This is a genomic window from Bacillus sp. Medicinal_06, from assembly GCF_056711665.1.
Genome location: NZ_JBWYHD010000002.1, coordinates 519,043 through 634,385, shown reverse-complemented (window position 1 = coordinate 634,385; position 115,343 = coordinate 519,043). Strand labels below are relative to the sequence as shown.

Annotated in this window: 123 protein-coding genes, 1 tRNA gene, 2 pseudogenes and 2 riboswitches (2 of these 128 only partly in view); of the genes and pseudogenes, 26 read left to right on the top strand and 100 right to left on the bottom strand. The window is 36.6% G+C overall.

Annotation, left to right across the window (positions count from 1 at the left end):
* A protein-coding gene (locus AC1M36_RS06870; RefSeq protein WP_174099012.1) for a hypothetical protein crosses the window boundary here: on the top strand, positions 1 to 38 show its 3' end. Its footprint begins 274 nt before the window's first position; 38 of the gene's 312 nt are visible here — the last part of the coding sequence; its start codon lies beyond the left edge, outside the window; its stop codon occupies positions 36 to 38.
* 45 nt (positions 39 to 83) lie between these two features.
* Here the strand turns inward: AC1M36_RS06870 and AC1M36_RS06865 are convergent, their stop codons facing one another.
* From AC1M36_RS06865 to AC1M36_RS06835, 7 genes and pseudogenes are all read right to left on the bottom strand, one after another.
* Entirely contained in the window at positions 84 to 575 is a 492-nt protein-coding gene (locus AC1M36_RS06865; protein ID WP_336450090.1) for a hypothetical protein, read from the bottom strand.
* 13 nt (positions 576 to 588) lie between these two features.
* Positions 589 to 1,566 carry an HD domain-containing protein gene (locus AC1M36_RS06860; protein WP_336450091.1) on the bottom strand — a complete coding sequence of 326 codons (978 nt, stop codon included), beginning with the start codon at positions 1,564 to 1,566 and terminating at the stop codon, positions 589 to 591.
* A gap of 3 nt (positions 1,567 to 1,569) precedes the next feature.
* Positions 1,570 to 2,101: pseudogene (locus AC1M36_RS06855) on the bottom strand (group-specific protein).
* 103 nt (positions 2,102 to 2,204) lie between these two features.
* Positions 2,205 to 2,444 carry a DUF3966 domain-containing protein gene (locus AC1M36_RS06850; RefSeq protein ID WP_336450092.1) on the bottom strand — a complete coding sequence of 80 codons (240 nt, stop codon included), beginning with the start codon at positions 2,442 to 2,444 and terminating at the stop codon, positions 2,205 to 2,207.
* 114 nt (positions 2,445 to 2,558) lie between these two features.
* Positions 2,559 to 3,617, bottom strand: a complete 1,059-nt coding sequence (locus AC1M36_RS06845) for an undecaprenyldiphospho-muramoylpentapeptide beta-N-acetylglucosaminyltransferase (RefSeq protein WP_336450093.1) — start codon at positions 3,615 to 3,617, stop codon at positions 2,559 to 2,561.
* 18 nt (positions 3,618 to 3,635) lie between these two features.
* Positions 3,636 to 7,037: a methionine synthase gene (metH, locus tag AC1M36_RS06840; RefSeq protein ID WP_336450094.1), complete on the bottom strand. Its 3,402-nt coding sequence runs from the start codon at positions 7,035 to 7,037 to the stop codon at positions 3,636 to 3,638.
* Positions 7,037 to 8,869, bottom strand: a complete 1,833-nt coding sequence (locus AC1M36_RS06835) for a bifunctional homocysteine S-methyltransferase/methylenetetrahydrofolate reductase (protein WP_336450095.1) — start codon at positions 8,867 to 8,869, stop codon at positions 7,037 to 7,039. Before AC1M36_RS06835 ends, metH begins: the two co-directional genes overlap by 1 nt.
* 70 nt (positions 8,870 to 8,939) lie before the next feature.
* A riboswitch (SAM riboswitch) is annotated at positions 8,940 to 9,050 on the bottom strand.
* A 202-nt stretch (positions 9,051 to 9,252) separates the two neighbouring features.
* Positions 9,253 to 9,365: riboswitch (SAM riboswitch) on the top strand.
* A 78-nt stretch (positions 9,366 to 9,443) separates the two neighbouring features.
* Here AC1M36_RS06835 and AC1M36_RS06830 point away from each other — a divergent pair.
* The 3 genes from AC1M36_RS06830 to AC1M36_RS06820 all read left to right on the top strand — a co-directional run bounded on the left by AC1M36_RS06830 (position 9,444) and on the right by AC1M36_RS06820 (position 12,532).
* On the top strand, positions 9,444 to 10,556 hold the full coding sequence (locus AC1M36_RS06830; protein WP_336450096.1) for a methionine biosynthesis PLP-dependent protein: 1,113 nt from the start codon (positions 9,444 to 9,446) through the stop codon (positions 10,554 to 10,556).
* Positions 10,553 to 11,716 carry a cystathionine beta-lyase gene (gene metC / locus AC1M36_RS06825; protein WP_336450097.1) on the top strand — a complete coding sequence of 388 codons (1,164 nt, stop codon included), beginning with the start codon at positions 10,553 to 10,555 and terminating at the stop codon, positions 11,714 to 11,716. Before AC1M36_RS06830 ends, metC begins: the two co-directional genes overlap by 4 nt.
* A 525-nt stretch (positions 11,717 to 12,241) precedes the next feature.
* Positions 12,242 to 12,532: an ArsR/SmtB family transcription factor gene (locus AC1M36_RS06820; RefSeq protein ID WP_000894376.1), complete on the top strand. Its 291-nt coding sequence runs from the start codon at positions 12,242 to 12,244 to the stop codon at positions 12,530 to 12,532.
* Positions 12,533 to 12,682: 150 nt separating this feature from the next.
* On the opposite strand, the gene AC1M36_RS06815 is transcribed toward AC1M36_RS06820, so the two are convergent.
* Together AC1M36_RS06815 and AC1M36_RS06810 are read right to left on the bottom strand one after the other, a co-directional pair.
* Positions 12,683 to 13,795: a class I SAM-dependent methyltransferase gene (locus AC1M36_RS06815; protein WP_336450098.1), complete on the bottom strand. Its 1,113-nt coding sequence runs from the start codon at positions 13,793 to 13,795 to the stop codon at positions 12,683 to 12,685.
* An 8-nt stretch (positions 13,796 to 13,803) separates the two neighbouring features.
* On the bottom strand, positions 13,804 to 14,433 hold the full coding sequence (locus AC1M36_RS06810) for an MBL fold metallo-hydrolase (protein ID WP_336450099.1): 630 nt from the start codon (positions 14,431 to 14,433) through the stop codon (positions 13,804 to 13,806).
* Between the two features lie 169 nt (positions 14,434 to 14,602).
* Between AC1M36_RS06810 and AC1M36_RS06805 the strand changes: the two genes are divergently transcribed.
* Positions 14,603 to 14,776, top strand: coding sequence for a DUF2759 domain-containing protein (locus tag AC1M36_RS06805; RefSeq protein WP_336450100.1), 174 nt, complete (start codon positions 14,603 to 14,605; stop codon positions 14,774 to 14,776).
* A 282-nt stretch (positions 14,777 to 15,058) separates the two neighbouring features.
* Here AC1M36_RS06805 and glcK read toward each other — a convergent pair whose 3' ends face one another.
* The 14 genes from glcK to AC1M36_RS06735 form a co-directional block, all read right to left on the bottom strand.
* Entirely contained in the window at positions 15,059 to 16,039 is a 981-nt protein-coding gene (gene glcK, locus AC1M36_RS06800; RefSeq protein WP_336450101.1) for a glucokinase, read from the bottom strand.
* A 20-nt stretch (positions 16,040 to 16,059) separates the two neighbouring features.
* Positions 16,060 to 16,260: a YqgQ family protein gene (locus AC1M36_RS06795; RefSeq protein WP_336450102.1), complete on the bottom strand. Its 201-nt coding sequence runs from the start codon at positions 16,258 to 16,260 to the stop codon at positions 16,060 to 16,062.
* Between the two features lie 101 nt (positions 16,261 to 16,361).
* Complete coding sequence (locus AC1M36_RS06790) at positions 16,362 to 16,940, bottom strand: 5-formyltetrahydrofolate cyclo-ligase (RefSeq protein ID WP_336450103.1); 579 nt, start codon at positions 16,938 to 16,940, stop codon at positions 16,362 to 16,364.
* Positions 16,941 to 17,085: 145 nt separating this feature from the next.
* Complete coding sequence (gene rpmG / locus AC1M36_RS06785) at positions 17,086 to 17,235, bottom strand: 50S ribosomal protein L33 (protein ID WP_001265618.1); 150 nt, start codon at positions 17,233 to 17,235, stop codon at positions 17,086 to 17,088.
* A gap of 70 nt (positions 17,236 to 17,305) precedes the next feature.
* The gene (locus AC1M36_RS06780; protein WP_336450104.1) at positions 17,306 to 19,660 is read right to left on the bottom strand and encodes a sugar phosphate nucleotidyltransferase; all 2,355 of its coding nucleotides are present in this window, start codon (positions 19,658 to 19,660) and stop codon (positions 17,306 to 17,308) included.
* A 319-nt stretch (positions 19,661 to 19,979) separates the two neighbouring features.
* Positions 19,980 to 20,636, bottom strand: a complete 657-nt coding sequence (phoU, locus tag AC1M36_RS06775) for a phosphate signaling complex protein PhoU (protein WP_336450105.1) — start codon at positions 20,634 to 20,636, stop codon at positions 19,980 to 19,982.
* Between the two features lie 78 nt (positions 20,637 to 20,714).
* Entirely contained in the window at positions 20,715 to 21,530 is an 816-nt protein-coding gene (gene pstB / locus AC1M36_RS06770) for a phosphate ABC transporter ATP-binding protein (RefSeq protein WP_174098996.1), read from the bottom strand.
* 21 nt (positions 21,531 to 21,551) lie between these two features.
* Positions 21,552 to 22,418 carry a phosphate ABC transporter permease PstA gene (gene pstA / locus AC1M36_RS06765; protein ID WP_479845670.1) on the bottom strand — a complete coding sequence of 289 codons (867 nt, stop codon included), beginning with the start codon at positions 22,416 to 22,418 and terminating at the stop codon, positions 21,552 to 21,554.
* Between the two features lies 1 nt (position 22,419).
* Positions 22,420 to 23,370, bottom strand: coding sequence for a phosphate ABC transporter permease subunit PstC (pstC, locus tag AC1M36_RS06760; protein ID WP_336450107.1), 951 nt, complete (start codon positions 23,368 to 23,370; stop codon positions 22,420 to 22,422).
* Between the two features lie 27 nt (positions 23,371 to 23,397).
* Positions 23,398 to 24,315: a PstS family phosphate ABC transporter substrate-binding protein gene (locus AC1M36_RS06755; protein ID WP_336450108.1), complete on the bottom strand. Its 918-nt coding sequence runs from the start codon at positions 24,313 to 24,315 to the stop codon at positions 23,398 to 23,400.
* A 317-nt stretch (positions 24,316 to 24,632) separates the two neighbouring features.
* A complete protein-coding gene (locus tag AC1M36_RS06750) occupies positions 24,633 to 26,738 on the bottom strand; it encodes a peptidoglycan D,D-transpeptidase FtsI family protein (RefSeq protein WP_336450109.1) in 2,106 nt (701 codons plus the stop codon).
* 109 nt (positions 26,739 to 26,847) lie between these two features.
* On the bottom strand, positions 26,848 to 28,125 hold the full coding sequence (locus AC1M36_RS06745) for an MFS transporter (protein ID WP_479845669.1): 1,278 nt from the start codon (positions 28,123 to 28,125) through the stop codon (positions 26,848 to 26,850).
* Positions 28,126 to 28,261: 136 nt separating this feature from the next.
* Positions 28,262 to 28,873 (bottom strand): superoxide dismutase [Mn], encoded by a 612-nt coding sequence (gene sodA / locus AC1M36_RS06740; protein WP_479845668.1) that lies wholly within the window; start codon positions 28,871 to 28,873, stop codon positions 28,262 to 28,264.
* A 225-nt stretch (positions 28,874 to 29,098) separates the two neighbouring features.
* Positions 29,099 to 29,172 (bottom strand) — tRNA-Ile (locus tag AC1M36_RS06735).
* Between the two features lie 421 nt (positions 29,173 to 29,593).
* Here AC1M36_RS06735 and AC1M36_RS06730 point away from each other — a divergent pair.
* From AC1M36_RS06730 to ispG, 3 genes are all read left to right on the top strand, one after another.
* Entirely contained in the window at positions 29,594 to 30,361 is a 768-nt protein-coding gene (locus AC1M36_RS06730) for a DUF1189 domain-containing protein (RefSeq protein WP_336450112.1), read from the top strand.
* Between the two features lie 65 nt (positions 30,362 to 30,426).
* A complete protein-coding gene (locus AC1M36_RS06725; RefSeq protein WP_336450113.1) occupies positions 30,427 to 30,774 on the top strand; it encodes a hypothetical protein in 348 nt (115 codons plus the stop codon).
* 164 nt (positions 30,775 to 30,938) lie between these two features.
* Positions 30,939 to 32,039, top strand: coding sequence for a flavodoxin-dependent (E)-4-hydroxy-3-methylbut-2-enyl-diphosphate synthase (gene ispG / locus AC1M36_RS06720; protein WP_174099303.1), 1,101 nt, complete (start codon positions 30,939 to 30,941; stop codon positions 32,037 to 32,039).
* A gap of 35 nt (positions 32,040 to 32,074) precedes the next feature.
* Here ispG and AC1M36_RS06715 read toward each other — a convergent pair whose 3' ends face one another.
* From AC1M36_RS06715 to AC1M36_RS06700, 4 genes are all read right to left on the bottom strand, one after another.
* On the bottom strand, positions 32,075 to 32,488 hold the full coding sequence (locus tag AC1M36_RS06715) for a Fur family transcriptional regulator (RefSeq protein WP_071747162.1): 414 nt from the start codon (positions 32,486 to 32,488) through the stop codon (positions 32,075 to 32,077).
* A 13-nt stretch (positions 32,489 to 32,501) separates the two neighbouring features.
* A complete protein-coding gene (locus AC1M36_RS06710) occupies positions 32,502 to 33,335 on the bottom strand; it encodes a metal ABC transporter permease (RefSeq protein WP_336450114.1) in 834 nt (277 codons plus the stop codon).
* On the bottom strand, positions 33,335 to 34,105 hold the full coding sequence (locus tag AC1M36_RS06705) for a metal ABC transporter ATP-binding protein (RefSeq protein WP_336450115.1): 771 nt from the start codon (positions 34,103 to 34,105) through the stop codon (positions 33,335 to 33,337). The genes AC1M36_RS06710 and AC1M36_RS06705 overlap by 1 nt, the downstream gene beginning before the upstream one ends.
* 255 nt (positions 34,106 to 34,360) lie before the next feature.
* Entirely contained in the window at positions 34,361 to 35,239 is an 879-nt protein-coding gene (locus AC1M36_RS06700; protein WP_336450116.1) for a YitT family protein, read from the bottom strand.
* 149 nt (positions 35,240 to 35,388) lie between these two features.
* Here AC1M36_RS06700 and AC1M36_RS06695 point away from each other — a divergent pair, with 149 nt between their 5' ends.
* Positions 35,389 to 35,643 (top strand): DUF2624 domain-containing protein, encoded by a 255-nt coding sequence (locus AC1M36_RS06695; RefSeq protein WP_174098983.1) that lies wholly within the window; start codon positions 35,389 to 35,391, stop codon positions 35,641 to 35,643.
* Positions 35,644 to 35,661: 18 nt separating this feature from the next.
* Here the strand turns inward: AC1M36_RS06695 and AC1M36_RS06690 are convergent, their stop codons facing one another.
* Together AC1M36_RS06690 and AC1M36_RS06685 are read right to left on the bottom strand one after the other, a co-directional pair.
* Positions 35,662 to 36,558 carry a deoxyribonuclease IV gene (locus tag AC1M36_RS06690; RefSeq protein ID WP_336450117.1) on the bottom strand — a complete coding sequence of 299 codons (897 nt, stop codon included), beginning with the start codon at positions 36,556 to 36,558 and terminating at the stop codon, positions 35,662 to 35,664.
* Positions 36,559 to 36,837: 279 nt separating this feature from the next.
* Positions 36,838 to 38,148, bottom strand: a complete 1,311-nt coding sequence (locus AC1M36_RS06685; protein WP_336450118.1) for a DEAD/DEAH box helicase — start codon at positions 38,146 to 38,148, stop codon at positions 36,838 to 36,840.
* Positions 38,149 to 38,329: 181 nt separating this feature from the next.
* Between AC1M36_RS06685 and vrrA the strand changes: the two genes are divergently transcribed.
* Entirely contained in the window at positions 38,330 to 38,995 is a 666-nt protein-coding gene (gene vrrA, locus AC1M36_RS06680) for a VrrA/YqfQ family protein (protein WP_336450119.1), read from the top strand.
* A 91-nt stretch (positions 38,996 to 39,086) separates the two neighbouring features.
* Complete coding sequence (locus AC1M36_RS06675) at positions 39,087 to 40,037, top strand: 4-hydroxy-3-methylbut-2-enyl diphosphate reductase (protein WP_479845667.1); 951 nt, start codon at positions 39,087 to 39,089, stop codon at positions 40,035 to 40,037.
* Positions 40,038 to 40,084: 47 nt separating this feature from the next.
* On the opposite strand, the gene AC1M36_RS06670 is transcribed toward AC1M36_RS06675, so the two are convergent.
* From AC1M36_RS06670 to gpr, 33 genes are all read right to left on the bottom strand, one after another.
* On the bottom strand, positions 40,085 to 41,206 hold the full coding sequence (locus tag AC1M36_RS06670; protein WP_336450121.1) for a Nif3-like dinuclear metal center hexameric protein: 1,122 nt from the start codon (positions 41,204 to 41,206) through the stop codon (positions 40,085 to 40,087).
* A complete protein-coding gene (locus tag AC1M36_RS06665) occupies positions 41,203 to 41,910 on the bottom strand; it encodes a tRNA (adenine(22)-N(1))-methyltransferase (RefSeq protein ID WP_336450122.1) in 708 nt (235 codons plus the stop codon). The genes AC1M36_RS06670 and AC1M36_RS06665 overlap by 4 nt, the downstream gene beginning before the upstream one ends.
* Before the next feature lie 207 nt (positions 41,911 to 42,117).
* Entirely contained in the window at positions 42,118 to 42,474 is a 357-nt protein-coding gene (gene cccA, locus AC1M36_RS06660) for a cytochrome c550 (protein WP_336450123.1), read from the bottom strand.
* Positions 42,475 to 42,857: 383 nt separating this feature from the next.
* Positions 42,858 to 43,979 carry an RNA polymerase sigma factor RpoD gene (gene rpoD, locus AC1M36_RS06655; RefSeq protein ID WP_003200669.1) on the bottom strand — a complete coding sequence of 374 codons (1,122 nt, stop codon included), beginning with the start codon at positions 43,977 to 43,979 and terminating at the stop codon, positions 42,858 to 42,860.
* A 59-nt stretch (positions 43,980 to 44,038) separates the two neighbouring features.
* Positions 44,039 to 45,835 (bottom strand): DNA primase, encoded by a 1,797-nt coding sequence (gene dnaG, locus AC1M36_RS06650; protein ID WP_336450124.1) that lies wholly within the window; start codon positions 45,833 to 45,835, stop codon positions 44,039 to 44,041.
* Positions 45,836 to 45,873: 38 nt separating this feature from the next.
* Complete coding sequence (locus AC1M36_RS06645; protein ID WP_336450125.1) at positions 45,874 to 46,332, bottom strand: YaiI/YqxD family protein; 459 nt, start codon at positions 46,330 to 46,332, stop codon at positions 45,874 to 45,876.
* 402 nt (positions 46,333 to 46,734) lie between these two features.
* Positions 46,735 to 47,547 (bottom strand): pyruvate, water dikinase regulatory protein, encoded by an 813-nt coding sequence (locus tag AC1M36_RS06640; protein WP_336450126.1) that lies wholly within the window; start codon positions 47,545 to 47,547, stop codon positions 46,735 to 46,737.
* Between the two features lie 29 nt (positions 47,548 to 47,576).
* Complete coding sequence (ccpN, locus tag AC1M36_RS06635; protein ID WP_336450619.1) at positions 47,577 to 48,209, bottom strand: transcriptional regulator CcpN; 633 nt, start codon at positions 48,207 to 48,209, stop codon at positions 47,577 to 47,579.
* 107 nt (positions 48,210 to 48,316) lie between these two features.
* The gene (gene recO, locus AC1M36_RS06630; RefSeq protein ID WP_479845666.1) at positions 48,317 to 49,063 is read right to left on the bottom strand and encodes a DNA repair protein RecO; all 747 of its coding nucleotides are present in this window, start codon (positions 49,061 to 49,063) and stop codon (positions 48,317 to 48,319) included.
* A gap of 33 nt (positions 49,064 to 49,096) precedes the next feature.
* Positions 49,097 to 49,240 carry a YqzL family protein gene (locus AC1M36_RS06625; protein WP_000883924.1) on the bottom strand — a complete coding sequence of 48 codons (144 nt, stop codon included), beginning with the start codon at positions 49,238 to 49,240 and terminating at the stop codon, positions 49,097 to 49,099.
* Between the two features lie 110 nt (positions 49,241 to 49,350).
* On the bottom strand, positions 49,351 to 50,256 hold the full coding sequence (gene era / locus AC1M36_RS06620; RefSeq protein ID WP_336450128.1) for a GTPase Era: 906 nt from the start codon (positions 50,254 to 50,256) through the stop codon (positions 49,351 to 49,353).
* A complete protein-coding gene (locus AC1M36_RS06615; RefSeq protein WP_336450129.1) occupies positions 50,249 to 50,647 on the bottom strand; it encodes a cytidine deaminase in 399 nt (132 codons plus the stop codon). Before AC1M36_RS06615 ends, era begins: the two co-directional genes overlap by 8 nt.
* Before the next feature lie 103 nt (positions 50,648 to 50,750).
* Complete coding sequence (locus AC1M36_RS06610; protein WP_336450130.1) at positions 50,751 to 51,104, bottom strand: diacylglycerol kinase family protein; 354 nt, start codon at positions 51,102 to 51,104, stop codon at positions 50,751 to 50,753.
* On the bottom strand, positions 51,101 to 51,571 hold the full coding sequence (gene ybeY / locus AC1M36_RS06605; protein WP_336450131.1) for an rRNA maturation RNase YbeY: 471 nt from the start codon (positions 51,569 to 51,571) through the stop codon (positions 51,101 to 51,103). Before ybeY ends, AC1M36_RS06610 begins: the two co-directional genes overlap by 4 nt.
* On the bottom strand, positions 51,568 to 53,712 hold the full coding sequence (locus tag AC1M36_RS06600; protein ID WP_431613249.1) for an HD family phosphohydrolase: 2,145 nt from the start codon (positions 53,710 to 53,712) through the stop codon (positions 51,568 to 51,570). Before AC1M36_RS06600 ends, ybeY begins: the two co-directional genes overlap by 4 nt.
* 192 nt (positions 53,713 to 53,904) lie before the next feature.
* Positions 53,905 to 54,864 carry a PhoH family protein gene (locus AC1M36_RS06595; protein WP_336450133.1) on the bottom strand — a complete coding sequence of 320 codons (960 nt, stop codon included), beginning with the start codon at positions 54,862 to 54,864 and terminating at the stop codon, positions 53,905 to 53,907.
* Positions 54,865 to 54,867: 3 nt separating this feature from the next.
* Positions 54,868 to 56,067: a sporulation protein YqfD gene (yqfD, locus tag AC1M36_RS06590; protein ID WP_336450134.1), complete on the bottom strand. Its 1,200-nt coding sequence runs from the start codon at positions 56,065 to 56,067 to the stop codon at positions 54,868 to 54,870.
* A gap of 135 nt (positions 56,068 to 56,202) precedes the next feature.
* On the bottom strand, positions 56,203 to 56,499 hold the full coding sequence (yqfC, locus tag AC1M36_RS06585) for a sporulation protein YqfC (RefSeq protein WP_336450135.1): 297 nt from the start codon (positions 56,497 to 56,499) through the stop codon (positions 56,203 to 56,205).
* 106 nt (positions 56,500 to 56,605) lie between these two features.
* A complete protein-coding gene (locus AC1M36_RS06580; RefSeq protein WP_336450136.1) occupies positions 56,606 to 57,049 on the bottom strand; it encodes a GatB/YqeY domain-containing protein in 444 nt (147 codons plus the stop codon).
* 15 nt (positions 57,050 to 57,064) lie between these two features.
* Positions 57,065 to 57,238, bottom strand: coding sequence for a 30S ribosomal protein S21 (rpsU, locus tag AC1M36_RS06575; protein WP_000048061.1), 174 nt, complete (start codon positions 57,236 to 57,238; stop codon positions 57,065 to 57,067).
* 403 nt (positions 57,239 to 57,641) lie between these two features.
* On the bottom strand, positions 57,642 to 58,307 hold the full coding sequence (deoC, locus tag AC1M36_RS06570) for a deoxyribose-phosphate aldolase (RefSeq protein WP_336450137.1): 666 nt from the start codon (positions 58,305 to 58,307) through the stop codon (positions 57,642 to 57,644).
* A 143-nt stretch (positions 58,308 to 58,450) separates the two neighbouring features.
* Positions 58,451 to 59,803, bottom strand: coding sequence for a tRNA (N(6)-L-threonylcarbamoyladenosine(37)-C(2))-methylthiotransferase MtaB (gene mtaB, locus AC1M36_RS06565; RefSeq protein WP_336450138.1), 1,353 nt, complete (start codon positions 59,801 to 59,803; stop codon positions 58,451 to 58,453).
* 6 nt (positions 59,804 to 59,809) lie between these two features.
* Entirely contained in the window at positions 59,810 to 60,559 is a 750-nt protein-coding gene (locus tag AC1M36_RS06560) for a 16S rRNA (uracil(1498)-N(3))-methyltransferase (protein WP_336450139.1), read from the bottom strand.
* Between the two features lie 145 nt (positions 60,560 to 60,704).
* Positions 60,705 to 61,643 (bottom strand): 50S ribosomal protein L11 methyltransferase, encoded by a 939-nt coding sequence (gene prmA, locus AC1M36_RS06555; protein ID WP_431613472.1) that lies wholly within the window; start codon positions 61,641 to 61,643, stop codon positions 60,705 to 60,707.
* Positions 61,644 to 61,671: 28 nt separating this feature from the next.
* Positions 61,672 to 62,784, bottom strand: a complete 1,113-nt coding sequence (gene dnaJ, locus AC1M36_RS06550) for a chaperone protein DnaJ (protein ID WP_336450141.1) — start codon at positions 62,782 to 62,784, stop codon at positions 61,672 to 61,674.
* Positions 62,785 to 63,003: 219 nt separating this feature from the next.
* A complete protein-coding gene (gene dnaK, locus AC1M36_RS06545) occupies positions 63,004 to 64,839 on the bottom strand; it encodes a chaperone protein DnaK (RefSeq protein WP_479845665.1) in 1,836 nt (611 codons plus the stop codon).
* Positions 64,840 to 64,865: 26 nt separating this feature from the next.
* Complete coding sequence (grpE, locus tag AC1M36_RS06540; RefSeq protein WP_336450143.1) at positions 64,866 to 65,435, bottom strand: nucleotide exchange factor GrpE; 570 nt, start codon at positions 65,433 to 65,435, stop codon at positions 64,866 to 64,868.
* 110 nt (positions 65,436 to 65,545) lie between these two features.
* Positions 65,546 to 66,577 carry a heat-inducible transcriptional repressor HrcA gene (gene hrcA, locus AC1M36_RS06535; RefSeq protein ID WP_336450144.1) on the bottom strand — a complete coding sequence of 344 codons (1,032 nt, stop codon included), beginning with the start codon at positions 66,575 to 66,577 and terminating at the stop codon, positions 65,546 to 65,548.
* Positions 66,578 to 66,710: 133 nt separating this feature from the next.
* On the bottom strand, positions 66,711 to 67,850 hold the full coding sequence (gene hemW, locus AC1M36_RS06530) for a radical SAM family heme chaperone HemW (RefSeq protein ID WP_336450145.1): 1,140 nt from the start codon (positions 67,848 to 67,850) through the stop codon (positions 66,711 to 66,713).
* A gap of 51 nt (positions 67,851 to 67,901) precedes the next feature.
* Entirely contained in the window at positions 67,902 to 68,276 is a 375-nt protein-coding gene (locus tag AC1M36_RS06525) for a winged helix-turn-helix transcriptional regulator (protein ID WP_336450146.1), read from the bottom strand.
* 138 nt (positions 68,277 to 68,414) lie between these two features.
* A complete protein-coding gene (gene lepA / locus AC1M36_RS06520; RefSeq protein WP_336450147.1) occupies positions 68,415 to 70,238 on the bottom strand; it encodes an elongation factor 4 in 1,824 nt (607 codons plus the stop codon).
* A 202-nt stretch (positions 70,239 to 70,440) separates the two neighbouring features.
* Positions 70,441 to 70,791 (bottom strand): DUF3679 domain-containing protein, encoded by a 351-nt coding sequence (locus AC1M36_RS06515; protein WP_420792320.1) that lies wholly within the window; start codon positions 70,789 to 70,791, stop codon positions 70,441 to 70,443.
* A 19-nt stretch (positions 70,792 to 70,810) separates the two neighbouring features.
* Entirely contained in the window at positions 70,811 to 71,914 is a 1,104-nt protein-coding gene (gpr, locus tag AC1M36_RS06510) for a GPR endopeptidase (protein WP_336450148.1), read from the bottom strand.
* 181 nt (positions 71,915 to 72,095) lie between these two features.
* On the opposite strand from gpr, the gene rpsT reads away from it, so the two are divergent.
* Complete coding sequence (gene rpsT, locus AC1M36_RS06505) at positions 72,096 to 72,353, top strand: 30S ribosomal protein S20 (RefSeq protein ID WP_001274011.1); 258 nt, start codon at positions 72,096 to 72,098, stop codon at positions 72,351 to 72,353.
* A gap of 109 nt (positions 72,354 to 72,462) precedes the next feature.
* On the opposite strand, the gene holA is transcribed toward rpsT, so the two are convergent.
* Positions 72,463 to 73,476 (bottom strand): DNA polymerase III subunit delta, encoded by a 1,014-nt coding sequence (gene holA, locus AC1M36_RS06500; RefSeq protein WP_336450149.1) that lies wholly within the window; start codon positions 73,474 to 73,476, stop codon positions 72,463 to 72,465.
* A 360-nt stretch (positions 73,477 to 73,836) separates the two neighbouring features.
* Here holA and AC1M36_RS06495 point away from each other — a divergent pair, with 360 nt between their 5' ends.
* On the top strand, positions 73,837 to 73,971 hold the full coding sequence (locus AC1M36_RS06495; RefSeq protein ID WP_001001652.1) for a YqzM family protein: 135 nt from the start codon (positions 73,837 to 73,839) through the stop codon (positions 73,969 to 73,971).
* A gap of 31 nt (positions 73,972 to 74,002) precedes the next feature.
* On the opposite strand, the gene AC1M36_RS06490 is transcribed toward AC1M36_RS06495, so the two are convergent.
* The 3 genes from AC1M36_RS06490 to AC1M36_RS06480 all read right to left on the bottom strand — a co-directional run bounded on the left by AC1M36_RS06490 (position 74,003) and on the right by AC1M36_RS06480 (position 77,572).
* Positions 74,003 to 76,327, bottom strand: a complete 2,325-nt coding sequence (locus tag AC1M36_RS06490; RefSeq protein ID WP_479845664.1) for a DNA internalization-related competence protein ComEC/Rec2 — start codon at positions 76,325 to 76,327, stop codon at positions 74,003 to 74,005.
* 29 nt (positions 76,328 to 76,356) lie between these two features.
* Positions 76,357 to 76,914, bottom strand: coding sequence for a ComE operon protein 2 (locus AC1M36_RS06485; protein ID WP_336450151.1), 558 nt, complete (start codon positions 76,912 to 76,914; stop codon positions 76,357 to 76,359).
* A 61-nt stretch (positions 76,915 to 76,975) separates the two neighbouring features.
* A complete protein-coding gene (locus tag AC1M36_RS06480; protein ID WP_336450152.1) occupies positions 76,976 to 77,572 on the bottom strand; it encodes a helix-hairpin-helix domain-containing protein in 597 nt (198 codons plus the stop codon).
* Between the two features lie 82 nt (positions 77,573 to 77,654).
* Between AC1M36_RS06480 and comER the strand changes: the two genes are divergently transcribed.
* Positions 77,655 to 78,482, top strand: coding sequence for a late competence protein ComER (gene comER / locus AC1M36_RS06475; RefSeq protein ID WP_336450153.1), 828 nt, complete (start codon positions 77,655 to 77,657; stop codon positions 78,480 to 78,482).
* Between the two features lie 173 nt (positions 78,483 to 78,655).
* On the opposite strand, the gene AC1M36_RS06470 is transcribed toward comER, so the two are convergent.
* From AC1M36_RS06470 to AC1M36_RS06435, 8 genes are all read right to left on the bottom strand, one after another.
* On the bottom strand, positions 78,656 to 79,405 hold the full coding sequence (locus AC1M36_RS06470; RefSeq protein WP_479845663.1) for a class I SAM-dependent DNA methyltransferase: 750 nt from the start codon (positions 79,403 to 79,405) through the stop codon (positions 78,656 to 78,658).
* Complete coding sequence (rsfS, locus tag AC1M36_RS06465; protein WP_336450155.1) at positions 79,402 to 79,758, bottom strand: ribosome silencing factor; 357 nt, start codon at positions 79,756 to 79,758, stop codon at positions 79,402 to 79,404. The genes AC1M36_RS06470 and rsfS overlap by 4 nt, the downstream gene beginning before the upstream one ends.
* Complete coding sequence (gene yqeK, locus AC1M36_RS06460; protein WP_431613267.1) at positions 79,755 to 80,324, bottom strand: bis(5'-nucleosyl)-tetraphosphatase (symmetrical) YqeK; 570 nt, start codon at positions 80,322 to 80,324, stop codon at positions 79,755 to 79,757. The genes rsfS and yqeK overlap by 4 nt, the downstream gene beginning before the upstream one ends.
* Positions 80,314 to 80,883 carry a nicotinate-nucleotide adenylyltransferase gene (locus tag AC1M36_RS06455; RefSeq protein WP_479845662.1) on the bottom strand — a complete coding sequence of 190 codons (570 nt, stop codon included), beginning with the start codon at positions 80,881 to 80,883 and terminating at the stop codon, positions 80,314 to 80,316. The genes yqeK and AC1M36_RS06455 overlap by 11 nt, the downstream gene beginning before the upstream one ends.
* Positions 80,884 to 81,052: 169 nt before the next feature.
* Entirely contained in the window at positions 81,053 to 81,346 is a 294-nt protein-coding gene (gene yhbY / locus AC1M36_RS06450; protein ID WP_000955222.1) for a ribosome assembly RNA-binding protein YhbY, read from the bottom strand.
* 4 nt (positions 81,347 to 81,350) lie between these two features.
* On the bottom strand, positions 81,351 to 82,184 hold the full coding sequence (aroE, locus tag AC1M36_RS06445; RefSeq protein ID WP_336450158.1) for a shikimate dehydrogenase: 834 nt from the start codon (positions 82,182 to 82,184) through the stop codon (positions 81,351 to 81,353).
* Positions 82,185 to 82,199: 15 nt separating this feature from the next.
* The gene (gene yqeH / locus AC1M36_RS06440) at positions 82,200 to 83,306 is read right to left on the bottom strand and encodes a ribosome biogenesis GTPase YqeH (protein ID WP_336450159.1); all 1,107 of its coding nucleotides are present in this window, start codon (positions 83,304 to 83,306) and stop codon (positions 82,200 to 82,202) included.
* 3 nt (positions 83,307 to 83,309) lie between these two features.
* Positions 83,310 to 83,822, bottom strand: a complete 513-nt coding sequence (locus tag AC1M36_RS06435) for a YqeG family HAD IIIA-type phosphatase (protein ID WP_336450160.1) — start codon at positions 83,820 to 83,822, stop codon at positions 83,310 to 83,312.
* A gap of 243 nt (positions 83,823 to 84,065) precedes the next feature.
* Between AC1M36_RS06435 and sda the strand changes: the two genes are divergently transcribed.
* Positions 84,066 to 84,221, top strand: coding sequence for a sporulation histidine kinase inhibitor Sda (sda, locus tag AC1M36_RS06430; RefSeq protein WP_000850094.1), 156 nt, complete (start codon positions 84,066 to 84,068; stop codon positions 84,219 to 84,221).
* Between the two features lie 147 nt (positions 84,222 to 84,368).
* Here sda and AC1M36_RS06425 read toward each other — a convergent pair whose 3' ends face one another.
* The 4 genes from AC1M36_RS06425 to rpmG (AC1M36_RS06410) all read right to left on the bottom strand — a co-directional run bounded on the left by AC1M36_RS06425 (position 84,369) and on the right by rpmG (AC1M36_RS06410) (position 88,064).
* The gene (locus tag AC1M36_RS06425) at positions 84,369 to 85,166 is read right to left on the bottom strand and encodes a phosphatidylserine decarboxylase (protein ID WP_479845661.1); all 798 of its coding nucleotides are present in this window, start codon (positions 85,164 to 85,166) and stop codon (positions 84,369 to 84,371) included.
* A 308-nt stretch (positions 85,167 to 85,474) separates the two neighbouring features.
* The gene (gene sigK / locus AC1M36_RS06420) at positions 85,475 to 86,188 is read right to left on the bottom strand and encodes an RNA polymerase sporulation sigma factor SigK (protein ID WP_026589857.1); all 714 of its coding nucleotides are present in this window, start codon (positions 86,186 to 86,188) and stop codon (positions 85,475 to 85,477) included.
* A gap of 138 nt (positions 86,189 to 86,326) precedes the next feature.
* The gene (locus tag AC1M36_RS06415) at positions 86,327 to 87,820 is read right to left on the bottom strand and encodes a YcdB/YcdC domain-containing protein (protein WP_431613264.1); all 1,494 of its coding nucleotides are present in this window, start codon (positions 87,818 to 87,820) and stop codon (positions 86,327 to 86,329) included.
* A gap of 94 nt (positions 87,821 to 87,914) precedes the next feature.
* Entirely contained in the window at positions 87,915 to 88,064 is a 150-nt protein-coding gene (rpmG, locus tag AC1M36_RS06410; RefSeq protein WP_001265619.1) for a 50S ribosomal protein L33, read from the bottom strand.
* Positions 88,065 to 88,488: 424 nt separating this feature from the next.
* On the opposite strand from rpmG (AC1M36_RS06410), the gene AC1M36_RS06405 reads away from it, so the two are divergent.
* Complete coding sequence (locus AC1M36_RS06405) at positions 88,489 to 89,139, top strand: GTP pyrophosphokinase (RefSeq protein ID WP_336450163.1); 651 nt, start codon at positions 88,489 to 88,491, stop codon at positions 89,137 to 89,139.
* A 27-nt stretch (positions 89,140 to 89,166) separates the two neighbouring features.
* On the opposite strand, the gene AC1M36_RS06400 is transcribed toward AC1M36_RS06405, so the two are convergent.
* A complete protein-coding gene (locus tag AC1M36_RS06400) occupies positions 89,167 to 89,631 on the bottom strand; it encodes a Cif family virulence factor (protein WP_336450164.1) in 465 nt (154 codons plus the stop codon).
* A 56-nt stretch (positions 89,632 to 89,687) separates the two neighbouring features.
* A complete protein-coding gene (locus AC1M36_RS06395; protein ID WP_431613263.1) occupies positions 89,688 to 91,073 on the bottom strand; it encodes an alkaline phosphatase in 1,386 nt (461 codons plus the stop codon).
* Positions 91,074 to 91,365: 292 nt separating this feature from the next.
* Here AC1M36_RS06395 and AC1M36_RS06390 point away from each other — a divergent pair, with 292 nt between their 5' ends.
* On the top strand, positions 91,366 to 92,205 hold the full coding sequence (locus AC1M36_RS06390; RefSeq protein ID WP_336450166.1) for a GNAT family N-acetyltransferase: 840 nt from the start codon (positions 91,366 to 91,368) through the stop codon (positions 92,203 to 92,205).
* 15 nt (positions 92,206 to 92,220) lie between these two features.
* Positions 92,221 to 93,102 carry an alpha/beta fold hydrolase gene (locus AC1M36_RS06385; RefSeq protein ID WP_336450167.1) on the top strand — a complete coding sequence of 294 codons (882 nt, stop codon included), beginning with the start codon at positions 92,221 to 92,223 and terminating at the stop codon, positions 93,100 to 93,102.
* Positions 93,103 to 93,143: 41 nt separating this feature from the next.
* Here the strand turns inward: AC1M36_RS06385 and AC1M36_RS06380 are convergent, their stop codons facing one another.
* From AC1M36_RS06380 to AC1M36_RS06370, 3 genes are all read right to left on the bottom strand, one after another.
* On the bottom strand, positions 93,144 to 93,644 hold the full coding sequence (locus AC1M36_RS06380) for a DoxX family protein (RefSeq protein ID WP_336450168.1): 501 nt from the start codon (positions 93,642 to 93,644) through the stop codon (positions 93,144 to 93,146).
* 261 nt (positions 93,645 to 93,905) lie between these two features.
* Positions 93,906 to 94,454, bottom strand: coding sequence for a delta-aminolevulinic acid dehydratase (locus AC1M36_RS06375; RefSeq protein WP_479845660.1), 549 nt, complete (start codon positions 94,452 to 94,454; stop codon positions 93,906 to 93,908).
* Positions 94,455 to 95,030 carry a histidine phosphatase family protein gene (locus AC1M36_RS06370; protein WP_336450170.1) on the bottom strand — a complete coding sequence of 192 codons (576 nt, stop codon included), beginning with the start codon at positions 95,028 to 95,030 and terminating at the stop codon, positions 94,455 to 94,457.
* Positions 95,031 to 95,232: 202 nt separating this feature from the next.
* On the opposite strand from AC1M36_RS06370, the gene AC1M36_RS06365 reads away from it, so the two are divergent.
* The 3 genes from AC1M36_RS06365 to AC1M36_RS06355 all read left to right on the top strand — a co-directional run bounded on the left by AC1M36_RS06365 (position 95,233) and on the right by AC1M36_RS06355 (position 96,195).
* On the top strand, positions 95,233 to 95,571 hold the full coding sequence (locus tag AC1M36_RS06365) for a phosphoglycerate mutase (RefSeq protein WP_336450171.1): 339 nt from the start codon (positions 95,233 to 95,235) through the stop codon (positions 95,569 to 95,571).
* Between the two features lie 26 nt (positions 95,572 to 95,597).
* A complete protein-coding gene (locus tag AC1M36_RS06360) occupies positions 95,598 to 95,999 on the top strand; it encodes a hypothetical protein (protein WP_336450172.1) in 402 nt (133 codons plus the stop codon).
* A gap of 73 nt (positions 96,000 to 96,072) precedes the next feature.
* Positions 96,073 to 96,195: a DUF4023 domain-containing protein gene (locus AC1M36_RS06355; RefSeq protein WP_003200562.1), complete on the top strand. Its 123-nt coding sequence runs from the start codon at positions 96,073 to 96,075 to the stop codon at positions 96,193 to 96,195.
* A gap of 54 nt (positions 96,196 to 96,249) precedes the next feature.
* Here the strand turns inward: AC1M36_RS06355 and AC1M36_RS06350 are convergent, their stop codons facing one another.
* Positions 96,250 to 97,437 (bottom strand): TolB family protein, encoded by a 1,188-nt coding sequence (locus AC1M36_RS06350; RefSeq protein WP_420792323.1) that lies wholly within the window; start codon positions 97,435 to 97,437, stop codon positions 96,250 to 96,252.
* A 406-nt stretch (positions 97,438 to 97,843) separates the two neighbouring features.
* On the opposite strand from AC1M36_RS06350, the pseudogene AC1M36_RS06345 reads away from it, so the two are divergent.
* The 3 genes and pseudogenes from AC1M36_RS06345 to AC1M36_RS06335 form a co-directional block, all read left to right on the top strand.
* Positions 97,844 to 98,101, top strand: a pseudogene (locus AC1M36_RS06345) (Ig-like domain-containing protein); the annotation flags it as partial.
* 226 nt (positions 98,102 to 98,327) lie between these two features.
* Entirely contained in the window at positions 98,328 to 100,085 is a 1,758-nt protein-coding gene (locus AC1M36_RS06340) for an aromatic amino acid hydroxylase (RefSeq protein ID WP_336450174.1), read from the top strand.
* Entirely contained in the window at positions 100,066 to 100,377 is a 312-nt protein-coding gene (locus AC1M36_RS06335) for a 4a-hydroxytetrahydrobiopterin dehydratase (RefSeq protein WP_277818426.1), read from the top strand. The genes AC1M36_RS06340 and AC1M36_RS06335 overlap by 20 nt, the downstream gene beginning before the upstream one ends.
* A gap of 16 nt (positions 100,378 to 100,393) precedes the next feature.
* On the opposite strand, the gene AC1M36_RS06330 is transcribed toward AC1M36_RS06335, so the two are convergent.
* On the bottom strand, positions 100,394 to 101,251 hold the full coding sequence (locus AC1M36_RS06330) for a VOC family protein (RefSeq protein ID WP_336450175.1): 858 nt from the start codon (positions 101,249 to 101,251) through the stop codon (positions 100,394 to 100,396).
* Between the two features lie 21 nt (positions 101,252 to 101,272).
* Positions 101,273 to 101,677 (bottom strand): DoxX family protein, encoded by a 405-nt coding sequence (locus tag AC1M36_RS06325; RefSeq protein ID WP_174098928.1) that lies wholly within the window; start codon positions 101,675 to 101,677, stop codon positions 101,273 to 101,275.
* Between the two features lie 157 nt (positions 101,678 to 101,834).
* On the opposite strand from AC1M36_RS06325, the gene AC1M36_RS06320 reads away from it, so the two are divergent.
* Positions 101,835 to 102,380: a helix-turn-helix domain-containing protein gene (locus tag AC1M36_RS06320; RefSeq protein ID WP_174098927.1), complete on the top strand. Its 546-nt coding sequence runs from the start codon at positions 101,835 to 101,837 to the stop codon at positions 102,378 to 102,380.
* Positions 102,381 to 102,548: 168 nt separating this feature from the next.
* Here AC1M36_RS06320 and AC1M36_RS06315 read toward each other — a convergent pair whose 3' ends face one another.
* The 12 genes from AC1M36_RS06315 to AC1M36_RS06260 all read right to left on the bottom strand — a co-directional run bounded on the left by AC1M36_RS06315 (position 102,549) and on the right by AC1M36_RS06260 (position 113,961).
* Positions 102,549 to 103,007 carry a GNAT family N-acetyltransferase gene (locus tag AC1M36_RS06315; protein WP_336450176.1) on the bottom strand — a complete coding sequence of 153 codons (459 nt, stop codon included), beginning with the start codon at positions 103,005 to 103,007 and terminating at the stop codon, positions 102,549 to 102,551.
* A gap of 75 nt (positions 103,008 to 103,082) precedes the next feature.
* Complete coding sequence (locus AC1M36_RS06310; RefSeq protein ID WP_336450177.1) at positions 103,083 to 103,589, bottom strand: GNAT family N-acetyltransferase; 507 nt, start codon at positions 103,587 to 103,589, stop codon at positions 103,083 to 103,085.
* A 348-nt stretch (positions 103,590 to 103,937) separates the two neighbouring features.
* The gene (locus tag AC1M36_RS06305; RefSeq protein WP_479845659.1) at positions 103,938 to 104,333 is read right to left on the bottom strand and encodes an ankyrin repeat domain-containing protein; all 396 of its coding nucleotides are present in this window, start codon (positions 104,331 to 104,333) and stop codon (positions 103,938 to 103,940) included.
* The gene (locus AC1M36_RS06300) at positions 104,300 to 105,118 is read right to left on the bottom strand and encodes an ABC transporter ATP-binding protein (protein WP_336450179.1); all 819 of its coding nucleotides are present in this window, start codon (positions 105,116 to 105,118) and stop codon (positions 104,300 to 104,302) included. Before AC1M36_RS06300 ends, AC1M36_RS06305 begins: the two co-directional genes overlap by 34 nt.
* Positions 105,105 to 106,133, bottom strand: a complete 1,029-nt coding sequence (locus tag AC1M36_RS06295; protein WP_336450621.1) for a FecCD family ABC transporter permease — start codon at positions 106,131 to 106,133, stop codon at positions 105,105 to 105,107. Before AC1M36_RS06295 ends, AC1M36_RS06300 begins: the two co-directional genes overlap by 14 nt.
* 5 nt (positions 106,134 to 106,138) lie before the next feature.
* On the bottom strand, positions 106,139 to 107,086 hold the full coding sequence (locus AC1M36_RS06290; RefSeq protein WP_479845658.1) for a helical backbone metal receptor: 948 nt from the start codon (positions 107,084 to 107,086) through the stop codon (positions 106,139 to 106,141).
* A 160-nt stretch (positions 107,087 to 107,246) separates the two neighbouring features.
* Positions 107,247 to 107,480 carry a YrhC family protein gene (locus tag AC1M36_RS06285; RefSeq protein ID WP_336450181.1) on the bottom strand — a complete coding sequence of 78 codons (234 nt, stop codon included), beginning with the start codon at positions 107,478 to 107,480 and terminating at the stop codon, positions 107,247 to 107,249.
* Between the two features lie 127 nt (positions 107,481 to 107,607).
* Positions 107,608 to 110,211: a bifunctional acetaldehyde-CoA/alcohol dehydrogenase gene (gene adhE, locus AC1M36_RS06280; RefSeq protein ID WP_336450182.1), complete on the bottom strand. Its 2,604-nt coding sequence runs from the start codon at positions 110,209 to 110,211 to the stop codon at positions 107,608 to 107,610.
* Positions 110,212 to 110,470: 259 nt separating this feature from the next.
* Positions 110,471 to 111,604 (bottom strand): bifunctional cystathionine gamma-lyase/homocysteine desulfhydrase, encoded by a 1,134-nt coding sequence (locus AC1M36_RS06275; RefSeq protein ID WP_479845657.1) that lies wholly within the window; start codon positions 111,602 to 111,604, stop codon positions 110,471 to 110,473.
* A gap of 2 nt (positions 111,605 to 111,606) precedes the next feature.
* Entirely contained in the window at positions 111,607 to 112,530 is a 924-nt protein-coding gene (locus tag AC1M36_RS06270; RefSeq protein WP_479845656.1) for an O-acetylserine dependent cystathionine beta-synthase, read from the bottom strand.
* A gap of 82 nt (positions 112,531 to 112,612) precedes the next feature.
* Positions 112,613 to 113,308: a 5'-methylthioadenosine/S-adenosylhomocysteine nucleosidase gene (gene mtnN / locus AC1M36_RS06265; RefSeq protein ID WP_016116419.1), complete on the bottom strand. Its 696-nt coding sequence runs from the start codon at positions 113,306 to 113,308 to the stop codon at positions 112,613 to 112,615.
* Between the two features lie 14 nt (positions 113,309 to 113,322).
* Positions 113,323 to 113,961, bottom strand: a complete 639-nt coding sequence (locus AC1M36_RS06260; RefSeq protein ID WP_336450185.1) for a class I SAM-dependent methyltransferase — start codon at positions 113,959 to 113,961, stop codon at positions 113,323 to 113,325.
* A gap of 136 nt (positions 113,962 to 114,097) precedes the next feature.
* On the opposite strand from AC1M36_RS06260, the gene AC1M36_RS06255 reads away from it, so the two are divergent.
* Positions 114,098 to 114,313 carry a YrzA family protein gene (locus tag AC1M36_RS06255; protein ID WP_174098915.1) on the top strand — a complete coding sequence of 72 codons (216 nt, stop codon included), beginning with the start codon at positions 114,098 to 114,100 and terminating at the stop codon, positions 114,311 to 114,313.
* A gap of 38 nt (positions 114,314 to 114,351) precedes the next feature.
* Here AC1M36_RS06255 and AC1M36_RS06250 read toward each other — a convergent pair whose 3' ends face one another.
* Complete coding sequence (locus AC1M36_RS06250; RefSeq protein WP_336450186.1) at positions 114,352 to 114,993, bottom strand: YrrS family protein; 642 nt, start codon at positions 114,991 to 114,993, stop codon at positions 114,352 to 114,354.
* A 116-nt stretch (positions 114,994 to 115,109) separates the two neighbouring features.
* Positions 115,110 to 115,343 carry the 3' portion of a peptidoglycan D,D-transpeptidase FtsI family protein gene (locus AC1M36_RS06245; RefSeq protein ID WP_479845655.1) on the bottom strand. It continues 1,521 nt past the right edge of the window, so the window shows 234 of its 1,755 coding nt (coding positions 1,522-1,755); its start codon lies beyond the right edge, outside the window; the stop codon is at positions 115,110 to 115,112.

Below are 115,343 nucleotides of genomic sequence, written 5' to 3'. Positions count from 1 at the left end.
GACAGAAGAAACTAACTGACAAAGTTATTATTATGTAAAAAAAGAACGTGATTATCTCACGTTCTTTTTCATTTTCATTTTCATTATTGTATATTCATCTTCTCTTTCAATTGTAAGCTCGTCACAGCTTCTAATGTATCCATTGCTTCTCCAATTGTCATATCAAAAACTGTCTTATCCTCTATATACGGGAACTGTCTAAAACGTTTTTCAAGCATTTTCACTGCGTCCGCTGAAAATACTGCACTATCTATACCAAATTCTGTTTCAAGAAGAACAATCCAATCTAAAATATGAAATCCTAATCCATTTACAAATGAAATGAGTTTTTCTTCAGGTTGTGAAGATAGAAATACGTAACGTTCCATTTCACTAAAGAGTTCTTCACCTAAAATTTCTGCGAGTTCCTCATCATGTTCACGATTTACGATTTCATCATATCCATAATCATCTACAAGTTCTTCTACTTCTTCCCCGTCCTCACAAAGTAGCTGGCTACGCAGTGCACCTTTTTTGAATTCACTCTTTTGAACAACTTCCAAGAAGCTTGTTTCCCATCCTTGCTCTAAATTCATGTTGATAACTCCTTTATGCTCTCTTTATTTTTAAATATATATTTTGTTTGAAGTTCTCTTTCGCTTTTTGATTACATAGCCTTACATGTTCAGATAAACGAGACGCTTTATATATTTTACCATTCATATAGACATGTGGGTCAATTAAGCGTTCCTTCCCACCTGAGTAACAAATATCATACTCTTGATTATTCTCTTCTAATATTACACTTGGATGTAAAGTAGCCAATACACTCGTTATCTCTTCATCACGACAACATTTCAATTTTTGAAGCAATGCCTCATCATCGCACAAGAAATCTTCAGTATGTATCACATGCTTTTCTAACGCAAGTTGCAAAACTTTTGTTAATACATGATAACTATATGAACCTAATGGATGTAGAAAGAAATCAATTGTTTCTTTGTAATAGACTGTTGTAAACCACTCTGCCGCCTCAATCGTACGAAGGCAGATTTGTTTTTCATGGACAATTAATTGCTTTAAAAATGTAAGGACTTCTTGTTTTGAAATCATTCCATACGTATATAAATCGCGAAGTGTATAATCTATACGATCTGCGCATAGAGCTGGTAGTGGTTGTTCCAATAGCATCCATTGTTCCCAGTTTTGAAGCATTTTAGAATCATATCCATACTTTTTCAAAATGCGTGGGATATCCGATTTTTCAATGACTGTATCAAAAATATGTTCATGATAGTCTTCATCTTTTTTATGTAATACACGATCTACAACGTGTGAAAAAGCAGTATGTGATACATCGTGAAGCAATGCTGCAATTTGTTCCGCTTCTCCTCCGCCCAGCATTTTCACAAGAAGCATAACTCCAATTGAATGCTCATAACGGGTTACATTCCACTCTGGTTTTACAAGAAAGCTCGCTCCAACTTGATGAATTTTTTTCAACCTTTGCATAGCTTCTGATTGTAATAGTTCTTCTAATACACCGTCTATTTCAAAATTACCGTATATAGTATCATAAACCTGCATGATTTATGCGTCTCCTTTATTCATGACGTATGAAATAAACTCCTCCAGTTCTCCTTGAAAAATACTCACTTCTGGTAAATGGTAAAACGTTGTTTGCAGCGGATTGTTTTTATGGTACAAATAGATCTTCTTTTCTAAAGCAATCGCCATACCAAGCTCCGTGTGACTTCCATTTCCACCATCTAATAAAGTGAAACTTTAATTAGTGGGGGTTTTCTTCATCCCCCACTGATTATCAGTCCTCACCAATCGGGCCTTTACGGGCAGTTTATCTCCCACCTAACTTCTTTGCTCCCGCCGAATTTTGAGGTGGGAGTATTACTGCCCTAAAGTAGTGAGATAAAAGTAGAAAAACATCAGCGTTTTGTATCGCTCACTTTTCTGCTTGACCAATCTTCTGTAATTGTGCTCTATTTGTCGCTCTTTCATTTTGAGTCCAATTATATGTATGATGCCACCCCGCCTCTTTCAATTGACTCGCTACAAATTGAACAAGATGTTTATTTTGAAAACCTGATGCAATATAGAAATTCATATGAATTAGCTGCTTATTTATACAAACAGAAGGGAAACTCCTTTTTAGCGCTCACGATAATAATAGAAGAGGAATCTTGTAAAAAAGGCCCCACCTTCAAAACTTATTTTACGTTTAAGTGGTGGGGGGCCTGATGGTCCTCTTTTATTTTTTGTTTTTTATCACTTTCACCGGCTAACATTTCTAACTCAGCCGTTATTTCCGATTTTTGCAAGTTTCGTTCTTGTGAAAATTTCCTTGAAATGTAAACAATAATACTACCAACATACAAAACAAAACATATAATCAGAGCAGTATTTTCAAAGAGACTCAGCTCCAAGACAGTCACTCCTAATCCATTCATATTTTCACGCTCAAAGAACTGGAATTTCCCTATTAAATCTCTGTTATTGTAACATAAATACAGTAATTCTTCGAACCTTTCATTCTACTAAAAAAAGCATGATTTTTTTAGAAATCATGCCTCTGTAATATATTTCATAATGATCTGTACTGCTTCTTTTCCACGATACTTCTTTAATTCTTTTTTATACTTTGCACAATTATAATTTAAATCTTGTATATGTTCCATAAGGGATGTCGCTGTTACATTTTCTTCATATAACACCGATGCATACCCTTGTCTTTCAAACGATTGTGCATTTAAAATTTGATCTCCGCGGCTTGAAGCTTTCGGTAATGGAATTAAAATCATCGGTTTTTGCAATGTTAAAAATTCAAAAATCGCATTTGATCCAGCACGTGAAATGACAAAATCCGTTGCCCCTAATACATCTGGTAATTCTCCGTGTATATATTCAAATTGTCTATACCCTGTCATGCCTTGTAACGTCTCATCTAAATTTCCTTTTCCGCATAAGTGAACAACTTGATAATTTTCAAGAAGCTCTGGCAATGCTTCTCGTACTGTTTCATTGATTTTCTTTGCACCTAGGCTTCCGCCCATAACCGTGATTACCGGTTTTCTAGCATGAAACCCAAGAAATTGTAATCCTGTTTCACGATTTCCACCAACAACCTCTTCCCTCACAGGTGAGCCCGTATAAACCACCTTTTCTTTCGGCAAATGCTGCGCAGCTTCTTCAAACGTAACAAATATTTTCGAAGCAAAGCGAAGTGCAATTTTATTCGCTAGTCCTGGTGTCATATCAGACTCATGTAATAAAACTGGAACACGATTTAACCATCCACCAATTACTACTGGTACAGATACAAAACCACCCTTTGAGAAAATAACATCCGGTTTTAATTTTCGTATTCGCACATAAGCATCCATGACACCCTTCAGAACAAGAAAAGGATCTTTTATATTTTTCAAATCAAAATAACGGCGCAACTTTCCGCTCGCTATACCATAGTACGGAATTCCCTCGTTCTCAATAATCGTTTTTTCAATCCCTTGATAAGAACCAATATAAGAAATATCCCAATCCTTTTCTTTCAGATGTGGAATAATTGCTAAATTAGGTGTCACATGTCCAGCCGAACCACCGCCTGTAAAGACTATTCTTTTCATTTGTCTCCCCCTTCTACACTATAGTACACTAAAATATCGTGCTTCGGGGTGAGCAAATACCATTGCCGTTACAGATGCTTCTGGCTCCATCATAAATCCTTCTGTTAGTGAGATTCCAATTTCTTCTGGTTGAATTAAGCGAAATAGTTTTTCTTGATCAGCAAGCTCTGGACAAGCTGGATAACCAAAAGAAACACGAATCCCTTGATATTTCGTACGGAATCGTTCTTCCATCGTCATCTCCGGTGAATCTGGAATTCCAAAACGATCACGAATTAACATATGTGTCTTTTCAGCAAGACCTTCTGCCAATTCTAATGCCAATGATTGGATAGCATGACTACGTAAATAATCCCCTTTCTCCTTCCATTCTTCCGCAATATCACGAACACCTTGCCCAACTGTAACAGATAAAAAGGCGACATAATCCATTTTATCTCCGACCGGTCTTAAATAATCTCCTAATGTACGGTACGGTGCTTTCCCTTGTCTTGGGAATGAGAAACGCTCTAGTACACGTGTGTGATCTTCTGGGTCATAAATAATAATTGTTTGTCCATCACTTTGAGCAGGAAAAAATTGATAAACAGCTTTTGGACGCAGCCAAGATTGACCTTCCCCCAGTAGTTCATCAATTAAATTATTTAATTCATGCGCCCGTTTATCTCCTTCCCTAAGCAATTTTTTCACATTTCCTTTTAAACCAAGATGATGCCCAATTAACATTTGTCTATTTAAAAATGGCGCAAGATGTGAAACTGGGATATCACGAAGTACGACCCGCTTTGTTGAATCTGGTATCATAACCTCCGCTGGTGCCAATGGTTCGATTACAACTGGCAGTTCCGCTTTTTTCTCCTCTTGTTTCACAACAACATGAAGATGATGATTCTTTTTTTCCTGCTTCAATTTTTCCCGTTCTTCTTCTTTTTGTAATCGATTGATAAGGTCCAGTCCGGTCATCGCATCGCTTGCATATAACACAAGTCCATTATAAGAAGGTGAAATACGGTTATCGGTAAACTTTCTTGTCAATGCTGCACCACCTACAACAATTGGAATATTAATATTTGCCGCTTGTAAATCTTCAGCAGTTGCTACCATTTGTTGTGCCGATTTTACTAATAATCCGGAGAGCCCAATAATATCTGGTTTCTTTTCTTTTACCTCTTGAACAATGCGATCAGAGCGGACATTGATTCCTAAATTGACAATATCATAGCCATTATTAGATAAAATAATTTCTACCAAGTTTTTGCCAATATCATGTACATCACCCTTTACAGTTGCTAGTAATACTTTTCCTTTTTTCGCACTATCACTAGATTCCATATAAGGCTCTAAATATGCTACAGCTGCTTTCATACTTTCTGCACTTTGCAGGACTTCAGCAACAATAAGCTCATTGTTATTAAATAAACGACCTACTTCGTCCATCCCTGTCATAAGCGGACCGTTAATAATATCAAGTGGCTTTCTTCCTTCTGTAAGCGCGAGACTTAAATCTTCTTGTAATCCTTGCTTTGTTCCTTCTATAATGTAATTTGCTAACCTTTCATCAAGTGTTAATATTTCTTGTATGACCGCTTCTTTTTTCTTCGCAACCCGATAAAAGTTTGTAAATTCTTCTAGTGTTTCTTTCGTTGTTTCGAATAATAGTGCATCTGCGAGTCCCTTTTCCTCTTCTGGAATGGATGCATAGCGTTCTAGTTTTTCAGTATTCACAATCGCATAATCAAGTCCAGCCTTTGTTGCATGATATAAAAAAACTGAGTTTAGCACTTCTCGACCAGCTGGTGGTAAGCCAAACGATATATTACTTACACCTAAAATCGTTAAACATTCTGGCAGTGCTTCTTTAATAAGACGAATTCCTTCAATCGTTGCTGCTGCAGATCCAATATATTCTTCATCACCAGTTCCTACTGGGAAAACGAGCGCATCGAAAATAATATCCGATGGACGTATACCGTATTTCTTCGTTAATAACTCGTAACTTCTTTTTGCGATTTCTAACTTTCTTTCTGCATTAACTGCCATGCCCTCTTCATCAATTGTCCCAACTACAATTGCCGCACCATATTTCCGGAGAAGCGGCGTCACTTTCTCAAATCGCTCTTCTCCGTTTTCTAAATTAATAGAGTTAATGACACCCTTCCCTTGTATGTACGTGAGAGCTTTCGCCATTACATTCTCATCCGTTGAATCTATCATAATGGGAACTTTTAATACTTTCGTTACTTCTGCCAAAAATCCCCCCATATCTTCCACTTCGTCACGATCTGGATCCGCCATACAAATATCAATAATGTGAGCATTTTTCTTCACTTGCGCCCTTGCAATCTCAGCAGCCTCTTCAAAATTCCCTTCAGCAATTAATCGTTTAAACTTTCTTGACCCAATAACATTTGTTCTCTCACCAACGAATAACGGCCTCATAGAATCATCATATTGCAATGCTTCTAAACCACTAATCCCATGACCTTCTCGCTCATGATTTTCACGTGGCTTGAGAGACTCAAGTGAAGCTTTTATCGCTCGTATATGATCAGGTGTCGTCCCGCAGCAACCACCGATAATATTAATCCAGCCTTCTTCAGCAAACTGCTTCACCTTTTCTGCAAGTGAAGTTGGTGACTCATGATAATGTCCATCCTCGTCTGGAAGACCGGCATTTGGATAACAAGAAGTATAACACTCTGAGAGATCCGACAAAGAACGAATATGTTCTCGCATAAATTCTGGCCCTGTCGCACAGTTTAATCCGACAGATAATGGTTTCATATGCTCAACTGATAAATAAAACGCCTCGATTGTTTGCCCCGCTAACGTTGTCCCCATCGGCTCAATCGTTCCTGAAATCATAAGCGGAACCGTACGATTCGCTTCCATAAATGCTTGCTGAATTCCTAAATACGCCGCTTTCACGTTACGCATATCTTGGCTCGTCTCTACAAGCAATACATCAACGCCACCCCGTAATAATCCACGCGCTTGTCTAGTATAAGCTTCAATTAATTCTTCAAATGTTACACCACCTGTTACACTAATCGCTTTTGTCGTTGGCCCCATCGCACCTGCTACATATACTTCTTTACAGCTCTCACTTACAGCTTGTTTTGCTAAAAACGCCGCCCGTTCATTTAACTCTTCATCTAAATGAGCTAGCTCATAATCATGTAATACGATATTCGTAGCACCAAACGTATTTGTTTCAATAATATCCGCACCAGCTTCAATATAAGCTTTATGGATACCTAAAATAACATCTGGTCTTGTTTTTACTAAGTATTCATTACAACCTTCATATTCTTCTCCACCAAAATCTTCTGCGGTTAAATCCTCCTGCTGAATCATCGTCCCCATCGCACCATCTAATATTAAAATATCATGTTTTAATCTCTCTTCTATCGGTCTCATCAGTTGATTCCCTCTTTCGCTTCTTGCTTTTCTTTCACATACTTAACGAGATTCTCTGTAATTTCATATTTTAAAAATGGTGTAATGAGATAAATACCGTTAAAGTATTTCATCGCAGCATCAATTAACTCTTGTGAAATGCGAATCCCTTCTTCAATTGCCAATTCTTGCGTATCATGTCCATCCATTCGTTGTCTTACTTCTTCAGGTAGTGTAATGCCTGGCACCTCAAAATGGAGAAAGTCAGCATTTCGCTTACTTACTAAAGGCATAATCCCAATAAAAATCGGCTGTTCTAAGTGATTTGTCGCCTCGTATACTTCTTCAATTAAATCTACATCGTAAATAGGCTGTGTTAAGAAATACTCTGCACCAGCTGCAACTTTTCTCTCCATCCTCTTCACCGCTGCTTTTAAATGCCTCACATGCGGGTTAAAAGCTCCTCCAACAGAGAATCTTGTCGCAGAACCAATCGATTTCCCTAAAATAGAACGTCCAACATTCATTTCCTTAATCATTTTAATTAATTCAATAGAAGATAAATCATATACAGACGTCGCTCCTGGAAAATCACCAACACGAGCTGGATCACCTGTTAAAGCTAACACTTCTTCCATTCCTAAAGCTGATAAACCAAGTAAATGGGATTGTAAGCCAATCACATTATGGTCACGGCACGTTAAATGCGTCAGCACTGGAATATCGTGCTTCGTTAATAATGCCCCCATTGCCATATTTGAAATGCGCGGAGATGCTAACGAGTTATCTGCTAATGTAATCGCATCTGCTCCCGCTCTTTTCAATGCCCTTGCCCCTTCAAAAAAACGTTGCGTATCCAATGTTTTTGGGGGATCTAGTTCAACAACAACTGTTGTTTGCTTCTTCGCTTTTTCCGCAAGAGTAACATGGGTGCTAGCACGTTTTGTTTGCATAGGAACCACTTGTTGTCTTGGAGCGATTTGTTTTTCTGTAACAGGCGTTACATTCGCAATCGCACGCTTCATCGCTTCAATATGTGCTGGCGTTGTACCACAACATCCCCCTAACAAACGAATACCTTGTTCAATAAATTTCGGTGTCATCTCTTCAAAATAAGCAGGACTTCCTTCATATACGTAACGTCCTTCTACATAGTTTGGAAGGCCTGCATTTGGATAAGCTGACAAATAACCATTTTTCGGAATCGATATCATTTTAAAAGCTTCCGTCATATGAAGCGGTCCTAACTGACAGTTTAAACCGACTACATTTGCACCGTAATCTAAAAGCTGTTTTAATATTTCATTTACATCATTCCCATTTTGAGTTGTGCCTGCTTCATGAAGAGCTAACTGTGCAATAATTGGAATATCTGTTTGTTTTCGCAGTACTTTCACCGCATGTAGCAATTCGAATTCATCATAAAATGTTTCTAATAATAATCCATCAATCTTTTCTTCTAATAATGCCTCGGCCTGCTCAAGTAACATAAATTCCCGTTCCATATCAGTCGTTGTAACGGCTCCAATATGCTTCATACCACCAATCGTCCCTAAAATAGCATTCTTGTCTGTCACGGCTGCTTTTGCAAGCTTTACTGCTGCTTTATTAATTTTGGTAACCTGATTTTCTAAACCATACATGCGCAATTTTGCTTCATTTGCACCATATGTATTTGTTTGAATAATATCTGCACCGGCAGCTACATATTGTTTATGAATAGATATAATTAAATCTGGATCTGATAGATTTAATTCTTCAAAACTACTTTGCAAACCATGAGAATGTAATAATGTACCAACTGCTCCATCACCGATAATAATTCCTTTTGATAATAAATCTAGAATTTTCACTTGTCTCCCTCTTTTCTATCAATATAAAAACCCCCTCTTCACCTTGAAGAGGGGGACATCATCAATCCTCCTCTTATCATGCAAAACAAATTGTTCTGCAGGTATTAGCACCGTTTCAAACATTTCGTTTGAAGGTTGCCGGGTTTCATAGGGCCTTTCCCTCCACCGCTCTCAATAAGAGTTTATCTTAATTATTAATTTATTTTTTAAAAGGAAATACGTGTACCTTTTAACAATCTTTATTAATTTTCTAATAAACTTATCATGGGACAAACTAAAAGTCAATGAAATTAGCAGGAAGATAAAAAATATTTAAAATAAAGTTGCAATTCAATTATCTTTTGTTGTAAAGTTAAAATCATAATAAAATTTCATACAAATTATTCTTATCTAGAGAGGTAGAGGGACTGGCCCTATGACACCTCAGCAACCATTAACATGTTCGTTAATAAGGTGCTAATTCCAGCAAATTGTGAAAAGATTTGACAGATAAGGAGAAGACTATATTCGCATGAAAGCCTTCTTCTTAGAAGGCTTTTTTTATTTTTTATTTTTTATCAAGGAGGAATTTAACATGTCAACAATCGAAACAAAACTAGCTCAAATCGGGAATCGAAGCGAAACGACTACAGGAACGGTTAATCCCCCTGTTTACTTTTCAACAGCTTATCGTCATGAAGGAATCGGAAAATCAACAGGTTTCGACTATTCACGAACTGGAAACCCAACACGCGGCCTTTTAGAACGCGCAATTGCTGATTTAGAAGAAGCGGAACAAGGATATGCCTGTAGTTCGGGAATGGCAGCGATTCTTCTTGTTCTGTCTTTATTCCGGTCTGGAGATGAACTTATCGTATCAGAAGACTTATATGGGGGAACCTATCGTTTATTTTCAGAACATGAAGAAAAATGGAATATTCGATGTAGATACGTAAATACACAATCTATAAAACAAATAGAACAAGCCATTACTTCTCAAACGAAAGCTATTTTTATAGAAACTCCAACCAATCCATTAATGCAAGTTACTGATATCGCAGCTGTCGCAACTGTTGCCAAACGGCACGGAGTCCTTCTTATTGTAGATAATACATTCTACACTCCCTATATACAACAACCATTAACAGAAGGAGCAGACATTGTTCTTCATAGCGCCACAAAATATTTAGGTGGTCATAATGATGTATTAAGCGGACTTGTCGTTGCAAAAGGCCAAGCGCTTTGTGAAGAACTTGCCCACTATCACAACGCTTCTGGTGCTGTATTAAGTCCATTTGATTCATGGTTATTAATTCGCGGGATGAAAACATTAGCTCTTCGTATGAAACAGCATGAAGAAAATGCAAAGAACATCGTTTCTTATTTAAACGCGGAAGATGGTGTAACCGATGTTTTTTATCCGGGAAGAGGTGGCATGATTTCATTTCGTCTTCGCGATGAAAAATGGATAAATCCTTTCTTACAATCTTTATCTTTAATTACCTTTGCAGAAAGCCTTGGCGGAGTTGAAAGTTTAATGACATATCCAGCAACACAAACACATGCAGATATTCCAGAAGAAGTTCGTACAGCACGCGGCGTATGTAATCGTCTCCTCCGCTTCTCTGTTGGTATTGAAAATGGTGATGATTTAATTCAAGACTTAAAGCAGGCTATTAAACATGTAAAAGAAGGTGTGAGAATATGAGTTATTCTTTAGATACACTCTTACTTCATAACCACTATAAACATGATTCACAAACAGGCGCGGTTAACGTCCCCATCTATAATACATCAACATTTCATCAATTTGATGTAGATACATTTGGTAAATACGACTATAGTCGCTCTGGAAATCCAACACGTGAAGCACTTGAGGACATAATTGCTTTATTAGAAGGAGGAACAAAAGGGTTTGCCTTTGCATCTGGAATTGCAGCGATTTCTACTGCCTTCCTCCTTCTCTCACAAGGCGATCATGTTCTCATTTCAGAAGATGTATATGGAGGAACGTATCGTATTGTAACAGAAGTCCTCTCTCGTTACGGGGTTTCACATACATTTGTTGACATGACAAATTTAGAAGAAGTAAAACAAAATATTAGACAAAATACAAAAGTCTTTTACGTTGAAACGCCATCCAATCCATTATTAAAAGTAACCAACATTCGTGCCATTTGCGAATTAGCAAAATCTGCCGGAGCACTTACATTTGTTGATAACACATTTTTAACACCATTATTCCAAAAGCCACTTGAACTCGGAGCTGATGTTGTGCTTCATAGCGCAACAAAATTCATTGCTGGTCACAGTGATGTTACAGCCGGATTAGCGGTTGTAACAGATGAGGAACTCGCTCAAAAACTTGGTTTCTTGCAAAATGCATTTGGTGCTATATTAGGACCGCAAGATTGTTCTCTCGTTCTTCGCGGTCTGAAAACATTGCACGTACGCCTCGAACACTCAGCAAGAAATACGAATAAAATTGCTCATTATTTACAAAAACACTCAAAGATTCAAAATGTGTATTACCCTGGATTACAATCACACTCTGGCTATGACATACAACAAGAACAAGCCCAATCTGCCGGTGCTGTTTTATCTTTCACGCTTCAATCCGAAGATGCTTTGCGACAATTTTTATCTCAAGTTAAACTTCCTGTCTTTGCAGTAAGTTTAGGAGCTGTAGAATCCATCCTTTCTTACCCTGCAAAAATGTCACATGCAGCACTATCACAAGAAGCACGTAATGAAAGAGGTATTTCTAATTCATTGCTCCGTTTATCAGTTGGCCTTGAAAATGTAGATGATTTAATTGCTGATTTTGAAAATGCACTTTCTTATGTCGAAGAACCTGTGAATGCATAATGATCATCTTAAATGAAATAAAATATAAACAGAACCTAATTTTTAGGTTCTGTTTATATTTCTATTTGCATCGTGTCATATGCAAACATAATATTGAGTCCATTTTTCTGAAGGTCCATTGCAATTTCACTTTAACTGTTATGATTTGTGAAATACGTTTCACCCCCTTGTTTTTTGATTTTCAACATGTTATCCCTTCTTTCCATCCAAAATCTCTATTCTATATAAGAGTACAAAACCCTTTTTCTTATTATTTTAAAAATTTTGTATATTTATTTGAAAGAACAAAAAAATCATGATAAAATCGTGTTATAAATGTATCTGTATCTTCAAACATATAGTAATTTTTATCAAAAAATCCCTTGTTACAAAACGTACAAATTTTGCGAAGTTATTTACATCATGTTCTCTTTTCTTACAATTTCTTTACTTTAGAACATTTTTTCTGCAACAACTATTTTCTTTTCTTTAGATTTTTGGTATTTATAGTATGGGTATAACAGCTCGCATGGAGGTGGAAAAAACATGTTAGAAACCTTTCAAAAGGAATTAGAACTGTACGAAAATAATGCAGAATTATTGAAAGTCCTTGCTCATCCTGTTCGTTTATGTATTGTAAAGGGATTAATCGAACGCGGTCCAAGCAATGTTTCGACAATGTACACAGGCTTAAATATGCCACAATCCACAATTTCACAGCATTTAGCAAAATTAAAAAGCGCTAAAATTGTTTCTAGTGAAAGAAAAGGATTAGAAATTTACTACAAAGTAGAAAATGAAACAATCATTCAACTTGTTCGTGTATTACTAGGTTAGGGGTAACTAAGCAGAAAAGGGCGTATTCTATATTTTCTATCTCATATCTTTAATATAAATATATATCATGAGAGAAAATATACAATACTACATATCCTAAAGTCGTATCAAACAAACAAGACGCAGAACTATTCTGTGTCTTGTTTGTTTCTACATATGTAAATACTTCTTTACATCAAAATGTGATATTCCTTTTTTTTGCATAACAACATCAAAAGCATCGCTCATCCCTCCATGTAAAATCATAGAACGAATCGCTCTGTTTTGTTTCTGTTTCTCAGAAAAAGGATCGGAATCTTGATGACTAGCAAGTTGTTCTAATATACCTGCTGCAAGTAAGAACTCCCTCTGTTTTGTATGCCACACCGTATGTAAAGCATTCTCTTCTCCTATTTCCTTCAATTCATCCCAATGAATATGTGTTGTTATATCCATTTCACCTGGATACTCGAGCGGGTTTCGAATAAGCCTATGGTTATAATACCCTCTTAGACTCCCTTCATGGTGCGCAGGGTGCATCCACTCCGCCATTGTATATCCATAATCTACCGTGATGAATAAGCCTTTCTTAAGCCATCTAGCAATTTCTTGCACATAGTTTTCCATTGCTATTGGTACTTCAAATCGCTGCCTTTCAAAAAGCTGAATATGACGTCTCCGGAGGTAACTACTTATTCTTCCTTCTATCGGTCTTAATACTTCAGCAAGCCTTCCTTCATCTGTATACGTAATCCGTACTTCATACAAATGACCATCTCGCCTCTCAACCACTTTAACAGGAAATGCATCAAACAATTCATTTGAAAAAACAACTCCTGTAAAAGACTCACCTAACTTCTCATAAGATTTATACAGCGAAACATTTTGAAATGAACCCAGTTGACGTTTTTGTAACTTTCTATGGAAAGGACTCACTTCAATAATAGAATACTGTAAATCTGCAAAAGTCTCCGGAGAGAACTGCTTCCATTCTTGTAAAACGGCATAGGCAAATCTTCCTGTTCCCCCACCAATTTCACAGATATTTGGAGGGATTTCTCCATTTTGGGCAAGACGAATAAAAAAACGTGCGAATGTCTTTGCAAATACAGAAGAAATATTACTACTTGTAAAAAAGTCACCATTCCTTCCAATCTTCTCACGTTCTTTCATATAGTATCCATACTCCTCATTATATAGCGCAAGGTTCATGTATGTACTATATGAAATCGAATAATCCTTTTCTTTCTCCATCCATTTTCTTAAAACGAACTCCATCCCCATAAGGCTCCTTATTGTAAAAATGGATTATTTTCTTTTTCGAAACCAATATTTGTTTCCGGTCCATGTCCGCATAATACTGCTGTTTCATCTGGCAGTATAAATAATTTTCCTTCAATACTTCCAATTAATTCTGCAAAACTTCCTCCCGGTAAATCTGTTCGACCAATACTCATTTGGAATAATACATCTCCTGAAAATACAGCATTTGCCGCTTTACAGTAATATGAGATACTGCCTGGAGAATGTCCTGGTGTCTCAAACATTTCAAATGTAAAGGACCCAATTGTTAACATTCCTTCTCCTTCAATTATTTGATCAGCTGGTTTCGCTGTAATACTTCGATTCATCATAAAGATTTGCGAACCATTGATATTCCCATCACCTAGCCAATCCGCTTCCTCTTTATGTACATACACCGGAATATGAAAAGCATCTCTCACAGTATCAACTGCACCAATATGATCGAAATGAGCATGTGTTAATAAAACCGCTAATGGTTTTAATTGTTCTTCTTGCAAATACGTTACAAGCTTCTCTCCTTCACTACCTGGATCAAAAATAATACATTCTTTTTGATCATTGCTTAAAATATATGCATTTGTTTGTAATGGCCCTAACGGCATTTGTATCCATTTCATGTTTAAATCTCCTCCAGTTGTTGAACTTACTTTTATGATACAACATTTCTTTCCCTTAGGAAAAGAAACGATGCTATCTCGACAATCATTTCTAAAACATGTACAATAAAAAAGAAGAAATATTGCAAAAACTCAAACGAAAGAATGAGAGAGCAGAGGGGGATCATATATGGGTCTTGTTATCATTTTTGCGTTAGTCACTCTGTTAGCTGTATTCGCAACCCTTAGAACATTACGTGAAAAAAATCTACTTGCGGGCGGCTTTGCTATTGCAACCGTACTTGTTTTCGGATGGTTTACAATTATGACTGTCCTTAATAGCGGGTACCCACCTGCTGCTTAATTCACTTACAGTTCTATTCTTCATCAAGATTTTGCATAAAGTGAAACTTTAATCAGTGGGGGTTTTCTTCATCCCCCACTGATTATTAGTTGAACCAATCGAGCCGTTACGGGCAGTTTATCTCCCACCTAACTTCTTTGCTCCCGCCGAATTTTAAGGTGAGAGTATTACTGCCCGTTAGTGCGGGATAAAAAGAGGAAGGGATCTCCCTTCCTCTTCTCATTATCACGCAAGTATCAGTAGTCCCGCCTTAATGTCGATTCGTCCTCACTGATTACCCTCTTACTTCATAACTTCATATTTATGCTTCTTCACAAGCCAAGCTCCGCCGATTACACCAGCATCATTACCAAGCGTTGCAATCGCGAGCTTTGTGCTCTTAACAGCGCGTGAAAATGCATACTGTTCAAAATAGCGCTGAATTGGTTGTAATAATGCATCACCAGCTTTAGACACACCACCGCCAATTACAATCTTTTCTGGATTTAACGTACTAGAAAGGTTTGCTACAGCTAGCCCTAAATAAGAAGCTACCTTTTCTACAATTTGTGCCGCTAAAGCGTCACCTTGACCAAGCGCTTCAAACACATCTTTAGATGTAATGCGTCCCTCTTCTTCTAACATGGAACGCAGCACACTTGGTTCATCTGTATTTTGTAATTTTTGCATAGCAACACGTACAATACCTGTTGCTGAAGCTACCGTTTCTAAACATCCAGATTTTCCGCAGTTACAAGGAAATGCATTTTCTGTTACAACTGTAATATGACCAATTTCACCAGCAGCACCACTTACACCGTGTACAATCTCACCGTTCGCAATCACACCGCCGCCAACACCAGTTCCAAGCGTCATACAAACTAAATCTTTCGCTCCTTCACCAGCACCTTTCCACATTTCACCAAGTGCTGCTAAGTTTGCATCATTATCAACCACAACAGGTAATCCTGTTTCTACTTCTAATAAATCTTTTAATGGATAGTTTTTCCATCCTAAATTAACCGCTTCATAAATCATACCAGAAGCAACATGCACAGGCCCAGGAGCTCCCATACCGATACCAATTAACTTACTCTTTAATTCTCCTAGTTCCTCTAACTTTTTATCAATTGCTTTCGCTACATCTAATGTAATATGTTTTCCTTGTTCACTTGTATTCGTCGGAATTTCCCACTTATGTAAAATTTCACCGTACACATTAATAAATGCTAATTTAATCGTTGTCCCGCCAAGGTCAACACCAACTAACCACTTTTCTTCCATTTTTGCTAACCTACCTTTATCTAATTCTTGCTTATCTCTTTTTGAATCTCTTGCTTCAATAAAAATAAAGCTGTTTGATAGTCTTTTGACTCAATCAACTGTGATTGATTTAATTCACGCAATTCATCTTGCATCAATTGTAAATCAGCAATTCGATCACCTGTGTAAATGATTGTTCCAAATTTTTTTAGCAATTGCTGAATATCATAAATCGATATCATTTTATCACCCTCTATGTCCACTTATTATGGAAATATAATAAGAAAACGTTCACATATTTTATTATAATCAACAAGAAAAAGCCTCGTCAATTTTTATTTGTCTATACAAGTCCATTTTGACCAATTGTTTCTTTTTCTGTAATAATTTTTTGTACATTTTGATCAAATGGCTCTGTTGGGATATAATTAACAATTTGAAAACCAAACGCTAATGATAGCGTTTTCCCTTTATACTGCAGCAAATAACGATCATAATAGCCACCACCGTACCCAATACGTTCTCCTCGTCTTGTATACGCAACTCCAGGCACAAACAGAAGATCAATTTCATTTGCCTCTATTTCTACTGTTAACGCTGGTATCGGTTCACGTAAGCTCATATATACTGTTTCTAATTGATCGAAATTTGTAATTTGCCGAAAAGTCATTGTTCTTGTCTCTCTATTACACTTTGGTACAACAACTTTTTTACCTTCTCGCCATGCTTGTTCAATAATAACGTATGTATTAACTTCATGTTCCATCGAAAGAGTAATCCCTATTGTTTGCGCGTCTCTCCACTCTTTTTGTTCATATAAAGAAAATACAATTTGTTCTGATAAAGTTTTGTGCTGCTCTTTCGATAAAGCATTCATTTGTTCTACTATTTTCTTCCGTAAACGTACCTTCTCCTCTTTCACAAGCTTTTCCCCCTATAAGATGATTATAATCATAAAATGAATTACGTTCTGATGAACAGTTTATCATTCTTTTCATGTAGCATCACTTTTCAATAAGGAATGTCACCATAGTAAAAAAAGAAACAGTAGGAAATATTCCTACTGCTTACTTTGTTTCACGGTGTAACGTAGACTTCTTGTCACGCTTGCAATACTTTTTAAGCTCAAGGCGCTCCGTGTTGTTACGTTTATTTTTCTTTGAGATATAGTTACGATCTCCGCATTCTGTACATGCTAGAGTAATATTCACACGCATTCTTATTTCCCTCCAGTCACTAATAACTTAAATCAGACTATACTATAATACCACTTTTAAAATAAAAATTCTACACCTTTTGATATTGTCTAATTTTTTCTATAAGAGTTTGCATATTTTCCTTTGCTATTACTGGGTTTCTCGCATGTGAGTACACAAGAAATTTTGGATGTTTTGCATCAGAAACAATATAAGACCACTCTTTTTCTGTATATTTAAACTGAATTCCCTCTAATACTTCGAACTCCCTTTTTTCCATATCTTGCAATAACATTCCCATTACTTTCCCTTTCTCTTTCCATGAACAAACAACTTCATCACACAATAAGTAAAGGGGTGGTGATTGCTCTAACATCATTGACAAAGTGTTTCCTTGCCTAGCAATTAGTTCAAATAATTTTCCAATACGATATAAAGTATCTTGTTGCCATCTCATCTGAAACTCACTTTGTTTACTATACATATAAAATAGAAGGTAGCACTCTCCTAATTTTAACGATAATGGATAAACATTTTCTGTTGTCTCAAATAATAAATTGGGCACATCGATTTCTTCATATTTTGCACTTTGGTAAATCCCACCATGACTATCATATAATTCAAATTTATTTCCGTGTTCATAAAACATAAGGCCCATATGAGCCCGACTAGATTTCATTAACGATTTAATATGCTCTTTTTGCTCATTAGCATAAATCCACGTAATCGTACAACCAAGTTTTTTCAAGAAGGATATAAGTAGAGGCTGAATCATTTCATCTCTTTTATTAATAAGAAGGTGAAATGTTTGCTTTCTTATCGTTTCGATATCTAAATGCGCTAAGACAGATTCAACATATTTCTCTAAACAAACATGTATCGTTTCATTTCGTCCTATATCTTTATTATACACATAACGAAATGCTTCTGACGCATACAAGTGTTCCAGTTCTTTTTGTTGTTTATATGATAACTGTATACCACCTTTCCCATATAGTTGCATAACAATTCCTTCTTCTTGTTCAAAGCGAATAAAAACGCCCCCTGCACATCCTAGTTCATGAATTGCATATTGAAAAGCCGAATCATTCATTTCTTGACATTCCATCGTGTACAAACCAACACCATGGATCGCATGTAGAAATAACTTTTTAAAAATATCAACTTCTACATCCGCATATCCGCCAACCAATATATGCTCCCCTTTTGAAAAAAGAGAACCATATGCCATTGCAACTTTTACAGCAACTTGAGGTGTCATTTCTATATTCCCTCTACCTACTACTCTGCTTTTTTGTAACCAACCTGATGTTTTTTCATTTTCAGTAATTCCTGACGAACCAATGATAGAATGACTATCAATCACTTTACCCGGCCATAGTTTTCCGTTTTGTTGTATCACTGTGTTTTTCCCAATTTGGCAATGGTCTGCTACCACACTTTTCTCAAATAAAGTAACATCATCTTTGATCGTTGTATTTTCTCCAACGGTCGCTTCTAATAACTCACAACGTTTTCCTACATACGTATGAGCAAGAACAATACTTTTTTGAAAATGCGTATAATCTGATATAGTACTGCGCTTACCAATAATTGCATACGGCTCAATTATCGCCCCTGTTCCAATCGTTACCCCTGCCCCGATGAAAGACGGCCCATGTATTTTAGTTCCCTTTTCAATCGTTACTCCTTCTCCCATCCAAACCATCGGTAGTACTTCCGTATAAGAAATCGGGACCTGTACTTTCTTTGTTAGTAAATCAAACTGCGCCTGTCGATATTGTTCTAACGTACCAATATCTAACCAGTAACCGTCCGCTTCGTAGCCAAAGAGCACTTTTTTATTTTCTAACTGAGGAAATACATGCTGACTAAAGTCAAAAAACTGAGTTGTTGGAATATAAGAAAAAATTTGAGGGTCCATAATATAAATTCCTGTATTTACAGTATTGGAAATCACTTCACTCCAACTCGGTTTTTCCATATAACGTATAATTTCCTGCTTTCTATTCATAATGACTGAACCAAATGACAGTGGGTTTTCCACTTCTTTCACGAACATCGTGACCAACCTATTCTTACACTTATGAAATTCAATTCCTTTCGACAAATTAAAATCCGTCAATGCATCCCCACTAATTACAACAAATGGCTCATCTAAAAACGCTTCTGCTTGTTTAATGCTCCCTGCCGTACCAAGTGGTGGTGAATCTTCGAAATAATGCAACTTTACTCCCCATTTACTTCCATCACCAAAATATCGCTTGATAGCCACGCTCATATATTGAACTGTAATTGCAATCTCATGAATGCCATGACGCTTTAGTAACTCAATATTGTATTCCATCACTGGTTTTTCAAGTAATGGTAGCATTGGCTTTGGAAAATTACATGTTAATGGCCTAAGACGCCTTCCTTTTCCTCCAGCTAAAATAACCCCCTTCATATACATTCATCCTCCACTTTTATAATGTTGAACGACCTTGTATATCATATGTATGTCACTTATGTAGAAATTAACCTTTTCACTTACTTCACTACGCCCTAAGGTAAGCGCTTACTTTAGGGTTTAATAAAAGAAAAACATACTACTAAAATTCAACTAGTAACAGTTGTCCGCCCCTTCACCAATTTTTTTATATTGTTTTATTTTTCCATATTATGATACATCTTATCATCATAGATAAAACAAAACAACGAGCTTTTTTTGTCATGTTTTGACAAAAAAAGCAAGTGATATTTTATCACTTGCTCGCATTTTCTTCTTATTCATTTAACAAATAATGTTTCCCTTTCACTAAATAAAAAACATTCTCGGCAATATTCGTAATGTGATCTGCTACACGTTCAATGTAACGTGCAATAAAAGATAATTGTGTAATTTGCGTAATCGCTTCAGGATGTTCAGGTATAGATGAAATAAACTCACGAATCGCTCTCCCGTATATTTCATCAACAGAATCATCCATCTCTGCAATTTGTTTTGCAGAGGTTAAATTTTCTTCTTGATATGCTTCTAACGATAACTTTAACATATTTGCGGCAATCGTAAACATTTGCTCTAAACTCTGTAAGTTGACAGATACATCTTTTTCTCCAAGCCGAATTGTTGATTTCGCAATATTTACAGCATGATCTGCAATACGCTCTAAATCTGTTGCCGTTTTAATCGAAACAAAAATTCGTCGTAAATCACTCGCAACAGGTTGCTGCTTTGTAATTAACATAAGTGCAAGGTCATTAATTTCTTCTTCTAAATTATCCATACGGTAATCACCATCAATGACCTCTAACGCTGTCTCTACATCTCTCTTTCGAAGTCCTTCCATAGAACGAAAAAGAGCTTCTCTTGCCAATTCTCCAAGTTCAATCACCTTTTGTTGTAATGTTTGTAAGTCATAATGAAATTGCTCCCTTACCACGTTGTTTCCCCCTTTAGCTGTTGCGTATATATAAAGTAATAAAAGCCCCTTGTAAGAGGGGCTTTACTCCCAAAAATATTAACCAAATCGTCCTGTAATATAATCTTCTGTTCGCTTATCTGTAGGGGTCGTAAATAATTTATTTGTATCTGTATATTCAACAACCTCACCGCTTAGGAAGAAAGCTGTCTTATCGGAGATACGTGCAGCTTGTTGCATATTATGCGTTACAATGACAATACTAAAATCTTTCTTTAACTCTTGAATTAATTCTTCAACTTTTAATGTAGAAATCGGATCCAATGCTGATGTTGGTTCATCCATTAAGATTACATCCGGCTCAATCGCTAAACAACGAGCAATACATAAACGCTGTTGTTGGCCACCCGACAAACCATATGCATTATCGTGCAATCTATCTTTTAATTCATCCCAAATCGCCGCACCACGTAAACTTTTTTCAACAATTGCATCAAGTGTTTTCTTATCACGAATACCATGGATTTTTGGACCATAAGCCACATTTTCATAGATAGATTTCGGAAATGGATTCGGCTTTTGGAATACCATTCCAACATGTGTGCGTAATTCTTCAACAGGATATGACTTATCAAAAATATTTCGATCACGATATTCAATTACTCCCGTCGTACGAACGATCGGTACTAGCTCTACCATACGGTTTAACGTTTTTAAATATGTTGATTTCCCGCAACCACTCGGTCCAATAATTGCCGTTACTTCATTCTCATGAATACTTAAATTCACATCTTTTAATGCATGATCTTCTCCATACCATAAGTTTAAATTTTTTGTATCAAATACAACTTTCTTCGTTGCTGACTCAATTTTCGTTTCATTTTTCACCTGTACATTTACTACTGTTGCTACCATCTTGAATTCCCCTTTCATCCACTACTTACGATTTCGTAACCATAAGACAACCACATTCATAATGAGCAACAATCCTAATAAAACAATCATACCGGCTGCTGCTACATGCTGAAACTCCTCTTGCGGTCTACTCATCCAATTAAAAATTTGAATCGGTAAAACTGTAAATCTATCAAACATGTTAAATGGGATATAATTAGCAAAAGCGAGCGCTCCAATGACTAATAGTGGTGCCGCCTCTCCAATTGCCCTCGATAACGCCAAAACACATCCCGTTAAAATTCCTGGCAAGGCAGTTGGCAATACAATCTGATACATCGTTTGCCATTTGGTAGCACCAACGCCATACGAAGCTTCTAGCAGAGAACTCGGTACCATACGAATTGCTTCTTGACTCGACACAACAACAGTTGGTAATACAAGAAGACTCATTGTAAATGCTGCTGTTACGATACTCTCCCCTAACTGAAGACCATATACAAAGATGGTTAAACCAAGCAATCCAAACACAACAGATGGCACACCCGCTAATGTTTGAATATTTAATTCTATGACCCTTGTGAATACAGAGTGCTTTGCATAATGTTCTAAATAAAGAGCTGTCCCTACCCCAAATACAAAGGAAACTGGCACTACTATACTCATAAATAAAATTGTTCCTGACAATGCAGCGGCAATACCAGCTTGCTTTGGATTACGCGAAGCAAAGTTCATAAAAAAATCTATTGAAAGATAACTTACACCTTTTTCAAATATTTGATAAAGCAATACAATTAGTATGCAAATAGAAAATAGCATTGTCATATAAGAAATCGACTTATATATTTGATCCTTCCAAAAACGAGATGCCATATTTTTTTTTATTTTCTTATGATTCAGCATTCTCATCTTATATCGCCTTTCTAAAACGGCGCATAATCTGCTGTGAAATCATATTCATCATGAATGTGAACATAAGTAATGTCGCACCTACAGCATACATGCTATAGTACGTAATCGTTCCATGGGGAGCATCACCTAAACTTACTTGCACAATATAAGCCGTTAACGTTTGAATAGAGTGCGTCGGATCTATCGATACATTGGGCGTTGAACCTCCAGCAATAACCACAATCATTGTTTCACCAATTGCACGTGAAGCCGCTAATAGAATCGCAGCCATAATACCGGTAAACGCAGCTGGAAATACAACCTTTCGCACAGTTTCAAAACGTGTGGCACCTAGCCCAAGTGAGGCTTCTTTTATTCCTTTAGACACAGCTCCCATTGCATCTTCAGAAAGAGAAGCAATTGTTGGGACCATCATAATCCCTATAACAACCCCTGGACTAATCGCATTAAAAAACTGTAAATCTGGAATGATACGCTGTAGGGCTGGTGTGACAATTGTTAAAGCAAAAAAACCATATACAATTGTAGGAATTCCTGCTAGTAGTTCTAAAATGGGCTTTAACACTTTTCTAACAAAGTGTGAAGCATATTCATTTAAAAATATGGCACATCCTATTCCAATTGGAATAGCTATTATCATAGCAATTGTTGTTACAAGTACGGTCCCACATATGAGAGGAAGTATCCCAAACTTCGGCTCTGCAAAAAATGGTAACCATTCTTTTTCGGTGAAAAAAGAATATATTGATATTTCATGAAAAAACATAATCGTTTCATTCGCTAACGTAACAATAATTCCGATTGTTGTTATAATAGATACGCTAGCAATTGCCATTAATAGTAACGGAACCATTCGATTGATTCGCTGCGTTTTTTTTCTTTTGATTGTATTTCTTTCAATCAAATGTTGCACAGAAAATGTAATTTGACTTTTGTCATTTCGAGCCAAAGATGAAAACCCCTTTCCACCCTGACATTATCTTTTTATTTCTGTTAACATTCGCAGCTGTTCATTATATTTTTGTGAGGGCAACTTAACATATCCGACTTCTTCAGCAAGTCTGCCCGCATGTTGCATCATAAATGTCACATACTCTGCCACACTGCTTTTATTTCGAATAGAAGCATGATTTACATAAGCAAATAGCGATCTTGACAATGGCTTATAGGCACCTGATTGAATGGTTTCTTTCGTTGGTCGTACACCATTTACTTTTATGGCCTTTACCTGATCCTGATTTGCCATATAATACGCATACCCCACAAATGCAATTGCATTTTTATCATTCATTACTCCTTGCATAATGACTTGATCGTCTTCAGATAAAGAAACTGTTTTTGCAAGACGATTGTTTTGCAAGATAGAACTTTGAAAATAATCATACGTACCAGAATCCACACCCGGCGCATAAAATTGCACTTTTTCATGTGGCCACTCTGGATGAATATGTGACCATCGTTTCGTTTTTCCATTTTCGCTCCATAATAGACGTAATTCTTCTGTTGTCATATTATCTACCCATGTATTTTGACGATTCACAATAATTGTAAGGCCATCATAAGCAATTTCAAATGGTGTAAACTGGACGGAGTTTTTTCTCATAAAGTCTTCTTCTACTTGTTTCACCTTTCGTGAAGCATTATTAATATCTACTTCACCTTTTCCAAAACGATGAAATCCTCCCCCTGTCCCAGATATACTAATAGAAATTTTTACACGCGGATCTTTTTTTGTGTACTCTTCCGCTATCGCTTCCATAATGGGAAATACAGTTGAGGATCCATCAACTCTCACTTCCCTCACATCATTAGCAGCAGATGTAGTAGACACATACGAAAACGTAAGGCATGTCGATATTACGAAAATCGTGATACATTTCCTTGTCCACTTCACGTGTAGTTCCTCCTAGAAGTATCCCGAAGTAACAGGATTACAGATATAAGAATACTGCCGAACTATTAATTCGGTTTTAATAATTTGTAAAAGTTTTGTAAAGTTCAACTTAATGTGAAGGAATACGATGCTCTTTTCTCATTTTCACTTCTCTTCTCAAAAGTAAATATATGACCGGTCATACTATGAGAGAGTTCATTTTTTCAGCACCTCATTTTTCATATATGATATGCTTGTCCACAATTACTATACTCTATGCATAAAATACAAAAAAAGCACACTATCTTTTGAGATAGTGTGCCAAATTTACATATTTTTTATTCTTCTTTTTTACTTTTTTCGTCCTTAGGTGCTTCCCCTGTAATTTCTTGTTTCTTCAATTCAAAGTAAGCATCCGTAATAGCACGGCCGATATCTCCGTTAACTCCAGACTTATCGTTGTGTACCCATGGAACAACAACGGAGAATGCAACTTCAGGGTTATCAAGCGGTGCATAACCTACTAATGTTAAGTTATAAGTTGGTACAGGCTCGCCTTTTGCATTTCTTCCGATGTCTTTATTACCGCCATAAAATGTTTGCGCTGTTCCTGTTTTCCCGGCAGCTTTATATGGTGCATTACTAAAGTATTTTGCACCAGTACCACCTGAATCATTAAATACTTGTCTAAATCCTTCTTGAACACGTTTGATTTGATCTTCAGGCATATCAACACGATTTAACACTTTCGGTTCCATCGATTGAATCACTTTTCCAACTTCATCTGGTTTAGATGTTGGTTGACGAATTTCTTTAACGATTTGTGGTTGCATACGATAGCCACCATTTGCAATTGTTGAAACATATTGCGCAAGTTGAAGCGGTGTATACGTATCATACTGTCCAATCGATAAGTCTAATAAGAAACCTGGTTGGGATCCTGATCCCCTCTGGCCAGATATTTCGTTTGGTAAATCAATTCCTGTTTTCACTCCAAGCCCAAATTGTCCAAAATAATAACGCATATCATCGAATGCTTTTTTCTTAATATCTAATGTACCACCTCGAACATATGGTACCCCAGCAATATTCATAGCTGTTTTAAACATGTATACGTTAGAAGACATTTTTAAGGCAGTTAGGTCATTAATATAACCCATCGTTTTCCAAGAAGCTTTTACTGGTGTACCTTTCAATTTAATCGGTTCATCCAATAACGTTGCCCCAGGCTGAATTGCTCCTGTTTGATACCCCGTTAGTACTGTAGCACCTTTCACGGTTGAACCCATCGGATACGCACTTGTCATCGTTCCTAGTGCGTAGTCTTTTATCTCTTTCGTACCATTTTCTTCTACGATTTGTTTTCCAGCCATAGATAAAACTTCACCATTTTTTGGATTCATCATCACAACAAATGCTCTATCTAAAAGTGGCTCTGATCCTGCATATTGTTTTAAACTCTTTGTAAGAATTTCTTCTACACGCTTTTGCAGTTCCATATCAATTGTTAAATTTAGGTCATTGCCTCGTTGCCCTTTAGATACATTTATCGTTTCTAAAATATTACCATCTTTGTCTGTAATATTTCTCACTTCTGCTTTTGTACCGTGAAGTGTATCCTCATATTGTTGTTCAATATAACTTTTACCAACGCGGTCGTTACGATTATAATCTCGTACAAGGAAATAATCTAATCGTTCTCTTGGTAACCCTTCATCTGAGCTTGTCACACCACCAAGTACACTGCGGAACATATCATCATAAGTGTATTTACGATCCCAATCAACTGTCGTATCTATACCTGGTAACAACGCTAAGTTTTCACTAATGATTGCATATTCTTCTGGTGTTACATCTTTTTTTATGATTTGCGGCGTCATTGCATACCCGCCGTCCATTTTACTCTTAATTGCAAGTATTTCTAAATCTTCCGCTGTTAATTGATTGATTTCCGCCTCTGTCACACGATTACGCTGACGCTCTGCAATTTCTTTATCATCAATTTTCTTTGCTTTAAATTCTGCTTGGTCTTTCTTTGTAATCTTTTCTTTCGCTTCATCTTCATGTAACGAAAGCCAATAATCTTTTTTATCCCGTTCTGTTAATTTATCTGGCGATACTTCAATTAGCTTTGCTAATTTTTTCGCCGTCTCTAAACGTTCTTCTGAAGTTGACCCCTTCATTCTTGTAAACGTAATGGTACGAACTGGATTATTATCCACAACAGCTCGACCATATCTGTCAAAGATTTTCCCGCGTGGAACCGGATTACTTACTGTTGAGTTTTCTTTTTTTTCAACCTCATTTTTATAATCTTCACCATGTACAATTTGTACCATTCCAAGCTTCACAATGATCGCTGAAAACATTAAAAACACACAAAAAAACAACACGTTAAGCCGGAACGGAACGTGGGTCTTCTTTTTTTTCTTCTTTTTACTCATACGAACCCCCTCTACCAACAGCTATGTAATAGGAAAGGGACACCTAGTTACAGGTGTCCTCACTGCTGTTTCACATGTCCTTTTATTCTAGCATAAAACCCAGAAGAAGTTAACCTTCTCGTTCGGTATGATTTTGTGTTGTTTCAGGTGCTGGAATCCTTGTTTTATTTGGATTTTCTTCCCCATATTTGACATTTCTAACAGCAAAATAAATAAGTAAATGTCCAGCTCCAAGAATACATAATAAAACAGGTAAGCTTTTTTCTGGTGGAAAAAATGATACTGCGCATAAGAAACTTAAAACAGAACATATTCTCCCACTATTCAGCCATAGCTCTCGTACAACAATATACTCAACTCGCCACTCTCTGGCTTGCTTTGCTCTTCCAATTACATCATATGTCATAGAACCATATGGAACAAGTAGAATTGGGTAAGCAATAGCGATACATGCTGCATAAATGAGTAGTTTTACATATGTAACGTGAAAAATAACTAAAAATACGACGATATACAAAATAATTCCACCAAGTAAAATCGCTTTTTTTCTCCATTCCTTTCTTAATATACGCGCAACCAAATAGTAGCATATAAAAGAAACAGCTGAATTGACTAAACTATATTTCCCTAGCCCAAATTCACTTCCTGATGCTAAATAGACGTATACGGAAATAACAAAAACGAACGTTCCTTCTCTCAATCCTTGAAAAAAGTGTGCACGTGTAACCCTTCCCCAGTTTTTATTGATTTTACGTTCTTTCAAAACTTGAACAATTTCATAGCGTCCCTCACATTCTCTTTTCGATAAAAAGAAACTTATGACAACAGCAATTGCAAATAAAGTTAATGAAAGAAAAAAGATAACCGTATACCCAGTCCACTTCTCCATACGTGAAATCGTATACCCAGCTGCTATTGGCCCAATCATTCCAGAGAAGGATGTTAACAAACCGAGAAAACCATTAAAAAAATCACGTGTTTCAGGCTCTGTAATTTCAAACGTCAACAAATTAAATGCCAGCCAATAAAAACCATAACCAATCCCTAGAAGACCACCAAGTAATAAAATATAATGTGAAGCACGTGTTCCTGCGAGTAAGACAACAACAAAAAAAGCCGCTAATGTTCCTACACCAATTCGCAGTAAAATGGCACGATCTATCCGCTTTGCCAATTTCCCTGCAAAAAGAAATGTTAATGGTTGCAATACAACGCTTGCTAAATTATACAATCCAAGGTTCACATAATTTTGTGTTTGTTTCCATAAATAAATGTTAACAAACGTGTTGGATAAAGAAATCGCGAGCGTGTATAATCCCCCCATAACAAGTAACAATACTAAATCACGATTCACCTCGACATCGCCAATTACATGTTTCCACTTCATACATAACTCTCCTTTACTTCATGTTCTAGTCTTCCAAAGACCGACGCAATTATGTAAAAGAAAGCATACAAAAAAGCTAGGAGAATATTCCCCTAGCTTCTTCAATATCAACTTACGTAAAACGGAATAAGCGATATTATTTAGCTTCTTGGTAACGTTTTTCAGCTGCGTTCCAGTCTACAACGTTCCAGAATGCACCGATGTAGTCAGGACGACGGTTTTGGTAATGTAAGTAGTAAGCATGCTCCCAAACGTCTAAACCGATAACTGGAGTTTTACCTTCTGTTAAAGGAGAATCTTGGTTTGGAGTGCTTGTTACTTCTAGCTCACCATTGTTTACTACTAACCAAGCCCAACCAGAACCGAAGCGAGTTGCACCAGCTTTTGCGAATTCTGTTTTGAATGCATCAAAGCTACCGAATTTCGCTTCAATTGCAGCTGCAAGTTCACCTACTGGTTGTCCACCACCGTTTGGAGATAGAATTGTCCAGAAGAAAGTATGGTTCACATGTCCGCCACCGTTGTTTCGTACTGCAGTACGAATTGCTTCTGGTACTTCATTTAAGTTTGCAACTAATTCTTCAACACTTTTGTCAGCTAATTCTGCATGACCTTCTAACGCAGCATTTAAGTTTGTTACGTAAGTGTTGTGGTGTTTTGTATGATGGATGTTCATTGTTTCTTTATCAAAGTGAGGTTCTAAAGCATCATACGCATAAGGTAAATTTGGTAATTCATGTTTTGCCATTGTTACATTCCTCCCAGTTTATGTATTGCCAAAATAATTTAGCATACAACTTCATTTTACCCTAATTGCCATAGGGTGAAAACAAATTAAATTACATTGTCTTGCTATCATTAACGTAGCAAAATTCCCATTTCTTTTCAAACAAAATGCTCATATATTTCGTAAAAAAAAGCCTCCTTCTACAAGGAAGCTTCTCGTCTACATGATAAACATGTGAAATGGATATGGACCCTGTAGGACTCGAACCTACGACCGGACGGTTATGAGCCGTCTGCTCTAACCAGCTGAGCTAAGGGTCCAAAATTATGTATATAGCGGTGATTGAAATTCAGATTCACCACCAAATCCCTAAAGAACATTCATAAAAGCTGAAAACTGCGAGATATATTCTTTAAGAAATGTAAGATAAATTTACCATATACAAAAGAAAAGTGTCAATTATATTTTTACCTTTCTGCTACGCAGAACAAAAAGTAACCTACACTCATTTTCTCTCTTTGTTTTCATTGCGCACAGGACAGGAAAAAGATTTGATCGCTTCAGACGGATGCACTCACCACCTAGAAAGAAAGGCTTTTATAAGTAATAAATCCTCTATACAATCCAATTACCGGAACATTAATCTTATTTCATACGATATAGCTTGTGATTCTCTAGATATGTACGTTACAATGACTTTATGCATCAATCTATCATACATATAGCAAAGGAAGTGAATATATGTCCATATTTACACAACTAGTAAAAAGTTTATATTCGCCAAAGGACATGGCACTTTTTCGTTTTCAAAAAATGGGAAAAACAATTCTGTACGTTATGTTATTGTGTTTAATCGCAACGATTCCTAAAACTTTTATATTCGGAAACTTCGTACAAGATGTCGTTTCTTCTGTACATCAATCCATTGAAAAAGATCTCCCCGATTTTAAAATTAAGAATGGTGAGCTTCATGCTGACATTAAAGAACCTATTATAAAAGAAGATGGAGATTTTGTTTTCGTATTTGATCCTAATGCAACAGATACGAATGCATATGCAAATAAACAAGGTGTATTCGTTTTAAAAGATAAAGTTGTATCTATTAATAACAATCAAACTCAAAGTCAATCTTACAGCGATTTCGGCAATGGTACATTTGAGAAAAAAGATATCCAAGGTATTGTATCAGCCATCGATAATGTTTACCCTTTCCTTATGTTCGGTGTTGGAATACTCATTTACTTGTTCCAATTATTTATTTCGTTCTTAGGTACAACTATTTTAGCCTTTATCGGTTCAGCAATGGTTGGCCAGCGAAAAGTATCTTACAAACAAGTTTGGACATTAACAGCTTACAGCTATACAATTCCAACAATTTTCTTCATGATTATGGATTTATTGAACATAAATGTGCCAGGAACATTCTATCTGTACACTGCCATCATTTTAATTGTTCTATACTTAACAATTAAAGAAATACCAAAACCGAAAGAAAAACAAGAACTATAAAAAAATGCCATTTTGGCATTTTTTTTTTGGACAAGCATATATTTCCTAACAAAGGAGTGAGGAATATGAAGAGACTTGGTGCACTCTTACTTGTGCTTGTTCTCGGTTACGTGTTTTATTACGATATAAAAATTGGTACTTTACCAATGTTAAGTTCATACAAAAAAACAACAGCTGCTCAAACTGTAAAAAAAGAAAGTGTTGATACAAAAGCAAAAAAAGAATCAGATACACAGTATAAAGCAATTGAAGTAAAAACAGGAGATACCGTTTTATCGATTACAGAAGCGATTAATAAGAAAAAAATTCCTTCTATTGAAAAGGTCATCGGTGATTTTAAACAGTTAAATAAAAATACGTCTGCAACAAAAATACAGGTCGGAAAATCTTACAAATTTCCGTTATATCAATGAGCAATCACTTAATCCTTGTCAATTACATAAAGGCGCTGATACAATAGTAAAAGTGAAACCGAGCATATAGGTTTCTATTGCTTCATATCACATATACTATATTTGATACGAAGTACAAAATAAGAAACTTCTTTTATAAGGAGAGCGATCTATTCGTGAATGAAATGACTCATCGTACAAAAACACGTCCTGTTAAAGTCGGTAATTTAACAATTGGCGGTAATAATGAATTAATTATACAAAGTATGACAACAACAAAAACGCATGATGTGGAAGCAACAGTTGCTGAAATCAAGCGTTTAGAAGAAGCGGGTTGTCAAATCGTCCGCGTTGCTGTTCCAGACGAACGTGCAGCAAACGCAATTGCTGATATAAAAAAACAAATTAACATCCCACTTGTTGCTGATATTCACTTTGATTATCGCCTTGCATTAAAAGCAATTGAAGGTGGCATTGATAAAGTACGTATCAACCCAGGTAACATTGGACGTCGCCATAAAGTAGAAGCTGTTGTAAATGCTGCGAAAGAACGTGGTATTCCAATTCGTATTGGTGTAAATGCTGGTTCATTAGAACGTCATATTTTAGAAAAATATGGATACCCTACTGCAGATGGTATGGTTGAAAGTGCTCTTCATCATATTAAAATTTTAGAGGACTTAGATTTCCATGATATTATCGTATCGATGAAAGCCTCTGATGTTAATTTAGCAATTGAAGCATATGAAAAAGCAGCTCGTGCTTTTAATTATCCACTGCACTTAGGTATCACAGAATCCGGAACACTATTTGCCGGAACAGTAAAAAGTGCTGCCGGTCTTGGTGCTATTTTAAGTAAAGGTATCGGAAATACACTTCGTATTTCATTAAGTGCTGATCCAGTTGAGGAAGTAAAAGTTGCTCGTGAATTGTTAAAATCATTCGGTCTTGCATCGAACGCTGCAACACTTATTTCTTGTCCAACATGCGGTCGTATTGAAATTGACCTTATCAGCATTGCAAATGAAGTAGAAGAATATATCTCTACGCTGAAAGTACCAATTAAAGTTGCCGTACTTGGCTGTGCTGTAAACGGTCCTGGTGAAGCTCGTGAAGCCGATATCGGTATCGCTGGTGCACGCGGAGAAGGTTTATTATTCCGTAAAGGAAAAGTCGTTCGTAAAGTACCAGAAGAAACAATGGTAGAAGAACTAAAAAAAGAAATTGATGTAATCGCTGCTGAAATGGCTGCAAATCAAGAAAAAGAAAAACAAGAGCAAAAATAATAAAAAAGCTCGTCAGTTTCATAACTGACGAGCTTTTACTTTGCACATTTCGGGCAACGCCCATATATTTCAAACTTATGTCCTGTTACTTCATATCCCTTAAAATCTTTATTCATAAAATCCATTGGACAAGAAGTAATTTCTTTTGTACCACCACAATCCAAACAAATAAAGTGATGATGATGTTCCATAATAGAGCATGTAAAACGAAAATGCTTTTCTCCATTTAATTCAGTTTGCTCCAAAACACCAATTTCAGCAAATACGGTTAAATTACGATAGATTGTATCAAAACTTAATCCTGGATAATCATCCTTCATATGCTCTAAAACATCTTTTGCAGTTAAATATCGATTATGAGCTGCAAATAAACGTAACATTTCTTCCCTTTTTCCGGTATGTTTATAGCCTTTTTCTTTCATAAGGCGTAAAGCTTCTGTCAGATTCATAACTATCCCTACTTTATGCAGTTTTTTTCTTCTTCCATAAGATTGCACCGATTAAAATAAGAACCGCTAGCATAACAATTGTACCACCTGGAGCTAAATCAAGCTGATAAGAAGCGAACAGCCCACCTATCACGGAAATTTCACCAAATAAAATGGAAAAGAAAATTGTTTGTTTAAATCCTTTTGCAATGCGGATACTTGCTGCAACTGGTAATGTCATTAAAGATGACACGAGAAGAACCCCAACAACACGCATAGATACCGCAATGACGAGCGCTACTAAAATAATGAAAATAAAGTGAATCCATTTTGTGCGAAGCCCTGTTGATACAGCATATTCTTCGTCAAACGATAATAAAAATAACTCTTTATATAATAAAATGATCGTTGCAATAACGACGATTGCTACAATACCAATAAGAATTAAATCCGTACTCGTTACAGCGCTCACGCTACCAAATAAATAACTAAATAAATCCGTATTAAATCCATTAGCAAGCGAAATGAAGATAACTCCTATTCCCATCCCTGCTGAAAGAATAATCGGAATCGCTAATTCTTGGTAATGTTTATATACAGTACGTAATTTTTCAATCAATAGCGCCCCGCCCATTGAAAAAATCATCCCCATATATAACGGATTTAAAAATCCACCTGTAAAAATTGTTTTTTCCAGCAACAAGCTTGCAGCAATCCCTGATAATGTCACATGACTTAAAGCATCTGCAATCAGTGACAAACGGCGAATGACAACAAACACACCGATTAACGGAGCAACAAGCCCTATTAAAATACCAGCGTATAAAGAGTTACGCAAAAAGTCATATTGTAAAAAATCCTGTATCATTATATCCTCCCGTGATGCTCATGATCATGCTCTAAACGATGAACATGATGTCCATATAAAATCGACATTTCTGCATCTTCTAACTCTCGGAATTTCTCAACATTCCCATGAAAATGTAAGTGCTGATTTAAACATGCAACATGCGTTACCTTCTCTGTTACAGCCCCCATATCGTGTGTAACCAGAATCAGTGTGATACCTAGTTTTTTGTTTAAATCTTCTAGTATCTCATAAAAGCTCTCTACACTCTTCACATCAATTCCCACTGTAGGCTCGTCCAAAATTAATAATTCTGGATTGCTTACAAGCGCACGCGCGATAAATACACGTTGCTGTTGTCCACCGGAAAGCTCTCCGATATTACGATTTTGAAATTCACTCATTCCTACATCTGCGATTGCCTTTATGACCTTGTCTTTATCTTCTTTCTTCAAGAAACGAAATAGCCCTTTTTTTGAAACAAGTCCCATGGAAACAACTTCAAAGACAGTCGCTGGAAAACCAGAATTAAAGCTGTTCGCCTTTTGTGAAACATAACCAATTTTATTCCACTCTTTAAATTTCTTACTATCAATATCAAATAACCGAATATTCCCTTTCTTCGGCTTCAAAACACCTAATATACACTTTAATAAGGTCGATTTACCAGACCCATTAGGCCCAACCAAACCTAAAAAAGCCCCCTTGGGAACTTGCAAATTGATATCTTCTAACACATTTCGATCTTCATATCGAAATGTTAATCCTTCTATTTCCAACATATTCTTCATAGCATCTCACCTATTTTAATTCAGAATGATTCCGATTTAATTCTATTTGAATTATAATATAGCTTATTATAGTTGTAAACTAATCTGTCCAAAATATATTCTTTATTTAAAGCAACCTTATTATTATAACAAAAAAACAGAGAAAATCTCTCTGCTTTTTAAGGATATTCAAAAATCACGACTAAGATAGCTGTCACAACTCTTCGTGCATCAGAATTGATTACCTCTCTTTATCTTCTTTTTAAATATATACTTTTAATGAATAGCTGATTTGAATTTGCCACCATTTGTTTCTTGCGTACTCATAATTGTAACAAAGGCGTTTTCATCAATTTCATGAACAATTGATTTTAATTTCGTTACTTCAAGACGTGTAACAACCGCATAAATTACCTCTTTTTCTTTATCTGTATAACCACCTTTAGCAACAAGTTTCGTTGTCCCACGACCAAGGCGGTGTAAAATTGCATTTGATACTTCTTCATACTGATCTGATACAATTAGAACTGCTTTTGTTTCATCCAACCCTTGAATAACCGTATCAATCGTTTTAAAAGCAATATAGTATGTCATAACAGAATACATCGCTTGCTCGACACCAAATACAAATGCTGCCCAAGCAAAAATAAATAGATTTACAAACATCACGAATTCACCAACAGAAAACGGTAATTTCTTTGTTAATAAAATCCCCATAATTTCTGTACCATCCAATGAACCACCATGACGAATAACAAGCCCTACACCAAGACCTAAAATAAGACCACCAAAAACTGTTGCTAAAATAGGCTCTGTCGTAAACGGTTGAAAGGTATGTAACGTTGACTCAATAAACGCTAAAGCCACAATTCCAAAAGCAGAAGATAACATGAATGTTTTCCCGATTTGCTTATAACCGGAATACATAAACGGGATATTGAGGATAACAACCAAAGTAGAAAAACTCAACCACCAAATGTTAGGAGTAAGATAATCTAATATGAGGGAGACACCAATAATTCCACCATCAATAATTTTGTTTGGCATTAAAAATAGTTCAATTGCTACCGCCGCACATGCCGCCCCAAAGACAATCATCACCAAACGATACAATAGATGAATAACACTTTCTTTTCGATGTTGTTTCTTCTCCATAAGCCCTCCTTATATTCTCTATATAATTTCGTTCTTTTATTATAACATACTCCTCTTTTCACCATGGAAAAAAACAACTGGCATACGAATATATACAAGCACCGCACACATATATTTCGATATAAGAACGCCTGAAGGAGGATTATATCATGAACCTCATCAAACATATTGTAAATAAAAAATTAAATCATATGACCACAAAAGAATTATTGAAATATAGTAAAGAATATGAAGTTCCTATCACAACTGAACAAGCTGAGCAAATTGTCCCTTTACTAAAAGGAAAAAATGTCAATATTTACGATACAGGAGAAAGACTAGAACTTTTAAAAAAAATTGCAAAAGTAACTTCCCCCTCTACTGCGCAACAAATAAATACATTATTTCAGAAACTACTAAAATAAGGAGGGGAATTCCCCTCCTTATTGTTCTTTAATCTTCTCAAGAAGACCTTCATCAAATGAACCACTCTTTAACATTTCAATTTCAAACTTATATGGTGGTTTTTTATCTTTCTTATCCTCACCCACATAAGGTGTCTCAAGAATTTTTGGTACATGCTTCAGTTGCGGATGGTGCACAATGTGATGCAACGCTTTGTACCCAATATGGCCAAAACCAATATTTTCATGACGGTCTTTTCCAGCTCCACGTACATTTTTACTATCGTTAATATGCAACACTTGCAAACGATCAATTCCAACGATTTTATCAAATTCATTTAATACGCCGTCAAAATCATTTACAATATCATAACCTGCATCATGTGTATGACATGTGTCAAAGCATACAGATAATTTCTCATTATATGTTACACCGTCGATAATTTTTGCAATTTCTTCAAAACTACGCCCGCACTCTGTTCCTTTTCCAGCCATTGTTTCTAATGCAATATTTACTGTTTGTTCTGGTGTTAACACTTCATTTAATCCTTTAATAATTTGAGCAATGCCAGCATCAGCCCCTGCCCCAACGTGAGCACCTGGATGAAGTACAATTTGTTTCGCTACTCCTAATGCTGTCGTTCTTTCAATTTCCATACGAAGGAAATCCACACCCAATTGGAATGTTTCAGGTTTTGTCGTATTACCAACATTAATAATATAAGGCGCATGGACAATAATTTCTTCAATGCCATTAAGCTCCATATGTTTTCGTCCTGCTTCTATATTCAATTCTTCAATTGGTTTTCTTCTCGTATTTTGTGGTGCACCTGTATAAATCATAAACGTTGTCGCACCATATGAAACAGCCTCTTCACTCGCTGCTAATAACATCTTCTTACCACTCATAGAAACATGAGATCCAATCTTTAACATATAATAATCACCTCTTCAATATACAATAGCTATAATGATAGCATAATTTGTAGAAATATGTAGTGAATTCTTTGTTCACAAAAGAACCCACTATAAAATGAAACTTCAATCAGCGGGGGGGGTGTCTCCATCCCCCACTGATTGTTAGCCCTCACCAATCGGGCTTTTATGAGCTGTTTATCTCCCACCTAAACTTCTTCGCATTCTCTTAAATTTTGACGTGGAAGTATTACAGCCTGTTAAAGCGGGATAAATGGCAAAAAAAAGATAAGGGACCCCTTATCTTTTCTTATTGCTATATTTTCTCTTCACTTTTTCACGTTCAGTTGCAAGCTTTTTCTTATAGCCTGGCTTAACTTTTTTCGGTTTTTTAACAACTTTTGTTGCCATAATATCCAATTCATTATTTGGTTTCTTACGGTTTTTTCGGCGATGGCGCTCACCTAAATCCGTCCATTCATCTCCACGTAAATCTACATGTTTAAATGTAATATTACGTTGTTGTTCTAAACTATTTAATGCTTCTTCATTTGCTGGATCATAGATTGTCACCGCAATACCTGAATAACCAGCGCGAGCTGTTCTTCCAACACGATGGACAAAGAAATCTAAATCAGAAGGAAGTTCATAGTTAATTACATGACTGATTCCTTCAATATCAATCCCACGTGCAGCTAAGTCTGTCGCTACAATATATTGGAATTCTAAATCACGAATTTGCTTCATCATTTTTTTACGATCCCGCGGTGATAAATCACCATGGATTCGTCCAACTTTTAATCCACGCTCTGTTAATCCATTCGCAACTTCATCTGCCATTTTTTTCGTATTTGTAAAGATAATTGCTAAATATGGCTTAAATTGAAGTAGCATATTTTTCACTAATTCAATCTTATTGCGATGTCTAGAAGGGACTAAATAATGCTCAATATTCCCTGCCGCAACTTGTTTCGGATTAATATGAATGTGCTCTGGATTCTCCATGTACTTCTTCATAAACGGCTTTAACTTTTGAGGAATCGTTGCAGAGAAAACAAGCATTTGTAAGTTTTTAGGCATGCGTGCTGCAATTTTATCTACGTCTTGAATGAATCCCATATCAAGCATTAAATCTGCCTCATCGACAATAATAGTAGATGCTGTATGGACAAATAGCGCTTGTTCTTCTACTAAATCTTTAATACGCCCTGGTGTTCCAACAACAACATGAGGTTGCTTTTTCAGCTTTTCAATGGAGCGTTGTTTATCCGTTCCGCCAATTAAACAACGAGCTGTAATCATTTGATCTTCCGCACAAAACTTTGTTAACTTCACAATCTCTTGATAAATTTGTTGTGCTAACTCACGAGTAGGCGCTGTAATGACAAGTTGTACTTCTTCGCGTTTTGCATCAATTCTGTTTAAAGTTGGAAGTAAGTATGCATGTGTTTTCCCAGAACCCGTTTGGGACTGTCCAATTACACTCACACCTTTTTTCACAACAGGAAAAATTTTCTGTTGAATTTCTGTCGGCTCCGAAAAGCGTAGTTCACGAACTGCATCTATTAAAAATGGTTGGAAATTATACTGTGTAAATGTTTGTAGTGTCATAAGTTACACCTTCTTTCTAAAATTTCTACTGCGCGCACAAATCAGTCAAGTCTACATTATATCGAAATCTAATGGTAAAATCCATCTTTAGTTTTGGTTTTTACTCCAAAAACTAACCTTCTTTCTTTCTATTGCATATCATATGTGTGTATACCTAATCGAAGAAAGGAGGCTTTTTCCTATGTACCCAAGGCCCCCTATGAGGCAAATGCATGCAGGGCAGCAACCATACACCCCGTATCCAATACCTAATTTACCGCCTATGATGCAAAGAAAGAAAGGATTTCTCGCTAAACTATTCAAAAAGCATGATCCTACCGATCCTTTTATGCAAATGATTCCTCCCTATCAACAAATGGAAGGACAGCCGATGATGCATCAACATCAGCAGCCCTATATGCAGCAACCACAACAAATAATGTCACCCCAAATGATGCCACCTCAAATGATGTCACCTCAAATGAATGACGCGAATGAAATGCGTGGCTCAGCACCGGTGACACCTAGTGCTAGCGGTGGTATTGGCAGCTTCTTTTCCAACTTAATTTCCAATCCTACTGGCATGTTAAATAACATTGAAAAGGTCGCTCAAGTTGCCCAATCTGTCGGACCTGTCGTCCAGCAGTACGGACCCATTGTTCGCAGCATACCCAGCATCGTAAAAATTCTCACTTCCGGAAAAGATGCTGCTGAAGAATCAACAGAAGAGGTAGAAATAATCACTACACCTCCACCACCTTCAAAAAAGAAAAAAAAGAAGAAAATAATTTTAGAACCAATTATTGAACAAGACCTTCCGAAAGAGGATATCCCGCGTATGGCAACAAAACCGAAACTATATGTCTAACAATCCTTTGTTTTCTTTCCGCTCCTCCTTTATAATGGAAAAGACTATGTACAAAAAAGGATCCCTTGTTTAGAAGGAGAGGATTACTCACATGAAAATTGTTAAAATTTCCCCTCGTGGTTATTGCTACGGTGTTGTTGATGCGATGGTCATTGCACGCAATGCTGCACTAGATAAAACGTTACCGAGACCCATTTATATTTTAGGTATGATTGTTCACAACAAACATGTAACAGATGCTTTCGAGGAAGACGGCATTATTACATTAGATGGTCCAAGTCGATTAGAGATTTTAGACAAAATTGATTCTGGTACTGTTATTTTCACCGCACATGGCGTTTCTCCAGAAGTTAAAAAACGTGCGAAAGAAAAAGGATTAATGACAATCGATGCAACATGTCCAGACGTTACGAAAACACATGACCTCATTGAAGCAAAAAAAGCGGAAGGATACCATGTGATTTACATTGGTAAAAAGGGACATCCAGAACCAGAAGGTGCCGTTGGTATTGCACCTGATATCGTCCATCTTATTGAAAAGGCAAATGATTTGGAAACACTAGAAATCCCAACAGAGAAAATTTTAGTTACAAATCAAACAACAATGAGCCAATGGGACGTTCAGCACCTGATGGAAGACATTCAGAAAAAATTCCCAACAGCTGAATTTCACAAAGAAATTTGCTTAGCAACACAAGTTCGTCAAGAAGCCGTTGCTAAACAGGCTGATGTGGCTGATTTAACGATTGTTGTTGGTGATCCTAAAAGTAATAACTCAAACCGTTTAGCTCAAGTATCACAAGAAATTGCTGGTACAAAGGCATACCGCGTTGCAGATGTAAGCGAAATTCAATTAGAGTGGCTGCAAGGTATCGAAAACGTCGCTGTTACTGCAGGAGCATCTACACCAACACCGATTACAAAAGAAGTAATCGCCTTTTTAGAACAGTACGATCCGATGAACCCAGCAACCTGGGAACGTAAACGAAACGTACCACTCCAAAAAATCCTGCCGCGTGTAAAGGCAAAAAAACAACAATAAAAAAATCCGTTGCTAATTCGCTAGCAACGGATTTTTTATTACAATGTTTATACAAAAGTAAATGGATCTGTATGTAACTCTGAAGCATGAATTTGCACAGTAAATTTTTTCTCATCCACTTTTTGTTGTAATTGCTTTTGCACACCATGTTTCATTACTTTTTCCACATTATGTCCTGGGTCTACAATATTTAATCCGAGCATCATTGCATCGTGTGCAACATGATAATACATATCGCCTGTTACATATACATCTGCTCCTTTAAATTTCGCTTGCGTAATATATTTATTCCCATCACCGCCAAGCACCGCTACTTTCCGCACTTTGTCGTCTAAATCCCCAACAACTCGTGCCCCTTTTACATCTAATGCCGATTTCACATATTCAGCAAACTGGCCTAATGTCATTTCTTCTTGTAAATATCCAATCTTACCAAGCCCTAATGTTTCTCCCTTATTATCAAGTGGATACACATCATAAGCAACTTCCTCATATGGATGAGCTGTCAACATTGCTTTTATGACTTTTCGTTCTAGGGAGGCTGGTATAATCGTTTCAATCTTCACCTCTTCTACACGCTCTAACTGCCCAGTTTTGCCTATATGAGGATTTGTCCCCTTCCCAGGCATAAACGTACCTATCCCTTCGCTATTAAACGTACAATGGCTATAGTTACCGATATAACCTGCTCCAACATCTCCAAGTGCTTTTCGAACTTCTTCAGCATGCGTTACAGGCACAAATACAACAATCTTTTTCATCTCTTCCGAGTATGTCGGAACAAGTACTTCTGTATTTTGTAATCCTAACGCGTCGGCAAGCAAATCATTTACTCCACCTTTTGCTACATCGACATTTGTATGCGCTGCATAAACAGCGATATCATTTTTAATACAGGTTTCAATAATTCGCCCATAGGCCTTATCTGTATGAATCGCTTTTAATGGATTAAAAATAAGAGGATGATGAGCAATAATTACATTCGCTCCTATTTGAATCGCCTCTTCTACAACTGCTTCTGTAACATCTAATGCGATTAATACATGCTGAACCGGCTTATTTAATGCCCCAATCTGCAAGCCAATCTTGTCACCTTCCATTGCTAGGTGCTTGGGATACATACTTTCAAATAAAGAAATGATCTCATGCCCATTTGGAATTTTACTCATGATAAAACCTCTCCTATCATTTTCATTTTCTCTGCTACTTCATTCCGTTTCGCTTTTGTATCTTCGGAATTTGCTGCACGTTCTAGTTGCTTTAAGATATTTTGAAAGTTTTTTGATTCACCTTCCCATTTCTCAATAAAAGCATCATTTTTTTCCTTCATCAAAAACGGTCCAATAAATAGCTCAGCTTGTTTGTTTTCAGAGTAAGGCGCTAAAGGGTTTCCTTTTTCTCCAACTAAAATTTCATAAATCTTGCCGTCTTCTTTTATAATTTTTTCATGAATAAGCTCCCATCCATTTTCAATGAACCATTCACGAATATGATGTGCAGCAATATTCGGTTGTAAAATCAAACGCGTTACACCTTCTAGTTTTTCTTTTCCAGCCTCTAAAATATCACGAATTAACGCGCCACCCATACCAGCAATCGTAATTACATCAACCTCTCCCGGTGTAATGACAGCTAATCCATTCCCTTTTCGAACATCTATCTTTTCTTGCAAGCCACTTTCTGCTACTGTAGCCTGCGCGGAACGAAATGGCCCATCTACCACTTCTCCCGCTACCGCCTTTGTAGCAATATGATTTATAATTGTATAGCACGGTAAGTACGCATGGTCAGAACCAATGTCTGCAACTTTAGATCCTATCGGAATTTCCCGCACTACTTCTTCTAATCTTTTTGAAAGCTTCACTTCATTCATTTATTTCCATTGCTCCTTCTCTTGTCAGTCTGTCTCCATGATAATGAATTTACAGTAGTTGTTGCAAGTAAAGAAACAAAACAATTCATTTATTTCATCTGATTTTAGGATAAAAAAACAAGCTCCCCGCCAATAAGCAAAGAACTTGTTTTTTGTCGTATTCCATTACATGCGAATCATACAATTCTCACAAATTAAAGGTTCACCTTATTTCTTCTTAGATAACCAATCAGCTACTTTAGAAGCTTGATCAGCTGGAATTAAATTTGGCGGCATATTCCCTTTCCCTTTTACAATAACTTCTTTAATTTCATCTTTGGAAAGTTTTCCACCAACTTTTTGTAAGCTAGGCCCTACCGCACCTTGCAACTGATCACCATGACAGCTCGCACAACTCTGTTTCACAATGTCTTCTGGTTTCGATGCCGTTTGCGCTGGTTTCCCCCCATTTTTTGCATCGGCTAGCTCTTTAGATTTATATAACCCCTCAAACGAAAATACAAACATAATAACAATCCCTATTACAGCAATGAGTGCAAACGGAATCAATGGATTACGTTTCATACTTCTTTCCCCCCTCTACGCCCCTAATAGTTAGATGATTCAGTTATTTCCATTGTACTTGAAAACGCTCTATCAGAAAAGACAAAACTATCAGTTGTTAAAAATATTCCATAAATTCAGTTTATTGATTATCTCTCTTTTATCACATATTATTTTGATAAATATCAACGCTTCTCATCATATTTTTTGTTTTTCTACATATATTTTTGTATAGAATAAACGAAATTAATCGAAAAATCGAAAAATGAGCATTTGCAAATCAAAAGACAATTCTGTAAAATAAATTACAAGAATTGTAATCGCTACTCACAGCTAAATTTTAACAAAAATTAACAAAATAAAAAAGTTTACTTCACAAATGTGAAGTAAACTTAAAAAGAACCCTATTCTAAGAAATCTTTTAAACGTTTGCTACGGCTTGGATGTCTTAATTTACGAAGCGCTTTTGCTTCAATTTGACGAATACGCTCTCTCGTTACGCCGAATACTTTCCCAACTTCTTCAAGCGTACGAGTTCGTCCATCATCTAAACCAAAACGAAGACGTAGAACATTTTCTTCACGATCTGTTAGTGTATCTAACACATCTTCTAATTGTTCTTTTAGCAACTCATACGCTGCATGATCCGCAGGTGATGTTGCTTCTTGGTCTTCAATAAAATCGCCTAAATGCGAGTCATCCTCTTCACCAATTGGTGTTTCAAGAGAAACTGGCTCTTGTGCAATTTTTAAGATTTCGCGTACTTTTTCTGGAGCAAGATCCATTTCTTCTCCAATCTCTTCTGGAGATGGTTCACGGCCTAAATCTTGTAACAATTGACGCTGTACACGGATTAATTTATTAATTGTTTCAACCATATGAACTGGAATACGAATTGTTCTCGCTTGGTCTGCAATGGCACGTGTAATCGCTTGGCGAATCCACCAAGTTGCATACGTACTGAATTTAAAACCTTTACGATAATCAAACTTTTCAACAGCTTTAATTAGACCCATGTTTCCTTCTTGAATTAAGTCTAAGAAGAGCATACCACGGCCTACATATCGTTTTGCAATACTTACAACAAGACGTAAATTTGCTTCCGCAAGACGGCGCTTCGCTTCTTCATCACCTTCTTCAATGCGCGTTGCTAAGCGAATTTCTTCTTCAGCAGATAGTAGATCGACACGACCGATTTCTTTTAAATACATGCGAACAGGGTCATTGATTTTTACACCTGGTGGCACACTTAAATCATTTAAATCGAATTCCTCTTCGGTTTTTGTGATTTGGTGATTATTCGGACCTTCATCGTTGTCACCAACTAAATCAATTCCTTGTTCACCTAAATATTCATAATATTCATCCATTTGATCGGATTCAATTTCAAATCCATTCATGCGTTCTGCAATCTCTTCATATGTAAGAACGCCACGTTTTTTTCCGAGCTCAGTGAGTTGTTCTTTCACTTGCTCAAGAGTCATATCAGTTTCAATTTGTTTAGAACGAGCTGGTTTATCAGCCATTTGTTCCCCTCCTTACGCGAGATACAAACATTCATTATAATAAAATTTTATACAAAAAGCTATCTTCTTGCTTTCTGATTTTGTAAATATGCTGCATAAAATTTTGCAGCTTCTACTGGATCTGTTTTTTCCATTTGCTTTAATGCAAAAATGGTTTCCATTTTTTTAAGCTTTTGCTTATGGCGGCTTAGCGCCTCTAAGTGACCTTGCAATACCTCATCTGTGTATTCTGGATTAATGAATTCATCCGTTGAAATATTGGTGATAATATTTTTCAATTTCTCATCAGAGAGCCAACTCAAGAAATTTCCGACTGAAGGTTCATTTCCCTTTTCATAATATGCGTATAGTTCATATAAAATCCCTTTATGTTCTTCCGTATGAAAATCTTCTATATGAGGTTCGATACGAAAAGCAACTTCTGCACTTTGTAGCATATGGTAAATGAGCTCTCTTTCTGCTCTTTCAAAACCTGAAAATTTCGGTTTTGCCTGAACGATTTGAGGCGGCTTAGAAATTTGCTTCGTTTGTTTTTGCTGTATCTTTTGTTCTTTGCGATATTGGTGTAATTGGCCTAAAAGTGTTTCCATTGAGTAAGCAAATTCTTGCGATAATGATTTTAAATATGACTCTGCTTGCATTGCATCTTGCAATAATGCTAGCTCCTTTAAAACACTTTTCACATATTCTTCTTTACCAGACTCATCTTGCAAATTTTTCCCTAAACGCAAGTAATTTATTTTGAATCCAACAAAACTTATACTAGCCTTTACAAGATTTTCAAACGCCGCTGTTCCATATTGTTGCACGTATTCATCAGGATCAAGCTTATCTGGCAATGAAGTAACCTTGACGTGACAACCAACCTGCAATAACAATTGCCCTGCTTTCATTGTCGCTTCTCGTCCTGCTTTATCACCATCATAGCAAAGAACAACAGTTTCAACATTACGCCGCAGAAGTTTCGCCTGTTCTTCTGTTAGAGCTGTTCCCATCGTCGCAACTGATTCCTCAATCCCACTTTTTACAGCAGCTAATACGTCAGCATATCCTTCAAATAGAACAACTTGCCCTCGTTTTCTGATAAACGCCCTTGCTTGATGAAAGTTATACAGCAACTTACTTTTGTGAAAAATAGGTGTTTCTGGGCTGTTTAAGTATTTCGGAGTATCATCTCCTAATGCCCTTCCACTAAACGCAGATACTTTCCCTTGTAGTGTGTGAATTGGAAACATAACCCTTCCTCGAAAACGGTCATGATGACTTCCATCTCTTTCACTCCGCACAAGTAAGCCAGCTTGCTCCATGGTTGATAGCGAAAAACCTCTTTTTTGTAATATTTTTGCTGCTGCATCCCAAGCTGGGGATGCATAACCAATTTCAAACTTTGCAATCATCTCTTTTGTAATACCGCGATTTAGCAAATAAGACAGAGCTTCATTGCCCTCTTCTGTATTCACTAAAAGATGGTGATAGTATTTTTTCAAAAGTTCGTGAGCCTGTAACATAATGACACTGTCATCAGATATGTTCTCTTGTTGTTCTTGTCCCAATGTATAATCTACAACCGAAATATTATTTCTTTCTCCAAGCTTTTGCACAGCTTCTATGAAAGAGAGTCCTTCCATCTTCATGAGAAACGAAAAAACATTTCCTCCCTCTCCACATCCGAAGCAATGAAAAATTTGCTTGTCTGAGGAAACAGAAAATGAAGGCGAGTTCTCACCATGGAACGGACAAAGCCCAAAATAATTGCGCCCTTGCTTTCTGAGTTGAACATACTCACCAATCACTTCTACAATATCAGATGATGTCCGAATCTGTTCAACAACTTCTTCGGGAATTCTGTTCCCCATAACTCCATCTCCGTGTCGTATTTTGTATTCGATACAAATTAAAGGATTCCTTTATAATTCGACAATATTTTTTCTAAATTTGTTAAAAAGCATTGTCGATCATGCAGTGAAAATGATTTTGGACCTTTTGTATAGGTCCCTTGTCTGCGTAACTTCGCAGATACATATCTACTATATAAAATTGTATCCATTTGCTCATCAGTCACAAATGTACCTCGTGGAGATAATACATATACTCCTTTTTTTACAAGAAGACCAGCAAGTCCCATATCCTGTGTGATCACGAGATCTGAAGCTTTGGCGTGTTTATAAATATAAAAATCCACCTCATCTTGTTCAGAATCTACATATATCCAATTTCCTTGCTGTTTTCTCGAACGATGGGCGTAGGATGCGACAAACAAAATTTCGACATGAAATTTTGTTCCAACTCGCACAATTTCATCCTTCACAGGACATGCATCTGCATCAACTAGAATCTTCCTGATGTTTTGCATATTTCTGTATTCTACATCCCTTCTGTGAATCCTTCCATAATGTGCGTTTTCTTGTTCAGATTTTTGTCGATTTTACGTAAATGTATACCTTTTTCGTAAATCCTATCCCTAGTTTATTCTGAAAAATTAAAGTCTAAACGTAAAATGTACCTTTTTATCACAATTTTTTATTATAATATATTTTCTCTAACTTCGCTACATATCCTTTAAAATTTCACCCAGCTATTTATAGGTGTAGTACTCCACTTCAAAATCCAAGTAGAATAAAAAAATTAGACGAGAAATAAACTGTCTGTAAAAGCCCGATTGGCAAGAACTAATAAGTAGTGAGGATGAAAAAACACTGATTAAAGTTTCACTTTATCTCGAGCGAAAAAAGCACATTCACCTTTGGTAAATGTGCTAAAACATTTTTTGGTTTTGCACTGCATTCACAATAATATTTGCTGTTTCCTCAATCGCCTTATTTGATACATCAATAACTTGACAGTTTATTTTGTTTACCACTTTCTCAAAATGATCAATTTCTTCTTTAATACGATTGATGTTCGCATATGTTGCTCCATCACTTAACCCAAGTGATTTTAATCGTTCTTTTCGAATGTGATTTAACTTATCCGGTGTAATTTTCAAGCCGAAACATTTTTCTTTTGCAACTTGATATAATTCTTCAGGCGGATCCACTTCTGGTACAAGTGGCACATTCGCAACTTTCAATCGCTTGTTATGAGCTAAATATTGGGAAAGCGGTGTTTTTGAAGTACGTGATACTCCTATCAAAACGATATCCGCTTTTAAAATCCCACGTGCATCTCTACCGTCATCATATTTCACAGCAAACTCGATTGCTTCAATCTTTTTAAAATATTCTTCGTCTAATCTACGTACAACGCCAGGTTCATACCTTGGAACTTGTCCTGTAATCTCCTCAATTTGATCAATAAGAGGACCAATGATATCATAGGCCTCTACTCCCTCTTTTGCCGCTTCCGTTAGCATATATTGACGCATTTCTGGTTTCACTAATGTAAAACAAATAAGTGCTTGATTACTCTTTGCAATTGAAATTACTTCTTTTAATGTCCCCGCATCTTCCACATAGGGTACACGTCTAATATCAGGAGCGAATGGAAACTGTCCCATTGCAGCTCGAACAACTAAATCAGCCGTCTCTCCAACAGAGTCAGATACGACATATACGATTTTATTATCCATTACATTACCTCACTTTAAACAAATTACACTTATTCATTGTTTACTAAATTTACAAATGCACGCGTAATATTTGTTTTTGTAATTCGACCAACAACTTCTAGTCCTTGTTTGGTATCTTTCACAACTGGTACAGCATCAATCTGTCTTTCTATTAATTCCATCGCAACATCATATAGAGAATCCTCCCTACGGCACATTGCGATATTTGGCATCCTTGTCATGATAATATTAACCGGAAGCGATGTTAAATCCTGCTTTCCTAAGCTTGCGCGTAATAAATCTTTACGAGAAACCACCCCGACTAAAAGCGTCGCTTGCTCTACAACAAACAAAGTACCAACATCTTCTAAAAACATAGTACAAATCGCATCGTATACGGAAATATTTTTATCAACTACGACCGGTCTAGATTGATAATCTTGTACTTTAACTTTCTTAACAGCTTCTGATAATAACTGTCCCCCAGTTTTTCCTGTATAAAAATAACCGACACGTGGACGTGCTTCTAAATAACCTGCCATCGTTAAAATCGCTAAGTCAGGTCGTAACGTTGCACGCGTTAAATTTAATTGTGCCGCAATTGATTCCCCTGTAATAGGACCGTGATCTTTTACAATCTGAATGATATGTTCTTGCCGTTTATTCAGTTCTATGATAATCACCACCTTCAATGCACAACGAAAAAAGTTATACTATCTCTTAAATATTATATACTAAATATGCTTTTCGAAAAAGAAAGTATGTAAAAAGGACCTGTATATGGTCCTCGTTATATTTGAAATTTATCAAGTTGCTCAAGAAAACGCCTTGATTTCAAATAGATTCCACAATATTCATCATAATATGCATTTAATACTGTACGCATTTGCCGCTTCGTTCCATCCTTGACAGATACATTACCAAGGCGAGCTAAATCAAAATGATAAAAGAGACGTAACAATTTATGAACCGCCTCTCCTACCGGAATACGGTATGGATCTTGCTCTGCATGGCGCGAGCACAGAAAACCGCCTTCTCGGACAGAGAAGGCGACAAAATCTGCTTCATGGTGACAAATTGCACATGTATCAAAGTATGGATGCATCCCGAGTACTGGGAGCATCTTCGTTTGATAAATTAATGACAATACTTCAGGATCAACACCCTCGCACATATAGTGCAGTGTTTGATATAACATTTCAAATAAGTACGGATTATGTTTCTTATCTTCAGTTGCTTTATCAGTCAATTCAACGATAAATGATGCATAAGCAGTTAAAAATATATCTTCACGAATTTCTTTCATAGATGAAATGATTTCACCTTGTTGCAAAGTTCCAAGTCCAGACCCCATTTGGATCAGAAAGTGACCATGTGTCATAAGTTGCGAAATAGATGCTAACCTACTTTTCGGTTTTTTCGCCCCTCTTGCCATTGCACTTACTTTTCCAAGTTCACGGGAGAATATCGTAACAATTTTATTCGTTTCTCCGTAATCAGTTGTCCGGATAACAATTCCCTCAACTTTTTGAAACATGTTCGTCACCATCCAAGGTTTGAACAAAACGGGTCAAGAAATTGGAGAATCTAGATGCGCTAGCTCCTCTTCATGTTGATCCATCTCATCGTTTACGTCTTTTTCCATTTCTTTCAAAAGCAAATACGTCTCAATGCTTCCTGTCTTGGAGAAAAACTTCCAGGTAAAATCTAGCATAAGAATCCACCTTTCTCAGTAAGCGTAGCATATAAACCAATTTCTTTTGTTGTTATTAAAATGACCCATTTTGTCCATTTTCATGTGAGAAAAATTTTTCCTAATTTCTATTAATACTCATCTTCACGGAAACCAAGATCGCGAAGCTGTGACATTTTATTACGCCAATCTTTTTGTACTTTTACCCATACTTCTAAGAATACTTTTGAACCGAGAAGTGCTTCAATATCAAAACGAGCTCGCTTCCCAACTTCTTTTAGCATCTTCCCTTGTTTTCCGATGATAATTCCTTTTTGTGACGGGCGTTCTACAATAATTGTTGCATTTACATAGACGGCTCCGCCTTCACGTTTTTGAATCGCATCGATCACAACCGCCACCGAATGTGGTACTTCCTCACGTGTTAAGTGAAGCACCTTCTCACGAATCAGTTCTGCAATAATAAATCTCTCAGGATGATCTGTTACTTGATTGTCCGGATAGTATTGTGGCCCTTCTGGTAAATACTTTTTAATCGCTCCAATTAACGATTCAACATTATTACCTTCTAATGCAGAAATCGGAACAATCTCTGCAAACTCATGCAGCTTACGATATTGATCAATTAATTCCAGCAATTTTTCTGGATGAACTTGGTCAATTTTATTAATCACTAAAAATACCGGTTGCTTTGTTTCTTGTAGTTTTTCAATAATAAATTCTTCACCACGACCAAAACCTTCAGCTGCATTAACCATAAACAAAACAATGTCAACTTCTTTTAATGTCGTTTGTGCCATTTTCACCATAAAATCGCCTAGTTTATGCTTTGGCTTATGTATTCCTGGCGTATCAATAAAGATAACTTGTGAATCATTCTCCGTATATACACCTTGAATTTTATTACGTGTTGTTTGTGGTTTGTCGCTCATAATGGCAATTTTTTGACCGATAATACGATTTAAAAATGTAGACTTTCCAACATTCGGTCTGCCAATTATAGAGACAAAACCTGATTTATAACCTTTTCTATTCATGTAAATCCTCCGCTAAAAATGCTCCTGGTAACAATTCTCTGACCGTCGTCTCCTGAATGTCACCATGTAAATTTGATAAGTATACTTTCGTATCCTGTTTACATAATTCTATCATAACTTGACGGCACGCTCCACAAGGAGGTACTGGCCGGTTTGTATCCGCCACAACCGCTATCGCTACAAATGCTTTATCTCCTTCAGAAATCGCTTTAAATAAAGCCGTTCTTTCTGCACAATTACATAATCCATATGATGCATTTTCAACATTACATCCACGGTATACTTTTCCATCTTCCGTTAATAATGCTGCACCTACTTGAAACTTAGAATATGGTACATACGCCTGTTTACGCGCTTCGATTGCTTCTTGAATTAATTCTTTGCTGTTCATACCCTCGCATCCTTTCCGCTTTCAATTGTGAAAAGATAAAATGAAACTTTCATTAACGGCGTTCTTACCATTACCAAAGCATAACAAAAGCTTTGGAATGCAACTATACCATATAAGGTAAAAAGATAATAGCACCAATTATAACAGCTATAATAGTAAATAATAGCACTGCACCGGCAGCAACATCCTTTGCAATTTTAGCAAATGTTTTAAAATCCGCTGTGGCTAAATCAACCGTTTTTTCAACTGCCGTATTAACCATTTCCAAACTCATTACAATTCCAATTGTAATGAGTAATATGAGCCATTCCGTTATCGTTACATGGAAATAAAAGCCGCAGCATATAACAATAACTGCGGCCCAAAAATGAATTTTCATATTGCGTTCGTGACGAAGACAAAAGTATATACCAGCTATAGCATATCCAAAACTATTTATAAGTTTTCCTTTTTTCATCTACCTAATCCAAATGCCTCTAAAATTTCTTTTTGTTTTCCAAACATTTCTTTTTCATCTTCATCTGTCATATGATCATAACCAAGTAAATGTAAGAATCCATGTAACGCTAAAAACCCTAGCTCACGATCAAAAGAATGTCCATATTCTTCAGCCTGTTCTTTCGCCCTTGGAATAGAAATAATAAGATCCCCTAGCATACGCGGCATTTCCACGCCAACGATCTCCATCTCACCTTCTCCCATATCCTCCATTGCAAAAGAAATAACGTCTGTCGGTTGATCCTTATCGCGATAATCACGATTAATTTCTTGAATACGTTCATTATCAACAAACGTAACAGAAAGCTCTGTTCCGTCTTCTACGTTCTCCATTCGTGCAGCTTGCTCTAAAAGATTGCGAATCATACTCACATATTCTTCTTTCACTTCTTCTGTTTCATCAAAAAAATCTATTAATAAACTCATTCTGTCACCTTTTCTTCCGGTGGTTCCGGATATTTAATACGAGAATGGAAAATACCATTTAACGTTTCACATAAAGTTTTCCCAACAATTTGTAATTCTTTAAATGTCAAATTACATTCACTAAACTGTCCATCCTGCAGGCGATCTTTTATAATACTTTGTACTAAATTATTAATTTGTTCTGGTGTTGGATGGTTCATAGAACGCACTGCCGCTTCGACGCTATCCGCAATCCCAACAATTGCAGACTCTTTTGAAGTCGCTTTTGATCCTGGATAACGGAACATTTCTTCTGTATATTTCTCTTTATCTTCTTTAATTGCTTTATAGTAAAAATATTTGAGTAATGTCGTTCCATGATGCTGTCCTGCAATATCAATAATTTCTTGCGGAATATGATGTTCTTCTAACATCCTTACTCCATTTGTCACATGAGCAATAATAATATCTCTACTCGTTTCAGGATCTAATTTATCATGCGGGTTTTCAATCCCCATTTGATTTTCTATAAAGAAATGAGGTTGCAACGTTTTTCCAATATCATGGTAATACGCACCAACACGCGCTAAAACTCCATTCGCTCCAACAGCCTCACAAGCCGCTTCAGAAAGGTTAGCAACCATAACACTATGGTGATATGTTCCCGGTGCTTCTAACAAAATTTTTCGAAGGAGCGGATGATTTGGGCTTGAAAGCTCCATAAGTTTCATACTTGATACAATTCCAAGACCGCTTTCTAAATATGGTAAAATTCCCATGGCTAAAATGGAAGAAATAATCCCAGAAGCTGCCGCCATTAGTAGCTGCGAGCCAATTTCAAGTGGTGAAAAATTACCATTTCGTAAGAGTAACAACGCAGCTAATACAACTACATTTAAAACAGAAACAAGGATACCCGCCTGTAAAATCATCGTACGTCGATTTTTTTCTCTCAAAAAGATGCTAACAGATAAAGAACTTAGTAAAACATAAATACCTACATTATAGTTCAGTGTGCTCGTTACACCTTCGTTAAACAGAATACTACTGCATACAGAAAAAATCACACTTGTAATAAAAACGAAACGATCGCCAATCATTAACTTTACAAGTATTGTTCCCATCGCAACCGGAACAATATATGCAATACCAGCGTATTCTAGTTTTTGGAATAAACTAATGATTTTCATCAAAACAACTGTAATCGCTACAATCGTTGTATAAGCTAAAATATATGGTTTCTCTTCTCTTTTCAATTTTAAAAACAATTCAAATTGTTTATGCATGAAGAATAAGAGCACACCAATAAAAATTGCTAATCCTACAAATGGTTGGAATGTATTTCCATGTTCAAGAAGTCCAACTAATTTCAACTGATCATATACTTCTCTTGTAATTGTGTCGCCTTCTTTAACAAGAATTTGCCCTTGCAAAATATGCACTGACGCTACCCCATCCATCGCCTTTTGTTTTTGTTCTTTTGTAGCAACTGAATCATAGAAATAGTTCGCTTCAATTGCATATTTCCCAAGCGTGTTAAGCGCTTCTTTTAAATCACTATTCACATTAACATTACGTATTTCATTAACAAAGCGCTCTTTCGCTTCATTTTCCTCATTCATTTTAATATGCGTACTCATAATATTATTGATTGCTGTCACAACAGCATCCCTTGCCAACGTCAATTGATCCTGTTCAGCGTTCACCAACTGTAACAGTACAGAATCAGATAAACTTTTTGTTAAATCCGTAGGCAATTTCTTTTTTAGCTTTTCTAATCGTTCCGCAGCAGAAATCTTTTTCTGTTCATCAGGACCGGCAGCCTTCGTCTCAGCTTCCACTTCTTCTATCGCACCAAAGACAGAGTTTACAATATCTACTTTATTTTGCTTGTATTCACTTCGATATGTATATTGGTCTTCAACCTTTTGAGCAGCTTCTCTCTTCTTTTTATCCGTCGTTACTTTATCTTCGATTTTGATAGGAGAGTGGATTGTTTGTTTAGAAATAGATAGCATTTTAACATCTAGTTGCTCTGGTTTCACATTGTTCATAAGTGCAAAAAACAGTACCGCTCCTAATAAAATATAAGAAATCCAGCTTAATTTTTTCGAATGTTGTATGTTACGAAACCACCTAGAAATTTCTTGAGATCTTGACATGATTTCAATACCTTCTCCTCTCCAGACATAAAGTGAAACTTGAATCAATCGAGAGTTTTCTTCAGCTCTACTAATGATTCACAATCACAAATACATAAATCTACTTGTCCATCCTCTAATGATAGTAAAAAATAAGCTATTCGCCAACCCTTTCATCTATCATACAAAAAGAAATGATCCTTACAAATAGGATCATTCCATTTTATCATATGCCTCGATAATCCGCTGCACAAGTGGATGTCTTACAACGTCAGATTGATCTAATTTAACAAATGAAATCCCCGATACACCTGATAGAACATGTGCAGCAATTGAAAGTCCTGACTTTACCCCCTTCGGTAAGTCAACCTGCGATGGATCACCAGTAACCACCATTTTTGAACTAAAACCTAGGCGAGTTAAAAACATTTTAATTTGAGCACCTGTTGTATTTTGAGCTTCATCTAAAATAACGAAAGAATCATCCAGCGTTCGCCCTCTCATATATGCAAGAGGCGCAATTTCAATCGTCCCTCTCTCCATCATACGTTGCGTATACTCTTGCCCAAGAATATCATGAAGCGCATCATATAAAGGACGTAAATAAGGATCTACTTTCTCTTTTAAGTCCCCTGGTAAAAAACCTAAGCTTTCACCTGCTTCTACAGCTGGTCTTGTTAAAATAATCTTTTTTACATACCCTTGCTTTAAAGCTCGCACAGCCATTACCACAGCTAAATAGGTCTTCCCTGTACCAGCAGGACCTATTCCAAATACAATATCATTCTTCTTCAACGCATGAATATACTGCCTTTGTCCCATCGTCTTTACACGGATGGATTTACCCTTTGCTGTTTTAAAAATTTCCTCTTCATATAGCTCTTCAAAATGAGCTATTTTTCCTTGACGGCCAAGCTGAATTGCATATGCAACATCCCGCTCAGAGATTGATACACCTTTACGAATAACAGCAAGTAATTGCTGTAAGATTTTTTCAACAAGCGCCACTGCTTCATCTGTTCCAGATACACGGACAGATTCACCTCGCGTTACAATAGATACGGCAAGTTCTCGTTCAATTACTTTTAAATGCGCATCATTCACTCCAAATAGAGCAATTGCTTCATTATGATTTTCCACTTGTTGATTCATTTCTACTAATTGTTCTGCCATTACTCAGTCTCCTTGAATGTCGGATTCGGATATCGGTTGTGGCTCTGCAATATTTTCAATCACTGTATAATGTAATGTTACTCTTAACTGATTCGCCTCAACCTCTTTATGCAAAATCTTATCACTTACAATCATAGCATGTTCATCCAATTTTTTCTTCAGTTCTTTTTCAGCCATTTCTCTCGCTACTCGCATTGCTTGTTTGTCTGTATATTCACGGTTCGCTTCTTCCTCTTCGCGAACAATTTCCTTTTCATAAGAAATAGGTAATGTAAAACCGAGTAGCTTCACATCGTGTTTAACATTTTCAGTACGAGAGCGCTTATACTTATCATGCTGAAATCCCCATATTTTTATTTTAACACTTCCAAGACGAAGATAATGCTCATTATATGAATTTCCTGTATATACTTGAAACGTTGTTTTTAAAGGAACTGTCACCTCTGATTCATACCACGTTTCTCCATATACAATTCCTTTAGCAGAAACAATTGTTGGATTATCCTCCTTTCCAAACATCCCCGACACAAGAAGTTGTCCCTTTTGCACATAATCATTTTTCATTACAACTGGTTTTCCGGTTTCCACAAATGTCTTAGTGATAATTGCCTCTTTCTTTGCAACTAAATTTTGTGGTTTTCGCTCTTTTTCCTTCTCCGGCTCATTTTTTTCAACGATTTTAAAATGATATGTTGTCCCCTTTATTTCTAGACCCGCCCACGTAATGGCATTAATATTATCTGTTAAATGACGCTGAACATCCTCTACACTAGGCATTTGAAATTGCAGTCTTCCTTTTTTAATACCCATTTTGTCCAATTCTTTCATAAGAATATATTCCGTTTCCGGTTTTGCCCCTGTAACTTCAATTTTCCAAACCATATTTGATAAAGCGATTATACCGAAAAAAAAGATAAGAAATCCGATTAAAAAACCACTATTCTTGAGCAAACGCTTATTCCAAAACGGAAAGCCGAAACGCCCAATAAAGTATAGTTTACATTCATTTTTCCGATAGATAGGTCTCAGTCGCTTTACATCACGAAGTAACATACAAAATACTAATGTATCCTCTGTAATCTTCTTTACATCCCATACAAGCAAATTTCTGCGTACACACTCATTAATAAATCGTTCCACTCCTCTACCTTCAATTCGAACTTTTACATACCCAATCCACCGGGTAAACCATTGATTTTTCATCGTTCGCCCCACTACCTTTCTCAAAAAGCACAGGTGTTACGTCACTACTCTACTCAGTGCTTTCCTCACCGTTTATCATTCAAATAGCTCGTACGAAACGAAATAAGAAGAAAAACTTCACGAATGGAAGTTTCATTATGAGTTATCTTTCTTCTCATCTTCTAAAAACGTTACTTGTTCAATAACCCCTTCCAACAAAAGCTCCTCTGGAAGAATTGTTTTAATAACAAATGATTGTCCCTTTATTAATAATTGACCATGCTTCAATAACAACCGCACTTCTTTATCTGTAAATACTAATAACCCTCGATGATTTTCTATATAAATATGTACTTGCCCGACAAGGGTAATACGAGGTAGATCCATTAGTACATCCACTGGTAGGTCTATTTGCTTCGTGAGCCAATTTTTCATTTGCACCAATTTCTTCATCTCCAAGACCCCCTCTCATCCCATATGTATGAAAAAAGAGCTTGTAATATCACGTCCAAACAGAAAAAAGCATAAAAAAGCGTCTCATTTCTCATGAGACGCTTTTTTATGCTAATAGCTGTGCAACCAGCTTATTCACTTGCGATCCGTCTGCTTTACCTTTTACTTTCGGCATAACAGCACTCATCACTTTACCCATATCTGCTTTAGAAGCAGCACCAACATCAGCAATAACTTGCTTAATTACGCCCGCAAGTTCTTCCTCTGTTAATTGCTCCGGCAAATACGTGTCTAAAATCTGAATTTCACTTTGCAGTTTATCAACAAGGTCATCACGACCCGCTTTTTTAAATTCAAGGAGGGAGTCCTTACGCTGTTTTACTTCACGAGTTAAAACTGTTAATTCCTCTTCTTCAGTAAGAGTTTGTTGCAGTTTAATTCCTTCATTTTGCAAAGCAGCCTTAACCATACGAATGACGGTTAATTTTTCTTTTTGTTTATTCTTCATCGCTTGTTTCATATCATCGTTTAAACGACCGAGAAGACTCATAACTTACACCCTCTCTTAGAATTTACGCTTTCTTGCCGCTTCAGATTTCTTCTTACGTTTTACACTTGGTTTTTCATAAAACTCGCGCTTTCTTGCTTCAGCAAGTGTACCAGTTTTAGAAACCGATCTTTTAAAACGGCGAAGTGCATCCTCCAAAGACTCGTTTTTACGAACGACTGTTTTTGACATTCTCTTTCCCTCCCTCCGAAACATCACACTTACATACTAACTTCAGCATGCAAAAAGAAACACTTCTTCAGCATGTCTTTTACGATTATAATACATTTTGTCACTTCAGGTCAACTATTTGACAGAATAAAAGAAGAGTAGGTGCTCTTCCTTTTTCCAAAATCTATTTAAATTACGTGTTACAACTATTATTTTTTACTTTTTAAACGAATAAATTTATAAAAGAATACCGAACATTTTGCCCCTCAGTCGAGACAAAAACGAGTCGCTTCCGCTTTTATTTTATCCAGCTCCAGCGACTAGAACAATCGGTCGTTCCACTCTTTCTTACGGGGCAAAAAGCGCCTCGTAGGAAAGAGTTCCAACGTCCTCATGTTCTAAACGAATCGCTTCCGCTTTTATATTAATAATCAGTTGTTGCTGTTTTTCCACTTACCAGTGCTACGCCTGCACTTGTACCAATACGCGTTGCTCCCGCTTCTATCATCGCATCCATATCTTGTCCGTTACGAACACCACCTGAAGCTTTCACGCCGATTTCCGGTCCGACTGTTTTTCTCATTAACGCTACATCTTCTACTGTTGCTCCGCCCGTTGAGAATCCAGTTGATGTTTTTACGAAATCTACGCCTGCTTTTACAGACAATTCACAAGCTCGAACTTTTTCTTCTTCTGTTAATAGACATGTTTCAATAATAATTTTCACAAGCGCTTTTCCTTTGGCAGCTTCTACAACTGCACGAACGTCGCGCTCTACTAATTCATCATTTTTATCTTTTAGTGCACCAATGTTAATTACCATATCAACTTCTGTTGCACCTTTTGCAATTGCATCTGTTGTTTCAAATGCTTTTGTTTCTGGTGTATTTGCCCCAAGTGGGAATCCGATTACTGTACAAACTTTTACATCTGTACCCTTTAATAATTCAGCTGCCGTTTCAACCCAAGTAGGGTTTACACATACAGATGCAAAGTCGTGTTTTTTTGCTTCTTCACATAATGTAACAATTGCTTCTTTTTTTGTATCCGGTTTTAATAATGTGTGATCAATTAATTTTGCATAGTTCATTTTTCATATGCCCCTTTCTTCACTACACGGTTGTCTGACAACCATAACGGTTAGCATTATAGCATGAAATATTACAACTTCATATCTTAACTTATCCTCCAAATAAAAAAGCATGCAAACCTTTTCGTTTGCATGCTTTCATATTACGCACTTGCTGATTCTTTTTTTACATCCTCTTCAAGAACACGAACAAATTGCGCTTCGTTATATGGGTAGCCAGCTTTTGTAATTTTCACTTTGACTAGTTTACCAATTAATTCTTCAGATCCTTCAAACACAACTTTTAAGTAGTTATCTGTATAACCTACATATAGCCCTTCACGATCTCCGTCTTTGAAAGGCTCTTCTGGAATAATTTCAAGAACTTCCCCTTCAAATTGGGAAGCATACTCTTTCGCTAACTGGTTCGATAATTCAATTAAACGATGAACACGATCATTTTTCACATCTTCAGGAATTTGGTCATCCATACGAGCTGCAGGTGTACCTGTTCGTTTTGAATAAGGGAAAACATGTAGTTCAGAGAAACGATTTTCTTTAATGAAATTATACGTTTCCATAAACTCCTCTTCCGTCTCACCAGGGAAACCAACAATTACATCTGATGTAATCGCAAGACCTGGCAGTGCCTCTTTCAAACGATCTAAGCGCTCTTGGAAAAATTCCATCGTATATTTACGGCGCATACGTTTTAATACAGTGTTAGATCCTGATTGCAGCGGAATGTGCAAGTGGCGCACAACTACTTCAGATTTATCTAATACTTCAATTACTTCATCTGAAATTTGGCTTGCTTCAATAGAAGAAATACGAAGACGTTTCAAACCATTTACATCAGCTTCCATGTCGCGAAGTAATCCAGCTAAGTTATAATCCTTCATATCTTCACCGTATCCACCTGTATGAATACCAGTTAAGACGATTTCTTTATAACCTGCATCCACTAATTGCTGCGCTTGTTTAATAACTTCTTTCCCGTCACGAGAACGCATCAAACCACGTGCCCAAGGAATAATACAGAACGTACAGAAGTTATTGCAGCCTTCTTGTATTTTTAAAGATGCACGTGTACGGTCGGTGAAATAAGGTACATCTAATTCTTCATATACACGTGTTTTCATAATATTGCGGACAGCATTAATCGGCTGACGCTCTTTACGATATTCTTCGATATATCCTAGCATTTTTTCACGATCTTGTGTACCCACAACGATATCCACGCCTGGAATTGCCATAATTTCTGCTGGAGATGTTTGTGCGTAACATCCCGTTACACAGATAACAGCATCTGGATTTTGACGTACAGCACGCCTGATAACTTGACGGCTTTTTTTATCTCCAGTATTTGTGACTGTACATGTATTGATTACATACACATCAGCTTTCTTTTCATATTCAGTTCTATCATAACCACCTTGCTTAAACAATTGCCAAATCGCTTCTGTTTCGTAGTGGTTTACTTTACAACCTAACGTATGGAACGCAACAGTTGCCATTGATCATCACCCCATCAATTCAAAATGATAAGAAGCGGCACTTAACGCGTAAAGCGGGGCCGTTTCTGTTCGTAAAATCCTCGGTCCTAAACTACATGGTACAAATTTATGTTCACGAAGCGCAGAAATTTCTTCCTCAGATAAGCCACCTTCTGGGCCAAATACAATCAACAGTTTTTGACCACGTTCAAGTGCCGTTAAAGCTTTCGCAAAATTAGCTTTTTCACCTTGCTTTGCTTCCTCTTCGTATGCCACAAGACAAACATCATAATCACTGCTCATCGCAAGCAATTGCTTAAATGATGCGGGAACATGTACATCTGGAATTTCACTTCTATGCGATTGTTCCGCTGCTTCTTTCACAATTTTTTTCAAACGCTCAACTTTTTTATCTGCTTTTTTCGCATCCCATTTTACGATAGATCGAGATGCTTGAAATGGTAAAAATGCGGCTGCTCCAAGCTCAGTTCCTTTTTGAAAAATTAACTCTAGCTTGTCTCCTTTTGGCAGTCCACTTGCAATCGTTACGAACACTGGCAGCTCGCTCGATGCCTCTATCCATTCTACAATAGCACTATCCACAAATTCACTGGTAATTTCAGCAATTGTACACATCGCTGTTTTACCGTTTACACAGCAATAAATGTGATCACCAGCTGACATACGCATCACTCTTGCGATATGATGCACATCATCACCTATAATACGAATACTTGCATCATTTACATACTTCTCTTCTACAAAATAACGTTGCATCTCATCACCTTAGCAAAGTTTCGTTCCTTTCGTAAGTCCGCACTTACGAAAAGAACGAAACGTTATCATTTTAATATAACAAACGGCAAGTCCCTCACCTTTATAGCGAGAGACTTCTCCATTCATTATAATCATAAATTATATATTACGCATTTCGTGCAATGATTGCTACCCAATCTTCCATTCTTAACACTTCTTCAATTGTAAATCCAGCTTTTTCTAGAGCTTCAGAAATCGTTTTTTCTTTTGCTGCAATAATACCAGATGTAATAAATAGCCCGCCCTGTTTTACAACTCTCGCTGCATCTTCAGGGAATAGTAGAATAATTTCCGCAAGTAAATTCGCTACAATTAAATCTACTGGACCTTCAATACCCTCTAATAAACTATTTTGCCCTACAGATACGACATCGTCCGTTTTATTTAAACGAACATTCATCTCTGCACTTTCAACTGCAACTGGATCTAGGTCATATGCCTGAACAGATGCCGCACCTAATTTTGCGGCAGCAATACTTAATACACCAGACCCTGTTCCAACATCAATGACTGTATTTCCTGGCTCAACTGTTTTTTCTAACGCACGAATACACATCGTTGTTGTTGGATGCGTCCCTGTACCAAATGCCATACCTGGATCTAATTCAATAATTTTTTCATCTGGAGAAGAAGGTGTATATTCTTCCCATGTCGGCACAATTGTGAATGTATCAGAAATTTGAACTGGATGATAATATTTTTTCCAAGCAGTAGCCCAGTCTTCCTCATCGACTTCATTAATCGTAATATTTCCTGTACCAATTTCGATGTCGAAAGATGGGAGTACATCAATAGATGATTTTACACTTGCAACTGTTTCATGTAAAGAATCCGTTTGTGGAAAATATGCTTTTATTAACACACCATCCTCAGGGTATTCAGATGGATTGAGCGCATAAATTTCACCATACTGTTGCTCACGCTCTTTTGTTAACTCTGCCGGATCTTCAATCGCTACGCCACTAGCACCTGCTTCGTGTAAAATATGAGAGACAGCTTCTACCGCTTCCTCTGTTGTATGAATACTAATTTCTGACCATTTCACAATTTACCAACTCCATTTTTTATTTCCATTATTCCCCTTTGAAAGCTCGTTTAAGCTTTCCGAATAAGCTATCATCTTGATCTTCTTGCCCTGCAAATTCACGCAGTAATTCTTTTTGATGTGATGTTAATTTCGTCGGTACAACAACACGAACCACTACGTATTGATCACCTTGACCATATCCGCGTACATTTGGAGCTCCTTTTCCTTTTAAACGGAATTCCGTCCCAGTTTGTGTCCCTGCTGGAATTTTTAATTTCACTTTCCCATGAACAGTTGGAACTTCCACTTCAGCACCAAGTGCTACTTGCGCGAATGTTAATGGCATTTCACAAATAATATGATCTCCATCACGCTCGAAGAATTCATGATTTCTTACATGAACAACGACATATAAATCTCCAGACGGGCCACCGTTCACACCCGCTTCACCTTTACCAGACACACGGATTTGTTGGCCATTATCAATACCTGCTGGAATTTTAACGTTAATTTTTTTACGTTTACGTACTTTTCCAGAGCCATGACATGTTGTACATTTCTCTTTAATCATTTGGCCTGTTCCTGAACAATGTTTACATGCTTGACGATTTACAATGCGACCAAACGGCGTATTTTGTTCTATGCTCACTTGACCTGTTCCTGAACAATGCTTACATGTTTCTTTTGAAGTTCCTGGTTTTGCTCCGCTGCCATGACATGTATCACAAGGGTCTTCCACTGGAATTTCAACATTTAATTCTTTACCAAAAATTGCTTCTTCAAAATCTAAAGTAACTTGATATTGCAAGTCAGCACCTTGGCGTGGTGCATTTGGATCACGACGTCGACCGCCACCTCCACCAAAGAATGAACTGAAGATGTCTTCAAATCCGAAGCCTCCACCAAAGTCTCCTCCGCCAAAACCTCCGAAACCTTGATTTGGATCAGCATGACCAAATTGATCGTACTGCGCACGTTTTTGATCATCACTCAACACTTCATATGCTTCTTGTACTTCTTTAAACTTTTCAATTGCATTTTCTTCTTTACTTACGTCTGGATGATATTTTTTCGCCAAACGACGGTATGCTTTTTTAATTTCATCTTTTGAAGCGCCCTTGCTAAGGCCAAGCACCTCATAATAATCTCTTTTATTCATAAATTTGTAACCCCCGAATCTTTCACATAAACGTAATTTTAACACCGAAAGAAAGTGCTTTGCAACAAAGTTTCCTCACTTACAGTATGCAAAAAGCAAAACGTAAGACCCTCAGATGAAAAACTTAGTTCCTAAGAAACCATTTTCTTATGTGTGAAAAAAGCCAAAGCCAAGGCACGCTTGACTTTGACTTTTTGTCATCTTACTTATTTTACTTTATTACTTGTCTTCTTTTACCTCTTCAAACTCAGCATCAACTACATTGTCATTTTTTGCACCAGCGTTACCTTGTGCACCTTCTGCTTGCTGAGCGCCAGCAGCTGCTTGAGCTTGCTCATATAATTTTACAGTTAGTTGTTGTACGATTTCTTGAAGCGCATCTTTTTTCGCACGGATTTCATCAAGATCATTTTTCTCGATTGCCGCTTGTAATGCTTCTTTCGCTTCTGTTGCTTTCGCTACTTCAGCTGCATCTACTTTGCCTTCTAAATCTTTTACAACTTTATCTGTTTGGAATACAAGTTGATCAGCTTCATTACGAAGTTCAACTTCTTCTTTACGTTTTTGGTCAGCATCCGCATTTGCTTCTGCTTCTTTTACCATACGATCTACTTCTTCATCAGAAAGACCTGAAGATGATTGAATTGTAATTGCTTGTTCTTTGCTTGTTCCTAAGTCTTTCGCACGTACGTTAACAATACCGTTCGCATCAATATCGAATGTTACTTCGATTTGTGGAATACCACGTGGTGCTGGTGGAATATCCGTTAATTGGAAACGACCTAATGTTTTGTTGTCAGCTGACATTGGACGCTCACCCTGTAGTACATGAATGTCTACTGCAGGTTGATTATCAGCAGCTGTTGAGAATACTTGTGATTTACTTGTTGGAATCGTAGTGTTACGCTCGATTAATTTTGTGAATACGCCACCCATAGTTTCAATACCTAAAGAAAGTGGTGTTACATCTAATAATAGTACGCCTTCTACATCACCAGTAAGTACGCCGCCCTGAACTGCAGCACCTAATGCTACAACTTCATCAGGGTTTACACCTTTATATGGTTCTTTACCAGTTTCGCGTTTAATCGCTTCTTGTACAGCTGGAATACGAGTAGAACCACCAACAAGAATAACTTTATCTAACTCATTTGGAGATAGACCAGCGTCTTTTAATGCACGACGAGTTGGTTCTAATGTTCTTTCTACTAAGTTAGCTGAAAGCTCTTCGAATTTCGCTCTTGTTAAAGTTAATTCTAAATGTAATGGACCAGCAGCTCCAGCACTAATGAATGGTAATGAAATTTGTGTTTGCGTTACACCTGAAAGATCTTTTTTCGCTTTTTCAGCTGCATCTTTCAAACGTTGAAGTGCCATTTTGTCTTGGCTTAAGTCAATGTTGTTTTCTTTTTTGAATTCAGCTACTAAATGATCAATGATAACTTGGTCAAAGTCGTCACCACCAAGACGGTTGTCGCCAGCAGTTGAAATAACTTCAAATGTTCCGTCTGCTAACTCAAGGATAGATACATCAAATGTACCGCCACCTAAGTCATATACTAGAATTTTTTGCTCTTCGTCTTGCTTTTCTAAACCGTAAGCAAGCGCAGCTGCTGTTGGTTCGTTAATAATACGCTCAACTTCTAAACCAGCGATACGGCCAGCATCTTTTGTTGCTTGGCGTTCTGCATCGTTGAAGTATGCTGGCACTGTAATAACAGCTTTCGTTACTGTTTCACCTAAGTATGCTTCAGCAGAAGCTTTTAAGTTTTGTAAAATGATTGCAGAAATTTCTTGAGGTGTGTAGTTTTTACCTTCAACTTCTACTTTGTAGTCTGTACCCATATGACGTTTAACAGACATGATTGTATTTGGGTTTGTAATTGCTTGACGCTTCGCTACTTCCCCAACTTGACGTTCTTCATTTTTGAAAGCTACAACAGAAGGTGTTGTACGGTTTCCTTCTGGATTTGGAATAACCTTTGGTTCTCCACCTTCCATAACAGCTACACAAGAGTTTGTTGTACCTAAGTCAATACCGATAATTTTACTCATGGCGAAACCTCCTACATTTATGTAAATTATTGATTTACTTTTACCATTGATGGGCGAATCACACGATCTTTTAGTTTATAACCTTTTTGGAATTCTTCCACAATCGCGTTTGATTCAAATTCGCTGTCTTCTACTTGCATAACAGCTTGATGTTCATGCGGGTCAAACTGTTTACCAACAGCCTCAATCGCTTCAACACCTTCTTTAGTCAGCGCTTCTAGCAATTGACGATATACCATTTCCATCCCTTGTAATAAGGATTTCATTTGCTCATCACTTGCTTCCACTTGCATCGCTCTTTCAAAGTTATCAAGAGCTGGCAAAATATCTGACACAAGACTTTGTGATCTATATTTTTCAGCCGCTTGCTTATCCAATTGAACGCGGCGCTTATAGTTTTCAAAATCAGCTTGTAGACGTAGCTTTTGCCCTTCCGTTTCCGTCAGCTTCGCTTGCAATTCGTCTACTTTTTCTTGTAAAAGAGCCGCTTCACTTTTTTCTTCTACTGCAGTTTCTTCATTATTTTCTGCTGTAATAGTTTCTTCAGTTTGCGTTTCTTTCGTTTCTTCAACTACTTTTTCGTTACGCTCTTCCACAACTTTCACCTCCTTAAAAGGAACCAGGGCTCATGCTAAGCATGAGCATCCACGCATAGTTTTTATGTTACACACCAGCAATGATTCTGTTCATCACTCGAGTGAATTTATTATTTTGGTTTATACAATCCATGCAAACCATCTGTAAATTGTCTTGTAAACAATTGTAACAGACTGATCACACGAGAATATTGCATTCTCGTCGGACCTAAGATTGCAATTGTTCCAAGCTGCTCTTCTCCAATAGAATAGGTTGCAGAAATTAAACTACAATCTTCCATAGCTGTCGAAGAATTTTCACGACCGATTTTCACTTGAATGCCGACTTTTTTATTACGTAAAATATCGTAAAATGCGGCTTCATTATCGATCATTGTCAGCAAGGAGCGTACCTTTTGGATATCATGAAACTCCGGTTGCGAAAGCATATTCGCCTTCCCGCCAAAGTATATCTTTTCCGATAAAGGCACTTGAAATGTACCATCTAGTATTTTTATTGCACTATCATAATTATGGACGTAGCCGCGTAGAACTGTCACAATCTCTTTAAGAATTTTATTGTGTAATTCTGCCATCGGTACACCCGATAACTTTTCATTTAAAACATTAACCATCTTTTCTAAATCTGATAAATCAACAGATTCCGGAACGGTAATCGTTTTACTTTGTACATGCCCTGTATCCGTTACGATAATCGCGACTGCTGTTTGATGATCAAGCGGAACAATTTGTACATTTTTTAGCTTATTTGTACTCACTTTCGGCCCAAGAACTATCGCCGTATAATTTGTGAGTTCTGATAAAATTTGAGCTGATTGCTGGGCAACCTTTTCTGCCTCAAAAATTCTTTCAGCAAATAAATCCTTAATCTGTACAATCTCCTCATTGGGTAAATTCTGTGGTGCTAAAAGATGATCTACGTAAAATCGATATCCTTTTTCTGAAGGAACACGACCGGAGGAACTGTGCGTTTTTTCAATAAATCCTAGTTCCTCTAAATCAGCCATTTCATTTCGAATGGTCGCTGAACTAAACGTAATTTCGTCTTTCTTAGCTAACGTTCTTGACCCAACAGGCTGTGCTGATCCAATAAAGTCATCAATAATCGTTTGTAAAATTAAGAGCTGACGTTCCGTAAGCATCTCATCATCACCTCTGTTAGCACTCTTTATCTTCGAGTGCTAAATCTATTAATAACTTACCAAAATTGACATTCAATTGTCAACGGAAACGTCACGAAATAGTAAAACTTTTTCATGTACACGAAACATCTAGTTAATCAACTAAAAACGATTGAAACACTTCATTCCCTAATAACTTCCCTTGCCTTGTTAAACAAACATGACCATCTTTTTCCTCCAGTAATCCATGCTCTTTATTATGCAGCAACTGCCCTGCAAAGACTTCATCCATCTCCGTGCCAAATTTCTTTTGGAATTCTAACTTAGAAACTCCTTTTGTTTTTCGAAGCCCTAAAAATAACTCCTCTTCCATTCTTTCTTTTTTTGTTACCTCATGGACATCTAAATAAGGGAATCCTGTCTCATCGATTTTAGAAAAATACTGCTTAAGCGGGCCAACATTTTGAATTCGCTCACCATTTACATAACTATGAGCCCCAGCTCCAAAACCATAATATGTTTCATTATTCCAGTATGTGAGATTATGTCTACTTTCATAGCCTTCTTTTGAAAAATTACTAATTTCATACTGGTGGTAACCATGCTTTTTCATCTCATCCATTACCATTTCATACATCTTCGCCTCATGGTCTTCACCAGGAAGCCTTAATTTCCCTTTGTTCATTAGATTGTAAAAGACAGTTTTCGGTTCAACAATTAAAGAATACGCAGAAAAGTGCTGTACACCGAGTGTGAATGCGATATTTAACGTTTCTTTCACATCTTCTATCGTTTGTCCTGGTAATGCGTAAATTAAATCGACATTAATATTCGTAAAACCAACTTCCTGTGCCTCACGAATTGCTACAAACGCATCTTCTCTCGTATGCTTACGTCCAATTTTCTCTAGCAATTCATCGCGAAACGTTTGCACACCAAAGCTAATTCGGTTCACACCGCCCTCTAATAGCAAGTTCAACTTTTCTTTCGGCAAATCTCCAGGGTTCGCTTCAAACGTTAATTCACAGTTTGGAGCGAACGGACGCAAACGACGATTAATAATATCAAGCAGTTTTTTTGTCTGCTCCATATTTAACGCCGTTGGTGTCCCGCCCCCGACAAAAATCGTTTTCATATTTTCAAATGGTACCTTTTGAACCGTATTTATTATCTCTTTCTCTAGATACTCCAAATATCGATCAACTGGCTGACGCTCAATAAAAACTTTATTAAAATCACAATAGTGACAAATATGCTGACAAAACGGAATATGAATATATGCAGCTTGCATCAAACTTCACTCCTACCTTTCTAAAAAGAAAACCTCCGCATTTCGGAGGCTCCTTTACTTCTCTAACCCTTTACGAATTTGCTTCATTCGCATTTTCCCCCAATCATACATCATTTCGACGATCGGTAAAAGCGTCATGCCTAAATCAGTCATAAAATATTCTACGCGTGGAGGCACTTCTGGATATACTGTCCTACCAATAATTCCATCTTCCATTAATTCTTTTAGTTGATTTGACAAAACTTTATGAGAAATGTTTGGAAATAGTCGTTGCAACTCACTAAAGCGATGCGGCCCTTCTACACCTAAATGCCATAAAATAACAACTTTCCATTTTCCACTAATAATAGAAAGAGTTAATTCCTTTTCACAATTAAAATTACCTTTTTGTATCTTTTCTTGAATATCTTTTCGAATATTTTCAGACATCATTCGTCTCCTAACTCTATATCAATCTCCACTTTTTTGTACGAAAAAGTATCCTAACTATTGTAAAGGAGAGACGTAAAGATGTCTAAAAAAGTATGCTGATACAAAAAAGAAGCCGCATAAACGGCTCCTTTTTCATTAATTATCGTCCATTTTCAATACAGCCATGAACGCTTCTTGTGGTACCTCTACAGAACCAACAGATTTCATACGCTTCTTACCTTCTTTTTGTTTTTCAAGAAGTTTACGTTTACGAGAAATGTCACCACCGTAACATTTTGCAAGTACGTTTTTACGCATCGCTTTAATTGTAGAACGCGCTACAACTTTGTTCCCAATTGTCGCTTGAATCGGTACTTCAAACTGTTGTCTTGGAATTAATTCTTTTAATTTTTCTACAATTACTTTACCACGGTCATACGCTGAATCACGGTGTACGATAAATGATAAAGCATCAACTTGTTCAGAATTTAAAAGAATATCCATCTTCACAAGTTTAGACGGCTTATAACCGATTAACTCATAATCAAAGGATGCATAGCCTTTCGTATTTGATTTCAATTGATCAAAGAAGTCATATACGATTTCAGAAAGCGGGATTTCATATGTTAACGTAACACGTGTCTCATCTAAATATTGCATATCGATAAACGCACCGCGTTTCCCTTGGCAAATTTCCATTACAGCCCCAACATAATCATTTGGAACCATAATTGCCGCTTTTACAAACGGCTCTTCTACACGATCAATAGACTGCGGATCCGGCATGTTAGATGGGTTATCTACAACAACTTCTTCCCCGTTTGTTAAATATACTTTATAAATTACACTTGGTGCTGTTGTAATTAAATCAATTTTAAATTCACGTTCAATACGTTCTTGAATGATTTCCATATGAAGTAATCCTAAGAATCCACAACGGAAGCCAAATCCTAACGCTTGAGATGTTTCTGGTTCAAACTCAAGAGCAGAATCATTCAATTCAAGTTTTTCTAATGCATCACGTAAATCGTTATAACGCGCGGAATCAATTGGGTATAAACCACAGAACACCATTGGATTTAATTTACGATAACCTGGTAATGGTTCTGTTGCTGGACGTTTCGCATGTGTGATTGTATCACCGACACGTGTGTCTCCCACATTTTTAATAGATGCTGCTAAGAATCCTACATCGCCTACTGTCAATTCTTTACGCTGTGTTGTTTTCGGTGTGAATACACCTACTTCTGTTACTTCGAACTCTTTACCAGTTGCCATCATACGTACTTTATCGCCAACTTTTACCGTACCGTTTACAACACGGATATATGCGATTACACCACGGTACGGGTCATATAAAGAGTCAAAAATCATACATTGAAGTGGCTCTTCCGGGTCACCTTCTGGAGCTGGTACTTTTTCAACGATTTGTTCTAAAATGTCTTCGATACCAATGCCAGCTTTTGCAGAAGCAAGTACAGCTTCTGATGCATCTAAACCGATTACATCTTCTACTTCTTGACGAACACGCTCCGGATCAGCACTTGGCAAGTCAATTTTATTAATAACCGGTAAAATCTCTAAATTATTATCAAGTGCTAAATATACGTTCGCTAACGTCTGCGCTTCAATACCTTGCGCTGCATCGACAACAAGAATTGCACCTTCACAAGCCGCTAAACTACGAGACACTTCGTACGTAAAATCGACGTGTCCTGGTGTGTCAATTAAGTGAAGAATATATTCTTCACCATCTTTTGCTTTATACGTTAATTGAACTGCATTTAATTTAATTGTAATACCACGCTCTCGCTCTAAATCCATAGAGTCAAGTAATTGAGCTTTCATTTCGCGCTGTGTTAACGCATTTGTTTTCTCCAAAATACGGTCTGCCAACGTTGACTTTCCGTGATCAATATGAGCAATGATGGAGAAGTTACGAATTTTGGACTGTCTTTTTGCTCTTTCTTCTTTATTCATCTATGTTCTCAACTCCTAATAGTCTCGCCAATATACACTAGCACTGATTATATCAATAGAGCAGCAAAGATTCAATGAAAACTCGTGCTGCTTATAGGACAAATCTTCCTCTCTTTATCTTATGCGAGCAGAGCAAACGAGACAAACCTTTTTATAACAAAAAAATGGCTGCCTTACAAAATGATAAGACAACCTCTTTTTATTATCCCAATTGATGAAAAATATCTTTTATTTTCCCAATTACTATATCTGTACTAAACTTAGCGAGACCTCGAGTAAATTCCGCGATCCCCATTCCCAGTCCTTCTACAGCATTAAAACTTCTGAGACTTTCTAACTGCTTTTGTTTTTCACATGCCGAAAATGTGCCTCCTAAAATTTCCGGATCAACATTCCCACTCCCAGTTCCTGTCATCTGGGCAATTTGTTCATACGTTGGCTGCCGATAACCTTTCATGCTTTTTAAGCCATGATTAGCGATTCCAATTCCGATTAGCAGCAAAAAAAGAAACAGAACAACACAGCTCATACACTGAAGCATAAATCGACTCAAATCAGGCCGTCCCTTCTCATCAATGTGTATAGGCACCTGTATTATCTTGATCAATTTGATGATGAAGCGCTGCATTTAAACCACTTGCTATCACATTTGCCATGTCTTCAATAAATGCATCTACTTCTTTCGGTGTCACCATTAAATTATGTCCAAGAGGAGCTAACACTTCATATATTAATTTTCGCTTTTCTTCATCTTCCAATGTACCTACTGCCCCTAAAAACATATTACGGCTTTTTTCATCTGGCATATCTTCCTCTGTTAATTTCTTCTTTTCTCCAAATGTAAAGCCAGCTGGTAATAAAGAGCGAGACGGTTTATCACCTTCTCTCATTTCACGACCAAAATGTTTTAAAATAAAATCAATCGTATCACTCGTAATGGAAACAGCATCTACAACCGTCGGAACACCAATCGCAATCACAGGAATTCCGAGCGTCTCTTTACTTAGTTCTTTTCGTTTATTTCCTACACCTGATCCAGGATGAATTCCCGTATCTGAAATCTGTATCGTACTATTTACTCGTTCAATAGACCTAGCAGCAAGTGCATCAATTGCAATCACAAAGTCCGGTTTTGTCTTTTCAATGATGCCATAAATGACATCGCTCGTTTCAATCCCTGTAATTCCCATGACACCTGGACGGATCGCACTAACAGGACGATACCCATCTTCTACACTTTCAGGCTGTAATTTAAAAAGGTGGCGTGTCACAAGCACATTTTCTACAACGATTGGACCAAGCGCATCTGGTGTTACATTCCAATTCCCTAACCCAACGATTAAACAGCTCGCCTCTTTAGATATCCCAATTTCTTCTAATAAATACGAAAATTCTTTTGCAAAAATACGCTCTACCTTTTGCTGTAATTCCGTATCTTGCTGACGAATCCCTTGCACTTCAAGCGTTAAATAATTCCCTGGTTTTTTACCCATTGCTTCAGAAGCGCTCTCATCGATGATCACTTTCGTAATCGTAATCCCTTCTTCTTCACGTTCTTTTACAATAACACCTTGGACTCCCGTTTGTTCTTGCTGACGTTCTTGCAACATTTGATGAGCTTCTACTGCAAGGTCTGTTCTCACACTATATTTACTTAAATCTAATGGTTCTTTCATCCTATCTCCTCCGTAATTCATAGTAAATATAGTTAGATTCCCCAAAATTATTTAAGGCCATTCTTTCCTTTACATGAAATTTCATTGATCTCGCTATTGCAATTCTCTTCTCTGTTTGATAGAATATCACTTGTTCTATGTAAGTATCGAGTCACTCGATCGCACCAGGGAGGTGAAAAGTATGGCAAACATCAAATCTGCTATCAAACGCGCTAAACTTAGCGAAGAGCGTCGTGCACATAACGCTTCTATCAAGTCTGACATGCGTTCAGCTGTTAAAACTGTAGAAGCTTTAGTTACTAATAACGATCTTGAAAATGCTAAAGAAGCTTTCAAAACTGCTTCTAAAAAACTTGACAAAGCAGCTCGTAAAGGTCTTATCCACCAAAACGCTGCAGCTCGTCAAAAATCTCGCTTAGCGAAACAAGTAAACGCGTAAGGCGTTTAAAAAACGATCCATTTGGATCGTTTTTTATATACAAAAAAATTCACGCAACAAATGGCATGAACTTTTTTGTATTTTATTCAGCTAGAGCTTCCGCTTTTATTTATCCAATATGATTTAAACGCATTAAGAAAAACTCTAAGACAAGTTTCTTATCCATTTTCCCCGTTTTCATACTATAGTCAGCTTCAGCTAACTCTAAAATAACTTTTTTCAATTCTTCAAACGAGAAAAATTTCGTTTGATTCATCGCCAATTTTACCCGGTATGGATGAACACCAATATGCGAAGCAATTTGATTCTGCACATACCCACGTTGCTGCAGTTCTTTTACTTGGTTGAGCAAACGAAATTGACTCACTAATAACGCCAACAATTTAATTGGTTCCTCTTGCTGCGTAAATAGCCCATCTAAAATTTTCATAGCTCCAGCAATATCCTTTTTTACTACCTTTTCTGTTAACGCAAACACATTTTGTTCAACTGATTTTGGCACAAGTTCTGCCACAAGCTCTGTTGTAACTTCTCCACCCACACCAACATAAAGGGTCAACTTATCCATTTCCTTGGCTAACATCGTCACATTGCTTCCTACAAGCTCTAACAGCAAGCTAACCGCTGTTTCTTCAATATGTACATGTACTTCATCCGCACGAGCCACAATCCATTTACGAACGTCCTGTACTTGCATCGCATTAGCTTCTACTACATCTGCTGTTTTCTTTAATAATTTTGTGATTTTTTTTCGCTCATCTAATTTTTCATAAGAAGCTACAAATACAACAATTGAAAATGGAGAAGGCTCTGCAATATACTCCTCTAAAATCTTTATATTTTGTTCTAATTTTTCTTTTTGTGATGTCAAGAACAGTGGCGATTTAATTAATAAGATTTTACGTTCTCCAAAGAATGGAAGCGTTCGTGCATCTTCTATTACATCTTCCAAATACGCTTCTTCTAAGTCATACGTTACAACATTAAACTCACGATCTTCCTCAGCTAACGCTTCCGTTGTTATAAGCTTTATTGTTTCATTTATAAAATAAGCTTCCGTTCCATATATTAAATAAAATGGTGCAAACTGTTTCTTTTTAATCTTCTTATGTATCTCACTCATACTTTTTCCTACTCCCTAACTTGGCAATATATCTCTATACTAATGTGCTATCTTTTGTTTTACAAGTACAAAGGAACAGGCTTAAATAACCCGTCCCTTTATCTATATAAAACGCCACGCAATAAGTCCCGGGATTCTTATTGGTGTGCGGTAACCACCTTACCGATATTATTCACTACTACTGGATAAGTATAATTGTTAACTGTTAACATGCTTGGAAATCAAATTTCTACCTTCTACTTGCATAAGATTTAACACCTGTTTCTACAAATATATCCTCTATTTATCTTCATATGGAAATTGTAGATTTTTTTCTGACAATATCTTATACTAAAATGGAATGTTGGGGAGGGATTCTAAATGAATGAATTTGAGCAAAACGTTCAAAGTAAACGCAATGACGCTATTGATTCAGGGGTAGGTTTTATCGTCTCATTTGGTTTTTTCGCAACACTTTTCATTATTGCAACAATTATTAAATTTATTGGTTCTTAAAGGCTGCTGCTTGCGGCCTTCCTTTTTCACTTCACCTTTTCTGTGCTTCATCATATGTCAGTTTACTTCGAAACGTTCCCCTTTCGCCTTCAAAAACATAGAAAACTCCTCCTTGTTTATCCGTTCGCCATATTTCAATATCAAGCTCTAACAAACGCTCTAGCACTTGTTGGTGCGGATGCCCATATCGATTACGCTCTCCAGCTGAAATAATGGCCTTTTGGGGCTGAATAAGGTGTAAGAAGGCAGCTGAAGACGATGTCTTACTACCATGATGCCCAACCTTTAAAATATCTGCTCGTAACTCTGGATATTGCTTTATGATTCGCTGTTCGCCTTTTTCTTCTAAATCTCCAGTAAACAGCCAGGTAAATCCACCTAACTTTGCCCATAATACAATAGATGAATCGTTATCCCTATTCTCCTCTCCCTTTGGTGATAGCACTGTAAATAATGCTTCATCTACTTGCCATCTATCCCCTTCTTCCACGATGTTTACCCTTATATTTTTTTGTTTTGCAATTTGTCTCAATTCTTTTTCGAGCACAGTATCTTCTCGTTTCTTTCCAAATACAATTTCCTCTACAACAATGGTAGATAACAATTCTTTAGCCGCTCCCATATGATCTGCATCACCATGCGTCACAATTAACTTATCAATTTTCCGAATACCTTCTTTTTGTAAAAACGAAATGAGAATATCGTGCCCGACAGAAAACTCATGTTTTTTCTTCTGCCATACTTCCTTTTTTACAGAGATTGTCCCCCCTGTATCAATGAGATAAATTCCCTTGTCATACGGAAGACGAATCAAGATTGCATCCCCTTGTCCAACATCAATAAAAGTCACACTTCCGCTGGCACGGAAATAAGGTGAAATATAATGACTAATACATATAAAGAGGAAAAATCCAGCAGCTATGGACAAAATACATTTTTTGATCGTTTTTTCCCACACAACAAATATACCTATAATACTAAAACTATATAAAACAACAAGGAATACAGGTGTTTGTCCAAAAGTAAGGCGAAGAAATGGGAGGTTTTCACAATACTGAAGAATCTCATTAGAAAACATTAAACATACTGATAATCCATGCGCCAATCCTATCGATACTAAAGGAACAAATAACATAAAAAGAAAAATAGCGATGCTACATGGTAGCACAATAAAAGATAGAAACGGGACATATATAAGATTGAGGAAGATGCTATATGGAGAAAAATAACCGAAGTGATATAACAAAATAGGAATACTAGCAAGTTGTGAAATAACAGAAAGATAGATTGTATTTTGAATGAGACCATTGTCACGATGCAAAAGACGATTTGCCGATAACAAAAGCGCAAAACTACCAACAAAAGAAAATTGAAATCCTATATCGAAGACCATATAAGGATCATATACCAGCATCAATATAGCCGTCATACTAAGCACATCTACACTTGAAATACGAATAGAATGCATGAGTGCTAGCAATACCATAACACCTGTTACAGAAGCCCTTATGACAGATGGAGACGCTCCTGCTAAAAACATATAAAGTGGAATACAAACAACAAGACATATTGTCGTCATTTCCCTTGTTATTCCGATTCGAAGTAAAATAAAATAGCCAATTGCCATTAATAATACAATATGGGATCCAGAAATCGCTAATAGGTGGATAAGGCCCAATTGTTGGTATCGTTCTTCTACTTCAAATGCCATTAGTTGCCGATCACCAAACAACAATGCATTCATAAATGCCCCAGATTGTCCGGGAAACATTTCTACGACTTTCGACACCGCATTTTGGCGCAATAAAAAGACCCACTGTATAAACGTTAAAGAATTTTGCGTACAATTTGAAATCTCTTTCGCTTCAAATAAAAAATGAATCTTTTGCTTATGTAAATAGTCACGATAGTCAAAACCATGAAAATTCCGTGCTTCTGATGGCACTTTCATTTCTCCTTGAAATCCACAGGTCATACCAGCATGTAATTTCCGCAACTGTTCTTTTTGCTCAGCTGATTGAATTTTGTACATTAATTGCAATGTATCTTGATTAGAGACTTTTATTTGAAAAGAGAGTCGATCACCATTTATAAGAGGTGTAGTTTGAATCACACCTTCTGTCATTTCAAAGTTTAATTCTTTTGAAGGCTGATTTTTCCATTCAACATATGATGTATAGATGTAGCTACTAGCACATGTTACGATACAAAAAACGAGGACTTGATGTGAAGTACGATATATACAAAATAAAATATAACAACCAAATACACTAACAGACACCAACTGAAACGAGGAACAGGCGATTGCAATCCCCATAACAAACGAGATCGCAATATAGCCCCATTGACCACGCAACTTATACTCACCCCTTGTAGCAGATGCACTTATAGCATCTCTTTTGCTTTAGCGAATACTTGTTGTAATTCATTCATTGTTACATCATCTTTTTCTAAAGATGAAAACAGTTCTTTTAATTGTAAATTACGCTCTTGTTGCTCTAACGATGTAATACCATATTCAAGCGGAACATGTTTCACTGTTACATTTGCTTGCTCAAATAATTCTACAGCGTACGGGTGATTTTTATAATCTTGTGCGTAATAAACAGCTGTAATACCACTTTGAATAATGGCTTTACAACATTGCAGGCAAGGAAAGTGCGTAACATAAATCTCTGCATCCTCTGTTTTCGCACCAAATTTTGCACATTGCAACAATGCATTCATTTCAGCATGAATTGTGCGAACACAATGATTATCAATGACGTAACATCCATCGTCTATACAATGAACACCACCTTTGATTGAACCGTTGTATCCACCTGCGATAATTCGCTTATCACGGACAATCGTCGCTCCTACTGCAAGTCTCGTACACGTGCTACGCAGTGATAATAAATGACTTTGCGTCATAAAGTATTGATCCCAAGAAATTCGTTCCATATCTTCACCTACTTTTTCATCTACTTGTAGTGTAGCGAAAGAAGAAAAAGTTCGTCAATCCTTACGGAATAATTATTTTATCTTTTATTTTTTCAAGCGACTTCTCTCCAATACCATCTACTTCCAATAAATCTTCCATTTTTTGAAATGGTCCATGTTCTTCTCGATATTTCATAATATTTTCTGCTTTTCGAGGTCCAATTCCTGTTATTTTTTCGAGTTGTTCTTTTGGTGCAACATTAATTTGAATTTTCCCCTCCTGCCCTGAAGGTAGATTAGCTCCCTGCACTTGCTCTCCTTTTTTCGGGACATACAGAAGCATTTGGTCTTGCATGAGCTGCGCTAAGTTCACTTTTTCTATAGCAGCTTCGGGCAAAAAGCCACCCGCTTTTTCAATCCCATCTTTTACGCGTGCGCCCATCCCCATCTCATATACACCCTCACGATGCACAGCTCCTTTTACATCAATCACTATTGTTTTTTTCTGTTCTTTTGATTCTGTTACTTTTAATTTACTTTTGTTCTCTTCACTCTTCACATTTGGATTCACTTTCACAGTCGGTTGCTCACCTTGCTGCTTTGTCTGCCACATAAAGAAGATAAATACAACTCCAATAGCCCCTAATAAAGCGAGCCACTTCTTTTGAAAATTCTGCATGATTTTAATACCTCCAATTCATAAATTCACAACATAGTTCATATTGTTTAGGAGAAAGATGTTACGAAGGAGGGATGAAACATTGAACATAGGAATTATAGGGACAGGAAACATGGGGAAGATACTAATCAATGCATTTTTAGAAACCCGTGCTGTCAAACCTTCGTGCCTTACTATTATTAATCGTACGCCCGCCAAAGCATATCATATAAAAGAGAAGTATCCTTCTGTTCATATAGCAAAGACAGTGCAAGAGGTAATTGGACGCTCTCAGCTTATTTTCATTTGCGTTAAGCCTTTAGACATCTATCCAATTTTAAAGAAGCATGCTGCTCACTTTACTGATGAAAAATGTTTAATTTCTATTACAAGTCCCATATCAGCAAATCAATTAGAAAAGGTTGTATCTTGCAACGTCGCACGTATTATTCCAAGTATCACAAACCGAGCATTCTCTGGTGCCTCACTATTCACATTCGGAAAAAACTGTTCGAGAGAATGGGAACAAAAGTTACTTCGTTTGTTTAAAAATATTTCTACACCCATTGTGATCGGGGAAGATATTACAAGAGTCTCATCTGATATCGCAAGCTGTGGCCCTGCATTCTTTAGCTACTTGCTGCAACGTTTCATTGACGCTGCTGTAGCTAAAACAAATATTACTCATGAGGAAGCAACTACTTTAGCAAGTGAAATGATTATCGGAATGGGGAAATTACTAGAAAAAGAAATTTTCACATTACCAACTCTACAAGAGAAAGTATGTGTTAAAGGCGGTGTTACAGGAGAAGGCATTCGGATTTTAGAGGATCACGTTGGAGATATGTTCCATAAATTATTCGAGCAGACACATGAAAAATACGATGAAGATTTAGAAGGCGTAGAGCAGCAATTTGATAAGCACACATAAACAATACGCCACAATGATACAAAATCCTCTTAAAACTTCTTATCTTTTTCTCATCCGATTTTTTATCAAACTTTATTTTTTGTATTTTATAGATACTACTTTTCTACTTTTCTATCAATAAAACATTGTATTCTAAACAAAACAAAAGCAACCTAATCGGTTGCTTTTGTTTTTTAGCCATTCTTTTTCGCCATAAAAAAGATACGCTCCGTTTGTTCAGTGACTTCCATTCGTTCAAAATCGCCCGTTACACGCAGCACTGTAAAACCAGTTTCTTCAAGCCATTTTGTTATGAATTCAACTGAATAGGCACGTTGCACGTGACATTCATCAAAACGATGGTATACACCTTCCTCTGGATCCTGTACAAAGAATGACAAATCATGTTCTACACTATTTGACTCTTCGCCAGGGAAGCAGTTCCAAATAAGAGCTATCTCTTCTCCATTGACTGTGTACGTTTCATTTTGAAATACATGATGAATTTTGTATAAAGAATGTACATCAAATAAGAATAGACCATCTTGACGCAAATGGTGGAATACTCGTCTGAATGTCTCTTGTATTCCTTCTTCTTCCAATACATAATTCAATGAATCACAAAAGATTGTCACACAATCAAATTCACCTGGAACATCCAGGTCTCTCATGTCTTGTTGGTAAAAAGGAATAAAATACCCTTCTCCTCCAAGTTTTTGCTGGGCGACTGTTAGCATTTCCTCCGAAAGATCGACACCAATTATGTCATAACCTTTTCGTACAAGTGGAAGTGTTACATTCCCAGTCCCGCATGCTACATCAAGAATTTTCGCCTCTTTCAAGCCTGCCTGTTGCAGGCTTTCCTCAGTGAATTCTACCCATTTATCATATGGGACATCATTCATGAGTTCATCATACAACAATGCGAATTGCTCATATCTCATTGGCTTAACTCTTCTGTAATATCTTCACGTGGCACATCGCCCCATAGACGCTCTAAATTATAATGATCACGCTCATCTTTATGGAATACATGCGCAACCACATCACCAAGGTCCACTAGAACCCAACGCGCTTCATCGAAACCTTCCATACGTTGTACGTCGATTTGGAACTCATGTGCCTTCGCTTTAATTTCACGCGCAATTGCTTGTACTTGTTTATCAGAGTTCCCGTGACAAATAATGAAATAATCTGCAATTGGTGAAATCCCCTGCATATTTAGTACAACCATATCTTCTGCTCTTTTATCATCAGCTGCTTTTGCTGCTAACACTAATAAATCTCTATCTTTCATTCAGTAACTTCCTCCTTCAGGACTGCATTGTATGTTTGAAATGTTAACGGATAGATCGTTTGATCCTTTTCCATTAAAAATTGAATCGTACGTTTTAATGCAAACAATAAAGCTTTATTTATATCTTCCTTTGCTAATTTCCGCGCTTCTTCCACACCTGGGAATTTACGGCCAGGTTCAATATAATCGGCTACATAAATAACTTTATCAAGCATTGTCATCTTTTCATGACCACTTGTATGATATGTAATAGCTTGCAGAATTTCAGTGTCAGTAATACCGACTTCTTTTTCTACTAAGTATGCCCCAACTGGCGCATGCCATAACTCTTTGTTGTAGTGAAGTAAATCTTTCGGCAGCTCTTCCTGCTTAATAATGTCTTCCATTTCTTGAATCGGTCTACATTTTGCATAATCATGAAATATAGCAGCCGTTTCTGCTTTTTTTTCATCCACGCCATATAGCTTAGCAAGTTCAATTGCCGTTTCCATTACACCAATTGTATGTATATAACGTTTTTCATGCATTTGTTGTTTTACAATCTCAAGTGCTTTCTCACGATTCATACAACCCATTCCTCTCGATATATACCTGTACTTGTTCTGGAAGCAAATATTTGCACGTTTTCTTCTCCTTATGTCTCTTTCGTAGTAAGGAGGATGAAACAGCAAATTCCGGAATCTCTACCGTGACGATTTCATAAGGCGTATTTAGTGTGTACCCCGGCCTTGCAACTCCAACAAAAGTTACAAGCTGAAGTAATTTCTCAATGTTATACCATTTTGGTAAATACTCCACCATATCTCCACCAATAATAAAATAAAACTGCACGTCCGGATGCTTCTTTGTCAATTGTAACATAGTGTCATATGTATAGGATGGACCTTCTCTTTTTAGCTCTTCTAAACAAACCGAGAAATACTCCTCTTGCCCAATTGCTAATTCTAACATGTCTAATCGATTTTCCACACTTGTAATATTGCGATCCTGTTTATGAGGTGGAATTTGATTCGGCAAAAACCATATTTCATCAAGCGCAAGTGCATCATACACCTCATTTGCGATCAACAAATGTCCATAATGAGGCGGATCAAATGTGCCGCCAATGATTCCGATCTTTTTCAAATGAAACGCCCCCTCTAATTTACAAGCAGTAATCTTTCCGAAATAATATGAGAGAGATTACTGCCAGTAAAAGTTCAATTGGTCTAAACCCTATTAGCAAAAACAAATCCCGAACATAGCGAGCATAAACTATGGAAACGACCTACGTCACTCTAAGCACAGTAAATTACTATTGTGGAAGTTTGATTTGTTTATTTTCTCTTGATTCTTTATATAAAACAATTGTGCTTCCAATTACTTGGACGATTTCTGCTCTCGCACCTTTAGCCAGTTCTTCTGCAACTTCGCGGCGGTCGAATTCACAGTTTTGTAATACGCTCACTTTAAATAACTCACGAGCTTCTAATGCATCTGCAATTTGTTTTACCATATTTTCATTCACGCCGCCTTTTCCAACTTGAAAAATCGGTGTTAAGTGATGTGCTTTTGCACGTAAAAATCTTTTTTGTTTTCCTGTTAACATATAGTTAGCCTCCAAGCTTTCTCATTACTAGTTGTTTCATTCTTTCGATATTTGGCATACATCCTGTCCACATTTCAAATGCAAGTGCTCCTTGATAAACAAACATATCGATTCCATTTTGCACGATGGCCCCTTTCGCTTTCGCATCTTGCAAAAGCTTTGTCTCAAATGGATTATAAATAATATCCGAAACAATCGTTCCTTGTTTCAAAGTTCGAATTTGCAACGGTGTATGTTGGACATGCGGATGCATTCCTATCGTTGTCGTATGAATGATAATATCATAATTTCCTTGTTCTTCAGTTGCTTGCTCTAACGAAAGAGCATGCGATGTAATCTTCTCTTGACATCCTGCGATAAGCTGAGTTGCCTTTTCCACAGTTCGATTTGCAATATCAATTTCTTTTACTCCGGCGTCTGCAAGCGAAAAGTAGATAGCGCGGCACGCTCCGCCTGCACCGAGTAATAAAATACGTTTCTGATAAAGTGGTTCTTTACTAATTGATTGTAAGGAACGAACATACCCAATTCCATCCGTATTATAACCAATTAGTTTTCCATCTCTATGAACGACCGTATTCACAGCACCAATTTGCTTCGCTAACGGATCAATTTCATCTAAGTATTTCATAATTGAAACTTTGTGCGGAGTTGTAACATTAAACCCTGAAACTCCTAATGCTTTTAAACCCGTCACCGCTTCCCCTAATGTGTCCTCTTCTACAAGAAACGCATGATAATGAGCATCTATATTTAAGTTCTTAAATGCATCGTTATGCATGAGCGGTGACAATGAATGTCCTATTGGATTCCCGATTACACCATATAATTGTTTCATAAATCCCTCTCCATATTAAATTAAAGATTTACGTAATGAAACACTAACTCCTTTTGGTACATGAGCAATAATCTTCGCTCCTGGCTCGTTCACCGTAACCCAGCCCAGTCCAGAGAATACAACATCTGTTTTTGCTTCACGAATGTTAAATTCATATTTCACAAACTCAGGCATATTTTCTCGTTCTTCTGGAGTTGGTGGATTTAATAATTCCCCAACATGTTTTTCATATAATTCATCAGCTTTTTCAAGCTTTGTACGATGAATTGTTAGGCGATTTGAGAAATGACAAGTGAACGCACGACGCCCACCACTCACATAATCAAAACGTGCTAATCCACCGAAGAATAATGTTTGTTCTTCGTTTAATTGGAATACCATCGGCTTGATCTCTTTCGTAGGTGTAATAAGCTTTAAGCTTTGCTTCCCAACGTAATGTGCCATTTGATGGTGATTAATAATTCCTGGTGTATCATATAAAGAAGATGTTTCATCTAATGGAATATCAATTAAATCAAGTGTTGTTCCTGGGAAATGAGATGTTGTAATCACATTCTCAGTTTCTTCACTAAATTCTTTAATCATACGATTAATAAATGTAGATTTACCAACGTTCGTACATCCTACAACATATACATCCTTACCACCGCGATACTGTTCAATTGCCTCCGCAAGTTCACGAATACCTTGTCCCTTTGCTGCACTAATTAAAAAGACATCTTCTGGTTTTAAACCAAGTTGCTTCGCACTATAGCGCATCCAATGTTTCACTTTATCGTGTTTTACCGACTTCGGAATTAAATCCGCTTTATTTCCAACAAGCAATACTTTATTGTTCCCTACAAAACGATGTAAACCTGGTAACCAGCTACCATTGAAATCAAAAATATCTACAATTTTGACAACAAGCGCATCTGATTGCCCAATTCCATTTAGAATACGAAGGAAATCATCGTCTGTTAAAGACACATCTTGAATTTCATTATAATGTTTCAAGCGAAAACATCGCTGACAAATTACTTGTTCTTTCTCTAAAGATGAAGTTGGTGCATATCCGACTTCATTTTTATTTTCTGTTTGAATCTCTACACCGCAACCAATACATTTAATTGTTTCAGTCAAACTTTATTCCTCCCAGTTAATTAAACCTTTTTTCTTCATATTTCTCATAATTCTTCGCTCAATCTTTCGATTAAAGCGTGTTACTAATCCATCTGTTTGAGCCACTGGTACGACTAAAATGGTATATAGGCCAACGCGATTTCCGCCCAGTACATCTGTTAACAATTGGTCTCCAATAACAACTACTTCATCAGCTGCTAAATTCATTTCTTGTATCGCACGCTTAAAAGCACGAACAAATGGCTTACGTGCGCTATGGATAAACGGAATGCCCAGTGGATCTGCAAAATCCTTTACACGTTGCTCATTATTATTCGAAACAACCGTTACTTGAATGCCTTGCTCTTTCATTTTTAAAAACCATTGCTCTAGCTTAGGTGTTGCATTCGGACGATCCCATTCAATTAAAGTATTATCTAAGTCAGTAATAATCCCTTTAATCCCGCGTTTTTTTAAATCTTCTGGTTGAACATGATATACGTTTTTCACGTATTCATTTGGTAAAAACAATTTCAATCTCTTTCACCTCTTTGAGGAGTTTTCATAAAATTTTTCGACAACATTTTTCGATAGCCCACTTGTGGATAACATTGTGCACATTTTCCACATTAATACTTCAGTTAATTCTCAATTTATTAACAATTAACACACATTTTATCCACGGCTATATGTGGATAACCAGCCGTTTGTGACTATCATATTTTTTTGATACAGTAGATGCAACAAAGAACCTATCCTTTTTATCGGAGGTGACTCACCTTGAAAACGAAACATATGGAACAGTTATCTACTGAGTTACTCACTGAGTCTTATTATAAAGCAAAAGAACTAAAATTAAATCCTGACTTCATTTTACTTATAAAGCAAGAAATTATCCGGCGATCGTTAGAGGACAAGCTTGTCAAATCGTCTTGAGTATATAGATTGCTGCTTCACCTGTAAAAAGAGCCATCCTCAAGATGGCTCCTTAAATAAAATGAAGCTTTCCTCCATAGGAACTTTTCACCTAGCACATAAGCTCATCTAACTTCTTAGTCCTCTCACAATTTTGCGATAAAATTTTTACTGTCCGCTACCATTAGATAAGCGAGTTGCAATTTTTTCACCAAGGCGAAGTTCTTGACCACTCATTAACGTTGGAACAACTTCAACCATTCCTTTTTCAAACAGTAAAACGACTGTTGAACCAAAAGTAAAGTATGCCATTTCTTCACCTTTTTGAACAGCATTTCTTTCATGAAGTAACTCAATACTATTTACAAACATAGCTCCTACTTTTACAAGTGCCATATGTTGTCCTTCACTATCAACCTCTGTGATAGAACGATAATTCTTTGACAGCGGCTCTTTTCCATATTTCATCCCTGCTGCATTTACTGGGTATGATTTTCTTCCAAGTACAAATCGTTCTGTTACAGTACCTGAGAGAGGGCTATGAATACGATGATAATGGCTTGGACTTAAATAAATAACCATATATGTACCGCCAGCATAACGCTTTGCTCGCTCTTCATTACCTAGCATATCCACAATCGAATAGCGCTTGCCTTTAATATGAAATATTTTCGTTTCTTCAATAGGGCCATAATCAGCGAATACCCCGTCAACTGGACTAACAATACTTGATGCCGCTGCATCTATTTCTCGTTTTCCTTCTTTCAATTTACGTGTAAATAATTCATGCAGCGTCTTGTACTCCTTTAAATCCTTTTCCATCTCATCCTGATTCAGTTGAAACACTTTAGCATAAGATGAAATAATAATAGAACTTAAGCGAGACTGTGCAAATTCACGTAATATATAAGAAGTAAAACGCCCGTTTGTAAGTTCGATCATGAGTCGATATAATGTACGTCGCAAACCGCGAAACCTCCTAATAATTCTTAATCTAACAATTAAGTTTAGCTTTCCCTTCTTTTCTTTCTGTATCATACAGTAAAATTCTTGAAAATGATTTTTATGTTCAATTATTACAAAGCAAATCCACTATGTAAGAAAGAATAGGTACTATTTCATCCTTAAATTCGCTAGCACCTTCTAATATTACAGATAGAACTCCGCATTTTCAACAGTGAACGGTATATTTCTTCTTATAGTTTCTTGTTTTATTCGCTTTTCGTCAAACAAAAAAAACGGCTGCACTCGAACTGCAGCCGTATCACGCACCTTTATGCTTTTCCCTTCTTTTCCTTCTCCGCCCTAACAAATTCATGAAACATTTTCATCAGTGCCCGCTTCTCAATCCGTGACACGTAACTTCTTGAAATCCCTAACGCTTTCGCAATTTCTCGTTGCGTTTTTTCCTTATCAAGACCAAGTCCGAATCTTTTTACAATCACTTCTTTCTCTCGTTCATCTAAAATATCGATATACTCCTTGATCTTTTCTAATTCCATGCTGAGCTGGATCATATCGATTACATCTTCAGATTCAGATTTTAAAATATCGATAAGTGATATTTCATTCCCTTCTTTGTCCTGTCCGATCGGATCATGAAGTGAAACATCTTTTTTTGTTTTCTTCAGTACACGCAAATGCATTAAAATTTCATTTTCAATACAACGAGCCGCATATGTCGCTAGCTTCGTCCCTTTCCCCGCTGAATAACTCTCAATTGCTTTAATGAGCCCAATCGTTCCAATGGAAATTAAATCTTCCGCATCTTCACCTGTGTTTTCAAATTTCTTAACAATATGAGCCACAAGCCGTAAATTATGTTCAATTAAAAGATTTCTCGCGTGAGCATCACCTTGCTCCATTAACTCTAAGTATTTTTTTTCATCATCTGATGACAATGGCTGTGGAAACGCATTATTTTTAACATAAGAAACAAATATAAACACTTCACGAATCATGTATCCAATTGCGGCGAATAGACTCAACTCCTTCACCTCCGCCAAAATAGTGGTCTTTACTATATGTATGTGGGCGGATGGTTGTTTGTGTCTGTACCCATTTAAGAATAGAAACGCATAAAAAAATTCTTGTGGCATAACCACAAGAATTCCTTAACACTTGTCCTATTTACTCCAAATTACTTCTCCTGTATGCGCATCGATATAGCGAATTTCTCGTCTCATAAAATGATCAATATGATACGTTTCACTGTTCTCAGTTGTCGTTTGTTTATAAATTAAGTCATATTTCGGTATATCTGTATCGTTATTTTCATGCCACTGTAATTCAACACGAAGGGCATTTCTATATGTTGCTAATACTTCTTCTTTACTTATCTTTGCAATTGTTTCATAAGTGCGTAACTCTTCTACTACACTCTGAGATATCCCGCTATACATTATAACATGCCCTGTCGCTGTATCTATGTTAATCATAACCAATGAACAATCAACTGGAATACCATTTACATACACATCAAAGCAGAACCTACCTGGGCTTTCCTCTTCCTCATAGTTATCCCAAAGACGAAGATACGCTGCCACATTGGGAATGACTTGTTCTAAAAATTGGAGTGCTTTCTCTAAACATTGTTCTCGTGACAATATTGCTTTTTCATCTCTCCCAAAGGCCAGATTAAAATAATGAAGCAATGTACCTGACTCCTTATCAATTCCAATTACCACTGGATTCTCATACCGTAACATAGGGGAATGTTTTTTATAAAAATCATCCATTAAGTAAGTTTGATTCTCTTCCTGTTCACCTTCTAATTCTTCTCGTGGAACAAATTTCATTCGTATTTCATTTTCACATTCATCTTCAGATATTTTTACAAACTGGTTCTCATCCAAAGTAAGTAAACGAAAAATATCTGTTTCTTGCTTACCATTACTTTCAGATACACTTACCGCTACTGTAGGTGGTGATTGATAATGTTCTGGCCCATGTAAATCTTTCCCTGTACATGCATCAATAAACGCTACACTCGGATCTGGCTCATAGACAAGACGGTATCCACTTGCTTCTTTCCCACTATCATATTCGTATAAACTAGGCAGCAATTCCACAAATATAAGTCTCATCTTCTGCCTACCTTTTAACACTTCCAAAACAATTTTTTCATCTACAATTGACTCCGGCCATACTGGTTTTTCTTTCAATCCATGATAATGCTGAAATGCTATAACATTGCCTGTTGGATGAACGCGGACAACACACTCTGTATTCGGCAATGGATATCCATTTACTTCTTGTAAATAATGGACCGCTGGCACCCCGCACCAATCTCGCACATACACGTATGTATAATTCGCGTATTCCTTTGGGATATGTTTCCTTACAAACAAATGAGCAATTTCTTTCGCCTTTTCTTCACTTATTCCTTCATCCTGAACTTGGAAATAATCCTCATCATCGATATCTAATTCAATTAGTTCGCCTGTATGTCTATTTAAGGAAATCCGTATATTCTTCTCTGCATCATCTTGATGTTCCCAAAATAATACATGGAATGGATCATCTACTGTCTTTTGATCATCTATAACAAGATGATACTCATCTGGAATTCCAATAATATGTGCGACTTGTTTCTTTCTCTCTTCATTTTTTGAATTCATCCTATCCCCCCTTTTCCAGTTTTCTCCATCATAACATCTTTCTCAAAAAGATTGCTTGATCCCAAGCAAAAACAGCTAGATTTCTCTAGCTGCTTTACTTCGTTTCACGATGCAACGTCACTCGCTTTAATCGTGGACAATATTTTTTTAGTTCAATACGTTCCGGATTATTTCGTTTATTCTTCTTCGTAATATAATTACGATCACCGCATTCTGTACAAGCTAATGTAATGTTTACACGCATATGTAAGCCTCCTTTTCTTCAAAGATCACAAATAAAACGTAATGATTACGATTTATATATTAAACGCTATTATTTCTTTTGTCAATTGTGCAATTAAAAATATATTCCCCACTCCATTCAAAAGAAGTTTATCCTATATTAATGGCCGTAGTAGCACATTTTTTTACAATCATTCTAAAAAGACAAAAAACTGAAACAATTAGTTCATACGAAATTCACATCAATCTATTACTATTAGAATTGTACATAATCAATTTACTAACAATCTAATTTATTGATATATGAAAACCCTTTAGAAAGGAGTTAGCAAAATGAAAGCCAAATACCGTTTTATGATCTCATCATTTGCAGCATGTGCTTATATGATTTGGTATTTAGTATAATAATCAACCTTATTTGCAAATATGAAAAGGTGTGTATATAGATGGAATATAACCAATCAACCGTTAACTATTGGAAAGCATTTGTATTACCTTATACATTCGCTTTAGAAGAATTACGGACCAAATTCGAAATTATGAACCGGGAAGCTCAATTTCTAGAGGACTATAACCCGTTTGAACATATAAAAACAAGATTAAAACAACCTGAAAGCATTATTAAAAAACTAGAACGTAAAAATTTAGCACCAACCATTGCAAATGCGCAAACACATTTGCAAGATATTATCGGTATCCGAATCACATGTTGCTTTGTAGAAGATATTTATCACTTAAAACAAGTCATTGAAAAACGTGATGATATGGAAATTGTAGAAATAAAGGACTACATCGCTAATCCAAAGCAAAACGGCTATAAAAGTTTGCATATGATTATTAAATATCCACTAGCATTGAATTCTGGTACAAAAGAAGTATTTGCAGAAATTCAATTACGAACACTCGCAATGGACTTTTGGGCAAGTTTAGAGCATAAACTCTATTATAAATATGAAGGGAATATTCCTGATTACTTGAAAGATGAACTTCATGATGCTGCCATGAAAGCTGAAGATCTTGATAATAAAATGGCAACTATTCGCCAAGATATCGATGAAATTGAAGCATGTTCAAGTCAAATTTTACTACCATTATAAAAAGGTTCCCCTCGTACGGGAACCTTTTTATTTCTTTTCTATCGTTCGGACTTCTTCAATTTTCCAATGCTCATCTTCTTTTCCAAGTGCATATTGCACCTTTTTCTGAAGAGCGCTTCCACTATCTATCTCTTTTTCTTCTGTTTCCACAATAACAAAATTACTTTTTGAACCTTTGATTTGAACCTGATTCAACTCAATTTTCTTACTTTCTTTTTGAAACGCAGCTTCCTTTTGTGTACGTAAATCCTCAGCACCAACAATTTTGTCCGAAAACAGAGCCATATGTTGATTAAAATCCTTTTCATTTGTTGTTTGAACAAACGCCTCAATCACATTTTGAACTTCTTTTTCATCTTCCGGTGTTATTTGTATCTTTGGTTCCTGTTTCACCGTGGTCTCTTTTTTCTGTGTTTCTTGATGAGATTGGCATCCTATTAACAATAATCCAACTATAAGGACAAATCCTATTTTCTTAGTGAAATTTTGCATTCCATCTTCCTCCCAAAAAGAAAAAGCAAGGTGAAATACCTCACTTTACTCTATAACTATTGTCTGCCTTTATTAGGGTCACCGCCACCAACAATATCGAAAACACGTTTTGCTAAATTGGTATTTTCTTGAACGCCAGAGAATAGATATTTACCTGGTCCGAATGCATATACGTTCACATCTTCACCAGTATGTCCACCTGTTGTCCAACCTGTAAATGAACGTTTATTGAAGATTTCTTCAATTGCATTATCAATTTTCGTTACATCTTTTGATGGTGCAATATCATTTACAGATTTGATTTCTTCTGGTGTTAATTGTAAATCAATATATTTTTTCAACGTTTCTTCTACATTTGCACCTTTTGCAATTTCATTTGCCATAAAGTCTGGTGTACGTTTCGCAGCTTTAATTGCATTTGCATTAAAGTTATATTCACCGTTTGCACCAAGAGAGAATCCACCAGTAGAATGGTCAGCTGTTGCAATAACTAATGTATGTTTATCTTTTTTTGCAAATTCAATCGCTGCTTTAAATGCTTTTTCAAAGTCTTCCATTTCACTCATAGCACCAACAACATCATTATCATGCCCAGCCCAGTCAATTTGACTACCTTCTACCATTAAGAAGAAACCTTTATCGTTTTTGTTTAAACGATTGATTGCCGCATTTGTCATTTCTTCTAACGAAGGTGTTTTTTCATTACGATCAATCATTTTATCTAAACCACCTGGTGCAAATAAACCAAGAATTTGATCATTTTTATCATTTAATAATTGCTCACGATCTGTTACATAACTAAACCCTGATTTCTTAAATTCTTCTGTAAGGTTACGATCTTTTCTTACAAAGTTATTTACACCGCCGCCGAGAAGAACATCTACTTTATGTTTCCCATTAATTTTCTCATCAAAGTAATCATTTGCAATTGCATCCATATTTTTACGGCTAACATCATGTGCACCGAAAGCAGCTGGTGTTGCATGTGTAATTTCAGAAGTTGCAACTAAACCTGTTGATTTCCCTCGTTCTTTCGCTTGTTCGAGCACGGTTTTGACTTCCGTCTTGTCATTATCAACCGCAATTGCCGAATTATATGTTTTAACCCCTGCTGACATCGCTGTTGCCGCAGAAGCTGAATCTGTAATATTTTGATGTTCATCTTCCGCATACGTTTTTTGCGTTCCAACAAGATGCTTATCAAATTCTGTTGACTCCATTTCAAACGTTTTCGGATTGTCTTTCATATAACGATGAGCAGTTATATATGAAGGTCCCATACCATCCCCAATTAACACAATTACGTTCTTAATTTTCGCGTTATTTTCCTTCCCGTCCGCTTTAATCACATCCGAACGTGTAATATTCCACGTTGCAACCGAAGTAAGTGCTAACGATGTAACTACTGCAAATGGCCATGCCTTCTTCATAAACTTTTTCACTTGTCATGTCCCCCTAATAGGTTATTAAGTTCCCAACACCCAATTTAAAGGAAGACTATTAAGGAAAAGTTAGCTCTATGTAAATATTTTGTTAAGTTATGTAAATTTCCGTTATGATTTGTATATCTTTGTCTTATATTATCGAGCTTTATCACCTTTACAAAACAGAAAAAAACTCGTGTAGATTTTTCAAAACTTTAAATTATTACTTTATATTCTCTCTATTTATAACTGAATATTTATTTTTTCATGATAAAATATTTCTACTAAATTAAAAGTGTGGTGATTCAATATGCAAATACACAAACTAAATGAATCTAATATTTCACAGCTCATTTCTCTTTGCGAAGCTATTGGATGGTTACAACCTAAATCGTTTATGCAAAAACAATTTGAAATGTACCTATCGATCGGAAGCTTATTTGGCTATACACATAACGAAAAACTAATTGCTACTGGCGGAGTGTTCCCTTCCGAATCTGGATTTTCTTCTATCGGTATGCTAATGGTTCACCCCAATTTCCAAAAACAAGGAATCGGTCGTACCCTACTCAATATTGGTGTGCAACAAGCACCACCTTCTCTTCCTGTTATGCTCATTGCAACCGATGCTGGCGTACCTTTGTACCAAACATATGGATTCACGACAATTACAACAATCCATCGCTTTGAAAAATTTGTTATCAATCCATCTATGAATTCCCCTTATTTGAAGAAAATTAGACAATATGATCTTCAATCGCTCATTAATCTTGATCAAACCGTAACAGGAGCACGTCGCCCAAGGCTCTATTCCATATTAATAGATAGGGCAACACTCGGGTTTAAAATGGAAAGAAAACACAAGATAGAATCTTTTGCATTATGTATACAAAAAGGAGCTACACTTTGCATTACCCCTCTTATCGCTAAGCATGAGGAAGACGCAATTCAATTATTACAGTCTATTTGCACAAGCTGGAATGGAACAATCCGTATTGATGTTCCACACTCACAATTTACATTTCGAGCATACATGGAATCGCAGGGATTTCAAGAAACACTTATTTCACCGCTTATGATAAAAAACGGAAGCCATCTACCTGGAAATCGCGACCATTTATTTGCTATGATGGATGCAGCGTTATGTTAGAAAGGGGACACCTATTTGAAACGACTAAAATATGGTATGGTTGGTTGCCTTGCTCTCACATTATTAGTAAGTTGCAACGCTACCGAAAAACCAGTAGAAAAAGTGAAACAAGTAAAAAATACAATTGCAACAAAACTAAGTACAGATGAAAAAATGGTTGAAATAGACGGACAAACTATTTATTTCAAACAAATTGGGGATAAAAAACCACCTTTACTCATGCTTCATGGGTTTGGCGGATCTTCCAATGGTTTTAGCGATATTTATTCAGACTTAGCAAAAGATCATACAATCATCTCTGTTGATATTTTAGGCTTTGGTCATTCATCCAAACCGATGGATTTTTATTATTCTTTTCCAAATCACGCCAACCTTTACTATAAGTTAATGAAAAAATTAGGCTATGATACATTTGCAGTACTTGGTCACTCCATGGGAGGAGAAATTTCTCTTAATTTAACATATCTATATCCAGCTGCAGTTACTCATCTCATTTTAACTGATGCTACAGGCGCTATATCATTAACGAATAAAAACGCTTCCCCTAAACCCCAGTTATCAAATGATTTACATACTGTTTCTTCTATTACAGATTATGATGAAAGCAAAGTGAAATTTAAGCGCGATGATACGGAGCATTATAACCAAATGAAAATGTGGCCTAGACGTCTTCGTATTAATGCTAGTGAAATTAAACTTCCAACTTTAATTATTTGGGGGAGAAATGACAGTAGTGTGTCATGGAAAGAAGGCGAGTCTTATCATCAATTTTTAAAAAACAGCACCTTCCATATTATAGAAAAAGGGTATCACGCACCCTTCCGCCAAGAACCGAAAGAATTTATGAGCTATGTAAAAGAATTCTTTGACAAGCACCCAATCGAAACAACAAAGTAACAAAAACGGGTATCTCACCTTTGAGATACCCGTTTCATATATTAAGCAGCTTGCTTCTGCCCTTTTTGAGTTTTTGAGCCTAATAGTTTAGGTACAACCCAGCCATCAAGTCCAATTTTTCCAGCATTCATGCCAGCAACTAAAACGAACATAGATAAAATAACCATTTGTGGATTTACACCTAGAGACCCACTAAACATATAGGAAAAGTTCATTACAAGGCCAAAAAAGACAGCTGTTTTTGTTAAACAACCTACAATTAAACCAATTCCAACTAGAATTTCTCCCCATGTTACAAGTGTGTTGAATAGATCCACATTCGGAATTGCAAAGTCTTGTAAAAATGATGCCCACCAAGACTGCACCGCTGGTTGTGCTCCTTTTGATTTTTCAATAGCCCCTTGTAAGTATCCCGTTGCGTCAAACCCTTTTCCCTGTAGTTTACCGATTCCAGCCATTAGCCATGTGTATCCAAGATAAACACGGATAACCGCTAACACAAAAGAAACTGCTTTGTTCTCTCTTAAAAATTGAATAGCCATATCTTCCTCCTAAAGATGTAATTAAGTTGGTTACAGGTATTATCATAACATTAGTTACTTATTTTTAAAATGTTAATTATGAATAATTTGTGAAATTTTCATTTCATGTCAAAAACTAATATTTATATAGTTACTTTGTTTCCCTGTAAAAACTTGAAAATATCATAACATAATTGATAATGATTTTCATTAAGAAAGTGTGAAAGAATTGTGTGGTAAATGTGAAACGTATTTATCCTATATTCGGATAAACACGTTTTATTATTTATATAATTCAAATGTAAGTGTCTCGTTATCTAATGATTTTGCAACTTGAAATGCATCATCTATTGTTTTTTGATGATTGATAACCTCATAAAATATGCGTATTGTCAACATAAGTGCCGCATTTCCATCCACATAATCGGTTGAACCTATATAAGTTTTTACACCACTATTTAAAAATGCTTCTACAAGTTTTGGATCACCTAAAGTACAGCCGTTATTGATAATATATTTATTATGCAATTTTGCATATTGTTTAATTTCAGTTACACCAAAGTTTCCTCTCGGTTCATCTTTCTCATAGACATCTTCTCCTAATTCTTCTATTACAAATTCCCCTTCTTCACCATGAAAGCAAAAAATAATATAATCTATATCTTCATACAAACTTTTCCCTGAAAGAACATCCATCAAATCCCGAGGTCGACCAATCCAATATGTAATAACTCTTGCTCCAAAATACCCAAGCGTCGCTCGCAGCGATTGTGCTTCTAAATCTGAATTATCGCCAACTACTAACGCAATATTCAAACAAAAAACCTCCATTCATAAGTTTATTTCATACACACCTGTTTCTTCTAAAAAATCCTCTCTTGTTAATCTCTGCTTTTGTAAATATTGTCTATATGCTGTAATTGTTCCATCATGGGAAACGATGCAGATCCTTTCAGCCTTTAATGTATAACACCAATTGATAAATTCATCTGCTCTATTCTGAAATTCCTTATCTGAAATCGTATTTATCCCCTGATTACATAACATATCGTTTGTACTTTCTCTTAAAGAAAAACTAGGAAATAACTCTTGAATTACCTTTGTATCTAACAACCTGTCACATGGTAATGTTCTTGCTCCTTCACGATAAGGAAAAATACGAGGAGAAATATATGGATGAGTTATTTTACGGCAAATTACTTGCGAGCTCCATATTGCTGCAGTTTGTAATGTGCGAAATGTGGGGCTTGCTATTAATACATCATTTTCTGTTAGTGGTAAACTACTTCGAAGTAACAACGCTTGTTTTTCACCTTCTGTTGTCAAAGGAGGATTTTCTATTTGCAAACTTTTTGGTAAATCTTTTGTATGTGTACCCTCACCATGTCTTATAAATATAAGTTTCATAGTTTCAATCCTCCCATAAAAAATGAAAATATATGATTTTTTTTGCTATTGCTTTTGCATAGTCTCTAATCTTCTACATCTCCTCCCTAATTCCTTCCAGATATCCTGTAAAAAAGTTTTGACATATCAATTTGAAATTATTATGGTGATTTATGTAAAATACTTTTTACAGTTTTATCTTTAAAGAGGGAACTTACAAATTATGAATTGGGTAATTTATTTTATCGGTATGATAATATGGGGATACATAAATGGTTTCTTTACAAGCGATAAAAATTCCGCACCTTGGATGAAAAATGATGAGCGTGAAAAAGAAATTAAATATAAAGCGATTGTAGCGAGTTGGTCAGGCGTGTTTCTGTTTTGCATCATTAGTCTCTTCAATAAATTATTAGGTTTAGAGGGAGGACAAAAATCACCTTACTTGCCAGATCCTTTCGTAAAAATTTTACAAGAGAATGTAGAATTACAAATTTTACCTATTCTCTTCCTAATGTATGGAATTTATTATTTATATTACCGAAGAAAAATGAGTGCTTGAACAAACGAAAAGTAGAGTGATACAAAATGAAGTCTTTCTTACTCGATTTATCTGAAATTCAACCCAGTCAATTATTTTTAAATGAAGTGAAAATCATACCATTACAGCAATCCTTTTCAGCCTTGCAAACAGTGACAAATTCACCATTACCCGTTAAGCAATTAGACGATAAAAATATCTTTACTGACGGTCATACTCGTGCATATATGTATTGGTTAGCTAATATAAAACAAATTCCTGTTTATTGGGACGAAGATCCTTTGCATTACGAACTGTACAAATTATGTGTAGAATGGTGTACTGCAAAGCACATTTTTCACATTGGGCATTTACATACACGTATTTTATCAGTTTCCCGATACGAATTAGCATGGATTCAAAAATGTATGCAAGCCGAAAAAACTATACAAAATCATACAACCTTTTAACTTTCAGCTTATGATTCCTTCCTAAATGGATATAGTAAAAGAGATACAACGAAACCTACAGGAGGATTCATCAATGAGTAACTCAAATGATTTTTTAGACACAATACACGAAAAACAAGCGAAAGACGAGCAAAACAGAAAACGTCAAGGGAATGGAAACCCTGGAAAAAAGAAACCAAATAAAACGCACAAATAATCGGTACACATTCTAAATAAAGCCACCTAAAAAGTATATTTTAGGTGGCTTTGTTTAATCCTCTTTTACGGAAATAACATCCTCCCAATTCCACTTTTCATAATATGGCTGGGGAACATCTATATTTTCAATCCACTTCTTCACTTTTGATCCATCCCCATTCGCCAACCACATATCTGCCTTTTTACGATTAGAGCGCACCCATGTCAGTTGATTTTCACTTTTTATATAAACTGGATTGTAATCTCCATATTTTTTTGGAGGAGTTGTAATTTGACGTTGCCGATTTGTTTGAATATTTACTTGGTATAAAGAAGGTAATGATCTTTTTTCTTCTTCGTTTTCCCACTCCATTTCTCTTGCTCTTGAAAGTGTAATAACTTCATTACTATGCCATGTAAAATCCCAATCGACATATCCTTTCGGAGTAAATTTTTCTTGTTGAAGAGCAGGTAATTCCTTTACTTTTAAATGTTTATTTTCTAACGCAAATCTTCCACTTCCTTCAATATAGGCTAATATATTTTTCGATGGCGCCCATTGTATCCACCCACTGTTTAATAACATTTGATTTACCTTTTTAAAATGACTTCCATTCGCTTTCAAAAGACAAAGCGTATTACTATCTGCTGACCACGAAGCAGTTGGTACAGCTAAAAAAGCAATCCACTTTTGATTTGGAGACCATTTGAAATCACTTGCAACATAAGCTAAGAAATCCTCCTGCATACTCGGTAATGAATACAGATGCTTCATTTTATTTGGATTCATTCCAGCATCCTTTTGTACTTCGTATAGTTGCGCTCCTGTCCAGCCCGTCGGAAGCAACTGAGCCTCAGATGAAACAAGAAATCTCTTTCCATCCGGATACCATGCATAGTCCCCCACACCTGATGATACATTTTCAAACGTTGCATCCTTCTTTTCTACATCGAATGTATTTAATGTACCTGTAAATTCAAATGCAATTATATTTTTTACCGGCGACCATTGATAATTCGTTGCTTCTGTCTGAGACGGAACAACTTTTTTTCCATCCGTGACGCGGTACAATTCAAGCCGATTTTGTTCTTCTCCTTTTCCGTATGCAATCCATTTTCCATCGTATGACCATTTAGGTTTTGTTATGTACTCTCCTTTTGTTATTTGTTTTTCTTTTCCATCGATTTTTATCCAAAGATTATGGTTACGAATGAAAGCAACTTGAACCGCTCTACTCTCTGCACTACTAACTGATATCATAAGAAAAAATAGAATTACAGCTATAGAGCAACTAGCCATCATTTTTTTCACGATGTAATCTCACCTCTTTTCCTTTTTCATAGCATCCCTCACATTTAGTCTGCTATATACAAAATCCCTAAAAACTCAACAAAACAACCTATATTTTCACATTTTTCATAACAAAAAACTATAAAAACATTTATAATTTTCAGATGACTTTGTGGTATTATGTCAAATTTATGATGTAGCCAACATTCATGTTGTTTTGCACAAATCAATACGAGAGGATTATCGATACATTTTGAGAGGGTTGGCACATTTTATTAGGGAGAGTTTCAATGAAAAAAACTACATCTGCATTACTAAGTATGGCACTCGTTTTTTCCAGCTTTGGCGCATTGAGTACACATGCTGAAACGCTGCAAAAGGAAAAGTCGACGATATATTACTAGATTGGATGACAGAGTCAGGCTGGATTGCTCCTGGGCTTCCTGTTACAATGCAGTATGAAATCAATGGAAATGGAACATGGGAACTTGCATTTGTGAACGCTTGGGAAAAGAACTTTGGCATTTATTTTGACCGCGCTCAATTACAGCAAGGAAAAAATACAATTCACATTGTGGCAACGGATGCTGCTGGAAATAAATCAGAATTAAATGTTGATTTAGAAGTAAAGTAACTGAAAAGAAAGAAAATTCCCACTTACAAATAAGGTGGTACCGTTATTTTTTCGCCCTTATCGAGCTTTTCGATGAGGGCTTTTTCTATTTCTCACGAAAACAAATGTTAAATAATTCCGAATCTTATGATAAAATTTTATAAGCGCTTACAAATTTTGAAAGGGGGGTGATATACACAAAAGTAACCGTAACAGTTTTTGCAGATAAAAAAGGAGGATGTATCTAATGACAAAGAAAACAGAAATTCCATCACATTTAAAACCATTTGTATCTACGCAGCATTACGATCAGTACACACCAGTTAATCACGCTGTGTGGCGTTACATTATGAGACAAAACCATAACTTTTTAAAAGATGTTGCTCATCCAGCCTATGTGAACGGACTTCAATCATCCGGTATTAATATAGATGCAATTCCAAAGGTGGAAGAAATGAATGAGTGCTTAGCACCGAGCGGTTGGGGAGCTGTAACGATTGATGGACTAATTCCTGGTGTAGCATTCTTTGATTTCCAAGGTTATGGTTTATTACCAATCGCAACAGATATTCGTAAAGTGGAAAACATTGAATATACACCAGCGCCTGATATTGTTCATGAAGCAGCTGGACATGCACCGATTTTACTTGACCCTACATATGCAAAGTATGTAAAACGATTTGGACAAATTGGAGCAAAAGCATTTTCAACGAAAGAAGAGCATGATGCTTTTGAAGCTGTACGCACATTAACAATTGTAAAAGAAAGTCCAACCTCTACACCAGAAGAAGTTGTAGCGGCTGAAAAAGCAGTTGTCGAAAAGCAAAAACTTGTTTCTGGTTTATCAGAAGCAGAACAAATTTCTCGTCTTTTCTGGTGGACAGTCGAGTACGGTTTAATTGGAGATGTAGACAACCCTAAAATCTACGGAGCTGGCCTGCTTTCTTCTGTTGGTGAAAGTAAGTATTGCTTAACAGACGCCGTAGAAAAAGTTCCATTCTCAATTGAAGCTTGCACAAAAACAACATATGATGTTACAAAAATGCAGCCTCAGCTATTTGTATGCGATTCATTTGAAGAGTTAACAGAAGCACTTGAGAAATTTTCTGAAACAATGGCTTTCAAAACCGGTGGTGCAGAAGGATTAGAAAAAGCAATTCGTTCTGAAAACAACGCAACTGCTGAGCTAAGTAGTGGATTACAAATTACAGGTACATTTGCGGAGATGATTCAAAATGATGTTGGTGAAGTCATTTACATGAAAACAAATACACCGACAGCATTAGCGCTAAACAATAAACAATTGCAGGGGCATTCTACAGCTGTACATCAAGATGGCTTTGGTACGCCAGTTGGTTTATTGGAAGGCAATATCTCACTCGAAGATCGCACTGATGAGGAGTTACAATCACTAGGCATTATCATCGGTAATCGTGCGGAACTATCCTTTGCCAGCGGTGTTCATGTAAAAGGAACAGTAAAGGATATTGTGAAAAACAATGAGAGAATCGCTCTTATTTCATTTACAGATTGCACAGTGGTTTACAAAGATCGTCTATTATTTGATGCTTCATGGGGAGCGTTTGACATGGCAGTTGGGGCAAAAATCTCTTCTGTATTCCCAGGCGCAGCAGATGCAGCTGCATTCTTCCCGGTAGATGAGGAAGTAGAAGAAACATCAGCACCACTTACATTAACAGAGCTTGATCGTATGTATCAAACAGTTCGTGACATTCGAAATGAAGGCGTGTTACAAGATTCACACGTAGAGCAATTAGGAGCCATTCAAGAGGTACTAAATAAGTTCTATACAAAGGAATGGTTACTTCGTCTTGAAATTTTAGAATTACTTTTAGAGCATAACAAAGGACACCAAGCATCTACCGCATTACTAGAGCAGCTCTCTACCTTTACAGAAAACGAATCTGTACAGCGCTTGATTAACAATGGTCTTGCCCTACTCCCAATAAAGGATGTGAAAAAGAATGCAACGCCTAACAGATGAAGAAGTACAAGAAGAATTAACAAAGTTAGATAAATGGACAGTGAAAGATGAAAAATGGATTGAAAGAAAATATATGTTTTCCGACTACTTAAAGGGTGTCGAATTTGTCTCTGAAGCCGCCAAACTATCAGAAGAACATAATCATCATCCATTTATCCTTATTCAGTATAAAGCAGTCATTATTACTTTGTCATCATGGAACGCAAAAGGTTTAACTAAACTTGATTTTGAGCTCGCGAGACAGTTTAATGAGCTTTTTTTACAAAATGAAAAAGCAATTATAAGAAAGTAAAAAAGAGAAGCCTTGATTAGGCTTCTCTTTTTGTAATGAAGTGAATACAGTGACCAAACGGATCTTCTACTTGCAATATTCCATCTTTGTACGTCGCAACCGTGCCAATATATTTTAAGCTTTCACATACTTTCTCTTTTTCTTTTTCATCTGCTAGTACAATTGTGAAATATTTCAAGCCGACAGAATTTGGCATTTGGGGCGGCACACCTTCACCTTGCCATGTATTTAAACCAACATGATGATGATAACCACCTGCTGAAACAAATAATGCACCGTTTCGAGCTGGAATCGTCACTTCAAATCCAAGCCCATCTACATAAAAGCGTTTTGCTTCTTCTAAATCAGCAACATGTAAATGGATATGTCCCATTACTGTTCCGCTTGGAAATCCATTCCACTCATTTCCTTGTTGTAATAATCCTTCACCATCTAATGGGTTACTAACAAACGGAAGCTCTCCCTTTTCATCGCGCCATACTTCTCTTTGACGATCTTGATAAATTTCGATTCCATTTCCATCTGGGTCAGCTAAATAAATCGCTTCGCTAAAGTAATGATCTGCCCCACCGTGTAACGGATATACTTTCTTCACAAGGTGACGAAGAACATTTGCCAAATCTTGTCTACTTGGTAGTAAGATTGCAAAGTGATATAAACCAGTGCGACTTCTTTGTTTTGGAAGAGCATTTTCTTTCTCCTCTATTATAAGAAGTGGTTCATTACTTTCATTGCCAAGTGTAGCAATCTTCTCTTCTTCTTTTATCACTTTCAGTCGTAATACATCCGTATAAAATGCTATAGACTGTTGTAAGTTCGATACATATAAATGAACCGCACCGAGTGTTGTATTGGGATGAAGTTGAAAGCTCATATTGTTATGCCCCCATTTCGATTAGTCTTTTTTGAATACAGTTGCTTTTAAGAAATTATCTACAAAACCTTCAGCCTTGGCAACAAATAAATAAAGGCCCATTGCTAATAATGCAAGATCTAATTCGTACCCTGGATTCTTTCCATCTCCTAGTAAACCAGCAGACCATTTTACTTTTACAATTGCTCCCACTAAAATAAGTGCAAATAATAATCCAATATAACGTACACCTAAACCGATAATCAATAATAGACCACCAACTAATTCTACTGTCGCTACGCCGTATGCAAGAGCTCCGGGTAAACCAATACTTGTAAACCATCCTGCAATATTATCAATGCCTGATTGGAACTTTGCCAAACCATGCATAAAAAATGTTACCCCTAATACGATACGAATAATTAAATTACCAATATGTTGATTCATTTTATTCTCTCCTTTATAGTTTTGTTATATATAACTTTTATTCACATTACAAAACATACAATAAATTTTTTTATTCGTCAATTCATTTTTCTTGAGAAAAAATGAAAAATATTTGCTATGATACAAATAGTTGTCTACAAAAAGGAGCTTGATTCGTATGAATATCGGTTCTGCAATACGTGAAATTCGTCAACGCAGAGGCATAACGATCGCTCAAATTTGCGAAGGAACAGGGCTTTCTAAAGGTTTTATGAGTCAAGTCGAGAATAACAAAACCTCTCCATCTATCTCAACTTTAGAAACAATTTCTAATTTTTTAAATGTCCCTCTTCCTTACTTATTACTTGAGCAAAAAGATCGCATGAAAATTGTAAAAAAAGAAGAACGAAAATACAGTGTGTATGGAAAAGATGAACAGAAGATTGAACATGTCGCTGAACAAGGTGGTCTTCGCTTATCTTTAGTAGAAATTCCTATTGGTTTCCCAAAAGAAAACACACCAAACGCTCATGAAGGTGAAGAATGCCATCTTGTTTTACGCGGGAAATTAGAAGTGCAGCATGGAGAAGATATCGCAATTGTCGAAGAAGGAGATTCTTTTTCCTGGAGCGCATGCGTACCACATATTGTACGTAATATTGGTGATGAGGCTGCACTATTACTTATCTCCAGCCATGCTGAAAATCGAAAGCGTGTATATTAAAAGACAATACAAAAAGCCTGTTTTTCATTTTTGAAAACAAGCTTTTTGTATTATTCTCGTATAACCCCATAACTTGATCCTATTAATACCTTTTTTCCTTTTTGATTACGATACACCGATTCTATCGCTTAGCAATCTTTTCTACATTCTTTCTATTATCTAATGAAGCTATCGATGTCCCTCTTTTTTTGCTTCGTTATAACCATAATAAGCACATGTCCCACTTTGAGATAAATCCCGCACCTCAAAGCCGCAACTGCGATAAAAATCAAAATTATTAGCAGAAGTATGAGCAAACCAATCTCCATGAGGTAGTTTTTGCATACAAAGTGAAACGAGTTTCTTTCCTAAACCTTTCCCCCTATATTCACATTTCACAACTAAATCCATAATATTGGCAGCCATGATCTGATCGGAAATAACGCGAACCATCGCAATCATCTCTTCATCATCCCAAACTGTAAAAGCCCATGTAGAGTTTTCAAATGCTATCGTAAATTTTTCAATTTGCCATGATGGAATGCTATTGTTACTCCAGCCTGCATCTTCAAATAAACTTTTAATTGCATAAGCTGGTACACCTGTCGTTCCTTCTCGAATAATAAGTCCGTTATGATAAATATACAATCCCATCCCCCCTTTTATTGTTATATATTATTCTTTAAGATTTAAGCATTACCTTTTAAAAAGAGGGAGAAATTTTTATCCTGCTCTTTTGATTGCATATACAAGAACATCTATCCCATGAAATGATACCGTTTTTTCATAACTGAGTCCTGTTTTTCTAGCAACAAAAATAGAAGCAGGATGATCTGGATTAATAAGAGAAATGAGCTTATTTAACCCTAATGCCTGAAAGCCGTAGTCTCGAAACGCTGTTGCTGCTTCCTTTCCATATTCTTTTCCCCAATACTCTGGAAGTAGCCAATAGCCAATCTCAATTTCTTCTTTTTCCTCTACTTGTTGCCGTACAAGACCTGCATGACCAATTGGTGTACCTGTATCCTTTTCAATCATTAAAAATAAGCCTAAACCGTTTTTATAACTAGGAAGAACCCAGTTTTCCAGACTTTTTTTACACTGCACGTATGTTTTTGGCGTTCCGTTCCCAATATAGCGCATCACTTTCTCGTTTCCCCATAAAGAAGCGTAAAACTCTAAATCGTTCATTGTATATTTACGAAATTGTAAACGATCTGTATGGAACATATCCCCTAGCCCCCTTTGTCTACATATATTTTAGAATGTACAATATATGGTAACTTTTACATCTATTATAAACGAGCTAACATACAATATGGAAAAATTCGAAATGAAAGGTTTTTAGAGCACCATTTCTTTCATTTTATAAGGGATTTGTTTTGTGAATAAAAAAGACAGTAGACAAAAATCTGTCTACTGCATCCATATCATAACTAGTATAAAGAAAACTACAACTCTGAGGGGGGTGTAGGATTTTCAGTTATATACTAGGTATTTATCCCGTTCTAACGGGCGGTAAACCTTCCAATCTTCCAAGTAGAAGGTTTACCGCACATAAGAAGCATTTGTAATCATTTATGTAAGAGCTGTTAAGTATTCAAAAACACTTTGTGCTTCTTCTCCGCCCATTCTTGCATGCTGGATAAGGGGAATACCATGCGGCCCTGCTGCGCATAGCGCTTCTGGTTGTGCGACTAAAATAGCTTGAACAATTTCAAGTTCTCCAAGCATTGCTGCAGCAAAGATATCCATACGTGCTCCTTTTTCTAATAAATAAAACGCAATATCTCTGCGACCTACATGTGCAGCTGCTCCTAATGCACTTTCCCAATCTGCCCCGCCCCAATTATAAGAAGCATGAAGCAAACTAGGATATTCTACTAAAAGTTCCTGAATCCTATTCAAATCCCCATGAGCTGCCATAACAAATTCTCTTACTAATTCAGTGTCAATACGTTTTTCTGTTTGCATCGTTCTCCTCCCTTGTCACAAATTCGTTTTGGTGTAAAAAATGGTTTCTCACTTCCTTGAAAAATGTCGACCTCAATTCCAAAGACTTGCTGAAACATTTGGTGGCATAATACACATTCTGGCACCCCATCATATTGGATTTCTCCTTGTTTTAAAACAAGTAAACGATCACTATATTGAGCCGCTTGATTAATATCATGAAGAACCATTATAATCGTCATACCAAATTCTTCATTCAATCGTTTGACTAACTCCATTACTTCTAATTGATGGACAATATCCAAAAAAGTTGTTGGTTCATCTAATAATAAAACATTCGTGCGCTGCGCAAGTGTCATCGCAATCCAAGCACGCTGTCTTTCCCCACCTGATAAAGACTGCAAAAGCCGGTATTCATATCCTGCTAGTTTTGTAACAGATAGCGCCCAAGTAACAATCTCCTCATCCTCTTTATCTAAACGGCTATTCCATGACCTATGAGGTTGTCTGCCAAACTCCACTAATTCTTTGACTGTTAAATCTAACTGGTTGTCCTGCATTTGTGGCAACATCGCCAAATTCTTTGCAACATCTGCACTTTTCATACTATGAATATTTTTTCCATCCAAAATAATTTCGCCCGTACCAGGGGCCAGTAATCTTGCTATTAGACGCAATAATGTCGACTTCCCTGATCCATTGGGCCCAATTAAACTAACAATTTCACTCGCTTTAATATGTACATTCAGTTTTTGAAGTTGGAACCTCTCTGAATGTGCATAACACACCTCTTTAACGGAAAGCACGTTGTTTTCCTCCTCTCTGAATTAAGTATAAGAAGAATGGCCCCCCCAAGAAGGAGAGTAATATTCCAACAGGTAATTCAATTGGATCAAACCAACTTCTCGCAATTGCATCTGCAAAAACAAGTAACACCCCACCGCCTAAACAAGATAACGGTAATAAATACCGATAATCATTTCCGACTAACAAACGTAACATGTGAGGAACTACTAATCCCACAAACCCAATAAGTCCAGAAACACTTACCGCAATTCCAGCTAATAGTGTGCTTACTACGATTAAGAAAAAACGACTACGTTCTACATTGTGTCCAAGTAACTTTGCCATTTCATCTCCAAGCATAAGCACGCGAATGTGTTTAATACCAATGAAAGCTAAAATAATAGCGAAGATTGCATAATAAATAATCATATGAAAATGCGCCCAACTTACACCGCCAATTCCACCTGCGAGCCACGGTAATACAGATTGTACTTTATCGCTATGGAGTAACATTAACGCTGAAGTTGCGGCACCAATTAGCGCATTTATCGAAACACCGACTAACACAATTCGAGATGGAGGTGCTCCTTTTTGCCATGATAAAGCGTAAATCACCATCGCTGTAATGAACGCTCCTAAAAATGCTCCTAGCGGAAGAAATGCCATATGTTGTGGAAATAAAATCATAATAACGATTGCAACGAGCCCTGCTCCTGATGAAACCCCGATAACCCCAGGATCAGCAAGGGGGTTTCGCATAACCCCTTGCAATAAAGATCCCGAGGCGGCTAAGCATGTTCCTACAATAAATCCAACGAGTACACGTGGTATTCGAAGATCCCACACAATTCGGTGTACTGTCGAATTTTCATCTTGTATACCTCCTGCAATGTCCTGTAATGAAAAGGATAAACTCCCTGCAACAAGTCCATAAAAAAAGGCAAGGGCGGTTAATGAAGTTAAACTAACCGTCAAGACCCATCTTTTCTTTGCAAAAGGATGTACCTTTTCTTTTACTACTGCATCACTCTGCATGTTCATCATTTCCTTACATCTTGTATACTTTTATACATAAAGTCCATTGCTTCCGTTACTTTCGTTCCAGGATTTGAACCGAATAAATGAGGCGGTAAAATAACCACGCGGTTTTGTTTCACTGCCTCTAAATTTTTCCATGCTTCATTTTTCATCATTTCCCCTTCAAATGCTTTTTTTACACCTTCAGGGTCGCCGTGTGTAATTAAGAAGATCACATCTGGATTCGCTTCAATAATACGTTCTACGCTTAATTGTGCGTACTGCGGATATTCTTTCATTTTAGGAAACTCAGTAGCAATGTTCTTACCACCTATTTTTTCTAAAATATCACCTGATAAAGAATTTGGTAATGCTGCTAAATATGTACCTGGTGCTCCGTAAACTAACAATGCTTTTACATTGCTCTTTTTCTCATATTTTTTCATTTGATCATTTATTTTTTGATTTAATTCTTTTGCTTTATCTTCTTTCTGCATTAGCGTTCCATATATGTTAATACTCTTCTGAATATCTTTTACGGAGTTTGCAGAGGAAATCATTACTTTTGTACCTTGCCCCTCAACCGTTGGGATACTTTTTTGAAATCCGTTATTTGCTACAAGAAGATCTGGCTTTAAGCTAGCAATTTGCTCAAAGTTTGGTTGATGCGCATTCCCAATTACTTGTGCTTTCTTTAATTCATCTGAAAGTGGTAACTTCGTATCTGGGCGACCAATAATTTCACCACCTAATGCATGAATTATATCCATATCACCAACACTCAATGTGGCAAAACTTTTTGGTGCTTTATCAAATGTTACTTTTCTGTCTGAGAAGTCTGTAATTTCGATTTGTTTTTTGTCTTTGTCTGTTTTTGTTGCGGACGCTTTTTCGTTTTCCTTTGTACCGCAACCAATCAGTAAGAAAAAAATAGAACAAATCGCTGTAAACAGCGCTATATATTTTTTCATTTCTTCACCTCTAATTGATAATGATAATCATTAACTACCATTCTACTTTAATTGATAACAATTATCATTGTCAATATTAAACACATACATTTTCTGCAAAATTTTACTTATACAAAAAAACGCTACAAAAAGATACTCTCTTTTCATAGCGTTTCATCTATTAATTTGATTCATATTCGTTCTCCTCTAACTTGTCACGCAGCGCTTTAACACGCTTGAAAAAGAAAAATGACAGTCCTAGAAACAAAACAATAACACCCATCATTGCAAAGGATTGCACAGTTTCTCTTCCTCCATTCGGAATCAATAAACCAATCATTAAAAATGTGGCTAGTGCAAGAAGAACTTGACCGAAGCGAATATAATCTGCTATTTTCTGTTGTAATTCTTTCATACTTCTACCACTCCTCCCTCTCACTCTATCATATTCTAATAGTCTCTGAGACAAGTAAATGCAGCCAATGAGGGAGAAGTTTTCCAAAGGAAAAAGAGCCGCATTTCTAGTGGCTCTTTCTCATTCATTACACACCTTTGTATGCCTGCATATATACTTCTTTTAACTCTGAAATAAGGGGTAATTTAGGATTTGCTGTTGTGCACTGATCTTCGAAAGCTCTTTCTGCTAACGTGCCAACAACCTCTTCAAATGCTTCTTGTTCCACACCTTGTCCAGCAATGCTCATATTTATATTTAATTCTTTTCCAAGAGCAATAATTGCTTGTACTAATGATTCCACACCTTCTTCCATTGTACTTGCTGGAAGACCAAGCATTCTCGCGATATGTGCATAACGTTCGTCAGCAACAAAGTGCTCATATTTTGGGAACAATGCATGTTTTCTCGGTTTGATTGCATTATAACGAATGACGTGCGGCATTAAGATTGCATTGGCACGACCGTGTGGAATATGAAATTCCGGTCCAATTTTATGTGCCAAGCTATGATTAATACCAAGAAATGCATTGGCAAACGCCATTCCAGCAATTGCAGAAGCGTTATGCATTTTCTCACGTGCCTCTTCATCATTCCCGTCTGTGTATGCTCTTGGTAAATATTTAAATACAAGATCAATTGCTTTTAATGCTAAACCATCTGTATAATCATTTGCCATAATAGACACGTACGCTTCAATGGCATGTGTTAATACATCCATTCCAGTATCTGCAGTTATATGCGGAGGTACTGTCATCACAAATTGTGGATCAACAATCGCTACATCTGGTGTTAATTCATAATCAGCAAGCGGATATTTTATATTGTTCTTTTTATCTGTAATAACCGCAAATGGTGTCACTTCTGATCCTGTTCCTGATGTTGTTGGGATTGCAACAAATTGCGCCTTGTTTCCAAGTTTCGGATATTTACATGTACGTTTTCTTATATCTAAAAACTTCTGCTTAATGCCAAAGAATGTTGTTTCTGGATGCTCATAGAAGAGCCACATTCCTTTTGCTGCATCCATTGCCGATCCACCACCAAGAGCGATTATCACATCCGGCTTGAAGCTTCTCATCATTTCGGCACCTTTAAATACCGTTTCATCTGATGGATCTGGCTCTACTTCAAAGAATACTTCCACCTTTACATCATTTGTATGTTTACGTAAATAGTGCGTTACTGTATCGACATATCCATGCTCAACCATTCCAGGATCCGTTACAATAAATGCTCGTGAAATATTCGGCATATTTTCTAAATATCCTGTCGCATGCTTTTCAAAATAAATTTTAGGTGGTAATTTGAACCACTGCATATTCTTTTTTCTACTTGCAAGTCTTTTTATATTTAATAGATGTGTTGCCGTTACGTTTTGAGAAACAGAGTTCTTTCCATATGAACCGCATCCAAGTGTAAGTGATGGAATAAATGCATTATATATATCACCAATTCCGCCTTGTGATGACGGAGCATTTACAATGAGACGGCACGCTTTCATACGTAAACCAAATTGTTTTTGTACTTCTTTATTTGTCGAATGAATAACTGCTGAATGTCCTAAACCACCAAGATCTAACATACCTTCACAATATGTAAATCCTTCTTCCAGTGAATTCGCTTTTACACAAGCTAATACCGGGCTTAGTTTTTCACGAGATAGTGGGTAATCAGCACCTACGCCTTTAACTTCAGCAACCAGCATTTTTGTATCTTCTGGTACAGTAATTCCCACTAATGCCGCAATATAATATGCTGATTTCCCAACAATATCACTATTTACTGCACATGTATTTTCATTAATGACAAGTTTCTCTAATTTTTTCCGTTCATCTTCTGTTACAAAGTAACAATTATTTGCTATCATTTCTTCTTTCACATGATTGTAAATTTCTTTGTCTACAATGATTGCTTGTTCAGAAGCACAAATCATACCGTTATCAAATGTTTTTGATAAAATTAAATCATTTACAGCACGTTTTACATGTGCAGATTTTTCTATATAACAAGGTACGTTTCCAGGTCCTACGCCTAAGGCTGGTTTACCAGTAGAATACGCTGATTTCACCATCCCCGCGCCTCCAGTTGCTAGAACGAGTGCAACACCTTCATGATTCATTAATTGCTTTGTCGCCTCAACAGAAGGTTTATCAACCCATTGAATACAGCCATTTGGCGCCCCCGCCTTCACTGCTGCATCATATAACGTTTTAGCCGCTGCAATCGAACAATTTTGTGCGGAAGGATGAAATGCAAAGATAATTGGATTTCTTGTTTTCATTGCGATTAACGCTTTAAACATCGTTGTCGAAGTTGGATTCGTTACTGGTGTTACCCCAGCAACTACACCGACTGGTTCTGCAATTTCTATCATTTCTTCATGGGGATCCTCATGAATGATTCCTACTGTTTTATCTTTTTTCATACTGTGCCAAATATATTCAGTGGCAAAAATATTTTTGATACATTTATCTTCATATACACCGCGCCCTGTTTCCTCAACAGCCATTTTTGCAAGTGGCATATGTTGGTCTACACCCGCAAGTGCCATTTCATGTACAATGTCGTCAATTTGCTCTTGTGTAAAATTCTCTAATGCTCGTAAAGCTTCCTGACCATTCTTCACCAACGTGTCAATCATCTCTGTTATTTCTTGCATTTCATTTACAACTTTCTCTTTGACTACCATGTAAATTCCTCCTATTCTGCTACTTGGTCTTAAAGAGTCCCTCACGGCCTTAATGAGTCCTTATTAGCGTAAAAAAAATAGAGTTACTTTTCCTACATGAATTCTATTATTTGTGAAACATTTCACAAATATATGTGTGAAGCATCATTTCTTGCTTTTACTATACACGAAATATTTTTATTTGTGTGTGTCTAATTTGTGAAAAAGTTCACAAATTAACCTTAAAAAAGCACCGCCCTCTTTGAGCAGTGCTTTTCCATTATGCTAAAGCCTGTGCTAAATCTTCAATTAAGTCTTCCCCATCTTCAATGCCGACAGAAATGCGGATTAATGTATCGGTAATTCCTAACTCATTACGGCGATCTGCTGGGATAGATGCGTGAGTCATTTGTGCTGGAATAGAAATTAAGCTTTCTACTGCTCCTAAACTTTCAGCAAGTGTAAAGTACTGTACTTTCTCAAGTACTTTATTTAGCGTTTCTTCGCTGTCTACATCAAATGAAATAATTGCACCGTATCCACCAGCTTGCTCTTTCGCTAATGCATGATTTGGATGTGCTTCAAGGCCTGGATAGTATACTTTATTTACTTTTGGATGATTGTTTAAAAACTCAGCAATCGCGCGTGAATTTGTTTCATGCTCTTCCATACGAATTCCTAATGTTTTTAAACCACGAAGTAATAAAAAGCTGTCTTGCGGTCCAAGAATGCCACCTGTTGAATTTTGAACGAAATGAAGATCTTCTGCTAATTGTGAGCTATTAACAACAACTAGTCCGGCAACAACATCGCTATGTCCCCCTAAATATTTCGTTGCACTATGAAGCACAATATCTGCTCCTAAAGAAATTGGTGACTGCCAGTATGGCGTCATGAATGTATTATCAATAATTGTTAGTAAACCTTTCTCTTTTGCAAATGTAGAAATTTGCTTAATATCTGTAATTTTTAATAGTGGATTTGTTGGTGTTTCTACATAAATTGCTTTCGTGTTTGGACGAACTGCTTCTGCTACTTCATCTACATTTGTTGTATCTACAAATGTATGTTCAATACCAAATCGATTCAATACTTTTGTAATTACACGATATGTTCCGCCGTATACGTCATCTGTTAAAATGACATGATCTCCTTTTGAGAATAACATAATCGTTGCTGTAATAGCAGCCATCCCTGATCCAAATGCAAATCCCGCATGACCATTTTCTAGCACTGCAATCATTTCTTCTAATGCTGCACGTGTTGGATTTCCTGTACGTGAATATTCGTATCCTTGGTGTTTACCAACCGCTTCTTGTTTATACGTACTTGTTTGATAAATTGGTACGTTCACAGATCCAGTTGAAGGTTCTCCTATGCGAATACCATGAATTAACTTTGTTTTTGCTCTCATTTTTATTCCCACCCTTTGTATATATCTTTACTTAAGTAACGCTCACTGCTATCTGGAAAAATCGTTACAATGTTTGTACCTGATTTTGCCTTTTCAGCTTCTAATAAGCTTGCATGAAATGCCGCTCCCGAAGAACTACCTACAAGAAGCCCTTCTTTCTGCGCTAACTCTTTCACACGTTTAAATGCATTTCGATCAGAAATAGTATGAATTGCATCAAAATATGATGGCTTTAAAAATGATGGAATAAATTCAAGACCGATTCCCTCTGTTTCATGTGAACCTGCTTCACCACCATTTAAAATAGATCCTTCCGGTTCTACAATCACCGTTTTAATCTCACGGTTTTGTTCTTTTAAATAAGACGCAGTTCCCATAAATGTACCCCCAGTACCTGCACCTGCCACAAATATGTTAATCTCTCCATCTAGCGCTTCCCACAGCTCAGGTCCTAATGTTTTGAAATAGGCACGTGGATTTGCTTCATTTGCAAATTGACTTGGAGAATATGAGTTTGGAATTTCTTTTACTAATTCTTTTGCCTTCGCAATTGCACCTGTCATCCCTTGTTCAGTAGGTGTATGCACAACCGTTGCACCGAGCGCTTTCATTAACTCTTGTTTTTCAACGCTAAATTTTTCTGGTACACAAACTATAACATGTAAATCATGCTCTAGTGCAGCAAGTGCCAGTCCAATACCGGTATTTCCTGCAGTTGGTTCGATAAGCGTTCCACCTTGCGCAACAAGTCCTTTTGCTAGTGCATCTTCAATCAATTCTCTTCCTAAACGATCTTTCACGCTTCCACCTGGATTATAAAATTCAAGCTTTGCAAATAAACGAACGCCCTCTGGAAGTGAAAACCGAGTAATTTCTACAATCGGTGTATGACCGATTAATTCATGAATCCCGCGATACACCTTCACCGTGTTCTCCTCCTTATTTGCCAATAAAGAAAAGGCAACTGTATGTATTTTCTTTATATGAGACAGTTGCCTTTTTGTTACATTACTTTAACTCTTCTAGTACTTTTATAATAAAGTTCGTAGAATGAAGAGCTGCTTGATCTAAAAATTGATCAAATGAAACGTTTGATTCTTTACCAGCAATATCAGAAAGTGCACGAATAATTACAAATGGAACTTTGTATTGATGACAAACTTGCGCAACCGCTGCTGCTTCCATTTCTACTGCGTAAAGATTTTCAAATTTATCACGGATTGCTGCAACTCGGTTTGGATCACTCATAAATGAATCTCCTGTTGCAATCATTCCTTTCACAACTTGAATGTTCTCTTCTGATTTCATACATTTTTCTGCTAGTGCTATTAATGCTTCATCAGCTTTAAATCCTGGTGGCATCCCTGGCACTTGACCATATTCGTAATCAAACGCAGTTACATCCACGTCATGATGGCGAACTTCTGTTGAAATAACAACATCCCCAACATTTAAAGATTGGTGGAATCCACCAGCTGAACCTGTATTAATTACTTTTTCAGGCTGATATCTCTCTAATAAAATTGTCGTTGACATCGCTGCATTTACTTTACCAATACCAGACTTTAACAAGATTACTTCATGTCCTGCTAATGTCCCTTTCGTAAATTCACAACCTGCAACAGTTTCTGTTTCTGCCTGTTCTAATTTGTCACGTAAAATACGTACTTCTTCTTCCATTGCTCCAATTACAGCAATTCTCAATCTAATCCCTCTTTCTATTGCTTAGTTGCCTCCATTACCCAAACGAAATGATTTAATCTCGTGAATGTTACATGGAAGCCATTGTTTTCAAAAATAGATTGCATGATTGGAATACGTGTGTAGTATTCTGTTTGCAAATCATTGGCTAGCTGATGGAACCCTCTTTGTTTTGCGGTTTCAACAGTTTTATCATACGCTTCTTGATCTGCAAATATCGTATCAGCAAACACTATTTTACCACCTTTATGAAGCAATTGACTATATTTCGCAATTGCCACATCTTTTTCATCATCTGTTAGGTGATGAAATGCATAGGTGCTTACAATGGTATCAATAGCATCTGGGACATCAAACTCCAGAAAATCTCCCTCTGTAATTGAAAATTCTTTCGGTAATTTTTCTTTTGCAATAGCACGCATTTCACGTGACGGCTCTATGCCGTAAACAGTATGGCCAGCAACTAATAATTTATTTGTTAAATTGCCAGTACCAACACCAAATTCTAATACATTTCCAAATGATTTGTTTACTACATCCTCTAAAATCTCCTCATAACGAGCGAAAACTTCTTTATATTGTATATCTTCGCCTTGTACGAATGAATCGTACGTATGAGCCCACTCATCAAATAAACCGTTAAATTCTGTACCCATATAAAATTCCCCTTTTTCTTATCGGTTTTATCAGTATGATATGCTTTCTTTACAAAAATGTCAATTGAAACGGAAATGGTATTTCCTTCTTTTCTTTGTTACACTTAAATTGATTATATGGAGAGGAGCGTTTTTTGTGTCATTTACCTTTGAAATGCTGGAAGATAAAGTAGAATTTTTTGAAGCATCAAACTTAGTTTCCTTAGAAAAGAAAATTAACGAGCAAATTGACAATAACAAAGCACTTATGCTGGAAGTTCATCATATTTCTCATCAAATGGTTATGGATCCTGAAAGCAAGAGACCTTATTATAGTGCAGTTGTTCATTTCAAATTAAAAAAATTACGCTAACTAAAAAAGAGAAAGGTTCTTAAGAACCTTTCTCTTTTTTAGTTTAGAGTTTGAACAAGTACTGGTTTCCAGCCTTCATTTTCTACCCAATCAATATTTACATAATATCTTTTACCGCTTTGTTTATCTTGGACATTACCGTATGCTTTTTGCTTACCGTTATTTCCAATACGGTGAACAGTTAGTTGCTCCACCGGAACCTCAATTGCAGAGGAAATTGCTTGTTTCATTTCATTCCAATCTGCTGAGCCTATTTTAAATGTCATCGCAGGTGTCGCACCTTGCGTTGTACCTACTGGCTTCCAAGAAGGATTTGTGTACGCATCTGTTGCGTTTGACTGTGTTTTTTCAGCTGGTACTTTTTCATTTGCTTTTGCTTCTTCCTCAGCTTTTTGTTTCTCTTCTTCAGCCTTTTTCTTCTCTTCTTCCTCTTTCTTCTTCTGCTCGTCTATTTTCGCTTGTTCTTCTTTCTCATTCTTTTTCTCAGCTTTATTTTCTTTCTTCGTTTCCTGAGATACTTTTTTGTCTTGAGAAGACGCTTGTTCTGTTGTATCAGAAGTAAAGAATACTTGGTACGCTACAACAAGTACTGCTAACAACACGATAGCAATCGCAATATTTAAAACACCGTTTTGACGACGTTTTTGTTGTTTCTGTTGGAATCTAGATCCTCCTGCCATTCTTCAAACCTCCATGCAGTTTTTCCTACTTGTTATTGTAACATTAAATCTTAAAAGGTTGAACAACTACAGTAATATTTTCACGAAATGAAAACATTTGATAATAAATTGCAAGATTACCTTCTGTTTTCCAAGTGAACAATCTCTTCTACAAGTTCTTTAAAAATCGGTGTTACAGTATTTTCTTTATTATTCGTTTCTAAATCAACAACTACTAGCGCATATCTTGGGGTTTCGTACGGAAAATAACCCGCAAACCAACGATTTACGCGATCTTCTTTTCCTGTTTGTGCCGTCCCAGTTTTTCCAGCAACAGATACTGGTAATGACTGAAAAGTAGCACCTGTTCC

What these genes read in the sequence shown, in the direction of transcription:
- AC1M36_RS06865 (WP_336450090.1), bottom strand. Translation starts at nt 575, where the DNA reads ATGAATTTAGAGCAAGGATGGGAAACAAGCTTCTTGGAAGTTGTTCAA.
- AC1M36_RS06860 (WP_336450091.1), bottom strand. Translation starts at nt 1,566, where the DNA reads ATGCAGGTTTATGATACTATATACGGTAATTTTGAAATAGACGGTGTA.
- AC1M36_RS06850 (WP_336450092.1), bottom strand. Translation starts at nt 2,444, where the DNA reads ATGAATGGATTAGGAGTGACTGTCTTGGAGCTGAGTCTCTTTGAAAAT.
- AC1M36_RS06845 (WP_336450093.1), bottom strand. Translation starts at nt 3,617, where the DNA reads ATGAAAAGAATAGTCTTTACAGGCGGTGGTTCGGCTGGACATGTGACA.
- metH (WP_336450094.1), bottom strand. Translation starts at nt 7,037, where the DNA reads ATGAGACCGATAGAAGAGAGATTAAAACATGATATTTTAATATTAGAT.
- AC1M36_RS06830 (WP_336450096.1), top strand. Translation starts at nt 9,444, where the DNA reads ATGTCAACAATCGAAACAAAACTAGCTCAAATCGGGAATCGAAGCGAA.
- metC (WP_336450097.1), top strand. Translation starts at nt 10,553, where the DNA reads ATGAGTTATTCTTTAGATACACTCTTACTTCATAACCACTATAAACAT.
- AC1M36_RS06820 (WP_000894376.1), top strand. Translation starts at nt 12,242, where the DNA reads ATGTTAGAAACCTTTCAAAAGGAATTAGAACTGTACGAAAATAATGCA.
- AC1M36_RS06815 (WP_336450098.1), bottom strand. Translation starts at nt 13,795, where the DNA reads ATGGGGATGGAGTTCGTTTTAAGAAAATGGATGGAGAAAGAAAAGGAT.
- AC1M36_RS06810 (WP_336450099.1), bottom strand. Translation starts at nt 14,433, where the DNA reads ATGAAATGGATACAAATGCCGTTAGGGCCATTACAAACAAATGCATAT.
- AC1M36_RS06805 (WP_336450100.1), top strand. Translation starts at nt 14,603, where the DNA reads ATGGGTCTTGTTATCATTTTTGCGTTAGTCACTCTGTTAGCTGTATTC.
- glcK (WP_336450101.1), bottom strand. Translation starts at nt 16,039, where the DNA reads ATGGAAGAAAAGTGGTTAGTTGGTGTTGACCTTGGCGGGACAACGATT.
- AC1M36_RS06795 (WP_336450102.1), bottom strand. Translation starts at nt 16,260, where the DNA reads ATGATATCGATTTATGATATTCAGCAATTGCTAAAAAAATTTGGAACA.
- rpmG (WP_001265618.1), bottom strand. Translation starts at nt 17,235, where the DNA reads ATGCGTGTGAATATTACTCTAGCATGTACAGAATGCGGAGATCGTAAC.
- AC1M36_RS06780 (WP_336450104.1), bottom strand. Translation starts at nt 19,660, where the DNA reads ATGAAGGGGGTTATTTTAGCTGGAGGAAAAGGAAGGCGTCTTAGGCCA.
- pstB (WP_174098996.1), bottom strand. Translation starts at nt 21,530, where the DNA reads ATGGTAGCAACAGTAGTAAATGTACAGGTGAAAAATGAAACGAAAATT.
- pstA (WP_479845670.1), bottom strand. Translation starts at nt 22,418, where the DNA reads ATGAGAATGCTGAATCATAAGAAAATAAAAAAAAATATGGCATCTCGT.
- AC1M36_RS06750 (WP_336450109.1), bottom strand. Translation starts at nt 26,738, where the DNA reads ATGAGTAAAAAGAAGAAAAAAAAGAAGACCCACGTTCCGTTCCGGCTT.
- AC1M36_RS06745 (WP_479845669.1), bottom strand. Translation starts at nt 28,125, where the DNA reads ATGAAGTGGAAACATGTAATTGGCGATGTCGAGGTGAATCGTGATTTA.
- sodA (WP_479845668.1), bottom strand. Translation starts at nt 28,873, where the DNA reads ATGGCAAAACATGAATTACCAAATTTACCTTATGCGTATGATGCTTTA.
- AC1M36_RS06730 (WP_336450112.1), top strand. Translation starts at nt 29,594, where the DNA reads ATGTCCATATTTACACAACTAGTAAAAAGTTTATATTCGCCAAAGGAC.
- AC1M36_RS06725 (WP_336450113.1), top strand. Translation starts at nt 30,427, where the DNA reads ATGAAGAGACTTGGTGCACTCTTACTTGTGCTTGTTCTCGGTTACGTG.
- ispG (WP_174099303.1), top strand. Translation starts at nt 30,939, where the DNA reads ATGACTCATCGTACAAAAACACGTCCTGTTAAAGTCGGTAATTTAACA.
- AC1M36_RS06715 (WP_071747162.1), bottom strand. Translation starts at nt 32,488, where the DNA reads ATGAATCTGACAGAAGCTTTACGCCTTATGAAAGAAAAAGGCTATAAA.
- AC1M36_RS06710 (WP_336450114.1), bottom strand. Translation starts at nt 33,335, where the DNA reads ATGATACAGGATTTTTTACAATATGACTTTTTGCGTAACTCTTTATAC.
- AC1M36_RS06705 (WP_336450115.1), bottom strand. Translation starts at nt 34,105, where the DNA reads ATGAAGAATATGTTGGAAATAGAAGGATTAACATTTCGATATGAAGAT.
- AC1M36_RS06700 (WP_336450116.1), bottom strand. Translation starts at nt 35,239, where the DNA reads ATGGAGAAGAAACAACATCGAAAAGAAAGTGTTATTCATCTATTGTAT.
- AC1M36_RS06695 (WP_174098983.1), top strand. Translation starts at nt 35,389, where the DNA reads ATGAACCTCATCAAACATATTGTAAATAAAAAATTAAATCATATGACC.
- AC1M36_RS06690 (WP_336450117.1), bottom strand. Translation starts at nt 36,558, where the DNA reads ATGTTAAAGATTGGATCTCATGTTTCTATGAGTGGTAAGAAGATGTTA.
- AC1M36_RS06685 (WP_336450118.1), bottom strand. Translation starts at nt 38,148, where the DNA reads ATGACACTACAAACATTTACACAGTATAATTTCCAACCATTTTTAATA.
- vrrA (WP_336450119.1), top strand. Translation starts at nt 38,330, where the DNA reads ATGTACCCAAGGCCCCCTATGAGGCAAATGCATGCAGGGCAGCAACCA.
- AC1M36_RS06675 (WP_479845667.1), top strand. Translation starts at nt 39,087, where the DNA reads ATGAAAATTGTTAAAATTTCCCCTCGTGGTTATTGCTACGGTGTTGTT.
- AC1M36_RS06670 (WP_336450121.1), bottom strand. Translation starts at nt 41,206, where the DNA reads ATGAGTAAAATTCCAAATGGGCATGAGATCATTTCTTTATTTGAAAGT.
- AC1M36_RS06665 (WP_336450122.1), bottom strand. Translation starts at nt 41,910, where the DNA reads ATGAATGAAGTGAAGCTTTCAAAAAGATTAGAAGAAGTAGTGCGGGAA.
- cccA (WP_336450123.1), bottom strand. Translation starts at nt 42,474, where the DNA reads ATGAAACGTAATCCATTGATTCCGTTTGCACTCATTGCTGTAATAGGG.
- rpoD (WP_003200669.1), bottom strand. Translation starts at nt 43,979, where the DNA reads ATGGCTGATAAACCAGCTCGTTCTAAACAAATTGAAACTGATATGACT.
- dnaG (WP_336450124.1), bottom strand. Translation starts at nt 45,835, where the DNA reads ATGGGGAACAGAATTCCCGAAGAAGTTGTTGAACAGATTCGGACATCA.
- AC1M36_RS06645 (WP_336450125.1), bottom strand. Translation starts at nt 46,332, where the DNA reads ATGCAAAACATCAGGAAGATTCTAGTTGATGCAGATGCATGTCCTGTG.
- AC1M36_RS06640 (WP_336450126.1), bottom strand. Translation starts at nt 47,547, where the DNA reads ATGGATAATAAAATCGTATATGTCGTATCTGACTCTGTTGGAGAGACG.
- recO (WP_479845666.1), bottom strand. Translation starts at nt 49,063, where the DNA reads ATGTTTCAAAAAGTTGAGGGAATTGTTATCCGGACAACTGATTACGGA.
- AC1M36_RS06625 (WP_000883924.1), bottom strand. Translation starts at nt 49,240, where the DNA reads ATGCTAGATTTTACCTGGAAGTTTTTCTCCAAGACAGGAAGCATTGAG.
- era (WP_336450128.1), bottom strand. Translation starts at nt 50,256, where the DNA reads ATGAATAGAAAAGGTTATAAATCAGGTTTTGTCTCTATAATTGGCAGA.
- AC1M36_RS06615 (WP_336450129.1), bottom strand. Translation starts at nt 50,647, where the DNA reads ATGAACAGCAAAGAATTAATTCAAGAAGCAATCGAAGCGCGTAAACAG.
- AC1M36_RS06610 (WP_336450130.1), bottom strand. Translation starts at nt 51,104, where the DNA reads ATGAAAAAAGGAAAACTTATAAATAGTTTTGGATATGCTATAGCTGGT.
- ybeY (WP_336450131.1), bottom strand. Translation starts at nt 51,571, where the DNA reads ATGAGTTTATTAATAGATTTTTTTGATGAAACAGAAGAAGTGAAAGAA.
- AC1M36_RS06600 (WP_431613249.1), bottom strand. Translation starts at nt 53,712, where the DNA reads ATGTCAAGATCTCAAGAAATTTCTAGGTGGTTTCGTAACATACAACAT.
- AC1M36_RS06595 (WP_336450133.1), bottom strand. Translation starts at nt 54,864, where the DNA reads ATGGCAGAACAATTAGTAGAAATGAATCAACAAGTGGAAAATCATAAT.
- yqfD (WP_336450134.1), bottom strand. Translation starts at nt 56,067, where the DNA reads ATGAAAAATCAATGGTTTACCCGGTGGATTGGGTATGTAAAAGTTCGA.
- yqfC (WP_336450135.1), bottom strand. Translation starts at nt 56,499, where the DNA reads ATGAAGAAATTGGTGCAAATGAAAAATTGGCTCACGAAGCAAATAGAC.
- AC1M36_RS06580 (WP_336450136.1), bottom strand. Translation starts at nt 57,049, where the DNA reads ATGAGTCTTCTCGGTCGTTTAAACGATGATATGAAACAAGCGATGAAG.
- rpsU (WP_000048061.1), bottom strand. Translation starts at nt 57,238, where the DNA reads ATGTCAAAAACAGTCGTTCGTAAAAACGAGTCTTTGGAGGATGCACTT.
- deoC (WP_336450137.1), bottom strand. Translation starts at nt 58,307, where the DNA reads ATGAACTATGCAAAATTAATTGATCACACATTATTAAAACCGGATACA.
- mtaB (WP_336450138.1), bottom strand. Translation starts at nt 59,803, where the DNA reads ATGGCAACTGTTGCGTTCCATACGTTAGGTTGTAAAGTAAACCACTAC.
- AC1M36_RS06560 (WP_336450139.1), bottom strand. Translation starts at nt 60,559, where the DNA reads ATGCAACGTTATTTTGTAGAAGAGAAGTATGTAAATGATGCAAGTATT.
- dnaJ (WP_336450141.1), bottom strand. Translation starts at nt 62,784, where the DNA reads ATGAATAAAAGAGATTATTATGAGGTGCTTGGCCTTAGCAAGGGCGCT.
- dnaK (WP_479845665.1), bottom strand. Translation starts at nt 64,839, where the DNA reads ATGAGTAAAATTATCGGTATTGACTTAGGTACAACAAACTCTTGTGTA.
- hrcA (WP_336450144.1), bottom strand. Translation starts at nt 66,577, where the DNA reads ATGCTTACGGAACGTCAGCTCTTAATTTTACAAACGATTATTGATGAC.
- AC1M36_RS06525 (WP_336450146.1), bottom strand. Translation starts at nt 68,276, where the DNA reads ATGTCTGAAAATATTCGAAAAGATATTCAAGAAAAGATACAAAAAGGT.
- lepA (WP_336450147.1), bottom strand. Translation starts at nt 70,238, where the DNA reads ATGAATAAAGAAGAAAGAGCAAAAAGACAGTCCAAAATTCGTAACTTC.
- gpr (WP_336450148.1), bottom strand. Translation starts at nt 71,914, where the DNA reads ATGAAAGAACCATTAGATTTAAGTAAATATAGTGTGAGAACAGACCTT.
- rpsT (WP_001274011.1), top strand. Translation starts at nt 72,096, where the DNA reads ATGGCAAACATCAAATCTGCTATCAAACGCGCTAAACTTAGCGAAGAG.
- holA (WP_336450149.1), bottom strand. Translation starts at nt 73,476, where the DNA reads ATGAGTGAGATACATAAGAAGATTAAAAAGAAACAGTTTGCACCATTT.
- AC1M36_RS06495 (WP_001001652.1), top strand. Translation starts at nt 73,837, where the DNA reads ATGAATGAATTTGAGCAAAACGTTCAAAGTAAACGCAATGACGCTATT.
- AC1M36_RS06485 (WP_336450151.1), bottom strand. Translation starts at nt 76,914, where the DNA reads ATGGAACGAATTTCTTGGGATCAATACTTTATGACGCAAAGTCATTTA.
- AC1M36_RS06480 (WP_336450152.1), bottom strand. Translation starts at nt 77,572, where the DNA reads ATGCAGAATTTTCAAAAGAAGTGGCTCGCTTTATTAGGGGCTATTGGA.
- AC1M36_RS06470 (WP_479845663.1), bottom strand. Translation starts at nt 79,405, where the DNA reads ATGAGATATGAGCAATTCGCATTGTTGTATGATGAACTCATGAATGAT.
- rsfS (WP_336450155.1), bottom strand. Translation starts at nt 79,758, where the DNA reads ATGAAAGATAGAGATTTATTAGTGTTAGCAGCAAAAGCAGCTGATGAT.
- yqeK (WP_431613267.1), bottom strand. Translation starts at nt 80,324, where the DNA reads ATGAATCGTGAGAAAGCACTTGAGATTGTAAAACAACAAATGCATGAA.
- yhbY (WP_000955222.1), bottom strand. Translation starts at nt 81,346, where the DNA reads ATGTTAACAGGAAAACAAAAAAGATTTTTACGTGCAAAAGCACATCAC.
- aroE (WP_336450158.1), bottom strand. Translation starts at nt 82,184, where the DNA reads ATGAAACAATTATATGGTGTAATCGGGAATCCAATAGGACATTCATTG.
- AC1M36_RS06415 (WP_431613264.1), bottom strand. Translation starts at nt 87,820, where the DNA reads ATGAATTCAAAAAATGAAGAGAGAAAGAAACAAGTCGCACATATTATT.
- rpmG (WP_001265619.1), bottom strand. Translation starts at nt 88,064, where the DNA reads ATGCGTGTAAACATTACATTAGCTTGTACAGAATGCGGTGATCGTAAT.
- AC1M36_RS06405 (WP_336450163.1), top strand. Translation starts at nt 88,489, where the DNA reads ATGGAATATAACCAATCAACCGTTAACTATTGGAAAGCATTTGTATTA.
- AC1M36_RS06400 (WP_336450164.1), bottom strand. Translation starts at nt 89,631, where the DNA reads ATGCAAAATTTCACTAAGAAAATAGGATTTGTCCTTATAGTTGGATTA.
- AC1M36_RS06390 (WP_336450166.1), top strand. Translation starts at nt 91,366, where the DNA reads ATGCAAATACACAAACTAAATGAATCTAATATTTCACAGCTCATTTCT.
- AC1M36_RS06380 (WP_336450168.1), bottom strand. Translation starts at nt 93,644, where the DNA reads ATGGCTATTCAATTTTTAAGAGAGAACAAAGCAGTTTCTTTTGTGTTA.
- AC1M36_RS06375 (WP_479845660.1), bottom strand. Translation starts at nt 94,454, where the DNA reads ATGGAGGTTTTTTGTTTGAATATTGCGTTAGTAGTTGGCGATAATTCA.
- AC1M36_RS06370 (WP_336450170.1), bottom strand. Translation starts at nt 95,030, where the DNA reads ATGAAACTTATATTTATAAGACATGGTGAGGGTACACATACAAAAGAT.
- AC1M36_RS06365 (WP_336450171.1), top strand. Translation starts at nt 95,233, where the DNA reads ATGAATTGGGTAATTTATTTTATCGGTATGATAATATGGGGATACATA.
- AC1M36_RS06360 (WP_336450172.1), top strand. Translation starts at nt 95,598, where the DNA reads ATGAAGTCTTTCTTACTCGATTTATCTGAAATTCAACCCAGTCAATTA.
- AC1M36_RS06355 (WP_003200562.1), top strand. Translation starts at nt 96,073, where the DNA reads ATGAGTAACTCAAATGATTTTTTAGACACAATACACGAAAAACAAGCG.
- AC1M36_RS06350 (WP_420792323.1), bottom strand. Translation starts at nt 97,437, where the DNA reads ATGATATCAGTTAGTAGTGCAGAGAGTAGAGCGGTTCAAGTTGCTTTC.
- AC1M36_RS06340 (WP_336450174.1), top strand. Translation starts at nt 98,328, where the DNA reads ATGACAAAGAAAACAGAAATTCCATCACATTTAAAACCATTTGTATCT.
- AC1M36_RS06335 (WP_277818426.1), top strand. Translation starts at nt 100,066, where the DNA reads ATGCAACGCCTAACAGATGAAGAAGTACAAGAAGAATTAACAAAGTTA.
- AC1M36_RS06330 (WP_336450175.1), bottom strand. Translation starts at nt 101,251, where the DNA reads ATGAGCTTTCAACTTCATCCCAATACAACACTCGGTGCGGTTCATTTA.
- AC1M36_RS06325 (WP_174098928.1), bottom strand. Translation starts at nt 101,677, where the DNA reads ATGAATCAACATATTGGTAATTTAATTATTCGTATCGTATTAGGGGTA.
- AC1M36_RS06320 (WP_174098927.1), top strand. Translation starts at nt 101,835, where the DNA reads ATGAATATCGGTTCTGCAATACGTGAAATTCGTCAACGCAGAGGCATA.
- AC1M36_RS06310 (WP_336450177.1), bottom strand. Translation starts at nt 103,589, where the DNA reads ATGTTCCATACAGATCGTTTACAATTTCGTAAATATACAATGAACGAT.
- AC1M36_RS06305 (WP_479845659.1), bottom strand. Translation starts at nt 104,333, where the DNA reads ATGCAAACAGAAAAACGTATTGACACTGAATTAGTAAGAGAATTTGTT.
- AC1M36_RS06295 (WP_336450621.1), bottom strand. Translation starts at nt 106,133, where the DNA reads ATGCAGAGTGATGCAGTAGTAAAAGAAAAGGTACATCCTTTTGCAAAG.
- AC1M36_RS06290 (WP_479845658.1), bottom strand. Translation starts at nt 107,086, where the DNA reads ATGAAAAAATATATAGCGCTGTTTACAGCGATTTGTTCTATTTTTTTC.
- AC1M36_RS06285 (WP_336450181.1), bottom strand. Translation starts at nt 107,480, where the DNA reads ATGAAAGAATTACAACAGAAAATAGCAGATTATATTCGCTTCGGTCAA.
- adhE (WP_336450182.1), bottom strand. Translation starts at nt 110,211, where the DNA reads ATGGTAGTCAAAGAGAAAGTTGTAAATGAAATGCAAGAAATAACAGAG.
- AC1M36_RS06275 (WP_479845657.1), bottom strand. Translation starts at nt 111,604, where the DNA reads ATGAGAGCAAAAACAAAGTTAATTCATGGTATTCGCATAGGAGAACCT.
- AC1M36_RS06260 (WP_336450185.1), bottom strand. Translation starts at nt 113,961, where the DNA reads ATGGGTACAGAATTTAACGGTTTATTTGATGAGTGGGCTCATACGTAC.
- AC1M36_RS06250 (WP_336450186.1), bottom strand. Translation starts at nt 114,993, where the DNA reads ATGGCAGGAGGATCTAGATTCCAACAGAAACAACAAAAACGTCGTCAA.